General features: G+C 36.3%; 112 protein-coding genes, 3 pseudogenes and 1 riboswitch (2 of these 116 only partly in view). Of the genes and pseudogenes, 86 read left to right on the top strand and 29 right to left on the bottom strand.

The window, feature by feature from the left end:
* The 14 genes from upp to AC0ONG_RS25260 form a co-directional block, all read left to right on the top strand.
* Positions 1 to 104 carry the end of a uracil phosphoribosyltransferase gene (gene upp / locus AC0ONG_RS25325; RefSeq protein WP_000517539.1) on the top strand. It extends 526 nt beyond the left edge of the window, so only the last 104 of its 630 coding nucleotides appear in the window; the start codon falls outside the window, past its left edge; its stop codon occupies positions 102 to 104.
* Positions 105 to 483: 379 nt separating this feature from the next.
* Positions 484 to 597, top strand: coding sequence for a DUF4024 domain-containing protein (locus tag AC0ONG_RS25320; RefSeq protein WP_000232961.1), 114 nt, complete (start codon positions 484 to 486; stop codon positions 595 to 597).
* 26 nt (positions 598 to 623) lie between these two features.
* Complete coding sequence (locus AC0ONG_RS25315; protein ID WP_001171223.1) at positions 624 to 848, top strand: AtpZ/AtpI family protein; 225 nt, start codon at positions 624 to 626, stop codon at positions 846 to 848.
* Positions 848 to 1,240, top strand: a complete 393-nt coding sequence (locus tag AC0ONG_RS25310; RefSeq protein ID WP_000567600.1) for an ATP synthase subunit I — start codon at positions 848 to 850, stop codon at positions 1,238 to 1,240. Before AC0ONG_RS25315 ends, AC0ONG_RS25310 begins: the two co-directional genes overlap by 1 nt.
* 7 nt (positions 1,241 to 1,247) lie before the next feature.
* Positions 1,248 to 1,967 (top strand): F0F1 ATP synthase subunit A, encoded by a 720-nt coding sequence (gene atpB / locus AC0ONG_RS25305; RefSeq protein WP_000399870.1) that lies wholly within the window; start codon positions 1,248 to 1,250, stop codon positions 1,965 to 1,967.
* A 56-nt stretch (positions 1,968 to 2,023) separates the two neighbouring features.
* Positions 2,024 to 2,242: a F0F1 ATP synthase subunit C gene (gene atpE, locus AC0ONG_RS25300; RefSeq protein ID WP_000052064.1), complete on the top strand. Its 219-nt coding sequence runs from the start codon at positions 2,024 to 2,026 to the stop codon at positions 2,240 to 2,242.
* Positions 2,243 to 2,371: 129 nt separating this feature from the next.
* Positions 2,372 to 2,878 (top strand): F0F1 ATP synthase subunit B, encoded by a 507-nt coding sequence (gene atpF / locus AC0ONG_RS25295; RefSeq protein WP_001142615.1) that lies wholly within the window; start codon positions 2,372 to 2,374, stop codon positions 2,876 to 2,878.
* The gene (atpH, locus tag AC0ONG_RS25290; RefSeq protein ID WP_000064682.1) at positions 2,875 to 3,417 is read left to right on the top strand and encodes a F0F1 ATP synthase subunit delta; all 543 of its coding nucleotides are present in this window, start codon (positions 2,875 to 2,877) and stop codon (positions 3,415 to 3,417) included. Before atpF ends, atpH begins: the two co-directional genes overlap by 4 nt.
* A gap of 11 nt (positions 3,418 to 3,428) precedes the next feature.
* Positions 3,429 to 4,937, top strand: a complete 1,509-nt coding sequence (gene atpA / locus AC0ONG_RS25285; protein ID WP_000027521.1) for a F0F1 ATP synthase subunit alpha — start codon at positions 3,429 to 3,431, stop codon at positions 4,935 to 4,937.
* 251 nt (positions 4,938 to 5,188) lie between these two features.
* A complete protein-coding gene (atpG, locus tag AC0ONG_RS25280) occupies positions 5,189 to 6,049 on the top strand; it encodes a F0F1 ATP synthase subunit gamma (RefSeq protein WP_000157703.1) in 861 nt (286 codons plus the stop codon).
* Between the two features lie 360 nt (positions 6,050 to 6,409).
* A complete protein-coding gene (atpD, locus tag AC0ONG_RS25275) occupies positions 6,410 to 7,816 on the top strand; it encodes a F0F1 ATP synthase subunit beta (protein WP_001032597.1) in 1,407 nt (468 codons plus the stop codon).
* A gap of 20 nt (positions 7,817 to 7,836) precedes the next feature.
* Positions 7,837 to 8,238: a F0F1 ATP synthase subunit epsilon gene (gene atpC, locus AC0ONG_RS25270; RefSeq protein ID WP_000847214.1), complete on the top strand. Its 402-nt coding sequence runs from the start codon at positions 7,837 to 7,839 to the stop codon at positions 8,236 to 8,238.
* 138 nt (positions 8,239 to 8,376) lie between these two features.
* On the top strand, positions 8,377 to 9,162 hold the full coding sequence (locus AC0ONG_RS25265; protein ID WP_086398014.1) for a DUF975 family protein: 786 nt from the start codon (positions 8,377 to 8,379) through the stop codon (positions 9,160 to 9,162).
* 44 nt (positions 9,163 to 9,206) lie between these two features.
* On the top strand, positions 9,207 to 9,851 hold the full coding sequence (locus AC0ONG_RS25260) for a DUF975 family protein (protein WP_000622481.1): 645 nt from the start codon (positions 9,207 to 9,209) through the stop codon (positions 9,849 to 9,851).
* Between the two features lie 23 nt (positions 9,852 to 9,874).
* Here the strand turns inward: AC0ONG_RS25260 and AC0ONG_RS25255 are convergent, their stop codons facing one another.
* A complete protein-coding gene (locus AC0ONG_RS25255) occupies positions 9,875 to 12,604 on the bottom strand; it encodes a putative bifunctional diguanylate cyclase/phosphodiesterase (protein ID WP_474204432.1) in 2,730 nt (909 codons plus the stop codon).
* 254 nt (positions 12,605 to 12,858) lie between these two features.
* Between AC0ONG_RS25255 and nuoA the strand changes: the two genes are divergently transcribed.
* From nuoA to pgtP, 46 genes and pseudogenes are all read left to right on the top strand, one after another.
* Complete coding sequence (nuoA, locus tag AC0ONG_RS25250) at positions 12,859 to 13,227, top strand: NADH-quinone oxidoreductase subunit NuoA (RefSeq protein WP_000179273.1); 369 nt, start codon at positions 12,859 to 12,861, stop codon at positions 13,225 to 13,227.
* The gene (nuoB, locus tag AC0ONG_RS25245) at positions 13,218 to 13,736 is read left to right on the top strand and encodes an NADH-quinone oxidoreductase subunit NuoB (protein ID WP_000236331.1); all 519 of its coding nucleotides are present in this window, start codon (positions 13,218 to 13,220) and stop codon (positions 13,734 to 13,736) included. The genes nuoA and nuoB overlap by 10 nt, the downstream gene beginning before the upstream one ends.
* Positions 13,733 to 14,887, top strand: a complete 1,155-nt coding sequence (locus AC0ONG_RS25240; protein ID WP_474204428.1) for an NADH-quinone oxidoreductase subunit C — start codon at positions 13,733 to 13,735, stop codon at positions 14,885 to 14,887. Before nuoB ends, AC0ONG_RS25240 begins: the two co-directional genes overlap by 4 nt.
* Positions 14,888 to 14,889: 2 nt before the next feature.
* Positions 14,890 to 15,990, top strand: a complete 1,101-nt coding sequence (nuoD, locus tag AC0ONG_RS25235; protein WP_000621463.1) for an NADH-quinone oxidoreductase subunit NuoD — start codon at positions 14,890 to 14,892, stop codon at positions 15,988 to 15,990.
* Positions 15,990 to 16,991 carry an NADH-quinone oxidoreductase subunit NuoH gene (nuoH, locus tag AC0ONG_RS25230; RefSeq protein ID WP_000573426.1) on the top strand — a complete coding sequence of 334 codons (1,002 nt, stop codon included), beginning with the start codon at positions 15,990 to 15,992 and terminating at the stop codon, positions 16,989 to 16,991. The genes nuoD and nuoH overlap by 1 nt, the downstream gene beginning before the upstream one ends.
* Before the next feature lie 25 nt (positions 16,992 to 17,016).
* Positions 17,017 to 17,436 carry an NADH-quinone oxidoreductase subunit NuoI gene (gene nuoI, locus AC0ONG_RS25225; protein ID WP_000677191.1) on the top strand — a complete coding sequence of 140 codons (420 nt, stop codon included), beginning with the start codon at positions 17,017 to 17,019 and terminating at the stop codon, positions 17,434 to 17,436.
* Complete coding sequence (locus tag AC0ONG_RS25220) at positions 17,433 to 17,957, top strand: NADH-quinone oxidoreductase subunit J (protein ID WP_001012810.1); 525 nt, start codon at positions 17,433 to 17,435, stop codon at positions 17,955 to 17,957. The genes nuoI and AC0ONG_RS25220 overlap by 4 nt, the downstream gene beginning before the upstream one ends.
* The gene (gene nuoK / locus AC0ONG_RS25215; RefSeq protein ID WP_000100079.1) at positions 17,950 to 18,264 is read left to right on the top strand and encodes an NADH-quinone oxidoreductase subunit NuoK; all 315 of its coding nucleotides are present in this window, start codon (positions 17,950 to 17,952) and stop codon (positions 18,262 to 18,264) included. The genes AC0ONG_RS25220 and nuoK overlap by 8 nt, the downstream gene beginning before the upstream one ends.
* A 30-nt stretch (positions 18,265 to 18,294) precedes the next feature.
* Entirely contained in the window at positions 18,295 to 20,157 is a 1,863-nt protein-coding gene (gene nuoL / locus AC0ONG_RS25210) for an NADH-quinone oxidoreductase subunit L (protein ID WP_000568215.1), read from the top strand.
* Complete coding sequence (locus tag AC0ONG_RS25205; protein ID WP_000998944.1) at positions 20,154 to 21,656, top strand: NADH-quinone oxidoreductase subunit M; 1,503 nt, start codon at positions 20,154 to 20,156, stop codon at positions 21,654 to 21,656. The genes nuoL and AC0ONG_RS25205 overlap by 4 nt, the downstream gene beginning before the upstream one ends.
* A gap of 7 nt (positions 21,657 to 21,663) precedes the next feature.
* Positions 21,664 to 23,178 carry an NADH-quinone oxidoreductase subunit NuoN gene (gene nuoN / locus AC0ONG_RS25200; protein WP_002083561.1) on the top strand — a complete coding sequence of 505 codons (1,515 nt, stop codon included), beginning with the start codon at positions 21,664 to 21,666 and terminating at the stop codon, positions 23,176 to 23,178.
* A gap of 202 nt (positions 23,179 to 23,380) precedes the next feature.
* Complete coding sequence (locus AC0ONG_RS25195) at positions 23,381 to 23,617, top strand: DUF1146 family protein (protein WP_000057889.1); 237 nt, start codon at positions 23,381 to 23,383, stop codon at positions 23,615 to 23,617.
* Positions 23,618 to 23,668: 51 nt separating this feature from the next.
* Complete coding sequence (locus AC0ONG_RS25190; RefSeq protein ID WP_000767913.1) at positions 23,669 to 24,373, top strand: YwmB family TATA-box binding protein; 705 nt, start codon at positions 23,669 to 23,671, stop codon at positions 24,371 to 24,373.
* Positions 24,374 to 24,412: 39 nt separating this feature from the next.
* Positions 24,413 to 25,717: a UDP-N-acetylglucosamine 1-carboxyvinyltransferase gene (gene murA, locus AC0ONG_RS25185; protein WP_000411275.1), complete on the top strand. Its 1,305-nt coding sequence runs from the start codon at positions 24,413 to 24,415 to the stop codon at positions 25,715 to 25,717.
* Positions 25,718 to 25,927: 210 nt separating this feature from the next.
* On the top strand, positions 25,928 to 26,947 hold the full coding sequence (gene spoIID / locus AC0ONG_RS25180) for a stage II sporulation protein D (protein WP_000672656.1): 1,020 nt from the start codon (positions 25,928 to 25,930) through the stop codon (positions 26,945 to 26,947).
* A gap of 97 nt (positions 26,948 to 27,044) precedes the next feature.
* Positions 27,045 to 28,052: a LytTR family transcriptional regulator DNA-binding domain-containing protein gene (locus AC0ONG_RS25175; protein ID WP_081143265.1), complete on the top strand. Its 1,008-nt coding sequence runs from the start codon at positions 27,045 to 27,047 to the stop codon at positions 28,050 to 28,052.
* 181 nt (positions 28,053 to 28,233) lie between these two features.
* Positions 28,234 to 29,076: an ABC transporter ATP-binding protein gene (locus tag AC0ONG_RS25170; RefSeq protein WP_400521849.1), complete on the top strand. Its 843-nt coding sequence runs from the start codon at positions 28,234 to 28,236 to the stop codon at positions 29,074 to 29,076.
* Positions 29,076 to 29,783 carry an ABC transporter permease gene (locus AC0ONG_RS25165; RefSeq protein ID WP_000144420.1) on the top strand — a complete coding sequence of 236 codons (708 nt, stop codon included), beginning with the start codon at positions 29,076 to 29,078 and terminating at the stop codon, positions 29,781 to 29,783. Before AC0ONG_RS25170 ends, AC0ONG_RS25165 begins: the two co-directional genes overlap by 1 nt.
* A gap of 162 nt (positions 29,784 to 29,945) precedes the next feature.
* Entirely contained in the window at positions 29,946 to 30,851 is a 906-nt protein-coding gene (locus tag AC0ONG_RS25160; protein ID WP_001214924.1) for a M23 family metallopeptidase, read from the top strand.
* Between the two features lie 141 nt (positions 30,852 to 30,992).
* Positions 30,993 to 31,127, top strand: coding sequence for a hypothetical protein (locus AC0ONG_RS25155; protein ID WP_000008903.1), 135 nt, complete (start codon positions 30,993 to 30,995; stop codon positions 31,125 to 31,127).
* 308 nt (positions 31,128 to 31,435) lie between these two features.
* Positions 31,436 to 31,708 carry a sporulation transcriptional regulator SpoIIID gene (gene spoIIID / locus AC0ONG_RS25150; RefSeq protein ID WP_000544012.1) on the top strand — a complete coding sequence of 91 codons (273 nt, stop codon included), beginning with the start codon at positions 31,436 to 31,438 and terminating at the stop codon, positions 31,706 to 31,708.
* A 160-nt stretch (positions 31,709 to 31,868) separates the two neighbouring features.
* Positions 31,869 to 32,870, top strand: coding sequence for a rod shape-determining protein (gene mreB / locus AC0ONG_RS25145; RefSeq protein ID WP_000457978.1), 1,002 nt, complete (start codon positions 31,869 to 31,871; stop codon positions 32,868 to 32,870).
* 428 nt (positions 32,871 to 33,298) lie between these two features.
* Positions 33,299 to 33,733, top strand: coding sequence for a 3-hydroxyacyl-ACP dehydratase FabZ (fabZ, locus tag AC0ONG_RS25140; protein WP_000931959.1), 435 nt, complete (start codon positions 33,299 to 33,301; stop codon positions 33,731 to 33,733).
* A gap of 341 nt (positions 33,734 to 34,074) precedes the next feature.
* Complete coding sequence (locus tag AC0ONG_RS25135; RefSeq protein ID WP_000467944.1) at positions 34,075 to 34,752, top strand: CpsD/CapB family tyrosine-protein kinase; 678 nt, start codon at positions 34,075 to 34,077, stop codon at positions 34,750 to 34,752.
* Between the two features lie 262 nt (positions 34,753 to 35,014).
* Complete coding sequence (locus tag AC0ONG_RS25130) at positions 35,015 to 35,758, top strand: YveK family protein (RefSeq protein ID WP_042596756.1); 744 nt, start codon at positions 35,015 to 35,017, stop codon at positions 35,756 to 35,758.
* A complete protein-coding gene (locus tag AC0ONG_RS25125; protein ID WP_042596754.1) occupies positions 35,748 to 36,449 on the top strand; it encodes a CpsD/CapB family tyrosine-protein kinase in 702 nt (233 codons plus the stop codon). Before AC0ONG_RS25130 ends, AC0ONG_RS25125 begins: the two co-directional genes overlap by 11 nt.
* A 110-nt stretch (positions 36,450 to 36,559) precedes the next feature.
* Positions 36,560 to 37,327: a tyrosine-protein phosphatase gene (locus AC0ONG_RS25120; RefSeq protein ID WP_474204403.1), complete on the top strand. Its 768-nt coding sequence runs from the start codon at positions 36,560 to 36,562 to the stop codon at positions 37,325 to 37,327.
* A gap of 243 nt (positions 37,328 to 37,570) precedes the next feature.
* Positions 37,571 to 38,455 (top strand): UTP--glucose-1-phosphate uridylyltransferase GalU, encoded by an 885-nt coding sequence (galU, locus tag AC0ONG_RS25115; RefSeq protein WP_016079672.1) that lies wholly within the window; start codon positions 37,571 to 37,573, stop codon positions 38,453 to 38,455.
* Between the two features lie 20 nt (positions 38,456 to 38,475).
* Positions 38,476 to 39,126: a sugar transferase gene (locus tag AC0ONG_RS25110; protein WP_016079673.1), complete on the top strand. Its 651-nt coding sequence runs from the start codon at positions 38,476 to 38,478 to the stop codon at positions 39,124 to 39,126.
* 101 nt (positions 39,127 to 39,227) lie between these two features.
* On the top strand, positions 39,228 to 39,983 hold the full coding sequence (locus AC0ONG_RS25105; RefSeq protein WP_042596749.1) for a glycosyltransferase family 2 protein: 756 nt from the start codon (positions 39,228 to 39,230) through the stop codon (positions 39,981 to 39,983).
* 186 nt (positions 39,984 to 40,169) lie between these two features.
* Positions 40,170 to 40,967, top strand: a complete 798-nt coding sequence (locus AC0ONG_RS25100) for a glycosyltransferase family A protein (RefSeq protein ID WP_016079675.1) — start codon at positions 40,170 to 40,172, stop codon at positions 40,965 to 40,967.
* 121 nt (positions 40,968 to 41,088) lie between these two features.
* Entirely contained in the window at positions 41,089 to 42,081 is a 993-nt protein-coding gene (locus AC0ONG_RS25095) for a glycosyltransferase family 4 protein (protein WP_042596747.1), read from the top strand.
* Between the two features lie 481 nt (positions 42,082 to 42,562).
* Positions 42,563 to 43,339, top strand: coding sequence for an O-antigen ligase family protein (locus tag AC0ONG_RS25090; protein WP_223285820.1), 777 nt, complete (start codon positions 42,563 to 42,565; stop codon positions 43,337 to 43,339).
* Positions 43,340 to 43,384: 45 nt separating this feature from the next.
* Positions 43,385 to 44,290 (top strand): glycosyltransferase family 2 protein, encoded by a 906-nt coding sequence (locus tag AC0ONG_RS25085; RefSeq protein ID WP_042596743.1) that lies wholly within the window; start codon positions 43,385 to 43,387, stop codon positions 44,288 to 44,290.
* A gap of 18 nt (positions 44,291 to 44,308) precedes the next feature.
* A complete protein-coding gene (locus AC0ONG_RS25080) occupies positions 44,309 to 45,253 on the top strand; it encodes a glycosyltransferase family 2 protein (RefSeq protein ID WP_016079679.1) in 945 nt (314 codons plus the stop codon).
* A 1-nt stretch (position 45,254) separates the two neighbouring features.
* A complete protein-coding gene (locus AC0ONG_RS25075) occupies positions 45,255 to 46,562 on the top strand; it encodes a flippase (protein ID WP_044798200.1) in 1,308 nt (435 codons plus the stop codon).
* A gap of 185 nt (positions 46,563 to 46,747) precedes the next feature.
* The gene (locus AC0ONG_RS25070; protein ID WP_042596738.1) at positions 46,748 to 48,067 is read left to right on the top strand and encodes a UDP-glucose dehydrogenase family protein; all 1,320 of its coding nucleotides are present in this window, start codon (positions 46,748 to 46,750) and stop codon (positions 48,065 to 48,067) included.
* Between the two features lie 303 nt (positions 48,068 to 48,370).
* Positions 48,371 to 48,881 (top strand): annotated as a pseudogene (locus AC0ONG_RS25065) (LCP family glycopolymer transferase); the annotation flags it as partial.
* A gap of 597 nt (positions 48,882 to 49,478) precedes the next feature.
* Positions 49,479 to 50,501, top strand: a complete 1,023-nt coding sequence (gene galE / locus AC0ONG_RS25060; protein WP_170264809.1) for a UDP-glucose 4-epimerase GalE — start codon at positions 49,479 to 49,481, stop codon at positions 50,499 to 50,501.
* 140 nt (positions 50,502 to 50,641) lie between these two features.
* Positions 50,642 to 51,550, top strand: coding sequence for a polyisoprenyl-teichoic acid--peptidoglycan teichoic acid transferase TagU (gene tagU / locus AC0ONG_RS25055; protein WP_000727054.1), 909 nt, complete (start codon positions 50,642 to 50,644; stop codon positions 51,548 to 51,550).
* A gap of 98 nt (positions 51,551 to 51,648) precedes the next feature.
* Positions 51,649 to 52,491 carry an SGNH/GDSL hydrolase family protein gene (locus AC0ONG_RS25050; RefSeq protein WP_001034136.1) on the top strand — a complete coding sequence of 281 codons (843 nt, stop codon included), beginning with the start codon at positions 51,649 to 51,651 and terminating at the stop codon, positions 52,489 to 52,491.
* 113 nt (positions 52,492 to 52,604) lie between these two features.
* Complete coding sequence (locus AC0ONG_RS25045) at positions 52,605 to 53,276, top strand: response regulator transcription factor (protein ID WP_000699556.1); 672 nt, start codon at positions 52,605 to 52,607, stop codon at positions 53,274 to 53,276.
* Positions 53,277 to 53,287: 11 nt separating this feature from the next.
* Entirely contained in the window at positions 53,288 to 54,718 is a 1,431-nt protein-coding gene (locus AC0ONG_RS25040; RefSeq protein WP_000054007.1) for a HAMP domain-containing sensor histidine kinase, read from the top strand.
* A 66-nt stretch (positions 54,719 to 54,784) separates the two neighbouring features.
* Positions 54,785 to 55,567: a DUF3919 family protein gene (locus tag AC0ONG_RS25035; protein ID WP_000826605.1), complete on the top strand. Its 783-nt coding sequence runs from the start codon at positions 54,785 to 54,787 to the stop codon at positions 55,565 to 55,567.
* A complete protein-coding gene (locus tag AC0ONG_RS25030) occupies positions 55,564 to 56,598 on the top strand; it encodes an ABC transporter substrate-binding protein (protein WP_001225641.1) in 1,035 nt (344 codons plus the stop codon). The genes AC0ONG_RS25035 and AC0ONG_RS25030 overlap by 4 nt, the downstream gene beginning before the upstream one ends.
* 19 nt (positions 56,599 to 56,617) lie before the next feature.
* A complete protein-coding gene (gene pgtP / locus AC0ONG_RS25025) occupies positions 56,618 to 57,952 on the top strand; it encodes an MFS transporter (RefSeq protein ID WP_000477603.1) in 1,335 nt (444 codons plus the stop codon).
* Between the two features lie 108 nt (positions 57,953 to 58,060).
* On the opposite strand, the pseudogene AC0ONG_RS25020 reads toward pgtP, so the two are convergent.
* The 4 genes and pseudogenes from AC0ONG_RS25020 to AC0ONG_RS25005 all read right to left on the bottom strand — a co-directional run.
* Positions 58,061 to 58,228: pseudogene (locus tag AC0ONG_RS25020) on the bottom strand (DUF3278 domain-containing protein); the annotation flags it as partial.
* A gap of 40 nt (positions 58,229 to 58,268) precedes the next feature.
* Positions 58,269 to 59,428, bottom strand: a protein-coding gene (locus AC0ONG_RS25015; protein ID WP_474204395.1) for an IS3-like element ISBth8 family transposase whose coding sequence is annotated in 2 segments (ribosomal slippage) — positions 58,269 to 59,170 and positions 59,170 to 59,428 — 1,161 coding nt in all. Because the reading frame shifts where the segments join, the coding sequence is not laid out codon by codon here.
* 73 nt (positions 59,429 to 59,501) lie between these two features.
* Positions 59,502 to 59,864, bottom strand: a pseudogene (locus AC0ONG_RS25010) (DUF3278 domain-containing protein); the annotation flags it as partial.
* Entirely contained in the window at positions 59,865 to 60,056 is a 192-nt protein-coding gene (locus AC0ONG_RS25005) for a helix-turn-helix transcriptional regulator (protein WP_001067014.1), read from the bottom strand.
* Positions 60,057 to 60,438: 382 nt separating this feature from the next.
* On the opposite strand from AC0ONG_RS25005, the gene AC0ONG_RS25000 reads away from it, so the two are divergent.
* The 5 genes from AC0ONG_RS25000 to AC0ONG_RS24980 all read left to right on the top strand — a co-directional run bounded on the left by AC0ONG_RS25000 (position 60,439) and on the right by AC0ONG_RS24980 (position 64,978).
* Positions 60,439 to 61,632, top strand: a complete 1,194-nt coding sequence (locus AC0ONG_RS25000; protein WP_081144096.1) for an efflux RND transporter periplasmic adaptor subunit — start codon at positions 60,439 to 60,441, stop codon at positions 61,630 to 61,632.
* A complete protein-coding gene (locus AC0ONG_RS24995) occupies positions 61,629 to 62,309 on the top strand; it encodes an ABC transporter ATP-binding protein (protein ID WP_000631619.1) in 681 nt (226 codons plus the stop codon). Before AC0ONG_RS25000 ends, AC0ONG_RS24995 begins: the two co-directional genes overlap by 4 nt.
* Complete coding sequence (locus AC0ONG_RS24990) at positions 62,306 to 63,505, top strand: ABC transporter permease (protein ID WP_000054346.1); 1,200 nt, start codon at positions 62,306 to 62,308, stop codon at positions 63,503 to 63,505. Before AC0ONG_RS24995 ends, AC0ONG_RS24990 begins: the two co-directional genes overlap by 4 nt.
* A 114-nt stretch (positions 63,506 to 63,619) precedes the next feature.
* Positions 63,620 to 64,288, top strand: coding sequence for a YknW family membrane protein (gene yknW / locus AC0ONG_RS24985; RefSeq protein WP_000387928.1), 669 nt, complete (start codon positions 63,620 to 63,622; stop codon positions 64,286 to 64,288).
* Between the two features lie 219 nt (positions 64,289 to 64,507).
* Positions 64,508 to 64,978, top strand: a complete 471-nt coding sequence (locus tag AC0ONG_RS24980) for a sigma-70 family RNA polymerase sigma factor (protein WP_014894861.1) — start codon at positions 64,508 to 64,510, stop codon at positions 64,976 to 64,978.
* Positions 64,979 to 65,032: 54 nt separating this feature from the next.
* Here the strand turns inward: AC0ONG_RS24980 and AC0ONG_RS24975 are convergent, their stop codons facing one another.
* The gene (locus tag AC0ONG_RS24975; protein WP_474204391.1) at positions 65,033 to 65,509 is read right to left on the bottom strand and encodes a competence protein ComK; all 477 of its coding nucleotides are present in this window, start codon (positions 65,507 to 65,509) and stop codon (positions 65,033 to 65,035) included.
* Positions 65,510 to 65,699: 190 nt separating this feature from the next.
* On the opposite strand from AC0ONG_RS24975, the gene AC0ONG_RS24970 reads away from it, so the two are divergent.
* Positions 65,700 to 66,098, top strand: a complete 399-nt coding sequence (locus AC0ONG_RS24970; RefSeq protein ID WP_474204389.1) for a DUF4359 domain-containing protein — start codon at positions 65,700 to 65,702, stop codon at positions 66,096 to 66,098.
* A gap of 21 nt (positions 66,099 to 66,119) precedes the next feature.
* Here the strand turns inward: AC0ONG_RS24970 and AC0ONG_RS24965 are convergent, their stop codons facing one another.
* Together AC0ONG_RS24965 and AC0ONG_RS24960 are read right to left on the bottom strand one after the other, a co-directional pair.
* Entirely contained in the window at positions 66,120 to 66,335 is a 216-nt protein-coding gene (locus tag AC0ONG_RS24965; protein WP_001197592.1) for a DUF2922 domain-containing protein, read from the bottom strand.
* A gap of 116 nt (positions 66,336 to 66,451) precedes the next feature.
* Positions 66,452 to 66,676: a DUF1659 domain-containing protein gene (locus tag AC0ONG_RS24960; RefSeq protein WP_000963859.1), complete on the bottom strand. Its 225-nt coding sequence runs from the start codon at positions 66,674 to 66,676 to the stop codon at positions 66,452 to 66,454.
* Positions 66,677 to 66,787: 111 nt separating this feature from the next.
* Between AC0ONG_RS24960 and AC0ONG_RS24955 the strand changes: the two genes are divergently transcribed.
* Positions 66,788 to 67,273 carry a VanZ family protein gene (locus tag AC0ONG_RS24955; RefSeq protein WP_001080704.1) on the top strand — a complete coding sequence of 162 codons (486 nt, stop codon included), beginning with the start codon at positions 66,788 to 66,790 and terminating at the stop codon, positions 67,271 to 67,273.
* A 72-nt stretch (positions 67,274 to 67,345) separates the two neighbouring features.
* Here the strand turns inward: AC0ONG_RS24955 and AC0ONG_RS24950 are convergent, their stop codons facing one another.
* Together AC0ONG_RS24950 and AC0ONG_RS24945 are read right to left on the bottom strand one after the other, a co-directional pair.
* Entirely contained in the window at positions 67,346 to 70,102 is a 2,757-nt protein-coding gene (locus tag AC0ONG_RS24950) for a DEAD/DEAH box helicase (protein WP_000610096.1), read from the bottom strand.
* On the bottom strand, positions 70,086 to 71,705 hold the full coding sequence (locus AC0ONG_RS24945; protein ID WP_017763767.1) for an SWIM zinc finger family protein: 1,620 nt from the start codon (positions 71,703 to 71,705) through the stop codon (positions 70,086 to 70,088). Before AC0ONG_RS24945 ends, AC0ONG_RS24950 begins: the two co-directional genes overlap by 17 nt.
* Before the next feature lie 156 nt (positions 71,706 to 71,861).
* Here AC0ONG_RS24945 and AC0ONG_RS24940 point away from each other — a divergent pair, with 156 nt between their 5' ends.
* From AC0ONG_RS24940 to AC0ONG_RS24930, 3 genes are read left to right on the top strand one after another with little or no spacing between them, the layout of a single operon-like run.
* Complete coding sequence (locus AC0ONG_RS24940; protein WP_001281736.1) at positions 71,862 to 72,350, top strand: zinc ribbon domain-containing protein; 489 nt, start codon at positions 71,862 to 71,864, stop codon at positions 72,348 to 72,350.
* A 5-nt stretch (positions 72,351 to 72,355) separates the two neighbouring features.
* Positions 72,356 to 73,912 (top strand): zinc ribbon domain-containing protein, encoded by a 1,557-nt coding sequence (locus AC0ONG_RS24935; protein WP_086398035.1) that lies wholly within the window; start codon positions 72,356 to 72,358, stop codon positions 73,910 to 73,912.
* Positions 73,913 to 73,925: 13 nt separating this feature from the next.
* Positions 73,926 to 75,305 (top strand): zinc ribbon domain-containing protein, encoded by a 1,380-nt coding sequence (locus tag AC0ONG_RS24930; RefSeq protein WP_474204385.1) that lies wholly within the window; start codon positions 73,926 to 73,928, stop codon positions 75,303 to 75,305.
* Between the two features lie 170 nt (positions 75,306 to 75,475).
* Here the strand turns inward: AC0ONG_RS24930 and AC0ONG_RS24925 are convergent, their stop codons facing one another.
* Together AC0ONG_RS24925 and AC0ONG_RS24920 are read right to left on the bottom strand one after the other, a co-directional pair.
* Positions 75,476 to 75,778 (bottom strand): DUF3910 family protein, encoded by a 303-nt coding sequence (locus tag AC0ONG_RS24925; RefSeq protein WP_001102514.1) that lies wholly within the window; start codon positions 75,776 to 75,778, stop codon positions 75,476 to 75,478.
* An 85-nt stretch (positions 75,779 to 75,863) separates the two neighbouring features.
* A complete protein-coding gene (locus AC0ONG_RS24920) occupies positions 75,864 to 76,742 on the bottom strand; it encodes a cell wall-binding protein EntA (protein WP_000733338.1) in 879 nt (292 codons plus the stop codon).
* 664 nt (positions 76,743 to 77,406) lie between these two features.
* Between AC0ONG_RS24920 and opuD the strand changes: the two genes are divergently transcribed.
* Positions 77,407 to 78,921, top strand: coding sequence for a glycine betaine transporter OpuD (opuD, locus tag AC0ONG_RS24915; RefSeq protein ID WP_001230116.1), 1,515 nt, complete (start codon positions 77,407 to 77,409; stop codon positions 78,919 to 78,921).
* A gap of 599 nt (positions 78,922 to 79,520) precedes the next feature.
* Here opuD and AC0ONG_RS24910 read toward each other — a convergent pair.
* From AC0ONG_RS24910 to AC0ONG_RS24885, 6 genes are all read right to left on the bottom strand, one after another.
* Positions 79,521 to 80,822, bottom strand: a complete 1,302-nt coding sequence (locus AC0ONG_RS24910) for a glycosyltransferase family 2 protein (RefSeq protein ID WP_000988755.1) — start codon at positions 80,820 to 80,822, stop codon at positions 79,521 to 79,523.
* A complete protein-coding gene (locus AC0ONG_RS24905; RefSeq protein ID WP_000653231.1) occupies positions 80,819 to 81,574 on the bottom strand; it encodes a diguanylate cyclase domain-containing protein in 756 nt (251 codons plus the stop codon). The genes AC0ONG_RS24910 and AC0ONG_RS24905 overlap by 4 nt, the downstream gene beginning before the upstream one ends.
* 261 nt (positions 81,575 to 81,835) lie before the next feature.
* A complete protein-coding gene (locus AC0ONG_RS24900) occupies positions 81,836 to 83,047 on the bottom strand; it encodes a NupC/NupG family nucleoside CNT transporter (RefSeq protein ID WP_001051018.1) in 1,212 nt (403 codons plus the stop codon).
* 366 nt (positions 83,048 to 83,413) lie between these two features.
* Positions 83,414 to 85,156 (bottom strand): C40 family peptidase, encoded by a 1,743-nt coding sequence (locus AC0ONG_RS24895; protein ID WP_000760264.1) that lies wholly within the window; start codon positions 85,154 to 85,156, stop codon positions 83,414 to 83,416.
* 210 nt (positions 85,157 to 85,366) lie between these two features.
* Entirely contained in the window at positions 85,367 to 86,251 is an 885-nt protein-coding gene (locus AC0ONG_RS24890) for a D-amino-acid transaminase (protein WP_079997269.1), read from the bottom strand.
* A gap of 546 nt (positions 86,252 to 86,797) precedes the next feature.
* Positions 86,798 to 88,726 carry an LTA synthase family protein gene (locus tag AC0ONG_RS24885; RefSeq protein WP_000665344.1) on the bottom strand — a complete coding sequence of 643 codons (1,929 nt, stop codon included), beginning with the start codon at positions 88,724 to 88,726 and terminating at the stop codon, positions 86,798 to 86,800.
* Positions 88,727 to 89,270: 544 nt separating this feature from the next.
* Between AC0ONG_RS24885 and AC0ONG_RS24880 the strand changes: the two genes are divergently transcribed.
* Together AC0ONG_RS24880 and AC0ONG_RS24875 are read left to right on the top strand one after the other, a co-directional pair.
* The gene (locus AC0ONG_RS24880; protein ID WP_000810378.1) at positions 89,271 to 89,636 is read left to right on the top strand and encodes a YkvA family protein; all 366 of its coding nucleotides are present in this window, start codon (positions 89,271 to 89,273) and stop codon (positions 89,634 to 89,636) included.
* A 50-nt stretch (positions 89,637 to 89,686) separates the two neighbouring features.
* Positions 89,687 to 90,178 carry a metal-binding protein gene (locus tag AC0ONG_RS24875; protein ID WP_001139077.1) on the top strand — a complete coding sequence of 164 codons (492 nt, stop codon included), beginning with the start codon at positions 89,687 to 89,689 and terminating at the stop codon, positions 90,176 to 90,178.
* Positions 90,179 to 90,247: 69 nt separating this feature from the next.
* Here AC0ONG_RS24875 and AC0ONG_RS24870 read toward each other — a convergent pair whose 3' ends face one another.
* The gene (locus AC0ONG_RS24870; RefSeq protein WP_001014091.1) at positions 90,248 to 90,565 is read right to left on the bottom strand and encodes a magnetosome magnetite crystal formation protein family; all 318 of its coding nucleotides are present in this window, start codon (positions 90,563 to 90,565) and stop codon (positions 90,248 to 90,250) included.
* 297 nt (positions 90,566 to 90,862) lie between these two features.
* On the opposite strand from AC0ONG_RS24870, the gene lldP reads away from it, so the two are divergent.
* Both lldP and thiC read left to right on the top strand, forming a co-directional pair.
* Positions 90,863 to 92,524 carry an L-lactate permease gene (gene lldP / locus AC0ONG_RS24865; RefSeq protein ID WP_001099345.1) on the top strand — a complete coding sequence of 554 codons (1,662 nt, stop codon included), beginning with the start codon at positions 90,863 to 90,865 and terminating at the stop codon, positions 92,522 to 92,524.
* 71 nt (positions 92,525 to 92,595) lie between these two features.
* A riboswitch (TPP riboswitch) is annotated at positions 92,596 to 92,711 on the top strand.
* Between the two features lie 112 nt (positions 92,712 to 92,823).
* Positions 92,824 to 94,584, top strand: a complete 1,761-nt coding sequence (gene thiC / locus AC0ONG_RS24860) for a phosphomethylpyrimidine synthase ThiC (RefSeq protein ID WP_000814477.1) — start codon at positions 92,824 to 92,826, stop codon at positions 94,582 to 94,584.
* 255 nt (positions 94,585 to 94,839) lie between these two features.
* On the opposite strand, the gene AC0ONG_RS24855 is transcribed toward thiC, so the two are convergent.
* The 3 genes from AC0ONG_RS24855 to cydA all read right to left on the bottom strand — a co-directional run bounded on the left by AC0ONG_RS24855 (position 94,840) and on the right by cydA (position 98,883).
* Positions 94,840 to 96,198: an arsenic transporter gene (locus AC0ONG_RS24855; RefSeq protein ID WP_474204377.1), complete on the bottom strand. Its 1,359-nt coding sequence runs from the start codon at positions 96,196 to 96,198 to the stop codon at positions 94,840 to 94,842.
* 311 nt (positions 96,199 to 96,509) lie between these two features.
* Complete coding sequence (locus AC0ONG_RS24850) at positions 96,510 to 97,535, bottom strand: cytochrome d ubiquinol oxidase subunit II (protein ID WP_000544189.1); 1,026 nt, start codon at positions 97,533 to 97,535, stop codon at positions 96,510 to 96,512.
* Complete coding sequence (cydA, locus tag AC0ONG_RS24845) at positions 97,528 to 98,883, bottom strand: cytochrome ubiquinol oxidase subunit I (protein ID WP_000381974.1); 1,356 nt, start codon at positions 98,881 to 98,883, stop codon at positions 97,528 to 97,530. Before cydA ends, AC0ONG_RS24850 begins: the two co-directional genes overlap by 8 nt.
* A 253-nt stretch (positions 98,884 to 99,136) precedes the next feature.
* Between cydA and AC0ONG_RS24840 the strand changes: the two genes are divergently transcribed.
* Complete coding sequence (locus tag AC0ONG_RS24840) at positions 99,137 to 99,286, top strand: hypothetical protein (RefSeq protein WP_000283180.1); 150 nt, start codon at positions 99,137 to 99,139, stop codon at positions 99,284 to 99,286.
* A gap of 91 nt (positions 99,287 to 99,377) precedes the next feature.
* Complete coding sequence (locus AC0ONG_RS24835; protein WP_016099290.1) at positions 99,378 to 100,463, top strand: hypothetical protein; 1,086 nt, start codon at positions 99,378 to 99,380, stop codon at positions 100,461 to 100,463.
* Between the two features lie 29 nt (positions 100,464 to 100,492).
* Here the strand turns inward: AC0ONG_RS24835 and AC0ONG_RS24830 are convergent, their stop codons facing one another.
* Complete coding sequence (locus AC0ONG_RS24830; protein ID WP_000421919.1) at positions 100,493 to 101,395, bottom strand: LysR family transcriptional regulator; 903 nt, start codon at positions 101,393 to 101,395, stop codon at positions 100,493 to 100,495.
* 135 nt (positions 101,396 to 101,530) lie between these two features.
* On the opposite strand from AC0ONG_RS24830, the gene AC0ONG_RS24825 reads away from it, so the two are divergent.
* Positions 101,531 to 103,531 (top strand): YhgE/Pip domain-containing protein, encoded by a 2,001-nt coding sequence (locus AC0ONG_RS24825; RefSeq protein WP_000676322.1) that lies wholly within the window; start codon positions 101,531 to 101,533, stop codon positions 103,529 to 103,531.
* A gap of 40 nt (positions 103,532 to 103,571) precedes the next feature.
* Here AC0ONG_RS24825 and AC0ONG_RS24820 read toward each other — a convergent pair whose 3' ends face one another.
* The 3 genes from AC0ONG_RS24820 to AC0ONG_RS24810 all read right to left on the bottom strand — a co-directional run bounded on the left by AC0ONG_RS24820 (position 103,572) and on the right by AC0ONG_RS24810 (position 106,531).
* On the bottom strand, positions 103,572 to 103,952 hold the full coding sequence (locus AC0ONG_RS24820; RefSeq protein WP_000610157.1) for a VOC family protein: 381 nt from the start codon (positions 103,950 to 103,952) through the stop codon (positions 103,572 to 103,574).
* Positions 103,953 to 103,991: 39 nt separating this feature from the next.
* Positions 103,992 to 105,149: an acyltransferase gene (locus AC0ONG_RS24815; RefSeq protein WP_000194339.1), complete on the bottom strand. Its 1,158-nt coding sequence runs from the start codon at positions 105,147 to 105,149 to the stop codon at positions 103,992 to 103,994.
* A 164-nt stretch (positions 105,150 to 105,313) separates the two neighbouring features.
* Positions 105,314 to 106,531 (bottom strand): dicarboxylate/amino acid:cation symporter, encoded by a 1,218-nt coding sequence (locus tag AC0ONG_RS24810; protein ID WP_000649376.1) that lies wholly within the window; start codon positions 106,529 to 106,531, stop codon positions 105,314 to 105,316.
* A gap of 222 nt (positions 106,532 to 106,753) precedes the next feature.
* Between AC0ONG_RS24810 and AC0ONG_RS24805 the strand changes: the two genes are divergently transcribed.
* From AC0ONG_RS24805 to AC0ONG_RS24795, 3 genes are read left to right on the top strand one after another with little or no spacing between them, the layout of a single operon-like run.
* On the top strand, positions 106,754 to 107,056 hold the full coding sequence (locus AC0ONG_RS24805; protein ID WP_001023546.1) for a PTS sugar transporter subunit IIB: 303 nt from the start codon (positions 106,754 to 106,756) through the stop codon (positions 107,054 to 107,056).
* Between the two features lie 14 nt (positions 107,057 to 107,070).
* Complete coding sequence (celB, locus tag AC0ONG_RS24800; protein ID WP_000617790.1) at positions 107,071 to 108,372, top strand: PTS cellobiose transporter subunit IIC; 1,302 nt, start codon at positions 107,071 to 107,073, stop codon at positions 108,370 to 108,372.
* A gap of 9 nt (positions 108,373 to 108,381) precedes the next feature.
* Complete coding sequence (locus AC0ONG_RS24795; RefSeq protein ID WP_000379645.1) at positions 108,382 to 108,699, top strand: PTS sugar transporter subunit IIA; 318 nt, start codon at positions 108,382 to 108,384, stop codon at positions 108,697 to 108,699.
* 262 nt (positions 108,700 to 108,961) lie between these two features.
* Here AC0ONG_RS24795 and speD read toward each other — a convergent pair whose 3' ends face one another.
* Together speD and AC0ONG_RS24785 are read right to left on the bottom strand one after the other, a co-directional pair.
* The gene (gene speD, locus AC0ONG_RS24790; protein ID WP_000456838.1) at positions 108,962 to 109,333 is read right to left on the bottom strand and encodes an adenosylmethionine decarboxylase; all 372 of its coding nucleotides are present in this window, start codon (positions 109,331 to 109,333) and stop codon (positions 108,962 to 108,964) included.
* A gap of 26 nt (positions 109,334 to 109,359) precedes the next feature.
* Entirely contained in the window at positions 109,360 to 110,442 is a 1,083-nt protein-coding gene (locus AC0ONG_RS24785; protein ID WP_001123949.1) for a polyamine aminopropyltransferase, read from the bottom strand.
* Between the two features lie 400 nt (positions 110,443 to 110,842).
* Here AC0ONG_RS24785 and AC0ONG_RS24780 point away from each other — a divergent pair, with 400 nt between their 5' ends.
* The 5 genes from AC0ONG_RS24780 to chbG all read left to right on the top strand — a co-directional run bounded on the left by AC0ONG_RS24780 (position 110,843) and on the right by chbG (position 115,206).
* On the top strand, positions 110,843 to 111,145 hold the full coding sequence (locus AC0ONG_RS24780) for a PTS sugar transporter subunit IIB (RefSeq protein ID WP_001023569.1): 303 nt from the start codon (positions 110,843 to 110,845) through the stop codon (positions 111,143 to 111,145).
* A gap of 16 nt (positions 111,146 to 111,161) precedes the next feature.
* A complete protein-coding gene (celB, locus tag AC0ONG_RS24775) occupies positions 111,162 to 112,466 on the top strand; it encodes a PTS cellobiose transporter subunit IIC (protein ID WP_001168857.1) in 1,305 nt (434 codons plus the stop codon).
* Positions 112,467 to 112,648: 182 nt separating this feature from the next.
* On the top strand, positions 112,649 to 112,972 hold the full coding sequence (locus tag AC0ONG_RS24770) for a PTS lactose/cellobiose transporter subunit IIA (protein ID WP_000989059.1): 324 nt from the start codon (positions 112,649 to 112,651) through the stop codon (positions 112,970 to 112,972).
* A 3-nt stretch (positions 112,973 to 112,975) separates the two neighbouring features.
* Positions 112,976 to 114,301, top strand: coding sequence for a 6-phospho-beta-glucosidase (celF, locus tag AC0ONG_RS24765; RefSeq protein WP_000145760.1), 1,326 nt, complete (start codon positions 112,976 to 112,978; stop codon positions 114,299 to 114,301).
* Positions 114,302 to 114,501: 200 nt separating this feature from the next.
* Positions 114,502 to 115,206 (top strand): chitin disaccharide deacetylase, encoded by a 705-nt coding sequence (gene chbG / locus AC0ONG_RS24760; RefSeq protein WP_000593462.1) that lies wholly within the window; start codon positions 114,502 to 114,504, stop codon positions 115,204 to 115,206.
* A 38-nt stretch (positions 115,207 to 115,244) separates the two neighbouring features.
* On the opposite strand, the gene AC0ONG_RS24755 is transcribed toward chbG, so the two are convergent.
* A protein-coding gene (locus tag AC0ONG_RS24755) for a chromate transporter (protein ID WP_136996569.1) crosses the window boundary here: on the bottom strand, positions 115,245 to 115,343 show its 3' portion. 1,083 nt of this gene lie beyond the right edge of the window; only the last 99 of its 1,182 coding nucleotides appear in the window; its start codon lies off the right edge, out of view; its stop codon occupies positions 115,245 to 115,247.

The following is a 115,343-nucleotide window of genomic DNA, read 5'->3' as shown; positions in this document are numbered from 1 at the left end:
ATGTTGATATTTATGTAGCAGCATTAGATGAGAAATTAAATGACCACGGATATGTAGTACCAGGTCTTGGTGATGCTGGTGACCGTTTATTCGGAACGAAGTAAGACAACTGACGAGCAGGGGAGATTCCCCTGCTCGTTTTTTTTTGCTGTAAGCAAGTAGGGGAGGGGAGAGGATAAATATACATTGTATATACAACATAAGTTGCATACACATCACATATAATATAGAAGTCTTACGTCTGAGGAACACTATATTATGGAAGAAAAGCGTTATATCTCGAAAATATAATAGTGACAAACTTGTGAACATTTCCTTCTATTATAAAGAGAAAACTGTTAGAAATTGCATATATGTAACCAGTATTTAGAAGGGGAACGTTTTCATTTTTGGGAGGAAATGCCTAATACTCAAATTTTTAGATTTTTTACGATTTCTCGTTGACACTGTTAATACCCTATTGTATGCTAACAACGGGGATAGATGGTAGGGCTTTCAGTGACAAAAATACATCTATTCCGTGACGAAAATGTAAACTTTTTGTTTTGTATAGGATTTATGCAAAAAAATGAGTTATTATTAACACATCGTGAATGAGGGTTACATATTGGAGGGATGAATCCTTGCAAAAAAACGATCGCAGCCATATAAAAGCATATGCTTTAATGTCAGGAATTCTTGCTCAATTAGTCGGTTCTATACTTGTTGGAATCTTTGGTGGGCAGTGGATTGATAATAAGGTTGGAACGTTTCCATTGTTTCTTATTATAGGGTTATTACTCGGGTTAGGAACAGGGGTATACGCAATGATTCGACTCATTCGACATTACTATTCGGGAGAGCAATGATGATAGACGTACATGGACTTGTCCAAAGACAAAAGAAATATATGTACTACTTGCTTGCGCTTCTAGTGCTAGGATGGGGATTTACCTCTTACAAGGATGTATTTCTTGGGCTGATTATCGGAACGATTTTCAGTTTTCTTAGTTTGCGCATCATTGCACGTAGAACAGACAAGCTGTTAGATCGCGTAACAAATGGAGAAAACGTGAAGTTTAAGGCGACAGCTGTAAGTACATATTCAAGATTCGCCACGATTGGGTTATTAATTTTATTTGCAGCCAAATATCAAGAGTTAATTGCGATGTGGGGCTTAGGTGTAGGATTGCTGACAGGATACCTTGTCATGATCATAGATTTTCTTTATTTAGAGTATAAGAGCAGGGAAGAGAGGTGAATTACTAGTGGAACACGGTAAATTAGTTGAATTTCTAGGTTTAACGTTCGATTTGTCATCAGTTATGATGGTTACTGTAGCAGCAGTTATTGTTTTCTTAATCGCTGTTATCGGAACTCGCAGCTTAGCCCTTCGCCCAACCGGGATGCAAAACTTCATGGAATGGGTGTTTGACTTCGTGAAAGGGATTATCAATAGTACGATGGACTGGAAAACAGGTGGACGTTTCTTAACGCTTGGCGTTACGCTTATCATGTTTATCATCGTATCGAACTTCCTTGGTTTACCATTCATGTATTCAGCAACTGAAGCTGGCGAACATATTGCATGGTGGAGGTCACCAACGTCTGATCCAGCAGTTACATTAACATTAGCCGTGATGGTAGTTACCCTCACCCATTATTATGGAATTAAGATGAAGGGTACGAAAGAGTATGTTAAAGGTTATTTCCAACCTATGAAATTCTTATTCCCATTAAAGGTTATTGAAGAGTTTGCTAACACATTAACGTTAGGTCTTCGTTTATTCGGTAACATTTATGCAGGTGAGATCTTATTAGGATTACTTGCTAAGTTAGGCGGGGCATCATTCCTTGGAGCATTAGGTGCGCTTGTACCGATGTTAGCATGGATGGGATTCAGTGTATTCGTTGGATCAATCCAAGCATTTATTTTCGTTATGTTAACGATGGTTTATATGGCTCATAAAGTAAGTCATGACCATTAATATAATTTAAGTAAGAAAAAATTTATTTTTTTATAATACAAAGGAGGACAAATTAAATGAGTTTAGGTGTAATCGCAGCTGCAATTGCAATTGGTTTATCAGCATTAGGTGCAGGTATTGGTAACGGTCTTATCGTATCACGTACAATCGAAGGTGTTGCTCGTCAACCAGAATTAAAAGGCGCACTTCAAACAATTATGTTCATCGGGGTTGCTTTAGTTGAGGCACTTCCAATCATCGGTGTAGTTATTGCATTCATCGTAATGAACAAATAAGGGAGACTCCCCTTACATAGATGGCGAAGAGTGTTTTTCCGAACTTTCTTCGCCATTGCTTTATGAACGAAACGTATGTCTTTTTTTTTCATATGATCAATTTAGATATTTTGAAGGGAGTGAATCCTTGTGCCAACTTTATTATTAGGAGCTGCCATTCCATTTGGAACGATTGCTTATACATTGTTCATTTTCTTAATTCTATTAGTAATGCTACGCAAATTTGCGTGGGGTCCTTTAATGGGAATTATGAAAGAACGTGAAGAGCATGTTACTAATGAAATCGACGCTGCAGAAAGAAGTAACGCTGAAGCGAAGAAGTTAGTAGAAGAACAACGTGAAATGTTAAAACAATCGCGTGTTGAAGCACAAGAGTTAATCGAAAGAGCGAAAAAACAAGCTGTAGATCAAAAAGATGTGATTGTTGCTGCTGCGAAAGAAGAAGCAGAATCAATTAAAGCATCTGCTGTACAAGAAATTCAACGCGAAAAAGAGCAAGCAATTGCTGCTTTACAAGAACAAGTCGCTTCTTTATCTGTTCAAATTGCTTCTAAAGTAATTGAAAAAGAATTAAAAGAAGAAGATCAAGTTAAGTTAATTCGCGATTATATTAAAGAAGTAGGAGAAGCGCGATGAGCAATGGGATTGTAGCAAAACGTTATGCTGTCGCTCTTTTTAAAATTGCAAAAGAAAAACACGTATTAGAAATGTTTGAAGAAGAATTACGCCTTGTACAAAACGTTTATGTAAAGAACGGGGAACTACATAGCTTTTTAACGCAACCAAACATTTCAAAAGAGCAGAAGAAAACGTTTCTTGCAAACGTATTCGGATCTGTTTCTGAATCAATTTTAAATACGTTATATATTTTAATTGATAACAAGCGTATTGATATCTTACCTGAAATTGCAGATGAATATGTTGTTCTTGCTAATGAAGAACGTAACGTAGCGGATGCAACTGTATATTCTATTCGTCTTCTATCTGAAGAAGAGAAGCTTAACATTGCAGAAGCATTTGCAAAGAGAACGGGAAAAGATGCAATTCGCGTGAAAAATGTTGTAGATGAAGATTTACTAGGCGGAATTAAAGTACGTATTGGAAATCGCATTTATGACGGAAGTTTACAAGGAAAATTAGCACGTATTCAGCGTGAATTAATGAAGAATAGATAGGGGTGAAGCACATGAGCATCAGAGCTGAAGAAATTAGCGCACTGATAAAGCAACAAATCGAGAACTATCAGTCTGAAATCGAAGTTAGTGATGTTGGTACAGTTATCCAAGTTGGTGACGGTATTGCGCGTGCTCATGGTCTTGATAACGTTATGGCTGGTGAACTTGTAGAGTTCTCTAACGGCGTTATGGGACTAGCACAAAACTTAGAGGAAAACAACGTAGGTATTATCATTTTAGGACCTTACACAGAAATCCGTGAAGGTGACGAAGTTCGTCGTACTGGTCGCATCATGCAAGTACCAGTAGGAAAAGAACTAATTGGTCGTGTTGTAAACCCATTAGGTCAACCAGTTGATGGTTTAGGCCCAATCAATACAACAAACACTCGTCCAATCGAAAGTCCAGCACCAGGTGTAATGGATCGTAAATCTGTTCATGAGCCACTTCAAACAGGTATTAAAGCGATCGATGCTCTTGTACCAATTGGCCGTGGTCAACGTGAGTTAATCATCGGTGACCGTCAAACTGGTAAAACAGCAGTTGCACTTGATACAATCATTAACCAAAAAGATGAAGATATGATTTGTATCTATGTAGCTATCGGACAAAAAGAATCAACTGTACGTAACGTAGTAGAAACACTACGTAAGCACGGTGCATTAGAGTACACAATCGTTGTAACTGCATCTGCTTCTCAACCAGCTCCATTATTATACTTAGCTCCTTATGCTGGTGTAACAATGGGTGAAGAGTTCATGTACAATGGTAAACACGTATTAGTAGTATATGATGACTTATCAAAACAAGCAGCGGCTTACCGTGAGCTGTCATTACTATTACGTCGTCCTCCAGGTCGTGAAGCTTATCCAGGGGATGTATTCTACTTACATTCTCGCTTATTAGAGCGTGCAGCAAAATTAAGTGATGCAAGAGGCGGCGGTTCTTTAACTGCACTACCTTTCATCGAAACACAAGCAGGGGACGTATCAGCTTACATCCCAACAAACGTAATTTCTATTACGGATGGACAAATCTTCTTACAATCTGACCTATTCTTCTCTGGCGTACGTCCAGCGATCGATGCGGGTACTTCTGTATCTCGTGTTGGTGGATCTGCTCAGATTAAAGCAATGAGTAAAGTATCAGGTACACTTCGTCTTGACCTTGCATCTTACCGTGAGTTAGAAGCGTTCGCTCAGTTCGGCTCTGACCTTGATAAAGCAACTCAAGCGAAACTAAACCGTGGTGCTCGTACTGTTGAGGTATTAAAACAAGGATTACACAAACCGTTACGTGTAGAGAAACAAGTTATCATTCTTTACGCTTTAACACGTGGATTCCTAGATGATATCCCAGTAGTAGATATCACTCGTTTCGAAGAAGAATTCCATGCTTGGTTAGATTCTAATGCGACTGACTTATTAGAAGAAATCCGCACAACTAAGAAACTTGCGGATGACGACAAATTTGCAGCAGCAATTAACGGATTTAAAAAAGTATTCGTAGCTTCTGAGTAATAAAAGCGGAAGTGGCTCGTCCTGAATGTGAGGGGGAAGAAGTGAAGCCACCGAACATTCAAGCCGCTGGAGCTAGATAATAATATATATAGGCATCTCAATCTTTGAGATTGCTGACGGTTATGTAAAGGAAAAGAGTAGGTGCACCTATTCTTTTCCTTCAATCATGAGCAAGAATATCTTGCAACGTAGATTAGGAAGAGGATTCTTACTAATCGTGCCAACTTCCGGAAAAAAGGTGGTGAAAACCTGTGGCATCTTTACGCGATATAAAAGCGAAGATTACCTCGACAAAGAAAACGAGTCAAATTACGAAAGCGATGGAGATGGTATCTGCATCTAAGTTAAACCGTGCAGAACAAAATGCTAAATCTTTCGTTCCGTATATGGAAAAGATTCAAGAAGTAGTAGCGAGCATTGCGCAAGGAAGTAAAGGAATTAATCATCCGATGCTAAATGCGCGTCCTGTAAAGCGTACAGGATACATCGTTATTACATCTGATCGCGGACTAGCAGGTGGTTATAACAGTAACGTATTACGTACAGTGAGTAACGTAATTCGTGAACGTCATAATATGGATTCAAACCAATATTCAATTATTGTGCTTGGACGACTAGGACGTGATTATTTAAAACGTCGCGGCTTTAACATCATTGATGAAGTAGTTGGATTATCTGACCACCCATCATTTACTGATATTAAAGATCTTGCTTCTCGAGCAATTGCGATGTTTGCAGATGGTGCTTATGATGAGCTGTATATTTACTACAACCATTACGTAAGTAAAATTTCACAAGAAGTAACGGAAAATAAAATTTTACCGCTTACTGATGTGGCGTCTGATAAACCGACGACAGCTTATGAATTCGAACCTTCTGAAGAAGAGATTTTAAAAGTACTATTGCCACAATACGCAGAAAGCTTAGTGTACGGTGCATTACTAGATGGTAAAGCAAGTGAGCACGCAGCGCGTATGACAGCAATGAAGAGTGCTACAGACAACGCAATGGAAGTTATCGATTCACTTACACTTTCATTCAACCGTGCGCGTCAGGCAGCGATTACGCAAGAAATTACGGAAATCGTTGGTGGAGCAGCAGCGTTAGAATAGTATTAAAAGCGGAAGCGGTTCGTTCAGAATGAGAGGGAGATGGAGCTTTTGACGTAGAGGCGATTTGTGCCTCGTAGGAAAAAGCGAAGCCACCGAACATTCTAACCGCCGGAGCTAGATTCAATAAAAAGCGTAGGTGACTTGCTCAGAAGGGAAGGGCATTGGAACTCCTGACAAAGAGGCGTTCTTTGCCTCGTAGGAAGGGGTGAAATGACCGACCCTTCTAGCCACCGGAGCTAGATTCAATAAAAAGCGGAAGCGGCTCTTTTAAAAGAGTCGCGTAAGCTAAACTAATAAAAAATTAAAAGCCAACTTCTCTTAGAAAGCTGGCTAATTAAAAGAAAGCTAGGAGGGAACCCGATGAATAAAGGGCGCGTTACGCAAATCATGGGTCCGGTTGTAGACGTTAAGTTTGATGGCGGAAAGCTACCAGAAATCTACAACGCCCTTACGGTAAAACAAAGCAACGAAAACGGAAGCATGAACTTAACATTTGAAGTTGCACTTCATTTAGGTGATGATACAGTTCGTACAGTTGCGATGTCTTCCACAGATGGACTTGTTCGTGGCACAGAAGTAGAAGATACTGGTAAAGCAATTTCTGTACCAGTTGGTGATGTAACACTTGGACGTGTATTCAACGTATTAGGTGATGCAATTGACTTAGATGGTGAACTTCCTGCGGATGTACACCGTGATCCAATTCACCGTCAAGCACCTGCATTCGAAGAATTATCTACTAAAGTAGAAATTCTTGAAACTGGTATTAAAGTAGTAGACTTACTTGCTCCTTACATTAAGGGTGGTAAGATCGGCCTATTCGGTGGTGCCGGTGTAGGTAAAACAGTATTAATTCAGGAATTAATTAACAACATCGCACAAGAGCACGGTGGTATCTCTGTATTCGCTGGTGTAGGTGAGCGTACTCGTGAGGGTAATGACTTATACCACGAAATGAGCGATTCTGGCGTAATCAAGAAAACTGCGATGGTATTCGGACAAATGAACGAGCCACCTGGAGCACGTCAACGTGTTGCATTAACAGGTTTAACAATGGCTGAGCATTTCCGTGATGAGCAAGGACAAGACGTACTTCTGTTCATCGATAACATCTTCCGTTTCACGCAAGCGGGTTCTGAAGTATCTGCCCTTCTTGGTCGTATGCCATCTGCGGTAGGTTACCAACCAACACTTGCAACAGAAATGGGTCAATTACAAGAGCGTATTACATCTACAAATAAAGGGTCTATCACGTCTATCCAAGCGGTATATGTACCAGCCGATGACTATACTGACCCAGCACCAGCTACAACGTTCGCTCACTTAGATGCAACAACAAACTTAGAGCGTCGTTTAACACAAATGGGTATTTACCCAGCCGTAGATCCATTAGCATCTACATCTCGTGCACTGTCTCCAGAAATCGTAGGAGAAGAACATTATGAAGTAGCTCGTCAAGTACAACAAACTTTACAACGTTATAAAGAACTTCAAGATATCATCGCTATCTTAGGTATGGATGAGTTATCTGAAGAAGATAAGTTAGTTGTACATCGTGCTCGTCGTATTCAATTCTTCTTATCTCAAAACTTCCACGTAGCTGAGCAGTTTACAGGTCAAAAAGGTTCTTACGTACCTGTAAAAAATACAGTTAGTGGTTTCAAAGAAATTCTAGAAGGAAAATATGATGACCTTCCAGAAGATGCATTCCGCTTAGTAGGTGGCATTGAAGAAGTTATTGAAAACGCGAAGAAAATGATGGCGTAAGGCCTTAGGAGGGACGAAGTATGAAGACATTTCCAGTCAGTATTGTAACTCCTGATGGACCGGTTTACGAAAAAGAAGTAGAAATGGTAAGTGTAAAAGCAGAGAGTGGGGAAATGGGGATCTTACCAGGTCACATTCCAACTGTTGCACCATTAAAAATTAGTGCAGTTCGTCTGAAAAATGGTGGACACACTGATTATGTAGCAGTAAGCGGTGGCTTTATCGAAGTTCGTCCAGATAAAGTGACTGTATTATCATCATCTGCTGAAGAAGCAAACCATATCGATATCCATCGTGCAAATGAAGCGAAGCGTCGCGCTGAGCAACGTATGCAAGATAAACAAGCACATGTTGACTTTAAACGTGCAGAAATGGCCTTGCAACGTGCCGTGAACCGTTTAAACGTTTCTGATATGAAGTAAAAAAATCCGTAAGGGCCCTTGCCTTTACGGATTTTTTTGTCTATTTTATGGAGAATTTTACAAAACTGGTATAATTATATTGATGCTTGTATAAGTAGAAGTGTACAACAATTTATATTTTATGAAGGGGATGAATCAATGATTGGTGAAATGAAACGAGAAGCATTGTACTCTTTAAAGGGAAAATGGGGACTAGGTGTTGGGTCAACAATTTTATATTTTATTTTAAGTTATGTCGTTTCGATGGCTGCAATGCTTATACTATTAATTCCAGGAATTATTATATTTCTCTCAGTTGTAAGTTTAACTGGATCATTTGAAGAGGAAACGATGTCAATTGGAGCAGGTATTACCTTTGGGATTTTTTATTGCATTATGATAATTTTGAGTAACGCATCGTATGGGATTACATCATATGGTTATACAAATGTATTTTTACAGATTAGTAAACGAGAAGATGCTAAAGTAGATCACTTATTTGAAGGATTTCGTGGTTTTAAAAGAATGATGAAAACAATGTGGGCAATGCTTGCAATTTTGTTATATACAGGTATATGGATTCCGATGCTGTTAATAGGCTTATTTGCATTGTTAGGTGAAGAAGGGAATACGTCATTTGCAATAGCTTTCTTCGTGCTATTAGCGATTTCAATTGTTGGTATGATTGTGATGTATTTTTCTTATGCGCTGACGTACTATGTAATGATTGAAAATCCAGAATATAGTGTTTCGCAGGCGATGAAGGAATGTAAGAATCTTATGAAGGGGCATAAGTTAGATTTGTTTCTTTTATGGCTGAGCTTCATAGGATGGGCTATTTTAGCGCTTCTTACTTTTGGAATAGGCTTTCTTTGGCTTAGTCCGTATATGAGTACAACGACAGCACACTTTTATCGCTACATCTCAAAAGGTGAATTGCAATAGAAACATGCTATACTAATAGAATTATTGTGTATAGGAGGCTAAATATGATTAGTGATCTAAAAGGAGAAGCACTAGATTCATTAGAAGGGAAATGGGGATTAGCAGTCGGAGCCACATTACTTATTTCTGTTCTAATGATCACTTTTAACTTTATTGTTGATTTTTCGTTTACACAAATTTTGGGTTGGGAAGATATGAAAAACTCCATGATAGTAGATATTATTACAACTTTTATGGTAGGTCCATTAACGTTAGGTGGCTATTATTTAGCGCTACATATAATTCGAGAAAAAGACGCGCGTATTGGGCATATATTTAGATGGTTTACGGCAGGAAGTAAGTTTATAAAGTCATTTTTATTATATATAGTAGTGAACATTTATATTTTCTTATGGTTTTTACTATTTATTATTCCAGGCATCATTAAATCATTCTCTTATGCAATGACGTACTTTATAATAAATGATCATCCTGAGTATTCCATAAATCAAGCTATTACAGAAAGCCGTCGTATGATGGATGGGCATAAGATGGAGTATTTCATTTTATGTTTAAGTTTTATCGGTTGGTTTATATTGAGTTGTATTACGTTAGGGATTGGATTCTTATGGTTAATTCCATATTTCTACACAACATCTGCGGCTTTTTACGAAGAAATCGCAGAAGAATATTATGAGAAAAAAATTTAGCACTATAAAACCCCCAGTATGAATTATTTGTTCATACTGGGGGTTTTTTGTAGAAACTTTATAAATTGATTACTAGTAAGTGGTTTACTGAAATAGTAACCTTGCATATATTTACAGTTATGTTTTTGCAGAAACTTAAGCTGTTTTTCGGTTTCAATTCCTTCGGCAACGACTGAAAGATTTAAAGTATTTGCGAGGGAAAGGATTGTAGAAACGATGGCTCGTTCTTCAGGACGATGATCGGCTAATTGTGTGAATTCTCTCGGTACTTTTAATGTGTCGATTGGAAAAATTGATAAATAAGCAAGAGAAGAATACCCAGTACCGAAGTCATCAATGGAAGTTTGGATACCGTATTCTTTTAATTGCTTCAGTCTTAATAACGTTTCTTTCTCGTCAATCATTGCAATTCTTTCTGTTAACTCAAGTGTGACATATTTTGGGTCGACGCTTACGTTGTTTAATATTTGTGAAATGTTTTCGATTAATTGATCTTGCCGGAACTCTTTTGCGGATAAATTAACACTTATTTTTAAATTTTGGTAGCCAAGGATATGCCATATTTTTAATTGGAGACAAGCTTCTTGTAATACCCAATGTCCAAGTGGGACTACTTGTGGCGTCTCTTCTACAATTGGAATAAACTCACATGGTGAAATATCACCTAATAGTGGGTGTTTCCAACGTATTAAAGCTTCAGCGCCGATGATTTTATTTGTTGCCGTATCAATTTGTGGTTGATAGACGAGATGAAATTCTTTGTTTACTAAAGCAATTGGCAGATCTTTTTCAATTCGAGCTTTTCGTTCCATTTTTTTATATAGTTCTTTCGTGTAAAGAGAGCTACCGTTTTTTCCTTTATTTTTTGCTTCGTACATGGCCATATCAGCATGCTGCAAAATGGATAGCGGATCTTCACCTGCTTCAGGATATATTGCAATTCCGATACTCGGTGAGATTTGTAAATGTTGATTTTCGATTTCAAATGGCTCATTCATGGCCGCTACAATTATATCAGCCATTTTTTGGACATCTGGCTTTTTTTTGTAATTTTCGATAAGGATTGTGAACTCATCTCCAGCTAGCCGCGCGAGTTTCATATTTGATGTTGATATTCTTTCGAGCCTTTTTGCTACTGCGATGAGCAATAGGTCTCCTACTCGATGACCGAGGGTATCATTAATAACTTTAAAACGGTCTAGGTCGAGAAACATAACAGCAAAAGGCTTTTTCGATATTTTTGCTCGTGCAATTGCCTGTTCCAAATGTTGATGAAATGCACGACGATTTGCAAGCTCTGTTAAAGTATCATGGTATGCTAGAAAATTAATCTGTTCTTGCTGTTGTTTGCTTTCCGTAATATCTTTAATCATTAAATAAACCCCAGAAATTTTCTCTTTTAAAAAGATCGGTACGGCGGTAACGTGCAAGTAGTAAATATCTCTGTTTTTATGATACGCCCGTATTTCTAAAGAGATAGAATGTCCCTTTTTTACACGATGAAAGGAATTAATCATTTCTTCTAAATCTTCTTCGTATATGAGTGAATAGTAAGGCTGGTTTAATAATTCATTCGTTTGATAACCGAGTAAAGTAGTACCAGCGTTATTTACTTTGAGAAAATTGCCGTATAAATCTAATGTGAAGATTGGATCTGGATGATGCTCGTATAAAGATTTAAACATTTGTTGATTATGATAGAGTTCATTTTTCTGTTCTACTAAATCTTCTGTACGTAGTTTAATTTGTTTCTCGAGTTCTGAGTTGAATTGCATTTGAGCTAGCAATAATATTTTATTTTGTTTTCGAACTAAACTATGACGTATGAGAACGAAAGAGAAAGTTATTATAAGACCAATTACTATAATAGGCCCAAAGACGTATTCAACTAATATAAAAAGAATAAGTGTTATTACTGAAATATAAGGCAATGATAATCGGATTGATTCACCAATTTTAGGTGTTAGTAGTACTTGCTCTTGTTGTTCAGGTTCTTTTGTATGGAGAATACAGGCGATTGCTACTAGTACTAAGGTTACTTGATAGAAAGGAGTAACTGTAAACATAGAATACTCTGGTATGAAGTATTTTATATAAGCATAAATCGCATCTGTAGTAGCATATAAAATTAAAGCACTGCTAAGAAGCGCACCAACCTTTTTAGGTAATAAGGATAGTGGTTTGAATAAAAGATTGATTCCTATTAAGAGAAAGAGTAAATCAACCATTGGATAGGTAAGTTGAACAAATATGTCGATATAGGATGTTGTAAAAACGTGAATGGTTCGTTCAATAAGTAAGTAGTAACTTAAAGTAAATTGGGCTGTAACGATAATACAAATATCACATAGCATAAAAAGTTTTTCTAATAAATCTCGGTTATAAATGATTTCGTATAGAAAGGCAAATGCAAAAGTAACTAAAAAAAGTAAGTAAAAAAGGTCAGATGGATCAACGAACGTATAGAAGTCCTTTACAATTAAACGCTGATAGGCAACGACTATATCACCGATAAAATAAGAGAGAGCTCCAACGGATAATATAATCCAAAATAAACGAGATAGCCCTTCTTTCATGTTTGAAAAGTAAAGTATATAACTACAAGCGATAATATCAATTAATAGGGTACTCATTCCGATTAATAGCTGAAAAGGAAATGAATATTCATATAGAAAAAGCATCGCTACGTAGTGAATCGTTATAGACAGCAATACAATGCTTATAAGAATACTTACATGTGTTTGTTTTTTCATTTATATCACCTACGGTTTCTTGAAAAGCGTATATAAGTTTTATATTTATTTTGCACAGTTATAGCGAGTTGTAAAAATAGATTTTAATAATTCTTGTTTCTGTCTCCCAACATATCGACATAGGAATTTGAAGTTTGTTATAATGATTAGAATAGTTGCATTATTTAGAAAAATTTAAAAATAATAATTACTGCAACTAGGACATATTGTTTACTATGTGAACTTGTTCTTAATTTAGGGGGGAGGGTTTCACAATGGCAAGTGTATATGAAAATAGTTATATGATCGTTTTGATTTTCTTGCTATTAGGTATATTGCTGCCGGTAGTGGCTCTTACATTAGGAAGGATGCTGCGCCCAAATAAGCCAAGTGCAGCAAAGGCGACGACGTATGAGAGTGGAATTGAGCCGTTTCATGATGCAAATATTCGGTTTCATGCTCGTTATTATATTTTCGCTTTATTGTTTGTGATCTTTGATGTAGAAACTTTATTTTTATATCCTTGGGCTGTTGCGTATGACAAGCTAGGTTTATTTGCATTAATTGAAATGCTCATCTTTGTTGTAATGTTGCTAGTTGGATTAGCGTATGCTTGGAAAAAGAAGGTGTTACAATGGTTATAAATTTTGAGGAATTACATCCAAATGAGCGAGCAGAATTAGAACGAAATATCTTTTTTTCTACATTGGAGCAGTTGAAAGGATGGGCGAGGAGCAATTCTTTATGGCCGATGACATTCGGACTGGCGTGCTGTGCAATTGAAATGATGGGAGTAGGCTCATCACATTACGATTTAGATCGATTTGGGTCATTTTTTCGGACTTCACCAAGACAATCGGACGTCATGATTGTATCGGGAACAGTAACGAAGAAGATGGCTCCTATTGTTCGGCGCTTATATGATCAAATGCCCGAACCGAAATGGGTTATTGCGATGGGATCTTGTGCGACAGCAGGTGGTCCGTATGTAAATTCATATGCTGTTGTGAAAGGTGTAGACCAAATCGTACCAGTTGATGTGTATATTCCTGGTTGTCCCCCAAATCCGGCTGCTTTAATTTATGGAATTAATAAATTAAAAGAAAAAATTCGTTACGAAGCAAAGACCGGGAAGCAGGTGACGAATAAATGAGTAATCCAAACAAAGACTTAGAGGATCTGAAAAAAGAAGCAGCTAGGCGTGCAAAAGAAGAAGCGAGAAAACGCCTTGTAGCGAAACACGAGGCGGAAATAAGTGAGCTTGAGGCAGAAAATCAAGAAAAAGAGAAAGCGCTACCAAAAAATGATGATATTACTATAGAAGAAGCAAAACGACGTGCAGCAGCAGCAAAAGCAAAAGCGGCGGCGTTAGCGAAGCAGAAAAGAGAAGGAACAGAAGAAGTAACGGAAGAAGAAAAAGCGAAGGCAAAGGCAGCGGCAGCAGCAAAAGCAAAAGCGGCGGCGTTAGCGAAGCAGAAAAGAGAAGGAACAGAAGAAGTAACGGAAGAAGAAAAAGCGAAAGCAAAGGCAAAGGCAGCGGTAGCAGCAAAAGCAAAAGCGGCGGCGTTAGCGAAGCAGAAAAGAGAAGGAACAGAAGAAGTAACGGAAGAAGAAAAAGCGAAAGCAAAGGCAAAGGCGGTGGCAGCAGCCAAGGCAAAAGCGGCAGCATTAGCGAAGCAGAAAGCTTCGCAAGGTGATGGGGATTCGGGAGATGAAAAGGCAAAGGCAATTGCAGCAGCAAAAGCGAAAGCAGCAGCGGCTGCAAGAGCGAAGACAAAGGGAGCTGAAGGTAAGAAAGAGGATGAGCCGAAGCGGGAAGAAACGTCCGTAAATCAGCCGTATTTAAATCAGTATGTTGAGGCTATTAGGGAGAAGGTAGGAGAGGGTGCATTAGTAGATTCCTACATTAATAAACTGTCAAAGGATGTGCCGACTCTTGTGGTGGATCCCGAAAAATATTATGAAGTGATGGAGTCACTGCGATTCCATGAAGGACTTGCTTTTGATTATATGTCAGAGCTACATGCGACGGATTTTGTGACACATATGGAAGTATATGTTCATTTGTTTTCATATGGTAAGAAACAATCGGTAGCGGTGAAGGTAAAGCTAGACCGGGAAGAACCGCAAGTTGAATCTGTGACAGCGCTTTGGAAAGGGGCTGACTGGCCGGAGCGAGAAGCATACGATTTGCTCGGCATTGTATTTAAAGGGCATCCGAATTTAACGCGTATTTTAATGCCAGATGATTGGGTAGGACATCCGCTTAGAAAAGACTATGAACCGTATGATGTGGAGGTGTAGCTATGATCCGTACGGAAGAGATGCTTTTGAATGTAGGACCTCAGCATCCGAGTACACATGGTGTGTTCAGGCTCGTAATTAAGATTGACGGGGAAATTATTAGAGAAGCTACACCGGTTATTGGGTATTTGCATCGCGGGACGGAAAAAATCGCTGAGAGCTTACAGTATACGCAAATTATCCCTTATACAGATCGAATGGACTATTTATCAGCCATGACGAATAATTACGTCATTTGCCATGCTGTAGAGACGATGATGGGACTTGAAATTCCGGAGCGTGCCGAATACTTGCGAGTACTTGCGATGGAGCTAGGGAGAATTGCAAGCCATCTCGTTTGGTGGGGGACGAATCTTCTTGATATAGGAGCGGTCAGCCCGTTTTTGTACGCGTTTCGTGAACGAGAGATGATTATAAATTTATTAAATGAATTATGCGGGGCACGGCTTACTTTTAACTATATGAGAGTTGGCGGTGTGAAGTGGGATGCGCCAGATGGTTGGATTGAAAAGGTGGAAGAGTTTGTTCCGTATATGAGAGAGCAATTGGCAGGTTATCATGATCTTGTTAGCGGTAATGAGATTTTCTTAAATCGTGTGAAAGGCGTTGGTATATATAGCGCGGAAGAAGCGATCTCGTATTCTTTAAGCGGAGCAAATTTGCGGTGCACTGGAGTAAACTGGGATCTTCGCAAAGACGAGCCGTATTCGATTTATGATCGTTTTGATTTTGATATTCCTGTTGGAAGCGTGGGAGATGCTTGGGATCGCTACGTTTGCCGAATGCAAGAAATCGAGGAGTCTTTAAAGATTGTTGAGCAAGCAGTTCAGCAGTTCCCAAAAGATGGAGCAGTGCTGGCAAAAGTACCGAAAATTATTAAGGCACCTAAGGGAGAAGCGTTTGTACGTATCGAATCGCCGCGCGGAGAGATTGGTTGTTACATCGCTAGTGACGGAAAGAAAGAGCCGTACCGTTTGAAGTTTCGTAGGCCATCTTTTTATAACTTGCAAATTTTACCGAAGTTATTGAAAGGTGAAAACATCGCTAATTTAATTACGATTTTAGGTGGAGTTGATATTGTACTTGGGGAGGTTGATGGCTAATGATTGAGACGCTCTTACAATCACCTTCAAGCTGGACGAATTTCTTCATTTTTTTCGGATTAGCGGTGCTTCTACTATTTGCAGTCCTTGGCTTCGTTACATATGGAATTTTGGCAGAACGGAAAGTGATGGGATTTATGCAAGGGCGGATTGGACCAAACCAGGTTGGAGGCCGATTCGGTTTACTGCAAACGGTAGCTGATGTTTTAAAACTATTATTGAAAGAAGATAGTATTCCGAAAGCAGCAGATAAACCACTGTTTATATTAGCACCTGTCATTGCATTTGCGCCAGCATTTATGGTGCTGGCAGTTATACCGTTCACTGATAAATTTCAATTTGCCGATATTGGAGTCGGGCTACTTTATTATATCGCTGTTTCCGGTATTACGACGATAGGTGTTGTAACTGGGGGATGGGCATCGAATAATAAATATTCCCTTTTAGGAGGGATGCGTGCGGCGGCGCAAATGATTTCTTATGAGATTCCGCTCGTAATGAGTGTAATTGGTATCGTGTTGTTGGCTGGTAGCCTGAATTTAAATGAGATTGTAGCGGCGCAGGAGAAGGTTTGGTACATTTTCGTGCAGCCAATTGGCTTCGTCGTTTTCTTAATTGCAGCAGTTGCAGAGTTAAATCGGACGCCATTCGATTTGCCAGAAGCGGAGTCAGAACTTGTTTCTGGATATCATACGGAATACTCAGGTTTTCGCTGGGCGTTTTTCATGCTTTCAGAGTACGTATATTTCTTCGGGATGGCATCGTTAATTACAGTGCTCTTTTTAGGCGGATGGAATCCAGTCATGTTTCTTGGATTTATCCCAGGTGCCGTATGGTTTGCTTTGAAATTTAGCAGTGTAGTCTTTCTATTAATTTGGTTCCGCGTTACGTTCCCGCGTATAAGAGGTGACCAGTTAATGGAGTTTGGATGGAAAGTATTATTGCCGATTGCACTTGCAAATATTTTCTTAACGGCATTGATTAAGGAGTTATTCTTCTAATCTATGAGGGGGGTGCCAGTAAGAGATGAAGGGACTATTTAAAGGATTAAAATATACACTAAGTAATTTGAGCAAGAAGAAGGTAACGTATGATTATCCAAATCAACCGTTGCCGTTGCCAGACCGTTTTCGGGGGATTCAAAAATTCTATCCGGAGAAATGTATTGTTTGTAATCAATGCTCTAACATTTGTCCGACAGACTGTATTCAGTTAACAGGAAAGAAACATCCGGATCCTACGAAAAAAGGAAAAATTATCGACACGTATGATATTAATTTTGAAATTTGTATTCTTTGTGATTTATGTACAGAAGTTTGTCCGACAGAGGCGATTGTCATGACAAATAACTTTGAGCTCGCGGAATATTCACGTGATGACTTATTTAAAAATTTGCAGTGGCTTGACGAAAACGACGAAAACGTCAGGAAGGAGAATAAGGCATGAATGGCGAGTTTGTAGCATTCTTTATACTATCCTTGTCTGCAATTATCGGCGGTGTTCTTATGTTGAACTTAACGAAAGTTATGCACATGATGCTAGCTCTCGTTCTAACATTTCTCAGCATTGCAGGTTTGTATTTTCTTTTATCAGCCGAATTTATAGGCGTTGCACAAATTTTACTTTACTCTGGTGCAATCACAATTATTATGATTTTCGGCATTATGTTAACGAAACATAACGCGGAAAATGAATCGCGTCTTACTCTTCGAAAATGGATTATCTTCTTTGCGGTTGTAGCATTTGGAGCGGTTATGTATTTCGCTGTTAATAATATTGATTTTGCAAATGAGAGCACACAAGGAAGTTTACCTCTCCATGAAAACAACACACTTCAAATCGGTACGCTTCTCTATTCAAAATATATTATCCCATTTGAACTAACTTCAGTTATTTTACTTGTAGCACTCGTTGGCGCGATTATACTTGCGAAAAAGGACGAGAAAGAGGAGGATTCCAATGAGTAGCGTTCCGGCTTCTGCATATTTAACACTTGCGATTATTTTGTTTTGCATCGGCCTATTTGGAGCTTTAACAAAGCGGAATACAGTAATCGTATTAGTTTGTATCGAATTAATGCTAAATGCTGCCAATTTAAACTTAGTGGCGTTTAGTAAATTAGGCTTATTTCCGAATTTAACAGGTCAAATTTTCTCACTGTTTACGATGGCTGTAGCGGCAGCGGAAGCGGCGGTAGGACTCGCTATTTTAATTGCTTTATATCGTAATCGTACGACAGTTCAGGTGGATGAAATGGATACGCTCAAAGGATAGCATTGTGACCGAAAAAGGGGGAAGGAAACAATGATCGATTATGCATGGCTCATACCGCTTTTCCCACTCGTTTCGTTTTTGTTACTTATTATATTCGGGAAGAAAATTAGAGAAGGAAGCAGTGTACTTAGTATTTTTTTCGTCTTTCTCTCCTTTATACTTGCGGTACTTGTGTTAATAGAAAGATTTTCAGAAGCAAGCGTGAAGCATAAGTGGGTGTGGCTTAGAGCTGGAGATGTGGATATATCATTTGGCTTTGAAGTGACTGCATTAGGAGCTTTAATGTTGTTTATCGTTACGCTTGTGAGTCTGCTTGTACATGTGTATTCGAAAGGTTATATGAAAGGTGATGAACGATTACCAACCTTTTACGCATATTTAGGACTCTTTACATTTGCGATGTTAGGGCTTGTTATATCAACGAATTTATTACAGCTTTATATATTTTGGGAATTAGTTGGCCTTGGCTCATTTTTACTTATCGGTTTTTATTTCTTTAAAGAAGAAGCGAAGGCTGCTGCAAAAAAGGCTTTTATTATGACCCGTATTGGGGATGTTGGTTTATTTATCGGGATGATTTTAATTTTTTGGTACGCAGGTAGTTTTGAATATGACGCAATATTTAGGGCGATTTATACAGGGGATCTACCTCCTTACATGATTACAATAACGGCGATATTAATTTTTATCGGGGCGATGGGGAAATCAGGTCAGTTCCCGCTTCACACGTGGTTGCCAGATGCAATGGAGGGGCCAACGCCCGTGTCGGCACTTATTCACGCGGCGACGATGGTTGCAGCGGGCGTATATTTAGTAGCGACGATGTTTCCATTATTTTCGGCAAGTGCGGTAGCGATGCAGACAGTGGCAATTGTCGGAGCTTTCACTGCAATCTTTGCGGCCTCTATCGGCCTTGTACAAACAGATATAAAGAGAGTACTTGCTTATTCTACAGTTAGCCAGCTCGGGTATATGATGCTCGCGTTAGGTTCTGCTGGTTATGTAGCTGGTATATTCCATTTGACGACACATGCTTTTTTTAAAGCACTACTATTTTTGGCAGCAGGAAGTGTAATTCATGCCGTGCATACGCAAAACATTAACAAAATGGGCGGTTTACAGAAGAAGATGAAAGTAACTGGTACGCTATTTTTGATAGGTACACTTGCAATTAGTGGGGTTCCACTCCTTTCTGGGTTCTTTAGTAAAGATGAAATTTTGGCTGCGACTTGGATGAATGGTAATTACTTTTTATTCGTATTAGCAGTACTTGCGGCATTCTTAACGGCATTTTACATGTTTCGTCTATACTTCCTTGTCTTTATTGGGGAAGCGAAGACGAAGGAAGATGTGCATGAGTCGCCCCGCATTATGACGTATCCAATGATTGTTCTCGGCGTTCTCGCAGTAGTGGCAGGATATATAAATACACCATGGTTTGGGACGTTTCTCGGAGATTGGTTGACGAAAGATGTAGGGTTTAAGGTTGAAGAAGCGCATGGACCAGTTTGGATTATGATTGTTGCGACGCTCGTTTCATTTGCGGGAATCGCTCTTGCATATTTCATATATGGCAAGAAATCAATTTCTAGAGAGTGGGCTGGGGGTACGGGAACCTCGCTTTATAATCTTTTGAAAGAAAAATATTATGTGGATGAACTATACAACATGACGGTGATCCCTATTACGAAAGGAATCGCTCGTGTGCTTCGCTTATTTGAAGTGTATGTAGTCGAAGGAATTGCAGTTTTAATTGCAAGTGTAGTTAAAGGCACAAGTAACCTTGGCTCGAAGCTTCAAAACGGGAATGTACAAGTGTACGGTACTGTAACGGCTGTTTCGCTCGCTGTACTCGTCATTATTTTGCTCTATACGGGAGGGGATTTACGATGAATGATTTGTTGTTAACGTTCTTCATTTTTTCCCCGCTTTTAGGAATTTTATTGCTTGTATTAACACCGAAAAAGGAATTGCGTACAGTGCGGGCGCTTGGCTTATTTGGGACGGCACTTCCATTTGGAATCGCCATCGTCCTCGCTTGTACATATGCTTCTGGAAAGAGCTTGTCACTATTTGATGAAAAGGTGAAATGGATTAAGTTCGGAGATTTTACAGCGGTGGATAAAAGGTGGTTTTCTATTTATTACGAGCTCGGTATTGATGGTTTGTCGCTTGTCATGATGGTACTGACGGCTCTTCTAGCGATGCTTGCAGCAATTGCAGCCTTTTCTATTAAAAGCAATTTAAAAGCATTTTATATGCTGTTACTCATGCTAGAAATAGGGATGCTCGGCGTCTTTGCTGCTCAAAATTTAATGTTGTTTTTTATCTTCTTTGAAATTACGTTGCCACCCATGTTCTTATTAATTGGGAAGTGGGGAAAATTGTCGAGTGAAAAGGCTGCTTATAGTTATTTAATATATAACGGTATTGGCTCAGCTATTTTGCTCATTGTTTTCTCAATTTTGTTCGCGAAAACAGGTACAACAAATATTGTGGAGCTGAAAGAGATATTAAGAAGCGTAAGCGCAGGGGGAGAACTCGTCATCCCAAGTAGCTTGCAGCTTGGTGTATTTATTGCCATAATGATTGCCTTTGCAATTAAACTACCTGTTTTTCCGTTGCACCGCTGGATGGTCAATGTACACATAGAAGCGCATCCAGCTGTAGTTATGCTTCATGCGGGTGTTTTGTTAAAGATTGGAGCGTACGGTATTATTCGCTTCGGGAAAGGGTTATTCCCGGAATATTTTCACGATGTTGCAACGCTAATTGCGATATTAGGCGTAATTAATTTATTATACGGTGCCTTTTTAGCGCTCATCCAAACGGACTTTAGGAAAGTACTCGCTTACTCTAGTATTTCGCATATGGGAATTGTATTAATGGGACTTGCGTCACTTAATGCACCTGGTACACAAGGAGCGCTATTCCAAGTTGTATCACATGGTTTAATTGCAGCCTTGCTCTTCTTCTTGCTAGGTGTTATAGAACAACGATTTGGAACTTCGGATATTACGGTGCTAGGCGGACTTGCGAAAAGTGTACCGATACTTAGCGGATTCTTTTTAGCAGGAGGAATGGCATCACTTGGATTACCAGGGATGTCTGGGTTTGTTAGTGAATTTCTTGCCTTTCTCGGTTTATTTCAAGGAGAGCCCGTCATTGCTGCAGTCGGTGTGATTGGCATCATTTTAACCGCTGTATACGTATTAAGAGCGACACTTCAAGTGACATTTGGAAAGAAAGAATGGGAAGCAAAATCTGATATACACGGATGGGAGTACGTCCCTGTTTTACTACTTATCTTTTGTATTATTGCAATTGGAGTTATGCCAGAGATACTAGGGGATCCGCTTCAAAATACATTGAAAACATTGGGGGTGAAGTAGGATGGATATGAATACGTTACTTAGCTTATCGTGGCATCTAATGGTGCCAGAATTTATTATTCTCGGGGCCGCCATCCTTCTTTCCATATGTGATTTGTTTTTTAAGCTGAACCATAGATATGTAGCTCTTGGTGCGATCGCTGCCATCGTATTAGCAATTGTTTCATTAATTACGCTATATAGCGAACCAGCTGGAGATATTTTAAATGGATCGTTTGTGTTAGATGGATTTTCAAAAGGGTTTAAAACGTTGTTATTAGGCGCCTCAGCTCTCATTTTATGCATCGCAATGAGCGATGATAAGAAGAATCCGATTGAAGATAAGGGCGAATATTATTACTTATTTTTAATGGCACTTCTTGGCGCGATGTTCATGGCTTCTAGTGTTGACTTTATCACCCTTTTCGTTGGTTTAGAGTTACTTTCACTTTCTTCTTATATTTTAGTCGGAATACGAAAAAAGAACCGTGCATCAAATGAAGCGGCAATGAAATATGTCATTAGCGGAGGAATTGGAACGGCGATCACGCTCTTCGGAATGAGTTATTTATACGGTATTACAGGTTCAACTAACATTGTAGATATGCAAAAGGTACTCACTGGGGAGCTCGCTAGTGGTATTCAGTTATTGTTAGCTCTTGCATTTCTTTTATTGCTAGTTGGTCTCTCATTTAAAATTGCCACAGTGCCGTTTCATATGTGGGCACCTGATGTGTATGAAGGAGCGACTACACCTGTTACCGCTTTTCTTGGAACGATTTCTAAAATTGCTGGGTTCCTACTCATTATTCGTTTGTTCCTTATGGTTTTTGCAAGTGTATTAATACAAGGAGATATGCAATCTTTATATGGGCATATGAGTATATATATTGCGGTGCTAGCAAGTATAACGATGATTGTTGGGAATGTAGTCGCGTTAAAACAATACAACATAAAACGTTTATTTGCTTATTCAGGTATTGCGCATGCTGGGTATTTACTCGTTCCACTTGTGGCATTATCACCATTTACGCTGGATAGCATGTGGTTTTATATGCTGGCATACATGCTTATGAATATAGGCGCGTTTGCCATTATCCACGGCTTAATCTTACAAAACGATAAGGAAAACATAACGATTTTCACCGGATTATATAAGAAATCACCATTTGCAGCGATCATGATGACAATCTTTATTTTATCGCTGGCCGGGATACCAGGGACGGCTGGCTTCATTGGAAAGATTAACATCTTTTTAGGCGCGCTTCATGTAGAGCCAGCACATTACGTACTAGCTTCGATTATGATGGGTACGACAGTTGTTTCATTCGTATATTATTTCCGTATTTTACAACAAATGTTTTTCCGCACCGGAGAGACAGAAGAGAGGATACGGTTACCGTTAAATATAAAGGTTGTTATGAGTCTTTGTGCAATTTCGATTGTAATACTAGGGATTATGCCGATGATTGGGTACAATTTCTTTTATGAATATTTTCCATTAATGAAAGATTTCTTCTTCTTAGGGAACGTGGTACAATAGTGAAAATAAAAGGTGTGGAGTCAGTACTCTGCGCTTTTTATTTTGTGTTAACTTGTAATGTAGATATACGTTTTTTGAAAGAAAATCAAGATGTAAAATGTAAGATGTCTATTTGCATTTGAAAAAGTGTGGCTCCTACTTATTATGGTATCGTTTTTATATTCTTTCATAAGTAGTAGCTGAGTAAAAAGGGGTCGATTTTTTGGCACAACTTTTAGGGCAACAAGCACTGATTGCCATTGTTTCGCATTTATTGTTTATTACCATTACGTGGTGGGCTTTGCAAGGCATTCACATTGAGCGTTTAATGAAGTCCGGAAAAGTGCTGCAGACGCGAGTATTACTCATCTTAATTACAATTGCAATTGGGACATCTGTAAGTAACTTTTTCCTTGATTATTTAGGCTATTCGAAGAGTTTAACGTATTTAGTAAAGTAAGTGTATAGAACCTCAAATCTCCGTTAACAATGGGGATAGGAGGGGATGAAATTGAAGCTTAAAGCCATTCTTATTGTTGCACTTAGTGTTGTTTTATTTTTGGTTGGATATAGAGAGATGAAACCGATAAGCGATGAACAGAAAATGGAGAGCATGATTAAGGCTTTAGAGAAAAATGATGCTAAAGTAGAAAAATGGTCATGGTTAGCTAGAGAAACAAAAACAATTTCTAATATACATACGTTTCAAAAGTTGTTAAACGATGTGAAGGACAAGGCAAATATTCAAAAGTGGGAAGTAGAGCAATCTCCAGATGGATATAAAGCTACATCCTATAAAAAGTTTGCTTCTCATGAAGAACGAGTAGTAGTAACTTGGAGTAAAGAAAATACTAAAGAAAACACTTTCATTATCTTTGAAGTAAGTGGGGCGAAATGGGACCCGAAGTATGTTCAAAAAGTGAATAAAATTTTTAGTGAAAAACCTATAATTTACACTTGTGTTCAAGGTGTACTGAATGATAAGATTGAAGGTGTTTTGCAAAATAAAACCAATCAGGTTTTGAAAGATCTTTCAGCAAGAGCGATCGAACAAGTAGAAGAAAGAGCATTTGTGTCAGTCTCCGCATACAATAAAAAGTGGGATGACGCTCTTTCAACAAATAGAGAGAAAATAAATGTGCAAATAGCAATACGTTCTACAGACAACAAAGATACAATTGTGGTTGGCACACCGATCATAACTTCTGAGTATTGAGTGAATAGATACTGAAAAAAGGACACGGAGGGGAATAATTTGGAAAAGATCATCGTCCGTGGCGGAAAGCGGTTAAACGGCACAGTGCGTGTTGAGGGCGCAAAAAATGCTGTATTACCTATAATCGCTGCAGCCCTATTAGCGAGTGATGGAAAGAATGTACTATCTGAAGTACCAGTTTTGTCTGATGTATACACAATTAATGAGGTATTACGTCATTTAAATGCTGAAGTCGTATTTGAAAATAATCAAGTAACAATCGATTCTTCTAAAGAACTAAACATTGAAGCACCATTTGAATATGTACGTAAAATGCGTGCATCTGTTCAAGTAATGGGACCATTATTAGCACGTAATGGTCGTGCTCGTATTGCACTTCCTGGTGGATGTGCAATCGGTTCACGTCCAATTGACCAACATTTAAAAGGCTTCGAAGCAATGGGAGCAAAAGTACAGGTTGGTAACGGTTTTGTTGAGGCATATGTTGAGGGAGAACTAAAAGGAGCTAAAATCTACTTAGACTTCCCAAGCGTAGGCGCGACAGAAAACATTATGTCTGCAGCTACATTAGCAAAAGGGACAACAATTCTTGAAAACGCAGCGAAAGAACCAGAAATCGTTGACTTAGCTAACTTCTTAAATGCAATGGGAGCGAAAGTACGCGGAGCTGGAACTGGAACGATTCGTATCGAAGGCGTTGATAAATTATATGGTGCAAACCACTCTATTATTCCTGACCGTATTGAAGCGGGAACATTCATGGTTGCAGCAGCAATTACTGGTGGAGACATCTTAATTGAAAATGCTGTACCTGAACATTTACGCTCAATTACAGCGAAAATGGAAGAAATGGGTGTTAAAATTATTGAGGAAAACGAAGGTGTACGTGTTATCGGCCCAGATAAGTTAAAAGCGGTTGATATTAAAACTATGCCTCACCCAGGTTTCCCAACAGACATGCAATCACAAATGATGGCATTATTACTACAAGCTGATGGAACAAGCATGATTACAGAAACGGTATTCGAAAACCGCTTTATGCACGTTGAAGAATTCCGTCGTATGAATGCTGATATTAAAATTGAAGGTCGTTCTGTTATTATGAACGGTCCAAACAGCTTACAAGGTGCTGAAGTAGGCGCAACTGATTTACGTGCTGCAGCTGCATTAATCTTAGCTGGTTTAGTATCAGAAGGTTATACTCGTGTAACTGAGTTAAAACATCTTGACCGTGGTTATGTAGATTTCCATAAGAAATTAGCTGCATTAGGTGCAACTATTGAACGTGTAAACGAAAAAGTAGAAGAAGTGAAAGAACAAGAAGTTTCTGATCTTCACGCTTAATTGAAATAGTCTCTATGTCTTTTGACATAGGGGCTATTTTTTTTTTGGGTTATTACTGTTATAGTCAATAAATTCTATACTTATGCACGTACCAGTAAAAATATTTAGAAAATTTCCGTTTTATGCTCTTCCTCCTTAAGTATGTTCTAAAAGAAAGAGTTGTTCCATAAGAATGAATGGAGTAAAGCTTTTATATTGGGGGAAAATAGGATGAAATTTTCAAAGCCACTTTTTATTACAGTAGCGCTCTTAATAGCGCTCGTTATCATTGTACCTGCAGCCCTTGTTATCCCATTTGCGAAAGCAAAAGTAGGGGAAGAAACGGCCTCTAAAACTCCTCCAGCGATAGAAAGTATACCAGCTCCAGGAAAAGTAGATACAGCGGTTCAAGTTGCTGTATATCGTGAGAAACAGAAGAAGGTAGAATCATTGCCTATGGAGGAGTATGTGACCGGTGTAGTAGCTTCTGAGATGAATGCCAGTTTTGAAATAGAGGCACTAAAGGCACAGGCATTAGCAGCGAGAACATTTGTAGTACAACGTATGCTAAGCGGAGGAAAGAAAAATAATGCGGACGTGACAGATACGGTGAAAGATCAAGTGTACAAAAGTAAAGAAGAATTGAAGAAACAATGGGGTAATAACTACGAAAATAATTTGAAGAAAATCGAAGAAGCCGTTTCGAAAACAGCAGGACAAGTTTTAACATATGATGGAAAACCAATTTCAGCATCCTTCTTCTCAACGAGTAATGGCCGGACAGAAAATGCAGCTGACTATTGGGGAAATGATTATCCGTACTTGAAAAGTGTAGATAGTCCGTGGGATCAAGCCTCTCCAAAGTTTACGAGCGAGCAAACATTTACAGTAGCTGATTTTCAAAAACGTCTCGGTGTGAAAGTACTAGCAGACGGGAAGGTTGGAAATATTAAAGACCTTACGGAAGGAAAGCGCGTAAAGGATGTAGCTTTTCAAGGAAAAACATTAACAGGAAAAGAAGTTCGTGAAAAGTTAGATTTACGTTCTTCTGATTTTACGTGGAAACAACAAGGAGATAAAATCATCGTTACGACGAAAGGCTTTGGTCACGGCGTTGGTATGAGTCAATACGGAGCGAACGGTATGGCAGCGGAAGGAAAGAAATATACAGATATCGTCGCTCATTACTATAAAGGCGTTGAAATAAAGACGATGAATGATTATGAAGGAAAATTGATGGTGAAGAAATAGGTGTCAGAACTCTGGCACTTATTTTTTGTTTAAAATATCATAATTTTCCATTAACTGTTTGATATAATAGGATAAAAAGGCATTTGGGGGAGATGAAATGGTGCTACTGGAGTTGAAACAGTTAGGGAAAACGAACCAATTACCGGTAATTGACCTAAAAGTCGCGAAAGGACAATGTGTTGTTTTGCAATGCAATAATCATACAGCTAAAGTGTTGCACCGCATCATTATAGGCGAAGAAGAAGCGTCGACTGGCAATGTACTGTTTGAAGGGGGAGCAATTGGAAAGAAAAATTATCCACGCATCGGCTTTTGTTTTTTGAAAGATGAGGCATATGATCGTTTGAAGGTGAAGGAATACTTTAAGTTTTTAATAGGGCTTTATGAATCAAAGATAAGCATAGAAGAAGTTGTGCAGTCTGTTGGTCTCCTAGATAAACTAAACGTTAAAATAGAAAAACTATCGTTTTCAGAGAAGCGTCGTCTTCATATTGGACGAGTGATGATTCATAATCCGGATTTAGTTGTTTTGGAAGAACCGGAGCAAAATGTAGATATAGAGAGTACGATCATTATTCGAAAAGCAATCATGAAAATGAAAGAGCAAGGAAAGGCAATCTTTATTACGTCATCATTTCTATCAGATGCCCTCTCGTTAACAGAGGATGTATACATATTAAACAACGATGGTGTGAAAAAGATAGAAATTGAGCAAGAGGAAGTGGAAGAAGTCGATGAAGAAAAAGTCATTCAAATGATCCCGCAAATGAAATTAGAAAGAATACCAGCGAAAGTGAACGATAAAATCATTTTACTTGATCCGATGGAAATTCATTTCATTGAAACGCAAAACGGAGTAACACATATTCACGTTCGTGAAGGGGATTTCGTATGCGCTTTAACATTAGGTGAACTAGAAGCAAGGTTAACAGGTTTTGGTTTCTTTAGATGTCATCGCTCGTACCTTGTAAATTTACAAAGAGTACGAGAAGTGATTACCTGGACTCGTAATAGTTTTAGCTTAATTTTGGATGACGAAAGAAAAAGTTCAATTCCGCTTTCAAAAGGACGCATGGATGAATTAAAAGGCGTGATTGGGCTATAAAAAGTGCTCCAATAAGCTCAACATGCGATTCATTCACCGGTAAAAATACTCCTTTTACCGGTATTTTACTGTGTAAACCCTTTGTTTTTCATATGATTGAGTCAAGAAAAGCGAAACAAACGAACGAAAAGCGCTAAAGCGACTTTCATCTATAAAGAAGAAAAACAAAGGGGATGACGAAATGACATTGGCAATTGAAATGAAAGATGTAATGAAAAATTTCAGTGGAAAAACGGCACTTCGAAATGTAAATATTGAGGTGAAGCAAGGAGAGATATTCGGATTCCTCGGACCGAGTGGATCTGGTAAGACGACAACGGTAAAAATTTTAACTTCTCAATTGCTTCATAGTGTTGGAACGGTAAGAGTATTAGGGAAAGATATTACAGGACCAAGTAGCATCGATTACAAACAAATTGGTATTTTAACAGATAACAGCGGCTTATATGAAAGACTTAGCATTTATGATAACTTACTATTATTTTGTGACCTATACGATTGTAAAAAAGAACGAATCGATGAAGTACTAGCACAAGTAAATTTATTAGATGATAAAAAAACACCAGTAAAGAAACTATCAAAGGGAATGAAGCAACGCGTCACACTAGCAAGAGCAATCCTTCATAAACCAGATATCCTCTTCTTAGACGAACCAACATCTGCACTCGATCCAGTAAACGTCCAAAACATTCATAAAATCTTAAAAGACTTAAATGAAGAAGGAACGACCATTTTCTTAACGACTCACAACATGGATGAAGCAGAAACGCTTTGTAACCGTATTGCCTTCCTTTGTGGCGGAGAAATTGTAGCGCTTGATACGCCAGAGAACCTACGCTTAAAATACGCTAAGGATCAAATAGAGGTCGTATTAAAAGATAAACAAAAAGAAGTAGTGCAAAAAGATGAATTAGGCGCAAAACGTATTTCAGAATGGATGAAAAAGGGCGAACTGTTATCTATTCATTCACACGAGCCAACGCTAGGCGATATCTTTATTGAAGTTACTGGGAGGGGATTATAATGACATTTTCAATGAAACGGTTTTCGGCTATTGTAAGAAAAGAAATAAATGATGCAGGTAAAAACTCACAAGTTATATTAATGGCGCTATTACCTATTCTACTTGCTGTATTCTATAGTAATATGGATTCTATAAAAGAGTTCTTTGCAGGTTTTGTTATTGTAATGACGATTACCATGGTGGGAAGTTATGTGCAAGCAATTATTATTGCAGAGGAGAAGGAAAAACACACGTTACGAGTATTGATGTTGTCTCCAGCAAGTCCAATAGAAGTTATTTTAGGTAAAAGTGTATTAACTGTATTTTTTGTACTAGCATCTAGTTTTATTAGTTTAGTGATTTTAGATACTTTTAAAGGAAATATTGGTATGCTAGTTATTATTATTTTAATAGGAACATTGTTATGTGTCGTTTTAGGTACTATAGTTGGCTTACTATCCCAAAATATAGCACAAACATCTATATTGGGGCTTCCGATTTTTATAATATTCATAATGGGGCCGATGCTACAAGAAATGGTTAAGAATGAATTTATTATAAAAGTAGTTAATCTTCTTCCGACAAATCATGTTATGGAGGCATTGCAAAAAGTTATAAAGGGAGAAGGGTTTATTGCGATTCAAGAACATATTTTAAACAATACAATTTGGACTATATGTCTTATCATTCTTTGTATTATTGTGTACAAAAAGAAACAATTAGACTAAAAACTGAGCCGAAACGCTCAGTTTTTTCTTTTTTTCTATCATTTCCTCGGAAATTTTACATTCCTTATACATATTTTTACAGATTTTGTCGAAAAGTAATTAGTTATACGTTGTATAGGATACGTGAATATTGTTCAAAATGATTGCTGAGGTGATGATGGAATGCGAGGAAGAAATAATAAAAAGTCGCAAAAGGTAGTACATTTATTTCAGAAAAGATGGGTGTTTCCGGCACTATACATTGCTTGTGCAGCGGTAATCTTAATGGTTGCGCTATGGTTCCAAGGAGCTAATCCGAAGAAGACTCCAAACCACGATCAAGCAACACCGTATACACAATCGGAAGATCCAGCAGTACCAGTAACGAAATCTTCAGAAGTAGTGAAAATGCCAGCTGCCGCGAATGCGGAAGTAGTCGTACAGAAGAAATTCTATGAAGATGCAGCAACTGAGGCGGAACAAGAAAAAGCACTTGTCTTTTATAACAACACATATTCCCCGAACAAAGGAATTGACATTGCTGCGAAGAATGGGAAAGAGTTCAATGTTGCTGCTGCTTTAAGTGGTACAGTAACGAAAGCTGAAAAAGATTCACTTCTTGGTTATGTTGTAACAGTTGATAGTGGAAATGGTGTAGCGGTATCTTATCAAAGCTTAGGCAGTGTGAAAGTAGAAAAAGGTGCAAGAGTTGCACAAGGTGAAGTATTAGGAACATCCGGTCTAAGTGCAATGAATAAAGAGGCAGGCTCTCACGTTCACTTTGAAGTACGTAAAGACAATGTGGCTGTGAATCCTGAACGTTACTTAAATAAATCAGTAACAGAAATTAAAGCTGATGCAGGTGCTGCAAAAGCTACGAATGCTTCTGGTAAAAAAGCTGACGACAAATCTCAAAAAGAAGAGAAGTCAACGAGCACGAAACCAGAAAATAAAACAGAAGACAAGTCTCAAAAAGAAGAGAAATCAACAAGCGGTTCAACTAGTGACAAAAAAGAAGAACCGAAGAAAGAAGAAAAATCAACAAATGGTTCTACACAATCATCTAACGATTCTTCTTCACAAGAATAAGAAAGTGAAAAAATCAGTTCTCATTAGGAGAACTGATTTTTTTATTTCTATATAAAAATAATCAATTTCGAGAAAAAAGTTGCAAAAACAAGGAAAAATGACGAGATTCTCGAATATATATTACAAAAGGGAGGGGATACTGTGTCATTTTTATTTGTTCTGTCGACTGCTATTATTTTATTGTTTGTTTTATTCACTTTATATTATTATATTGCCGGTAAGAAAGAGGTTCCCCACCATCAGTTGTTAGAAGAAGAATTGGAACGAGAAGAATGACGCCTTTTATACAAGGTGTCATTTTTTTTGGCCATAATAGTCAGTTTTAACGTATTTCTCACAAAAAAATGTAATTTTTCTTAACTTAGTCCGCAAAAATAGTGAACATGTAGCATATATCAGTAGTGCGGGCAATACAATGGTATAAACCAAAGCAAAGAGAGTGTTTGAGGTGAGAAATCGTGAATCATTTCATTATAAATCCAAGAATGTTTAACGCTTACAAACAGCACTCACACTTACTTCTTAGTCGTATGCAGCGAGGCTCATTTCACCCTTCTCACATCCAAATTAGGGAGGCGAGTGGTGTGCACGATTACATCAAAGAGAGAACTATCAAGATTGGTAAGTATATCGTGGAGACAAGAAAGACAGTGCGTGTCATTGCAAAGGAATTTGGGGTATCAAAGAGTACAGTTCATAAAGATTTAACAGAACGTCTACCAGAGATTAATCCAGAGCTCGCAAATGAAGTAAAAGAAATTCTTGATTATCATAAGTCTATTCGTCATTTAAGAGGTGGAGAAGCAACAAAACAAAAGTATAGAAAAGAAGATGTAGAGAAGCCTGTACGTCAATAATGTTACAGTAGCAAACATTCCGTTCACATTCGGTAATATTTTTCAGAAGAATTCTTTTTGCGAATATTACGTTTCTGTTAAATTTATGATAAAATCAGAAATTAGGTGAAAAGAATTCGGGTGTAACCTGATTTTGAATATCGAGGAGGAAAAAACGGGAATGTTTGCGCGAGATATCGGAATTGACCTAGGTACGGCTAATGTATTAATTCATGTTAAAGGTAAGGGTATTGTATTAAACGAGCCATCTGTTGTGGCAATTGATCGTAATAGTGGTAAAGTATTAGCAGTCGGTGAAGAAGCGAGAAGTATGGTGGGACGTACGCCTGGTAATATTGTAGCAATTCGTCCGCTTAAAGATGGTGTAATAGCAGATTTCGAAATTACAGAAGCAATGTTAAAGTATTTCATTAACAAATTGGACGTAAAGAGCTTCTTTTCAAAACCTCGTATTTTAATTTGTTGTCCAACAAATATTACATCAGTAGAACAAAAAGCAATTCGTGAAGCTGCTGAACGTTCAGGTGGTAAAACAGTATTTTTAGAAGAAGAACCAAAAGTAGCCGCAGTTGGTGCTGGTATGGAAATCTTCCAACCAAGCGGTAACATGGTTGTTGATATTGGTGGAGGTACAACAGATATCGCTGTACTATCTATGGGTGATATTGTTACCTCTTCCTCTATCAAAATGGCTGGCGATAAGTTTGATATGGAGATCTTAAACTATATTAAACGTAAGTATAAGCTATTAATCGGGGAACGTACTTCAGAAGATATTAAAATTAAGGTTGGTACAGTATTCCCAGGTGCACGTAGCGAAGAACTTGAAATTCGCGGACGTGACATGGTAACAGGCTTACCACGTACAATTACAGTATGCTCTGAAGAAATTACAGAAGCATTAAAAGAAAATGCAGCTGTTATTGTACAAGCTGCAAAAGGCGTATTAGAGCGCACACCACCAGAATTATCTGCAGATATCATCGACCGCGGTGTTATTCTAACAGGCGGTGGAGCTTTACTACACGGTATTGACATGCTTCTAGCAGAAGAACTAAAAGTACCGGTATTAATTGCTGAAAACCCAATGCACTGCGTTGCGGTTGGTACAGGTATTATGTTAGAGAATATCGACAGATTACCAAAGCGTGCTTTGAGATAATTTGAAAGAACTAAGGCTGACGCCTTAGTTCTTTTTTTCGTTTTTATATTTTTTTATTTTGATTTTTTGCGAAAATGGAAGGAAAATAGAGAAATATGAAGGAAACAGGTAAAATATTCATATATATGGTTAAATTTAATATTTCCTTATTTGAAAACGTTTATAATATAATGAGTCGAATACGACATTAAGGCAAATAATGTTTCAATACATATTGCCTTTCCCTAATTTGGGCATACACTCTTTTCCACCTCCGTGTCAGTTGCAAAAATGTGCAACTATTTTAATGGAATAGAGTGTGTGCATTTTTTTTAGGAAGCTGTGCTAAATATAAAATGTTACTTTGTAATGACAAACAATAAACAAAATGGGATAATAGCAATATGTCCGAGTGGTAAGACCAATATTACAAAAGGGGCGATTGTTACATGCTAAATATAGAACAAATTAAAGAAATCATTCCTCACCGCTATCCATTTTTGCTTGTTGATAAAATATTAGAAGTAGATGAAGGAAAAAGAGCGGTTGGGATTAAAAATGTATCCGCAAACGAAGAATTCTTTAACGGACACTTCCCTGACTATGCAGTTATGCCTGGTGTACTTATTGTAGAAGCATTAGCGCAAGTTGGAGCAGTTGCAGTATTAAAGAAAGAAGAAAACCGCGGAAGACTTGCTTTCTTTGCAGGTATCGACAATTGCCGTTTCAAAAAACAAGTACGACCAGGTGATCAGCTTCGTCTAGAAGTAGAAATGACACGCGTACGCGGCCCGATTGGAAAAGGAAAAGCAATCGCAACAGTAGATGGTGAAGTTGCATGTGAGGCAGAAATTACATTTGCGATTGGTGATAAAAAAGAATAGAAATTAAAAAATCTCCTTGTGAAAAGACAAGGAGATTTTTTAATTTCTGCTATATAACGATGAAACGATAATTTACAAACTAATCAGAAAATAACTTGTAAATAGATGGAAATTACCATATACTTACTTTATTGTTTATCTAGAAAACAGGATAAGTGATAAAGGTAATAAAGAAATAAGGGCATTGTCATATTGTTAAGGTACTTAAATAAGACAAAGTAGAATGTTATTGATTATGATGAAATGTGGGGAACTCAGCAAGAATATTAATTAGACGTATGAAATCGAGCATAAAAGAGAGAAAAGGGAAATGTCGCATTTCACAAAAGGAGATTATGAATATGTTCGGGAGAAAGAAAAGAAAACCATTACGACAATTAATTACACATAAAGAGCCTAAATCGCGTATTACAGAACAATACCGTAACATTCGTACAAACATTGAGTTTACATCTGTAGATAATCATGTTCGTTCTATCATTGTTACTTCAGCAGATCCAGGTGATGGGAAAACAACAACAATCGCAAACTTAGCAGTCGTTTTCGGACAACAAGGAAAGAAAGTTTTATTAATTGGAGCTGACTTGCGTAAGCCGACGATACAAAACTTATTTGCCATTCATAGTTCAAATGGGTTAACGAACTTATTATCAGGACAAGCAAAACTTATGCAATGCATTCAAAAAACAGATATAGAGAACGTATACTTAATGGCAGCAGGTCCAATCCCGCCAAACCCAGCAGAACTATTAGGGAGCCGGGCAATGGACGAGGCGTTGCTAGAAGCATATAACATGTTTGATATTATATTAATTGACACACCACCTGTCCTTGCGGTTACGGATGCACAAATACTTGCGAATAAATGTGATGGAATCGTACTCGTTGTACGCAGTGAAAAGACAGAAAAAGATAAAATCGTAAAAGCGAAACAAATATTAGATAAAGCATCAGGAAAAATACTTGGAGTCGTTTTAAACGATAAAAGAGAAGAAAAAGAGCAGTATGGTTATTACTAAAATAGAAAAAAGCCAATAAGGAATACTTGTTGGCTTTTTTCTCATTTTGAAATTTATTTCTCAAGTTACATAGCATAAAAAACATGATATGATAAATAATTTGGAAAATCATTGGAATGTGTTGTCATATTTAAGATTATTTTGTAAGATTAAACTTGTTTCTTGTGAACAAATATAGAACTGAATTATTAAAAATAAAAAATGTAAGATTTATATGTTATAATTTTTCCTATGTGTAAATTTTAGAAAGTTGGAGGAACTTATGGAAGAAACAATTAGTTTAAAAGAGTTATTTCATATCTTAAAAAAACGTTTAGCAATGATCCTCGTAATCGCATTTGGTGCAGCTATAGTAAGTGCTATCATTAGCTTCTTCTTTATGACACCAATCTATCAATCTTCGACGCAGATTCTTGTTAACCAGAAGAAGCAAGAAGGGGCAGCTATTCAATACAATGAGGTACAAACAAATATTCAATTAACAAATACATACAAGGTTATCATTAAAAGCCCTGTTATTTTGGATCAAGTGAAAGAAAAGCTAGGTTTAAATATAACAGTACAAGAGCTAAACAATAAAATTGAAGTAGCTAATGAGAAAGACTCACAAGTAGTGGCGGTAACTGCGCAAGATAAAGACCCAAAACTAGCTCGTGATATTGCTAATACAACTGCAGAAGTGTTTAAAGGTGAAGTTGCTAAAATTATGAGTGTTGATAACGTAACAGTGTTATCAAAAGCAGAAGTTGCAGAAAATCTATCTCCAATTAAACCACGTCCAATGCTAAATGTAGCAATCGCTTTCGTTATTGGTTTAATGGTTTCAATTGGTCTTGCATTCTTACTAGAATACTTAGATAACACAGTGAAAAAAGAAGAAGATGTTGAGAACTTACTTGGATTACCAGTGTTAGGTATCGTTGCTCGTATGGATGAAGAAACAATGAACGTGAAATCGCACGCTCCATCATCAAGAAAAGTGAGGGGACAAACAATTGGCTCTTAATTTATTTAAAAAGAAACAGAATCATCGTCAGCGTCGTCAATTAATTGCTCATCAACAACCGAAATCACCAATTTCAGAGCAATATCGTAATATTCGAACCAATATTGAATTTGCAGCTGTTGATACGAATTTACATTCACTAATGGTAACATCTGCGAACCCAAGTGAAGGGAAAACGACAACGACAGCAAATATGGCAGTTGTGTTTGCTCAACAAGGGAAAAAAGTATTATTAATTGATGCGGATATGCGTAAACCGGCAATGCATCAAATGTTCCAAGTAGATAATATTTTTGGACTAACGAACGTATTAACACATAGTGAACGTTTAGAGAAATGTGTGCAAACAACATTAGTAGATAATCTACACTTTTTAGCCTGTGGTCCAATCCCACCAAACCCGGCCGAATTGTTAGGCTCAAAGTCAATGAAAGAACTTCTTGGACAAGCATACAGTATGTACGATCTAGTTATTTTTGATATGCCACCAATTTTAGCTGTAACTGATGCGCAAATTATGGCAAATGTATGTGATGCTTCTATTCTTGTTGTTCGTAGTGAATCAACAGAGAAAGAAACAGCAGTAAAAGCAAAAGGATTGTTAGAATCGGCTAAAGGTAAATTGTTAGGTGTTGTTCTGAACGATCGTGAACGTGAAGAAGGCTTATATTATTACTACGGTGCAAACTAATTAAAAGAGTGAGATATGGTTGAAACATATCTCCTTTTTTCCCTTGAATATGAGATTTCTCATATTCAAGGGAAAAAAGATTTTTATATGAGAGAGGGAGGATAAAATAAATGATTGATTTACATTGTCACATTTTACATGGCATCGATGACGGTGCACAGACAGTAACAGATAGTTTAGCAATGGCGCAACAAGCCGTAGCAGAAGGAATACATACCATTGTTGCTACACCACATCATCAAAATGGCAAATATGTAAATGAACGTACCTCAATTATTCATCACGTAAAACAACTAAATGATGAACTACAACAATATAATATTCCACTTACTATTTTACCGGGGCAAGAGGTCAGGTTATATGGTGATTTATTAGAAGACTATGAAGCTGGTAAAATCGTTACTTTAAATGAAACAAATAAATATATATTCATTGAATTTCCATCGAATCACGTACCTCGTTATGCTGAACAATTATTATACGAATTACGTGTAAAGGGAATGATTCCAATTATTGTTCATCCAGAACGTAATGCCGAGTTAATCGAGCGGCCAGATAAGTTATATAACATTGTAAATAAAGGGGCATTAACGCAAGTAACGGCGGGTAGTTTATTAGGGAAATTCGGTAAAAAAATTAAAAAGTTTTCACTTCAACTTGTAGAACATAATTTAACACATATGGTCGCTTCAGATGCACATAACACAACGTCAAGAGGATTTCATTTAGCGGAAAGCTATGAATTAATTGAGAAAGAATTCGGGATGAATGTTATGAGTGATTTAAAAGAAAATCCGTATTTATTAATTAGCGGGAAGGCAATTTACAAAGAAGATCCAGAACAAATCCGTCGTAAAAGATTGTTCGGTATTTTTTAAATAAGGAACTGGTGATGTCTCCTAACCGTTATCAATGGAGGCACTCGGTCGTGCTGTGGGTAGAAAATTTATTTTCGAACCTACCTTAGACGCTTGTCGTCGGGAGTATGACGTGAGGATGGGTTGGATGCCCATAATTTATTTCTAATAGAAACTCTACCTATGGAGTTATAAGTATGACTCTATAGGTAGGGTTTTTGTTATTGTTACATGTTAATAAATAGATTTATAGGGGGCCTATAATTGAAAAAAGTAAGAAAAGCGATTATCCCAGCTGCTGGTCTTGGGACAAGATTTTTACCAGTGACGAAAGCAATGCCGAAAGAAATGTTACCTATCGTCGATAAACCGACAATTCAATACATAGTAGAAGAAGCGATAGAATCAGGTATTGAAGATATCATTATTGTGACTGGAAAAGGAAAACGTGCCATTGAAGATCATTTCGATCATTCTTTTGAACTAGAACAAAACCTTTTAGAAAAAGGGAAGTATGAAATGCTTGAAAAAGTACAAGCATCTTCAAAAATTAATATTCATTACATAAGACAAAAGGAACCAAAAGGTTTAGGGCATGCAGTATGGTGCGCGCGTAAATTTATTGGAAATGAGCCATTTGCCGTGTTACTTGGTGATGATATTGTCCAAGGCGAAACACCATGTTTACGTCAATTAATGGACCAATACGAGGAAACACAATCATCTGTTATTGGTGTAAAAACAGTACCAGAAAATGAGACACATCGTTACGGTATCATTGATCCAATCGAACAAAATGACCGTCGTTATCAAGTGCGTCAATTTGTAGAGAAACCAGCTCAAGGAACAGCACCATCAAATTTAGCAATTATGGGTCGTTACATATTAACACCGGAGATTTTTACATTTCTTGAGAACCAGCAAACAGGTGCCGGTGGAGAGATTCAATTAACGGATACAATTCAACAATTAAATGAGATTCAACGAGTATTCGCGTATGACTTTGAAGGAATACGTTATGATGTTGGGGAGAAGTTGGGTTTTATTACTACAAACCTAGAGTTTGGGTTGCAGAATGCTCAATTAAGAGAAGAACTTATAGAGTATATTAGCAATTTATTTCAAAACAGATTGGATAATTTTAGATAGAATAAGAGGTGCAGCATTATATGGCTATGAGAGAAATGAAAAAATATCCCCTAGATGAAACAATTGAAACTAATATTAACCTTCCTAATCATTACATTTATTTTACTTTAAAAAATACGGCTGATTTTCTTATGGCATTACTGGGTCTTGTAATTCTTTCGCCGATATTGTTACTTTTTGTTTTAGCTATAAAACTTGAGTCAAATGGCCCGGCTTTTTTTCTTCAAGAGCGTGTGGGATTAAACGGAAGAGTGTTTAATATAATAAAATTAAGGTCAATGTATATTGATGCTGAGAAAAATGGAGCACAATGGGCGAAGAAAAATGATGCTCGTGTTACAAAGATAGGTGCTTTTATTAGAAGAACTAGAATTGATGAGATACCGCAACTAATTAATATGCTAAAAGGTGATATGAGTTTGGTAGGACCTCGTCCAGAAAGACCAATATTTACTGAACAATTTAATAAAGAAATCCCTGGATTTAAAAATCGTATAGTTGTAAAACCAGGGATTACTGGGTGGGCACAAGTAAATGGTGGATATGATATTTCACCAAAGGAAAAATTAGAGTTTGATATTTACTACATAAAAAATTTAAGCCTATTTATGGACGTAAAAATAATATTTAAAACTATTAAGGTTATTTTTACTGGAGAGGGCGCTAGGTAAGAAGAGTAGAGGGTACCTTATAGAAAAACTAAAAAGTTAAATAACATTTTATATTAGAATGTTAATAGTTAAAAAAGATATATTTTAGAGGTGTAATGTATATGAGAGAATTGGTTTCAATTATTACTCCAGTCTATAATGCTGAAAAGTATTTGAGAAATACCATTGAATCTGTGATAAATCAGAATTATTCTAATTGGGAATTAATAATTGTTGATGATTGCTCCAAAGATAGCAGTCGATTAATTATTGAACAATATATGGAGTCCGAGAAAAGGATTAGGCTAATAGCTCTAGATGAAAATAGGGGAGTTACTTTTGCTAGAAATACAGCCATAAAGGCCGCTAATGGGAAATATATTGCTTTTTTAGATAGTGACGATTTGTGGCATCCTAATAAATTATCAATTCAGTTAAGTTTTATGCAGAAAAACAATTATGTTTTCTCCTTTTCAAGTTATGAATGGATGAATGAAGATGGGACAACGTTTAATAAAATAATCGAGGCGCCTAGTGTTGTTGACTATCATAGGTTATTAAGAGGTGGTAACCCAATAGGGTGTTTGACAGTTATGATTGATAAAGAACAGGTTGGAGATATCGAAATGCCAGATTTAAGACATGAGGACTATGCAACGTGGTTGAGTATCATGAAAAGTGGAGTTATAGCTTATGGAGTAAATGAAAATTTAGCTTCATATAGAAAATCAAATAATTCGCTAAGTTCAAATAAATTCAAAACCATTATATGGACTTGGAATATATATAGGAAAAATCAAAAACTTAGTTTTTTAAAATCAATGCAATGTTTAGTGATGTATATTTGTAATACATCACTAAAATATTTGAGGAAATAAATGTAAAATCAAAACCTTATTGGAGAAAAGCATATCCATTAGGGATATAAAAGAAAAAATATATCAATGTTTATGGTAGTATGTACTGCTTATTTGGTATGTACTTTTTAACAATTATGTTAGGGATAAATTATTAAGAGTTTAATATGTAAAATTGGAATGGTACCTAATAAAAAAGGAGTAATTATGAATATAGAAATGTTAGTATCCACGATGAATCAAACAAATTATAATTTGATTCATCGTATGAATATAAAAGATAGAGCAGTGATTATAAATCAGTTGACAGATAATAACATCCAAATCCCACGGAATTTGGATGAGGAAAAACTTAAATTTATTAATGTGCATGATAAAGGATTGAGTAAAAGCAGAAATATGGCAATTAAAAATTCAAGTGGCGATATTTGTGTGATTTGTGATGATGATTTATTTTATCATGATGATTATACAAATAAAATAAAAACAGCATATGAAGAAAATGCAGAAGCAGATGTAATAATTTTTTGTTACGATACAGATGGAAGACATAAGAAAAAATTTTACAAAGAAGCGAAAAGCCTTGGATATATAGATGTGATGAAAGTATCTTCAGTACAAATTACTTTTAGAAGAAAATCCATAATAGAGAATGACATCTATTTTGATGAGTTATTTGGAACTGGTTCTTCTTATTATCAGTGTGGAGAAGAGAACATTTTTCTTTTTGAATGTCTAAAAAAAGGGTTGAAAATTCATTTTGAACCTGTATCTATATTATCTATTGATAATAGTGATGAATCAACTTGGTTTAATGGTTTTAATGATAAGTTGTTTTGGGATAAAGGAGCAATGTTTACTGCATTAAGTAATAAATTTTATCACTTTCTAATATGGCAGTTTGCTATTCGTAAGTATAAGTTATATCGACATGAAACAAATTTCATTAAGGCAATTAACAGTATGTATAAAGGTCATAAAAATTATCTCAGTATCCATAGATAGAAGAATGCTAGATAATGTTAGGTAGGCAAGGGTATAAAAATTATATATTTTTATTAAGTATAATATATAATTTTTATGAAGTAATCGACATAATTTAAGCAAGTATTTGGAGTGAAGCAAATTGAAGTTATTTTTTGTAGGTGATTTTGATAGTGACAATGGGCCAGCTAGTGTTAACAAAGCGTTAAAAAAATATATGCCTAATAATACATTATATTCAATGGAAACTAAATTGTATAAAAGGATAATAGAATTGTATTCAAAGATAAGGAAGTCTGATGCAGTCCTTTTTTCAGGTTTGTCAAAAATTAATATTATTGGATTCAAAATTGCAAAATTACTGGGAAAAAAATCAGCATATTTAATGCATGGGAGCGCGTTGTTAGAAGGTAAAATAAATCAAAATTCTAACTCTAAATTGATTAATGTGGAGAAACAAACATTAAAAGTGGCACCGATTACTATTTGTGTATCAGAAAATTTTATGGAATCCATAAAGGTTAGTTATCCTCAGTGGATTGACAAATTAACTTTTGTAAATAATGGAATTGATTGGGGGATGATCGAAGCATCGGATTATGAGAATGTAAAAAGGGAACCTAAAACATTATTATGTGTAGGTGGAGGTGTCCCTTTAAAAAAAATTAAAGTAGTTTGTGAAGCTATTGATTATTTGAATACACATAAGAATTCTAATTTAAAGCTAATAGTTATAGGGGCTGTTGGAAAAGATACTAATAAAATTAAGTCATATCCTTTTGTGCAGTATATTGAAAAGGTAGCAAAAAAAGATATGGAATCTTATTACAAAAAATCATATTTGTATATTCAAAATAGTGAATTTGAAACGTTTGGCCTTGCAACAATGGAAGCCTTAATAGGCGGTTGTAATTTGCTCATTTCACAGAATGTTGGGGCAAAAGCGATTATTAATGGTTTAGAAGCAAATGATTTGATTAATGATGTCGATAATATAAAAGAGATTTCAAACAAAATAATGCATAATTTATTTAATAGTAACAATAATAGGTTGATCAATAGTATAAAAAAAGATCAAACATCAGTAGAAAGTTCTTATAAAAAAATAATGCATATTTTAGCAGAAGCAGAGTAGAAGTTAATTGTTATTTTTAGAGGAATTACTTGTAATTAGAATATCAGAGAAAAATAATTAATAAGGAAAATCTTTGGTGAAATATATGTCTATAAGAGTCGATAATACTGCAGTTTTAAAAATAAATAGTTTCATAATATCATTGATTGTCTTTTTAAATATTTATCAAATAGGTTTGAATTGGTTATTTGGTATCTCTTTTAACATGGCAATAGAGTATTTGTTCATTCCATTATTGTTCATGATAAATAAATTTCAATTGAAGATTTTTAGAAACTATAAACTTGTGTTTTATATGTATTTTATGATACTTTCATTTACTATTACATTTTATTTGAATAATAATGCCATGTTATCATATTATTTCAATCACTTTGTTTTATATGGATTGATATTATTAATTGTCTTCTTGTTCCCTATCAGTCATGAATACTTATATAAGTATATTTTATGGCATTCCTATGCTATAACGTTGATATATATGTCTGCATTATTTATGGGAAAAGTCAGCATTATACATGATTACATGACATGGGGATATTATTGTGTATTTGGTTTAAGCTTTATTTTAGGTGACGCAATTATAAATAAAAAGTTTTTTAAATTAATATGTTTAATTCCCTTGCTAGGAATAGCTTTTATTAATGGTCCTAAGGGAGCTTTTATTATAATAGCAGCTCTTCTAATAATCTGTTTTTATCAATTGACAAATAGTTGGTTAAAAAGGGTTTCAATGTTAATAATACTTTCGGTTTTAGCATTAAATTTTGTTGGCTTATTAAATGGATTAATAAAGATTCTTGAAAATATTAGTTTTACTGCAAATAGTTATTTCATTAATAGTTTAAAAAGTGTTTTATCAGTAGATAAAATTTCAGGCGTCTTTGATAATCGTGATTTCATTTATGGATATGGTATACATACGATAGAGGAGAATGTCTTTGGTATTGGAATAGGTAAATTTCAATCGACATATGGAGTCTTCCCACATAATATATTTTTAGACATATTTTCAACCTATGGTATTCTTCTGGGTGGTTTAATAGTTGTCTTTTTAGTATATGAAATAGTTACTTGTTTTATGGTTGTAAAAAATAAAAAACAATTAATAATATTTATAGTTGTTTTAAGTAATTCATTTAAGTTGTTAGTGTCAAAAACTTTTATTTATGATCCTGTATTTTGGCTTTTGATTTGTATTATGGCAGTTATAAAAGGGAAGAAGGATAGCTTAAGTAATAATAAGGTGTCTAATTGAGATTTTTTATATATTACATGAATATGGCTTTAGAAGGGATGAAAGATGGAGAACCTAACAATTTTTACACCTACATATAATAGAGGATATCTTATACAGCGATGCTATGAGAGTTTATGTCGGCAATCTAATAAAAATTTTGTTTGGCTTATTGTAGATGATGGTTCTATCGATAATACTGAACAAATAGTTAATTCTTTTATTAAGGAAAAGAAAATCAAAATAATTTATTCTAAACAAAAAAATAGTGGTAAACAAGTGGCACATAATACTGGTGTATTAATGTGTACAACAAAGATATTTGTTTGTGTAGATTCAGACGATTACTTGTCAGATAATGCAGTACAATTGATTTATGATACTTGGGATAAGATTGAAAGTGATAGAAAATTAGCTGGTATAATTGCTTTAAAAGGAAACACCTTTAGTGAAGTAGTAGGTACAGAGATGCCGAATAATATTGAAAGATCGTCTATCTTTAATCTCTATGAGAAGTATAAATTTAAAGGTGACGCAATGTTGGTATTTAAAACAGATATTTTAAAAAAGCATTTGTTTCCTGTTTTTGAAGGAGAAAAATTTATTACGGAAGCTGTTGTCTATGATCAGATAAGCCAGAAGTATGAGATGAAATTATTAAATAAAGTCTTGTATTTCTGTGAATATTTAGATGACGGATATTCGAAAAATATACAGTCAATTCATAAGAAAAATCCTAAAGGATATATGTATTTTTTAGAGCAAAGAATTGAAAACGCAAGAGATTTAAAAAGTAAATATAAAGCAGTTTCATATTATATTGCAGGGTGTTTAGAAATAAAAAGTATATCAGCCTATATAAATTGTGATTTTGGTTTCTTAAAATTTATTTCGCTCCCAAAAGGTTTAATTATATATATAAAGCCAATTATAAAGAATAAATTAGTTAAGTATAACATAATAAAATTCTAATACATTGAGGTGAAAGCATTGAATAATGCTAAGGTAAGTATAGTAATTCCAACTTACAAAAGGGCGGATAAAATTGTAAGAGCTGTGGAGAGTTGTATTAACCAAGATTATAAAAATATAGAAATAATAGTTGTGGATGATAATGGAGATGGTTCGGAATTTAGAGCCAAGACCAAATCTTTAGTCAGTCCATATATTGAAAAGTACGGGGTTAGATATATAGAACATGAAGAAAATAAGGGTGGAGCAGGCGCTAGAAATACGGGAATCAGGGAGGCAACGGGAATTCTGATTTCTTTTTTAGATGATGACGATGAGATATTACCTAACAAAATTTCAGAACAAGTTGAATTATATAATCGACATAAAAATGAAAATGTAGGACTAATATATTGTTATTGTGAAGCAGTAAATGCAAAAGGTGCGCATAAACAGTACTACAATAATGATTTGCAAGGAAATCCCTTATATGAAAACATGTTGGGATGTATCGCTGGAACTTCATTATGGCTTTGTCCGAAACACGTATTAGAAGATGTGGGGTATTTTGAGAATACACCTTCTAAGCAAGATACAATATTATTATTGAAAATTTTAGCTGCAGGATATAATGTTTTTAGAGTTGATCAACCATTAGTTAAATATTATGAATATAATGATGGGAAAATTAGTGGTATAGGTTTAAATAATATTAAAGGAGAATGTAATGCACGGGTATTTAGTAGAAAATATTACTATAAGTTGAACAATGTAAATAAAATGTTAAATGTAGAATATGCATTCTCTAAAAAATTATTAACTTTATATTTATTAAATGGACTAAATGATTTGGCTAAGGAAGAATTAAAAAATATGATTACCCTTAAACGTTATTCTTTTAATACTTTAAAAGGAGTATTAAAATACAACTTTAAAACTATTTATAAAATATTTATAAATAATAAAAATAAAAGGCTTACTTAAAATGAATAATGTAAAAAAGTTTAAAGTTAATAAATTCACCAGTAATACAATTTGGTTAATATTAGAGAAAATTTTTCAATTAATTTTAGGTTTAGTTGTAGGAATCTGGACAGCTAGATATTTAGGGCCTTCAAATTATGGAATATTAAATTATGGCGCCTCATTTATCGCTTTTTTTTCTGTAATATGTAGCTTAGGGTTAGAAAATGTAATCATTAAGTATTTTGTTGATTATCCAAGGAAAAATAATATAATTCTCTTTTCCGCTATAATAATTAGATTTGTTACCTCGATAATATCTATATTAGTGATTTGTTTGATAGTTTCAATAACTCATTATGATGAAAAACTAGTTATTGCTGTTATAACATTACAATCATTAGCTTTAATATTTAATTCCCTTGATACAATTGATTATTGGTTTCAATCGAGATTAATGTCCATGTATGTGGTAATAGCAAAGTCAGTCACGAGGTTTATTGTTAGCATTTGGAAAGTGTATTTACTAATTTCAAATGCTTCATTACAACTTTTTGCCTTATCAAGTTCAATTGAAGCTATGATTCTAGGTGTGATTTTATTAGTAGTCTATTTTAAAAAAAATCCCATTAACTTCTCTTTTTCCAAATATTATTCAAAAGAGCTGTTTTTGAATGGCTATCATTTTATTTTATCAGGTCTTTTAGTAACTCTCTTTACTCAGATGGATAGAATTATGTTGGGAAATTTGATTGGACAAGAAAGTGTTGGGATATATTCTGTTGCATCAAACATAGCGACTTTGTGGTATTTTGTTCCATTAGCTGTGATTAACTCTGCTAGACCAATTATATTAAAAATGAAACAAATATCTATAGTAGAATACCAAGAGAAATTAAAGCAATTGTATGCATTTATTTTCTGGTTAGGGTTACTAGTATCTTTATTTATTACAGTATGCTCTAATTTGATAATACAAACATTATACGGACAACAATATATTGAAGCAGCTATTCCACTTGCGATTTTAATATGGGCGAGTGTTTTTTCTTTGTTAGGAACTGCTCGAAATATTTGGATAGTAAGTGAAGGAGTTAACAAGTATACAAAATATTATTTTTTAATAGGTATGTTTGTGAATTTTGTACTTAATTACATCTTTATAAATTACTTTGGTGTAGTAGGTTCTGCTGTAGCAACTTTAATTGCCCAAATCATTACTACAATTGTGGCCCCATTGTTTTTTGCAAAAACAAGAGAATCTACATATTTAATGAGTCAAGCAATGATGTTAAAGGGTGTAATACCAAAACGAAAAGCGGAGAAATAATTAAGAATTTTTACGATAGATAAAATATACTCTATAGTGTTAAATTAATACTATTTATAGTAATTATAAGCAGTTAAAATATAGTAGTAAAACTTATTTTTTAGGATCTTAAAAGAAATTTTAAGGATAATTTTACTATTTTAGTAGATTAGTGCAAAAATTATTGATAGATAAGGAAGATAATAATGAAAATAGCTGTAGCTGGAACTGGATATGTTGGATTAGTAACTGGTGTGTGTCTTGCAGAACATGGACATTTCGTTTCTTGTGTAGATATGAATGAAGACAAAATACAACTCTTAAAATCTGGAAAATCTCCAATTTATGAGCCAGGGCTTGAAGAGTTAATGGTTAAAAATATGGATAAAATTAAATTTACTACAAATTATAAAAAGGCTTATAAAGATGCTGATGTTATTTTTATAGGTGTGGGGACCCCTGAGAAAGCAGATGGTTCAGCTGATTTACAGTATCTTTATTCGGTAGCGGTTCAAATTGCAGAAAGTGTTGAAAAAGATTGTATTGTAGTGGTGAAATCAACAGTTCCTATTGGTACTAATGAACGGTTAGAATACATTATCAAAAATAATCTTATGAATGATGTGGTTATACATGTTGCATCAAATCCAGAGTTTTTATCACAAGGTTCGGCAGTTAGGGATACATTACATTCTTCAAGAATTATTATCGGGGCAGAAGAAGAAAGTGTAGCGGATATTTTAAAAGAAGTATATAAAGATTTTGGTGCACCTATATTGGTAACGAGAAGACGAAGTGCAGAAATGATTAAGTATGCATCTAATGATTTCCTTGCGCTTAAGATTTCATATATTAATGAAATTGCTAACCTATGTGAAATTGTCGGTGCTGATATTGATGATGTAGCTAAAGGCATGGGATATGATAGTAGAATAGGGAATAAATTTTTGAATTCAGGTATAGGTTATGGTGGTTCCTGTTTCCCAAAAGATACTAAAGCGTTACATTGGTTAGCTAATTTCCATGACTATGAATTAAAAACGATTAAAGCAGCTATAGATGTTAATGAGAATCAAAAAATAAAATTAATCAAAAAATCACGTAAATACTTTGAAAGTTTAAACGATGTAACAATTGCTGTTTTAGGTTTAACCTTTAAACCAGGGACAGACGATTTAAGAGAGGCACCATCTTTAGTTAATATACCTATTATGTTAGACGCTGGAGCGAATGTGAGGGTTTGGGATCCGGTTGCTTTTGATAGGTTTAAGGAAATGTACCCTAATGAAATAACATATTGTGCAACTATTGAAGATGCATTATTAGGAGCAGATATATGTTTTATTTTTACTGAATGGGAAGAAATAAAAGATTTTGAAATATCTAAGTATGGGGATTTAATGAAAAATCCAATAATTATAGATGGAAGGAATTGTTATGAATTAGATATTATCAAAAAGGATAATGTTATTTATGATTCCATTGGAAGAGAGACGATTAATAATTTAAAATATAGCATGTCCTAAAATCTAGAATATGTATAACGGTTAATGATAGTTGAATAAGTATGAGGGAATTTTTCTATATTAGTTTAGTTTGGTAAAATAGGGTTTTTATTTCTATGCAATAAAAACCCTATTTTAATTTGGAATCTTCATACTCTATACGTCAGTGTTATTTGGGATTTGGGGTATAGGAGAGAAAACTGCATATGCTTTTGTTTATACAGTTTCATGTAGAATGTAATTATTGTTTTTTTCTTTGAATTTTGCACTAGCTGGTATAAGAAAAAAGTTTTGTTTTGGATACTTGGTATTACCTTATTTGTTGGTGGCCTAGATATGTCGATAGCAACTGTAGAAAAACTCTTAAATATCCCTAGCAATTATTGTATCGAAGTGAATATGGAGGGATTTAGAGATATTGTAGCTGTAGTAGATATTAATAATGTCTTAGAGTTTTCCTTGGAAGAAAAGTGTTTTAAAAAAGGAATATTCACTTAACTGATGATTAAGCTTTAGCTTATGCATGCATAGAGAAGAGCCACATGGTGACTTTGGTCATCAAATGCGTCAATGTCAAGTTATGCAAACTTATCTTCGTTAGCTCATTATGTAGAGATGCTTATAGCAATTCAACAAAATGTGAAAATAAACTTAATGCAAGATTAAAATACTTAGTATGCAAAAGAATCATAAAGATTGCTTGAAAAAAAGTGAAGATATTCAAATCCCAGGTGATGGTCATAAAGCATCTGATAGTATCTACTATTATGTTTCAGATTTAGCGAAACAAAATTTAACAAATAAATTACGAACACATCTTGACTTAAATAAGTGAAAAAAACAATTCCTTTGGAAGGAGTTGTTTTTTTGTAGGCTTATATTGTGAGATAAATAGATAAGTCGAATTAATGAATAAGAAAGTAGTACTTGCCTTATTTGTTTTTATGTTGTTTGTCACTTCAATTGTGAACGATAAATTATATTGAGATAAGAAACTCGCTAATGCAACGGGAAAAATGAGTGAATTAAAAAAGACAACGCATTGAAGCAGAAGATGGTGGAGGAAAGAAGATAGTAAAAAGAGAAAAAAACAAGATAAAAAGGTAATGAATCCTGTTATTGTTGGTGATCAAGTTTTTTTTCTGAGAAAGATGCCTGAATATCTAATTTGATTTTATTATAGGTACTATTTATTACCTATAATAAGGGAAATGATAATTCTGTAGCTAATACCTAGAAAATGCAGAAGGTAATACGATTATAATTCATCCATCAAAGAAGAATTTAGCTTCCCTAGTGAGAAAAGATATGATATTTAGGCATAATATGTAACAAATTATTTTGTGTCTACATAAAAAATAGTTTAAAGAGGAGATTGTAAATTAAATAATTTCTGCTTTTTTTAATAAATTATAGCAATGGAGGTTTAATTATGAGAATACTTGTAACAGGTGGAGCAGGATATATTGGTAGTCATACATGTGTAGAATTACTAAATAGCGGTTACGAAATTATAGTAGTGGATAATCTTTCGAATAGCTCGGTAGAATCTATAAATCGAGTGAAAGAAATAACAGGAAAACAATTTAAGTTTTATAAAGAAGATGTTTTAAATCGCGAAGCGCTTGACGCAATTTTTGAAGAAAATGCAATTGAAGCAGTTATTCACTTTGCAGGATTTAAAGCTGTAGGGGAGTCAGTAGCAATTCCATTAACATATTATCATAACAACATTACAAGCACGTTAGTGCTATGTGAAGTAATGCAGAAACATAATGTAAAGAAGATAATCTTTAGTTCATCTGCAACTGTATATGGTATCCCGGAAACGTCACCGATTACGGAGGAGTTTCCATTAAGTGCAACAAATCCATATGGTCAAACGAAATTAATGATTGAGCAAATTATGCGTGATGTAGCATTTGCAGATGCAGAATGGGGTATCGCATTACTTCGCTATTTCAATCCATTTGGTGCACACGAAAGTGGGCGTATCGGAGAAGATCCAAATGGAATCCCAAATAACTTAATGCCATATGTAACGCAAGTAGCAGTAGGTAAGTTAAAAGAATTAAGTGTATTCGGAAATGACTATCCAACGAGAGATGGAACAGGAGTCCGTGATTACATCCATGTTGTGGACTTAGCAAATGGTCACGTAAAGGCGCTTGAGAAAGTACTGAGTACAACAGGAGTAGATGCTTATAACCTGGGCACAGGCATGGGCTATAGTGTATTAGAGATGGTTGAAGCGTTTGAAAAAGTTTCGGGCAAGAAAGTCCCTTATAAAATTACAGAACGTCGCCCAGGTGATGTGGCAGTATGTTTTGCTGATGCATCGAAAGCAAAGCGTGAATTAGGCTGGGAGGCAAAACGCGGATTAGAAGAAATGTGTGCAGATTCTTGGAGATGGCAGTCTGAAAATAAGACTGGATATCAGAAAGTTAGTAACTAGAGAATAGGTTATAGGTGCTAAAACTTTCATTGAGTTATTAATATAGTTTGGCTTAAAAATTGAATTACATGTATAATGTATTTTATATTTTGTAGTCATAATAATTTGATAGCGGTACCTGAAGAAAGAAGGTTAAAAGCATGAAAAAGAAAATCTTATTTTGGATATTAGGAATCATAGGAGTATTAATTATAGGTGGAGGAGCTTACGCTTATAATATATATTCTTCTGTTTCAAAAACATTAGATGAAGTTCATAAACCATTAAAACGTGATCAAGGTAATAAACAAGAAGAAAAAATCAATAAATCTGAACCTGTTTCAATTTTACTATTAGGTGCAGATGAGCGTGGTGGAGATAAAGGACGTTCAGATTCTTTAATGGTCATTACATTAAACCCTAAAAACAATTCAATGAAAACAGTAAGTATTCCTCGTGATACATATACAGAAATTGTTGGAAAAGGTAAAAGTGATAAAATTAATCATGCGTATGCATTTGGTGGCGTAGACATGTCTGTAGCGACAGTAGAAAAATTCTTAAATGTTCCAATCAATTACTATATTGAAGTAAACATGGAAGGATTTAAAGATATTGTAGATGCAGTAGGCGGGGTCGATGTTAATAATGATTTAGAATTCTCCCTGGAAGGGAAACACTTCCAGAAAGGGAATATTCACTTAACGGGTGACCAAGCTCTAGCATATACACGCATGCGCAAAGAGGACCCACGAGGCGACTTCGGTCGTCAAATGCGTCAACGCCAAGTGATGCAAGCTGTTATTAAGAAAGGCGCAACTTTCTCTTCTTTAACAAGTTATGGTGATGTGTTAACAGCAATTCAAAAGAATGTGAAGACAAACTTAACGCAAGATCAAATGTTTGATATGCAAAAGAATTATAAAGATTGTCTGCAGAATAGTGAAGATATTCAAATCCCAGGTGACGGCCACAAAGCTGCTGATGGTATTTGGTATTACTACGTTCCAGATGCTGCAAAACAAGATTTAACGAATAAATTAAGAGCGCATCTTGAAGTGACTAAGTAGTATGTAATAACCCAACTCCTTTGGAAGGAGTTGGGTTTATTTTTGCGTGAATTTATATTAGTATTATATATTGTGAGATTAATAGATGAGGTGAATCGATGAATAAGAAAGCGATACTTGTCCTTGTTATTTTTGTATTGTTTGTTGCTTCGATTGTGAGCGGTAAATTGTACTGGAATAAGAAAGTTGCAAATGCAACGGGACAAACGAGTGAAGTAACGAAAACAAAGGCTGAAGTGAAAGATAGCGGAGCGAAGAAAGAAGAGAAAAAGGAAGAGAAAAAAGAAGAGAAAAAACAAGATACGAAGTCATCTTTTAATGAAGCATATGCGAAGAATTTGCCAGATGCAGTGAAAGAGAAGTTAAAGAAAGCTGCGGAGGATAAAAAGGCAGTAAATCTTGTTATTGTTGGTGATGAAGGTTCTTCATCTGAAAAAGGTGCTTGGGCAGCTAAGTTAACGGCTAATTTAGAAGCTGCTTACGGTAAAGGTTTATGGAATGTGACTGTAAAGGAATATAAGGGTGAAAGCACAGAAGAGTTAATCGTGAATAAGCGTGATAAAGAGATCGCGAAAGAGAATCCAGATGTGATTTTATTTGAACCACCATTTATTACTGATAACGGTAAAACTGGTAATGGGAACTCTGTTGCGAGTACACAGAAGTTTGTTCAAGCACTTTCTACTAGTGCAAAGGGTGCTACGATTATGATTCAACCATCAAATCCAGTGTATGGTGCGAAAAATTATCCGAAAGCGATTGAAGCATTAAAACAATTTGCGACGCAAAATAATTATACATATATTGATCATTGGGGAGCATGGCCGGATGCATCGACAAAGGCTATCCTACCATATTTAAAAGAAGAGTTTGGTTTCCCAACTGCTAAAGGTTATGAAGTTTGGGCACAATATGTAACGGATTATTTTGTAGCTAAATAATAAAAGGGTAGAGGGTATCGTCGACAAAATATGTTCGACAATACCCTCTCTTTTTTTATAGGATTTTTGCTATACTAAACTGTACTATAATACATGATGGAAGGAGGAGAATGATGAAAATACTTGTAGTTGATGATGAATCGAGTATTCGTAATTTGATTCGGATGCAGTTGGAGATGGAAGGTTATGAAGTATTGGCAGCGGCTGATGGGAGAGAAGCTTTAGAGCGATGGAATGAAGGGCCGGATGTATTGATTTTGGATGTTATGCTTCCGGATACGGATGGGTATGAGTTGCTTCGTTTGTTCCGTGAGAGGGATAGGGATATTCCGGTGCTTATGTTAACGGCAAAGAGTCAGATGAATGATAAGTTGCTTGGCTTGCAGCTTGGTGCTGATGATTATGTGACGAAGCCGTTTAATTATGCGGAGCTTATTCTTCGGGTTAAGAATATGGCGCGGCGTGTAAAGAAGACGGAGACCGCTGTAAGTCATGAAGTAATTGAGGCTGGAGAGATAGTGATTTGTCCTAAGGAAAGAAAGGTACATGTGAGTGGACAAGAGATTCAGTTAACGTACCGAGAGTTTAATTTATGTCAGTTATTTGTTTCAAATCCGCAGCGTGTGTTTATGAGGGATGAGTTACTTGAGAAAGTATGGGGGTTTGAGTATATCGGAAATACGAGAGCAGTTGATATTATGGTGCAGAGACTTCGAAAGAAGCTTGGTACGAGCGGAGAATATATTAAGACAATTTATGGCGTTGGCTATAAACTGGATTGTTGAGTGGTGATGGTATGTCTTTAAAGCGAAATATGGTGTTTGGAATAGTTGGGCTGTTAATTCCGATTTTTGTTCTTTTATATGCAGTTGTTTATATTACGTTAGAAAAGAATATGTATCATAACGCAGCAGATTCTTTAGAAAAGTTAAGTGTAGAAGCACAAATTTATACGATGAATTATTTAGAGAAGGAAGCAGAAGTGGATACGCTTGGTCCTAATTCACTTTTAATTGCGTCGTATTTAGCGAAGCGTATGGATGTCCGTGTGCAGATGATCGGGAAGAATGGCGATGTTGTTGCAGATACACAAAAAGGAGCATTGCTTCACCGTAACATCGACATTGAGAGTTCTTTGAAGGGGAAGAAGTCTTATGTTTTTGAGGAGGCGGATCCGGCTCCCATTCTTTTGTTTTCAAGCCCGGTTTATTATGGAAACGATGTCATTGGAAGTATTCGTTTTATAAATGAGTTAACGGGTGAGAAGGAAGTTTTAACAAATGTGAGCTGGACGTTTTTAATGACATCTCTTTGTTTAATAGCTACCGGTATTTTCTTTGCAATTCGTTTGGCGAAGTCTCTTCATAAACCAATTGATCAGTTGAGACAAATGGCACAGAGGCTCGCGAATGGTGATTATAAGAGTAAGATTGAGTTAAATGAGTACGTGGAAATCGCTCAGCTTTCAGCATCTTTTAACGCGATGGCCGATGGAATTGAGCTGCATATTAAGCAATTGCAGGAGGAGAAAGAGAAGCAGAAAGATTTCCTAGACCGCATTACGCATGAGCTGAAAACACCGCTAACGGCAATTATCGGTTATGTTGATTTAATTCCGAAGTTACAATCGAAAGAAGATGTACAGGAAAGTCTTCGTTATGTGGCTGTGGAAAGTGAGCGTTTATTATCACTTGTAGAGGAACTGCTTAAGTCTTCGAAATATGGGAAGAGTACGTTTGAAGTGTCTCCTACAGTTGTGAATATAAAGGAATTGGCAGAAGAAGCAGTTTCAATTGTGAAGCCTCGCCTAAATCAATTTGAAATTGAAGTGATAAATGAGTTAACGGGTGTACATGTTGTTGCGGATTTTGATAAGACGAAGCAAATTTTCTTAAATGTGCTTGATAATGCAATTAAGTATAGTGATGCTTCGCATATTCGTATGAATGTAATTGTAAATGAGCATGAGGCGAAGGTTTTTGTTCATGATGATGGGATCGGTATAGATGAAATGGTGCTTGCAGAGTGGAATGAGTCTCCGAAAGGAAAGGCACTTCCTTCTAGTTATGGGAATGGTTATGGTTTGTATATTTGTCAGGAGATTATGAATAAGCAGGGCGGAAGCATGCGGATTGAGAGTAGTGAAGAAATAGGTACTACAATATTCATTACATTTTTGCTTCCGAGAAGGATGGAAGACATAAAAAACTTGAAAGCGGTTAAATGATACATTTATGAAACAATTATGCGGTATTTTCGAAACAACGTTTTTTTATCTTGGAGGTAGGCAGAAATGAAAAGGCTATCATTTCAAATTCTTATGTTTGTCATTTGTATAATTGTTTCTCTTGTTTTGTTTTATGTTATGGAGAAGCAAATCTATAATCGAATCAACATTGTAAATGATAAACAAGCCGTTTTACAAAGGGTGAATGAATCTCTTCCAATTGAAGTGAAAGTAAGACATGAAAAGTGGGGAGAAATTGTTGTAACGGATGAAGTTCGTTTGCATACGATTGTTTCATTCTTTGACCGAATTCGAATAGAACCTGAGGGCGTTAAGAGCCAAGAACAAGTATTTACTGGAGAAGTAACGTACTTGAATGGACATAAGCGTACTTTTGCAGTAGGTGACTTGTTCCAGTATGGGGAAAATGTATACGGAAAGAATGGCATGGATCCGATGATTTCAGCACTTCAAACGTATTTATTAAGCCTGTATTACATGCCAGAGCGTATTAGTGATTTCTTTGCTTCGGCAAAGGATGTCGTAGTACGTCAAGGTGATGTGGTACGTACTATCAATCTTACGCACATACTTGATTCTATTCGGTACGCAAAGCAAATTACAGATTACGGAGAAATTCAGAAGTTATTACAATCGCAGAATGAACCGATTGCTTATATTACAGCTTATAAAACAGGTAAGCGTGTAAAGAATGATCGTGAAGATATTCTTACGATTTCTGTGTATCCATCGTACTTTGTAGTGCAATATCTCGGTGATAATAACGGGAATGTCATGTATATGAAAGGCTCTCTAGCAGAGTTATTCGTAAAGGAGAATGCGTCATGAGAAAGATAGCCTTTTTCTTCTTTTTGCTAGTAATTGGAGGAGCGATGTCTAGTTGCTCTCGAGATACAACCTCTATTAAATATAGTAAAAATGGTCTCCCTATTTTGGATGATCGTCATATTGTTGCGTATGTAGCGGCTCGTGAGGAAGTTGGTGAAGCGTTACTGTCATCATTTTGTAAGCCACGCGGATGTACGTATGAATTTATTCGTCTTTCAACAGAAGAACTTCTTCGTAGAGTGGAAGAAGAAGCTGGCAATCCGAAGGCGGATATTATTATTGGCGGTACAGTAGATGCGCATCAAATGATGAAGCAAAAAAATCTTTCTATTCCTGTGATAAGCCAACATGCAAATCGTATTTCAAAGACTGTTAAGGATAAAGATGGTTATTGGTACGGTTATGAAGTGGAGAAGCTAGCAATTGCGATTAATAAAGAGCGGTGGAACGAGGAAATAGCGCCGCTCGGTCTCTCGTATCCGTTAAGATGGAAAGATTTATTGAATCCAGTATATAAAGGAAAGATTGTCATGCCCGATCCAAATGTTTCAGGTACAGCATATACGTTTTTTCAATCACTTATTGATACGTTAGGTGAAGAGGAAGCGAAGGAATATGTGAAGAATCTGGCAGAACAAGTTGGAGAAGTAACAGTGAATGGTTATATCCCAGCAGAACTTGTTGCGAGCGGTGAATATATGATAGGCATCAACTTTATGGGAGATCAGAGAATGCTTCAAAAACAAGGCTTTCCTATTTTAAGTAACGAACCTGAGCAAACAGGGTTATCCGTTAATGCGATTTCTAAACTAAAACGTGCACCGAGTGGTATTATTGCGGATTTATTTATTGATTATTGTTTATCAGAAGAAGCGGGTCACATTTTAGAAAAAGTGTCGTTTGGCGTACCAACGATGTTTGCGAAGAATGAGAAAGAAATAGAAGGACAGCCGGTTAGAAGGACGAACCAAAATATATCAAATAGCGGGATAATCGAGATATGGAATAGACAGCGTCTCTCTCTGAAGTGAGAAAAGGAGACGAAAATATATGTTTAAATGGCTCAAGCCAGCACCTGCAATTGAAAGATTGCCAGCGGATATGATCGACCGTGTATATCGATTACTACGTATTCGTGTGTTAATCGGGATTTCAGTTGGATATGCTGCTTATTATTTAGTTCGTAGTAACTTTACGTTATCAAGTACGTACTTAGTACAAGAATATGGTTTTAGTACAGCTGAAATTGGTCTACTAGGTTCAGTAATGGCAATCGTTTATGGATTTAGTAAGTTCTTTATGGGGAATTTATCAGATAAAGCTTTCGCCCAGCGCTTTATCGCAGTCGGTTTATTCTTATCAGGGCTTGTAAATATTTGTTTTGGCTTTGCATCATCATTTGGGATGATTGTTACATTACTTGTTGTTAACGGTATTGTACAAGGTATGGGAGCACCACCTTGTAGTATTGTTATGACGAAATGGTTCTCAAAGAAAGAACGTGGTACGAAAACAGGTCTTTGGAATATTTCACATAACGTTGGTGGAATGCTTGTGCCACCACTTGTCGGAATTGGTGTAGGTATTTTTGGTGAAAACCATTGGCAAGGCGGCGTGTTTATTTTCCCTGCAATTATCGCAATGGTAATTTCAGTTCTTGTTTGGATTAATGCGAAGGATACACCAGAATCTGAAGGTCTTCCTCCAATTGATGAGTATCGTAATGACTATGAAAATCTTGAAAAAGCAGATAATGCTAACAAGATGTCACCAAAAGAAATTTTAATGAAGTATGTAGTGAAAAATAAATTTGTATGGTTCTTATGTATTGCGAATGCTTTTGTTTATTTAATTCGTTTCGGTGTTATTAACTGGGTTCCGCTTTATTTAACGACAGTTAAAGGATTTTCAAAAGCAGAAGCGCATGCGGCATATGCAATCTTTGAAGGTATGGCAATTCCAAGTTCATTAATCGTTGGTTTTTTAAGTGATAAATTATTTAAAGGAAAACGTATGCCATTATGTATTATTAGTATGGTTGGTGTTGTTATTGGTACGTTTATATATTGGCAAGCAACTAGCGTACTTGTTGTAAGTATTGCAGTTTCTATTATCGGTTGTTTAATTTATGTACCACAGTTCTTAATCGGTTTAAGTGCAATGGAATTAGTACCGAAATTTGCAGTAGGTACGACAGTTGGTATGTGTGGTTTATTCGGTTATGTAGGCGGAAGTCTTGTAGCTAACGCAGCAATTGGTGTTATTGTTGATCGTTCTGGCTGGGATGGTTGTTTCATCTTACTATTAACAGGAGCGGTTTTATCAACAATCTTCTTATTTATTGTTCAACGTGGACATGAGAGAAAAGATCCTAAAGTAGCGTAATATTTTGTTTGAAAAGCTATCCAATTGTGTGTGATTGGATAGCTTTTATATTAGAAAAAACAAACAGTATGAAAAATTGCAGTTTAATATATAAATGATTTTTGTTAATTAATATAATTTTTTTAGATTCCATAAACCAAATAGATACATGGTTATACCGAAAAATCCGCCGCCACAGATGAAAATTACAACCTTAAATAAAGAAATAGAGATTTCCTCTGAACCTACATAGGGAAGGATATAATTCATAAAAACAAACATTTGAAAGCCCCAAAGTGGTCATCTCCCTGTCAAGTAGACAGTAATAAAAAGAGTATTATGCCACGGCCTTTTCCCGATATTCTATCGGGGAAAGGCCGTGAAGTTTTTCTTGGAATCTTTCTGTATTATAAAACTGAATATATTCTTGAATTGCTCGGTAGGCCATTTCATATGTTTTTGGGCGCACTAAATACAACTTCTCTGTTTTTAAATGTGAGAAGAATGATTCGATACACGTATTATCAAAACAGTTTCCACGTCTAGAATGACTACCGACAAATCCTAATTTCTCTAACTGTTTTGCGTAGGATTTAGATGTATATTGAAACCCTTGATCTGAATGGAAAAGGGGCTTAGTAGTTAATGACTTCCCTTCTAATTGACGTAATGTATTTAAAACCAAATCTAAATCATTTCTTGAAGATAGCTTCCAGGCAACAATTTCATTGTTGTATAGATCTAACACAGCTGACAAATAGGCAAATTGTTCTCCGATTCGTACATAAGTAATATCTGTTACGAATTTTTGGTTTTGCTTTTCAGCTTGAAACTCTCGATTCAAATGATTTTTAAATACCACAGATGTTTTTCTTCCATAAAACGGACGTTTTTTTCGAATGATAGATTGAATACCCAGCTCTCTCATAAGACGACGAACACGTTTATGATTCATTACCATTCCTTCTCGAGCCAAAGCACGAGTCATACGTTTATACCCATAGTAAGGGTGCTGACGATGAATAGATAAAATATGTTCTTTATGCCACATATCCCTTTTCTGACGTAAACGCTGCACGTTATGATATTTCCGCCATTTATAGTAGCCAGCCTTAGAAACTTCCGCGATTTGAAGCAACCATCGGAGTGGATAGGCTTGGCGTAATGAATCGATAAGAGAAAATCGTTCTTTCTTTAGGACCATTCCTTCCCATGTAGATTTGGATTGCGCTTTTTTAAATACTCAACCTGTGCCTTCAAATAAGCATTTTCTTCTTCTAGACTATTAAAATTCTTTCGATTCCAGACACCACGTTGATCATCAAAGGACTCCCCCTGTTGCGCACGTTTTACCCACTCAATAATCTGGGCATCGCTCTTCACACCGAGTTGTTCACGAATTTCTCGCAATGATTTTCTCTCTTCTAATCGAAGACGAACTGCTTCTCGCTTTAGTTCTTCTGTATATTTTTGAAATGATTGTCCTTTTCTTGCCATAAAAAAATCCCCTCCAGATAAAACAGTATTGAGTCCATCATATCAGATGGACTCTTTTTTTACTGTCTACCTATAGGGGATAATACCAAAGCACACCTGCTTTTAAGCCAGCTTTTCTTAATTTTTTCTTGTGTTGTAAATATTCTTCTTTTGTTGCACATTCAGTATCACTTAAACCTTTTTTCTTGAATTTAAAGGCTAAGTAATTAGCGTAAATCATATTAGATAGAAAAATGAATATTGTCCCTATAGATATTGTGTGATTCATAGTATCAACAAGTAACATAATAAGCATTACCAACATATTTAACCACCACAAACCAATTCCAGCTACAGATAACTCTTTATTGATTTCTTGTTTTTGGTATTCATCTCTCTCACTTAGTGTTCCAACAAAACTATTATAAACTCTTTCTTTCCATTCAATTTTCATCATTTAATCTCCCTCCCAAAATAGACTATTTAAATCTGTTTTTAGTGCTTTTGCTAATTCGATACATAAGGCTAAAGAGGGATTATATTTCTTGTTTTCAATTAAATTTATTGTCTGTCTCGCCACGTTAACTTTTTTAGCTAACTCTAGTTGCGATAGCCCTTCAGATTTTCGATATTGTTTAACGTTATTCAAATATAACCCTCCCATTGATGGTTGTAGACCTCGTGTACCGAAATGTCATTTATATGTGACATTTTATAATTGAATAGATGAAATGTCAAATATATATGACAAAATAGCGATGGTGCAATTAGGAAAATGATTTTAATGATTCATTTTGGCAAGAAGTATGTTAATAAAGAATGGCTTCCATTCAATTAAAATTGCTCTTTTTCCTTTCCTTAAATCTATCTTAAAAGATATAATGTCATATTTCTAATCATTGGAATTTTTGTTACAATATAAATGGATGTGTAAAACTTTGTAAAAATAATGTAATAATATGTAATCTGTTTTCAGAAAGTTTTATACAATTTTTATATTAAACTATTAAGTTATAAAAGGGAGCGAGAATATGTTACCAAATACGGTTCGTACTCCAAACAAGAAGAAGAAATGGATTATTATTGGGGTTATTGCACTAATTGTTATTGTAGCAGCAATTAATATTTTTGTTATGCAAGGGAAGAAGAAGGGTGCATCAACAAATGCTGATGCTGTAAGTTTTGAGAAAGTGACAGAGCGTAAGCTGAATAATACGAAGTTAATTTCTGGTCAGGTGAAGCCTGGTAATATTGAAAGCTTCTATGCAGATCCTGCCAAAGGGAAAGTGAAAGATATTGAGGTAAAAGAAGGGCAAGAGGTAGAGAAAGGCACGAAGTTATTCTCTTATGATAATGAAGAGATTAATCTTCAGATGAAGCAAGCTGAACTTGATCAGAAGATGGCAGATATGCGTTATGATCAAGGGAAAAAGAAGATTGATTCGCTAAAGAAAGAAATTAAGAAGGCGAAAGATAGCGGAGCTGGGAAAGAAGTAACGGATCCGATGGACGAGCAAGTAAGTGAGCTGGAGATTGCTCAAAAGACAACTGATCTTGAGAAAGAAAAAGGGAAGTTGCAGAAAGAAGAGTTAAGTAAGAAGCAGAAAGAGCTTACGATTTATAGTAATTTCGCTGGTGTTGTTCAAAAGTTAGATAAAGATGCGGCACAAAGTTCATCTCAAGCGTTAGGTGGTCAAGGAAAATCGTTTTTACAAGTAGCTTCTAAAGACCCATTCCAAGTTCAAGGTACGTTAACTGAGCTTCAGAAGTCACAAATTCAAAAGGATCAAACATTCACTGTAACAGCGAAAGCAAATAATAAAAAGAAGTGGACAGGTAAGATTACAGAGGTAAGTGAGTTCCCAACGAGTGCAGAGATGGCGCAAGCTGGCGGCATGGGTGAAGCAACTCAAAATATGTCTCAGTATACATATAAAGCAAGTCTTGATAGTCAAGACGGTTTATCTCCAGGTTACCACGTTTCATTGCAAGTAAACTTAGAGAATAAGACGATGATTGCTGTTCCAAGTAAAAGCATTGTAGAAAAAGGCGAGGATGCATTTGTTTATGTTGAGGAAAAAGGGAAGCTTCGTAAACAAAATGTGAAAAAAGGTTCTACTGATGGAGACTGGACAGAGGTTGTAGAAGGCGTAACAGTGGGGCAAAAGGTGGTTAAAAATCCTTCCGACGATGTGTATGACGGAATGGAAGTGAAAGAGAAATGATTACGTTAAATAATATTGCTAAAACGTATTATCAAGGAAAATTGGCGGTGCCGATTTTGCATGGTATTAGTTTAACGATTCAGAGCGGTGAGTTCGTTTCTATTATGGGGCCATCCGGTTCTGGTAAGTCAACGCTTATGAATATTATTGGTTGCTTAGATCGTCCAACAGAAGGCGAATATAAGCTGAATGACGTGAATATCTTAACAGCAGACGAGTCAAAACTTGCTTTAATTCGTAATGAATATATTGGGTTTGTATTTCAGCACTTTAATTTACTGCCTCGTCTTTCCGCAGTGGAAAATGTTGAGCTTCCGCTCGTATATGGTGGTGTGAAGAAAGCGGAGCGTCGCAAGCGCGCTTTGGAGGCGTTAGGTAAAGTTGGATTGGCAGATCGCGTGCATCATTTACCGAATGAGTTATCAGGTGGACAGAAGCAGCGTGTAGCGATTGCAAGAGCGATTGCAAATAATCCAACGTTCATTATGGCCGATGAACCGACTGGTGCACTTGATACGAAGTCTGGTGAGCAAGTTATGGATATTTTCACGAAGCTTAATGCAGAAGGTACAACAATTGTTATGGTTACGCATGAAGAGGAAGTAGCAGCGTATTCTTCCCGCCGCATTGTACTGCGAGACGGGAAAGTTACAGAAGATAGAAGGTGTGCGGTATGAGTTTACTAGATAGTATAAAAATTGCCCTCTCTTCTATTTTAGCTCATAAATTGCGTTCAGCTCTTACGATGCTCGGTATTATTATCGGGGTAGGTTCAATTATTACTGTCGTTGCGATTGGGCAAGGCGGGGAAGCTGCATTGAAATCGCAGTTTGTTGGGGCAGGTAATCAAACGGTTCCGATTCATTATAGTGCAGATATAAACGATCCTTTCGGTATGGGAATGGTAGAAGCACCGAAGATAACTGAAGAAGACATTTTTGAAATTAAAAAAATTCCAGAAATCGCACATGTGGTAACAACAAATTCCAGCATGGAACCACTTGATATTGAAGATAAAAAAGAAATGGTGAGTATTACTGGATTAGATAGCGAGTACTTTGCAGTAAATAAAGTAAAGTTGTTAAAGGGACGTTCTTTACAAGAATCAGATGTGGATCAAGGTAATAACGTTGTTATGATTAGTAAACAAATGGAAGAAAAGGTGTTTAAGGATGCCAATCCAGTCGGTAAAATTATTGAAATGAAAGGTCAACCGATGCAAATTATCGGTGTCTACAAATCAGATAATGAGTTTATGGGAATGGGACCATCAGAAGCACTAGTTCCAATTTCATTATGGCCGACACTGTATGGAAAAGATGAAATTCAAAATATTTCTGTTCAAGCAAAAAATGTAGATAATCTAGAAAAAGCAGGTAAAAAAGCTGCAGATGTCTTAAACAGTCGTAAACCGACTGATGCAACTGGTAAATATGAAGTTATGAATTTAAAAGAAATTCAAGAAGGTATTTCGAAGATGACCGGTATTATGACAATGATCATCGGTGGTATTGCTGGTATTTCATTAGTCGTTGGTGGAATTGGTGTTATGAACATCATGCTTGTATCTGTAACGGAGCGTACACGTGAAATTGGTGTACGTAAAGCACTCGGGGCAACACGTAGTAAAATTTTATTACAGTTTTTAATTGAAGCTGTTATGTTAACACTTCTAGGTGGTTTAATCGGAATTGGTCTTGGATACGGCGGAGCATATATCGTTTCCACATTCGCAAAATGGCCACCGCTCGTTTCGTGGGAAGTTGTCGTTGGAGGCGTACTGTTCTCGATGACACTCGGTATTATTTTCGGATTAATTCCAGCAAATAAAGCTGCGAAATTAGATCCAATTGAAGCATTGCGTTATGAGTAATTAATAGTGTAGTAGAACTACACATTACCGTTCTAATGGGCGGTTCGTAGCCTCTTGCGTGAGGAAGTGAACCGCCCGTTAGAACGGGTTATATAAATAGAAGGAGGCGTTATAATGGAAGCAAATATTAATACGCAAGATGTGGGTGCGAAGAAGCCATCATTATTAGGAATGATTACTTCTCCAGGTGAGCAATTTGAGAGAATGAAGACGAGTAATGCAGTTTGGGGTGCATTTTGGCTACTTGTTTTAATAGCTGGGCTTGTTGGGGGATTTGCTGCTTATGTATATTCTCTAACACCTGAGGCAATTAAGCTTAATAAGGAATTAGGTGTTACTGTTTCAGCTGCAATGACATACGGTATGGGATTTGGGGTAATTGCTATTAGTATGGCATTTGTCTTTCTACTTAGTGCTGTGGTGTATAAAGTGTTAATGGTGTTTATAAGCAATGATACTTCTTATAAAAAATTATTAGCGATTACTGTATATTCAAGTGTTATTTCATTACTTGGTTTATTAATAAATACGATTTTAGCATATATTTTAGGTGGAACGGGTCAAGAAATGTACACTGGCCTAGAACCGATTTTCGCCTCAAGTAGTGGTGTTGTAAAAGGTATTGTAAGTAAATTTGAAGTGTTTACAATCTGGGGATATGCAGTTACATGGCTAGGTCTTCAAATTACAGCAGGTTTAACTAAAAAGCAGGCAACAATTATTACTATTGTTTTCTTTGTTTTAACTCTTGGAATGGGAGCTTTACAAGGTATGTTCCAATAAGGAAATAAAATAGAAAAGGTGACTCTTCAAGAGAGTCACCTTTTTTATTTTTACCCTTACTTCAAATACCACCAACAAAATTTCAAATACTATCTAGTGTAATTTCAAATTCCATCGGTAGTATTTGAAATTACTCACAGTGAAATCTTTCCCTTATTTTTATATTGTGAAGGTACCGCGGAATAATAGAAAGGTATACCTTTTAGAAACGGGTACTGTGTGAAGCCAGCGACTTTTAAAGAGGTAGTTGTTTTGTATGAAGGGATGATTGTAAATCAAATAAAGAAATTAGGTATTCGTAAAGATTATGAAGAGTATTATCAATGTGGTTTAATTGGTCTTTGGCATGCGTATGAAAGATTTGATGCGGAGAAGGGGTATTTCCCTGCATATGCACTTGTAACGGTGCGTGGTTATATATTAGAAAGATTGAAGAAAGAATCTACTTTGCAAGAAAGATGTGTATGTGTAGGTGAGTATGAAGAAATCTTTCATTTTGAAGATGTCGAAATAAGAGTGAAGGATTTTATGAGTGTGTTAGACGAGAAGGAGAAGTATATTATTTTTGAACGTTTTTTTGTAGGGAAGACGATGGGAGAAATCGCTTTAGAGACGGAAATGACATATTATCAAGTAAGATGGATGTATCGGCAAGCACTCGAGAAAATGCGAGATAGTGTAAGAGGATAAAAATAACAAATAGAATGGAAGGTAAGGAAATACTACCTTCCATTCTATTTGTTATTAAGGTGATGAATCTTGCATGTTCATTTGGGATAATACATATCCAGCTTTCCATAATTGCTGACTTAGCTTATGGGAACTAATTTGTATCGTTACGGTAGCTCCGTTTGAAAAATGAATTTTAGCTCGTTTAGCTTTTTTGAAAAACTCTATTGTATGAACATGTTTGAAGAAAAGCCAAATACAATTTGGAGAAGCAGGAGATTCTGTTGGGAAAGCGCAAATATATTCTCTATGATTGATCGGAATTGGAACGTTTTGTTTAAATTTAAATTTTGTTTTTACGGCATTACGTCTCCCTTGATAGGTAGAATGAATATTTGTTAGACAAGATTTCTGTATAAGTTGGAGAGCAGTCTGACAGGAGTAAAGATGGTTTCCGCTACTGTCGATGATTTTTGTACGGTAATAAGGGTGTTTACATGGTTCAAGCATCATTGTAGAATTAGAAATAAAAATGTTGTTTTCATTATCCATAATTCTATATCCTCCCTTATAATTCTCATTCTGAATATAATTATATATAAATTAAGTAAATTGATTGTTAATATTCTATTTCATATTGTAAATTTTGGCTATTCGTTTACAATCAATAGGTGATAGTCTTTCTAATTTGCATCGCTTGTACATATATATGAAAATAGAAAAGAGTAGGCGGTGATATAGTATGAAGAAAAAGTATATTATTATGGCTTTAGTTGTCATTCTCTTAGTATATTTAGCAAACAGCAATCCGAGTAAAGGCGAATATACAGAATGGGCAGCGAAGCAGTTTATGAAGCGTAATGATGTGAGTAAGAAGCTAGATGAAGTTCAAAAAGAGAATGAAGAGGGTCTCCTTGGCGACTTGGCATCGGCCGGTAAAAAGTTAGCGAAAAAGTATGTTGAGCCACAAGTTGGATTATTAATTGATCATTATACGAAGCGAAATGATTATATAATCTTCTCAACATATACGACTGAGTTTGATATAGGTGAAGAACATTATAAGTACGTATGCGTCGGTTTTTCAAAGATTTTTATTCCGATTGAAATGCCGAAGAAAAAAGACGAATCTGCAAAATGATGCAGATTCGTCTTTTTCATTTTATAGAGTAATTGGAATTTCAGATACATTTTTTTCTACAAGGCGAGCTCCCTTTTTTCTTGTATTTTCATCAATGGATGAAAATACAGATGAGGCAAGGATTGTATCCATTACTTGATTTACGACTTGTGCATCAATTGGTGTGATGGGCGTATCGATAGAAAAAACGACTGTTTTTCCATCTTCTTTCGCGAAAATCAACTCTAGTACTTGCATGTGTTATTCCCTCCTTTGTATTTATCAAGCTATTTACGGGATTCGGGTCTGCCGGTTAAATTGCGGGCTAATAATCAGTGGGGATGAATAAAATCCCCACTGATCTGAGTTTTACTTTATAGTTTAGAAAGATCTGATGTGCTTACAAGTTGTACAGCGTGAAGTGGTGATGCCTGTAAGGAAGCAAGAGCATGAGCTACGTTGTGTATTTGATCTAAGCTCGCATTTGTTTTAACACGTTTAAATTGTTTGCTCTTGAAAACTGTTTTGCCGTTCTTATCTAATCCGTTGTTTAATACTAGACGTAAAGTTAAATCCATTACGATTGTTTCAATTGCCATGTGTATCACCTCCTTTCACTTTATAAATAGGTTGCAAATGTCATGTTTTGGCGTGAAATTTTTTCTTTTTTTTGGTACCCTTAAAAGATTAAGAGAGGAGAATTCTGGATAATGAATCGTAAATGGTTATTTTGGATTCCTGTATTACTATGGATGGGGCTGATTTTCTATTCTTCGGCACAACCATATAAAAAGCAGGATATGCGTTCAGATATTGAACAATATGTAAATGTTGAATTTGTAAAAGAGCATTTTTCATGGGTATCTATTGATTATGGTGGAGGAACCCCTGTTAGTATTGCGAATAAAGGTGTAGGCGGATTTATTGAGTTTTTCCTTCGTAAAGGTGCTCATTTTATGGTGTTCTTTATGCTAGGTTCATTGATTTATTACGCTTTTCATCGATCAGGTCATTCGAGGAAAAGATGTTTTATATATGCCATTCTTTTCGTTGCGGGTTATGCAACATTTGATGAAATTCACCAATGGTATACGGGGGACCGTACACCAATGTGGCAAGATTCATTGCTTGATACGTGCGGCGGATTAACGGGAATTATAATAAGCAATTGGTTTTGGAATAGAAAAAAGCGCTAATCTCATTTCGAGATTAGCGCTTTTTTTGCGGGTAGTAAAACTTCCGGTAACCGACCTGATTCAAGTTTCACTTTATACACCAAGTAATTCTTTTAGTTCGTCTGTTGATAGTTCAGTCATCCAGCTATCGCTTGTGATGACCGCATTGTTTAGAGATTGTTTTCTTTCTAGCATTTCATCGATTTTTTCTTCTAATGTTCCTGTTGTAATGAGTTTGTGAACATGAACAAATCTTTTTTGACCAATGCGATATGCGCGGTCTGTTGCTTGATTTTCCACAGCTGGATTCCACCAACGATCGTAGTGAATGACATGGTTGGCAGCAGTTAAGTTTAATCCTGTTCCGCCAGCTTTTAAGGATAAGATGAAAATGTCATACGTTCCGTTTTGGAACTCCTCAATCATCTTGTCACGATCTTTTTTCGGTACACTACCGTTTAAGAAGAGGACACGCTGGCCAAATTGTTCTTCTAGCACACGTTTTAGCATGTTTCCCATGCCGATGTACTGAGTGAAGATGAGGCAACTTTCATTTTGATCTTTTATATTTTCGATGAGCTCCATTAACGTTTTTGTTTTCATAGAGCGTTCAACGACATTTTGTGGTTCTTCTTCTTTTAAATAAAGAGCAGGATGATTACAAATTTGTTTTAGCTTGTTCAACATAAGTAATATAAAGCCACGTCTTTCAATTCCGCTTAATCCTTCTACATTTTGCAGTGTATCTTGAACAAGTTGTTCATATAAGGAAGCTTGTTCACCAGTAAGAGGACAGTAAGCTTTTTGTTCTTGTTTATCTGGTAAATTTAATGCGACTGTTTGATCTTTCTTCGTTCGGCGCAGTAAAAATGGTGAGATAAACCGTTGAACTTGCTGGATTTTTCCTTCATCACGATCTTTTTCAATCGGTGTGACGAAGCGGCGTTGGAATTGTCCTAAGCTTCCGAGATATCCATGATTAATAAAGTCGAAAATGGACCAAAGTTCAGCGAGGCGATTTTCCATTGGTGTACCAGTTAAAGCGATTTTGTGATTTGCCTGCAAGTTTCGTACTGCTTTCGACTGTTTCGTATGTGGGTTCTTAATATTTTGTGCTTCATCCAAAATAACAGCATCCCAGCATAATGAAGTCAGTTCTTCCTCATCGAGTTGAGCCAATGCATAAGATGTTAATACAACATCTGCTGATTGAAGGAAATCTTCAAATGAATTGCCCTTCTCTCTATTACTTCCGTAATGTAATTGGACACATAAATTCGGTGCGAAACGCTCAAATTCTTTTTGCCAATTTCCAAGAACAGATGTCGGCGCTACGATTAATGCAGGGCCTGTTTTGAGATTGTTTTCTTTTATATATAGTAAGTAAGAGATTGTTTGAATACTTTTCCCGAGTCCCATATCGTCAGCTAGCAATGCTCCAAATCCAAGCTTTCGTAAATATAATAACCATTCAATACCATGTTGTTGATACGGACGAAGTGTTGCGTTTAGTGAAGTAGGGACATCTACCTTTGGAATATCTCCAATATGAAGCAGCTTTTGGAATAGTTCCTCATAATATCCATCTAGTTCGATTTCAATATCAGTAAACGGACTATCATCTTCTACAATTTCTGTTTCAGCCGTATTTGATAAATGTTGCTGCAGGACATCTTTCATCTCTAGTCCGTATTTATCGGCACGGTTCATGAGTTTCCTTACTTCTTCGATAAAGGCTGGATCTAGTCGCATCCATTGACCATTTATATTAAATAGACGTTTGTTTTGTTCAACGAGCTCGAAAAATTCGCTTTCTGATAAATCAATGCCGTTCGTCGAAATGCGCCAGTCAAAATTAACGAGCGTATTCATACCGAAGAACGATTGTGTTTGTGCTGTATTTTGCTTCAACTGGACACGTAATTTCGGTTTTGTTGCTTTTAAATTTTGCCACCATGATGGTAGTAAAATTGTAATGCCGGCTGCAAGTAATTCGTTGCTTGCATCTGTTAAGAAGTTCCAAGCTTCTGTTTCAAAGAGCTCATTTCGGAATGTATCTCCTTCTTTTAACCACGGTATGAGCTTACTAAAACCTTCTTGTGTTTCTGTAATCCGTTCTTCGTAATCGTGCCATCTTTTCGGTAAGGAATCGATGTTTTCATATACATATATGCGATGAGCCCCGCGCTTTGGTGTCACAATTGTTTCAAGCTTCCACATTTCAAATTCTTCTTGTGGTTCTTGTAGTCTTAGTCCGATTGTAAACGGAAGATCATCTTCAATATAACCGATTTTTCGAAGCCAATCTTCTTCATGTAGTGCTGTTTCCAATTGTCTTTTCGTAAAGTCGTAATGTTCATATAGCCTTTTAGCATCTTCCCAGCCGTCATTTGAGCGATTATCTTGTAATATGCTTTCATTAACTGCTGCTGAGAAAAGAGATGCTAATGTATCATCTTCAATTGGTGTATTTTGAACTTTCCAAGATGGCTGTTTAGGCCAATGATTCATATCTGGTACGAAGCTACCACTCGTAAAGGCGTCCCATAATTCATTTGCATCTTTCGTAAGTGCTGTAATAGGTCCGTTTATTTGCATATGTGCAAAGGAATTCATCGGTTTGTTTGCAATGTATTCAAAGGCTTGTGCATTTGTTAGGAGCACACCTTGTTTTCCTTCGAAGGTTGCTTCTTTTAGAGAAGTACCGTAGAAAGAAGTGGAGTGCCATGTGAATGCATTTCGCTTCCAACTTTTTACGGATAATGGAGTACCGCTGTCATCTTCTCCCCAAAGGAACCAACCTTGACTAACATGCTGGAGCCTAATTGTTACTTCAGTTTGATTGATCATCGATTAATTTTCCTTTCCGTAATTCCTCTTGTAGTGCACGCAGACGTGAATGGAGATTGGCGATGTGAATAATGAAAGCATCCCATTCATCGGTGCGTTTTAATCGTTTATACAATGTACGTAATTTCTTTAAGTAACGAACTGCGCGTTTATATGATTTACGATTTCGTTCTTCAATCGCCTCTACAGCAGCAAGATGGTAAAGAGGAAGTGCCACTTCTGGCGCTTCTTTTTCAATATCTTTCAGTGGCTCTTTCAACAGCTCAATTGCTTCAAATCCATATAGGAGATGAAGCTCTGCCCATGTACGATACTGTTTTTTCGCGAGTACGTACTGTTCATAGTTTGTGAAACTATACGGTAATAGTTCTTGTAAGATCATTTCGAAACCAGCTTGTTCATTTGTATGTGTTGCATATGTTTCATACATGATTACAAATAGCCGAACGACATCTTTTATGAAAATCGTATTTTCGTGATCTTGGATCGTTTTCTTTACTTGTTTATACGTAAAGGAAAGCCAGTTTTTTGCACGATCCCAATGCATGGCACTTAATAGTTCTTCTAACCAATAGAAGTATAGACTCACAACAGAAGCAGGCTGTTTTTTTAGTAAGTCCATCGCTAGTAGATCTTCGTCATTTAAAAAGAGAAGATGAGAAGACGCTAACGCTTTAGATAGTGGATTGATTTTCGTATCGATTCGTTTTTCTTCTTCTTGTATTTTCTCTTTATTGTTTAAAAGTTCACTCCATATGTGACGATAAATGAAAAATCGCTCTTGCGTATAAGCGTCGGTAGAGAAGAATACTTCATGAACGAGACGAGCTGTTTCTTGTAAAATTATTTTAGACTCTGAAGGAATCGCTTCTGATTGTAAGTCCCGAACGATGGATTCCACTTTGTCTACAAATAGGCGAATGACATTAACAGGTTGGTGATAAGAATATGTTTTGTTTGCTTCGAATGCCTGAATTTCTTCTAATAATTTTTGAAAGCAGTAAAGTGCTGCGTGTAACCTGAATAATTCATGTATCGCAATGACACGCGGAGCTTTCCGCTCAAGTTTCGTATAGAAATCTGTAAAGATACTCATAAGAAAATACATTTGTTTATAAGTAAGCCGAGCTTGTTCTTTTTTAAATGAATCATATTCTTTTTCAAAATATGATTCCCAACTTTTATAGTCAGTTTCTTCAAAAGCTGATGATTGCAATACTTGTCTTGCAGTTCGAATAGGGGGAAGGGAAGGTTTCGTATTATTTTTAAATAAAGTTAATACATCTCCTACTTGCCCGAAACTAGACGCTGCAGATAGTAATACAGCGAGCATATGCTCACATTGTGTTGGTGCGAAGCAATCACAATAGCTTTCAGCGACGTTACGAATCGGAATATGAACGCTATATACGTTGCCTTCCGCATCTACAGTTCCTGATAGTGTATAACCATCAAAGTCAACGTTATAGACAACACCACTACGATATAGGTGCCGAGCTGTAGCGACATGTTCCTGATCAGCTGTTTGCTGTGGATCTAGTCCTTGAACGAACTCATTCGCAATCATCATAATTTCATCTTTCGTAATTGAGTGTTGCAGCATAATATTCCTCCGTACACATATTTCTTTCCTTTACCATTATAAACAAAAAATGCTCAAAACAGAAAAAATGAAATTTGGATTACATAACTTGAAAATCATGGTAATATATAAAATGTTAATTTCGTATATTACTATATATTTATAGGAGGGGAAGTTGTGTCAGATTTACAAGCGAAGTTTGGTAATGGTATGAACAAGTTGCAAGAGGGAATTGAGCAAGGAAAGATGAAGTTGCAAGTTGCACAAGAGGTTGCACAACTAAAGAAAATTACGCAGGAGAAGTTACAAGCGAAAACTGAAATTTTGTTGGAGCTTGGTCAAACTACATATATGCAACTGCGCAATGATGAAGTTCGAATAGAGGTATTGAAAGGAATTGTAGAACCGGTACAAGAGCTTGATATTGCTATTTATAACATGCGTAAGCAAATTGCTAATTTGCAGAATCAAGGTCAGAAAGGGCAGTGTAGCTGTGGTGGCTCATTATCATTAAATGATAAATTTTGTGGACAGTGCGGGAAAGAAAATGAGTTACTCCTTCAAACAAACAATGTTGAAAATGAATCATGTTCTTCATGTAGTGAACAAATCGCAACAGAAGCTATATTCTGTCCAGTTTGTGGTATGAAGCAAAGTAAGGAGTGAGGAACATGTATTGTAAAACTTGTGGTTTAGAACAGTCTGATGTATCAAATTATTGTACGCATGATGGGTCTAGTACAGGTGGTGTAGCAAGTCATATTATATTAGCGCCTAAAGACTCAAAATATTGCCGAACTTGTGGAGTGGAAAGTAAAGAAACTGCTACATATTGTGAGAAATGCGGCGATTCCTTACTAGTAGGTATTACGAAAAAAGAAATGAAAACGAAATTACCAGACCAGGGTGTACAACTAAATGTGGGTTCATCTGGAATTGCTTTGAAAAAAGGCTTACTTGGTGGTGGTCTGGCAATTATATGCATGTTTTTGGCTGGCTGGATTAGTAGTTTAATTATCGATGCAGCGATGAATGATTTAATGAGAACGATGGTTACAAATACGAACGGTATGCTGGATATGACTACCATTAATCAATCTTTCATTGGCATAGCGCCATTAATTTTAATGTATCATTTAGCGGGTCTTGAAGTCAGTGGAAGTGGTACATACATAATGTCATTTATTCTTCATGTCCCATTGTTCATTTTATTAACTATTCCAGCACTTATATTAGGTGGAATTGGCTTTTTTGTAGAGAAAAAAACCCCGTCTATTGTTTGGCGTGAGAAGCTAGTAACAGCATGTATTATCGGTATTGTATATGGAATTTTCTTATGTGTTATAAGTTTTGTAGCAAGTTCTTCTACGACGATTTCTCAATTATATGAAACAATGACAATTAATGTTAGTTATTCTCATATTATTAGTTTGTTGTACGGTATTATATTTGGTTTATTATTTAGCTTTATTGGCATGAGTATTGCAGCGGGACCACATCGTATGCTTTCCGCAATTAGTCAAAGTGTTCCATATGCAGCATCTATTTATTATAGTGTAGTGACTGTTTTAAAAGGATTAATCATTACATTTGGTATTATACTTATTACGATTTTATTTAGTAGTTCAAAATCAATGGGACCAATTGATTTCCCTGAGAAAACATATAAAGCATTAATTTCATTAGAAGCAACACCGTATATGTGGAATATGGCTCACTTTGCTCCAACTGCAATTGAATGGGCGAACATGGAGAAAGAAATACAGAACTATCCAGGAGGAAAAGGGCCGTTACATTTATCATATACATCAGGCATATCATTAAATGGTACGTCTTTAAAAGATGTGGCAATTGCTAATGGTGCTTCTGCTAAAGAAATTAAATATATGGATGAGTTCAATTCCTACATGCATTGGTGGGGTTTATTAATTTTAATACCATGTATCTTACTATTTAGAGCTGGAATGAAATTAGCTCAATATCCAATTAAAAATATATATGTAACGATTGCGATGTTTAGTGCGGTTTATACTGTGATGATGCTTTGTGTAAATGGGTTAGCAAAAATCCAAATCGAAGCTTCAGGTAGTAAGGAAATTATGAAGGAATTTACGGGGATTTCTGGTCCGCTATTATCGATTCAAAGTAGCACGATGTATTTAATAGTAGGTAGCTTTATTCTTTCTTACGTATTAGTGTTTGCTGGGATGAAGTTGGTAAAAAAATAAGGGGGAGAATCGCTTGAAGTTTTGTGGAATATGTAATGAAAAAGTTGCAGACCATTTAAATTTTTGTCCAGAGTGTGGAAGTAAGATAGAAGAAATAGCTGATCAAACAGCTTCTTCTCGTTCAGAAATACAACGGGAAACAAAGCCGGTGAAAAGTAAGAAGAACATATTTTTACTGCTAGGTTTTCTTGTTATTTTTGCTATATTGTTCGGAGCATATAAATTTGGTGCAAGCAAGTTTTCAAAGGAAAAACAAGTAAACGTTATGATTGAGGCGTTTCAAAAGAAAGATGCGAATGCAATTGATGAGTTTGTAAAGGTAGATGATCCGAGCTTAAAGATTAAGGCAGAGGATATTAAGGCATATATCCGTTATTTAAAAGACAACCCTTCATATAATAAAGAGCTGCTGTCTTATTTACAAAGAGAGACAGTGGATCAAAAACTAGCAAGTGATAAAGCATCGTTTAAAGATGGACAAATTATAGAAGACGGAAAAGAATGGTTTTTATATCCGAAGTATAAATTTAGCATGAAATCGTATTATATGAATGTAAGTACAACTGCGAAGAATGCAGAAATATATGTGAATGATAAGAAAGAAGTAGAATTGTCTAATGACAAAACTTCAAAAGAAATTGGTCCATATTTTCCGGGTTCTTACGTTGTAAAGGCAAAAGCAAAGTCAGAGTTAACTGAGTTAGAAACAGAAAAAGAAGTAGATTTAGCAGATGAAAAAAGTGCGAAGGTAGATGTAAATTTATCATTAGAAGGCAATTATGTAACAATTTCCTCTGATGAAAATGATGCAAATGTAGTTGTGAATGGTAAGAAGCGTGGGAAGTTAAGCCGCGGAAGTTATAAACTTGGTCCTGTACCAACAGATGAAACGGTAGAAGTGTATTTAGAGAAAAATGCTGAGTTTGGCTTAATTAAATCAGAAAGCGTTAAAGTTGGAGACCAAAGCACGTATTACTTAAAATTCCCGAAAGAAACATCAAGTTCAGCAGTGGGCGAATTTGTAAAAAATCATATTTATGATAACGTACGTGCAATTTCATTAAATGATTTTAGTTTAATTGAAAATAATTATGATAAGAGCGGGAAATCGTATAAGGAAGACCGTGATTATATACAGTATTTACACAAAAAAGGAATTACAGAAGACTTATTAACGATGGAAGTTCGTAATGTAGAGCGTCAAAGTGATACGAAATATAAAGTAACGACATATGAAGAGTATCATATTCGTTACGGTGATGGATCTGTGAAGTTCAAAAGTTTTAACAACGAACATATTGTAACTGTGAATGGAAATGGAAAGATGTTGTATCATTCTCTTGGTGCAAATAATACGTTGAAATCAGAAGATGTATCTGGTCCAACTCGTTAATATGAGAGAGGCTGTTCAATATTTGAACAGCCTCTTTTTGTAGCTAAATCGATATTTCGTGTCAAACCGTTGATATATCGTAAGTTATGATAGATATAATTGAAAAATCGTTGATATATTGCGATTTATGATAGATATATTCGGAAAATCGTTGATATCTTTTTTTACAATTATGAGTGCGTTTCCTTTAATATCGCTTGTACATATGGATCATGTAATATTTGCTCTATAATTGGTAACATGTTTTGTTCAAATGGAATGTCGATAGGAAATGGCTTTTGAGAGCCTGGTTTTATTCCATATTGCACAATTTTGTAATGTGTATTTTTTTCTGACTTGAGCACAATTAGCTTATAGCGATTATCATCGCCAGCGAGTGAGAAATCAATAGAAGTAGCGTTATATGTTACTTCATCTTTATATATGTACGGTTTTGGCGTACCAATCCAGTCTATTTTTGCTTGTACATTCATAGGCATAGCCTCCTTATATGTATTATAAATAAATAAAAGCCAGCTCTCAATAAAGAGAACCGGCTTGTAATTTAGCAGTCATTGGTTATTTTAAAATTTTCACTTTAACAGTTTTGCGGCCCCATTTTTGAGCAGCACTATCTGATCCAAGTAAGATATCGATACGGTTACCTTTAATTGCACCACCAGTATCTCCAGCGATAGCTTCTCCGTAACCTTCTACCCATACTTTAGATCCTAATGGGATTACTTTCGGGTCAACAGCAATCATTTTCATGTTTGGATTCGCAGTTAAATCATGACCCATTGCAGTTAATACACGGCCGCCATATGTGCCACCGTTTTCGCTCGGATGAGCTGTATATGCTGTAGCTACAACTGTTAACTCACGACCACCAGATGGTTCGCTAGTTTCAGCAGCTTTCACAGTAGGCTTAGCAGCTGGTTTTGCTTGTGCTGCAGGTGTGTGAGCCTTAGCTGGTGCTTCAGCTTTAGCAGGAGCAGTTGTTTCTTGTTTCTCAATTACAGGTGCTGTACCTGTTAAGAAAGGAACATGAACATAAGCTGTTTTCCCGTTATATTCAAATTGTAACCACTCATTTTGTACTTGGTTCGTTGTTTCGATTACATCGTCTTTCTTCAACTTTCCAAGAATTTCTGAGTTTGTGTTCGCTTCAGCACGTACGTTTAATACGTTAGCTGTTACGTAGTAGATGCTTTTTGTGAACTCTGCACTTACGAATGCGTCTTTACCGTCTAAAGTAACTTTTGACCATCCGTTCTCTGTATTTTGAACATCTATTTTATTACCGTTTAGTAATTTACCGACAACTTTTGATTCAGTAGTAGGGTTTTCGCGTACGTTTAGTACGTCTGTTGTTACAACAGTTTCTGCATTAGCAGATGATGTGAAAATCCCAAGACCAAAAACTGCTGCTGTTGCTATTCCAATTAATTTTTTCATGATAGCCTCCATTGCGTTTGTTTTCGTGTCCTCATTATAGCAACAGATTTTTTCGGATTTGGGGAAAACACACAATTACAAACCATTCGTAATCAGTCGTTAATATCCTGTAATATAACAAAAAATATAGGAAAGCGTTTTTCATTCTATATGACTCATAGGTTGCTGGTTATATTCAAAATATTTAATACAACATATTTTTTTCGACGTAAATAAAAATATTACAGGAATGTTACATGATGTTTACTAAACGATTACATTCCTTGAGTATTTTACCGTTTTATGGGTAATATAGTTATATAAACATAAACATTTTGTTTGTGAAGCTATAAACACGTGCTATATACTAGCAAAAAAACCGCATAATTGTTACAAAACGAAAGGGTTGCAAGGAAGAAATTCGCCCTTTTTTACATATGTAACACATCCTTTTTTAGGAAAATACATTCCTATCCGCGTTTTTCTCACACAATTTGACAGCAGTATTTCTAACTTGTAGCTCTTGCAGAGTGAAAAGGTTATACGAAAGGTAAGGCTGTCTATAAGAATTCGAATTGGTGAAGGTGAAAGTAAGAAAATCACCGCAAAATTATAGTTTTCTATCCGATTTTACATATCGGAATTTATGTTATTTACAAAAGCGAAACCTACGAAGGGGGATTTGATGAGGAAACTGACAAAAACATTCATCGTTTCATTAACATTATGTATTGCATTTACAATTTGGGGGATTATTCCCGAATCTATTATTGGAAAAGGTAGCTTAGGAAATGTAACAACTGCAATTCAAACTGCATTAGTTAGTAAGTTTGGGTGGTTTTATATTATTTCCGTTTCTATTATTTTAGGTGTGTCTATCTTTTTAATTGTTTCGAAATACGGTTCTATTCGTTTAGGTAAAGATGATGACGAACCTGATTATAGTTATATGACATGGTTTGCTATGCTATTTAGTGCTGGTATGGGTATCGGCTTAGTTTTCTGGGGCGTTGCTGAACCATTAAACCATTTGTACGCACCTCCGTTTGGAGAAGGTGCAACTGAGGAAAGTGCGCGCCTTGCATTGCGTTTTTCATTTTTCCATTGGGGATTACATCCTTGGGGACTATATGCGTTTGTAGCGTTATGTATTGCTTATTTTACCTTTAGAAAAGGAAAAGCAAGTACGATTAGTGCGACGGTAGGTCCGTTATTTAAGGGCGGGGAACACGGACGTATTGCTCATTCATTTGATGTGTTAGCTGTTTTCGCAACTGTGTTTGGTGTTGCAACTTCATTAGGTCTCGGTGCAAAACAAATTGCAGGTGGTGTTAGCTATTTAACATCTATTCCGAATTCATTAACGACACAGTTAGTTATTATTGCAATCGTAACAGTTCTTTTCATGTTATCTGCACAAACAGGTCTTGATAAAGGAATTAAATATTTAAGTAATACGAACATTATTTTTGCATTTGCACTTATGATCATTGTATTATTTGCAGGTCCAACAAACTTTATTATGAATTACTTCACTTCAACAATAGGTTCTTATATTCAGGAATTGCCAAGTATGAGTTTCCGTTTAAGTCCATTGGATGAAGGCGGAAATCAATGGATTCAGTCATGGACAATTTTCTATTGGGCATGGTGGATTGCATGGTCACCGTTCGTAGGTACGTTTATTGCTCGTGTTTCACGAGGTCGTACAATTCGTGAGTTTGTTATCGGTGTGTTACTTGTACCGACCGTAATCGGTGCGCTTTGGTTCTCCGTTTTCGGCGGGACTGGTATTCACATGGAGCTGTTTGGTGATGCACATATCTTTGAAAAAATTAAAGAGATGGGAACAGAAGTAGGATTGTTTGCTATGTTCGATCAGATGGGAAGCTTTGGATCAGCTTTATCTGTTTTAGCGATTCTTCTTATTTCTACATTCTTTATTACATCGGCAGACTCTGCAACATTTGTTTTAGGAATGTTAACGACACATGGTAGTTTAAACCCACCAAATCGTATTAAAATGATTTGGGGTATCGTTCTAGCCGCGATAGCTTCTACCTTATTATATATTGGCGGATTAGAAGCCTTACAAACGGCAGCTATCATTGCAGCATTCCCATTCGTCTTTGTTATTTTCTTTATGATGGCAGCATTATTTAAAGAGTTACAAAAAGAAGGACGTATGAAGCGTCATTAATAATAGAAGGAAAAGAGCTGATTTTATATCAGCTCTTTTTTTATCCCTCTATTTGTTGGCTGATTAAAGTTTCACTTTATATAGAAGGAATTTGAAATGCGGGTAAGGGAAATAAAATACTTTACTATATAAGTAGTATGCCTTTTATACGAAGAAAAAACGATGGGTTTCGACAATATTCGATATCTTACGAATTCTATTCGTATTTTTGTCAAAAATATGTCGGAAATGTGTTGTCACTTTTATGTATATGTGCTATATTATTTCCTGTAAGCGATTTCAAATAGTTTTAAAGCGCATTCAAGGGGGACATCTAGAATAATGAAACGTTACGAAAGAAAGTGGAAGCATATTTGTTTGAAACGTGTGGCACATCGTAGTGTCCAAGAAAGCACGGAACCTAAGACTGAAACGCGCAAAGAACAGCAAGAGAAGCAATTGGTTCTACAAAAATAGCAATCACTTTTTCGTATATAAATGAAGGTCGATCGTTCGTTGGGGGATGGACGTGAAATTACTTTCAGCTAAGGGGTATTGTCTGATATATAATTTATACGGCAATAAATAAGCACAGAGCATACGGCGCTCTGTGCTTATTTTTATTTATCTTTTTTAAATCGAACTGTCTTATCCCAGCCGATGACTTGTTTCTTGCTCTTTGCACGTAAATATAAGATTAAGCTGCGAATAAATAAGTACGTAAAGAGCTGTGCATACGTAAAGTACATAATAACGCTAATAAAAATATTAGTCGGTGTAAAGGTTCGTTCGACACTCTGGGCACTAAATAATTGTGAAACATATGTAATATATGCTACATACCACATAAATAGTAGCGGAATGCTATATTGAATTTGGAATATCCCGAGTAGCCCAATTACAAACCAAACGTTTGAAATGATTAGGAATAGCCAAAATACAACATACACTAGAACTTGTTGTAAGGAATGAACGAGCAGTTTTCCTTTAAAGAAACTTAATGACGAGAACATTTTTTCTAAAATGTATAAATTTCCTTGGAGCCAACGTGTACGTTGTTTAATAAGAATTTTTAAATGCTCTGGTTCTTGTTCCCAAGTAACTGATTCTGGGACGATTGGTAAGAGATAACCTTTTTGTGTAATTCGTAATGTTAATTCAGCATCTTCTGCAATTGCATAAGGGTCATAGCCACCAAGCTCTTCTAGTGCTGAGCGACGAAGAAGCATATTTGTTCCTGTTAGTGAACCCGTTTGGAATAGTAACCAGCGTCCAGATTGCATAAGGAGCTGGAAGATTTGAAATTCTAGCGAAATCATTCGCGTCAACCAGTTTCTTTTTTCATTTACAGTACGAACGTGTCCAACTGCTCCAACCGCATCTTCAGTTGTTTCAGCGTGCTCTACAAGCATTCGCAGTGCGTGTGGTTCAGGTTGGTTATCTGCATCGTAAACACAGAAGTATTCACCATCTGAAATACTAAGCCCATAGTTTAGTACACGTGATTTACCCTTCGGTTCACCGGAGGGAACACGAATGTGGCGAATATGAGCATAAGCTTTGTCGAAATCATCGCCGATTTCAGGTGTTTCATCTTGAGAGTTATCATTTAATAAATAAATAGTTAGCTTTCCTGGATATTCAATCTTCGCCATCGCCTCTAAAGTATCTTTAATAACGACCCCTTCATTATGGGCAGGTATGAAAATATCGACGCTAGGATAATGTTCTAGTGTACGATCTTTTCGTTTGCTATTTCGGTGAATTAGGCCCGCGATTGTTAAGAAAGAGTAGTAAACGAGTAAGCCAGAGAATAGAAAGGCCGTAAAAATAAGTACATATTTAATTGAAAATGTGATACTGATCCAAAAAACGAGTACGCAAAACAGAAGAAATAAAAGAAGTATAACGAGAGTCATCATAACAATGTCTGTCCTTTGTTTCCAATTTGCTCGCTTGAAATTTTTATATCTTGGATTGCTTCAGCTGCAAGCCATTTTTCTAATTTTGGCTGTAGACGGTTCATTACTATATCTGCACCAGCCTCATTTGTGTTCTGTAATAAAATAACTAATGTACTCTCATCATATTCAGCAGCAAGGTCAAAATCATTCCTTACCGTTTCAACTAATAAGGAAGCTACACGATCCATAACACTTTCCTTCGTATATTTACTAAAGGAAGTGAAATCAAAGTAAACGATAACGCCTGTTTCATTACGACGATTCATTGCAGTCGTTAATAACGCTTGGCGTCTCTCGAATTCTTGTCTAGTTAATAATTTTGATTCTCCAATATATTGTTCCAACGTTCTCACACGCTCAGTTAAAGTTTTATTTTCATGAATCACTTTTTTCAATAGGTGAGTTGTTATATATACAATGAAGAAGTTAGCTACCATCAGGAAGTGGGTAATCATATATTGCCATTGATCTGATGTACTCCATAAATGAAGCCATGCTTGATAAAATAAATAAAATACGGAAATAATGGTTCCTAGTATGAAGAAAATAAATGCTGTTTTATCAGCTAAAAATAAGAATAGTACATTTACGATTACATATATTATTGTAAAAATGAGCGCATGCTCATAATTCGTCACATGTACAGTAGTAAAATAAAATACAATTTGTAGAATCCACATAGAGAGGATTTTATAGAACTTATCTTTCACAAAACTTTCCTCCTTAAAGCTATTTCATCCATAGATACTTGTAGTATGCGCAATTATTAAGAAATTGACTATGTCGTTAAATTCTTTTGAAGGGCAACAACAAGTAGTATCTCTATTTTCATAAGAAAAATAAAAAGACTTAAACATTATTGTATCATAATGTTCTCATATTTGGGATAAGGTGATTGATAGATACATAAAAGGCGTTTGGAGTGCATGAAAAAAGTCTTCTCTTGGAGAAAGAGAAGACTCTATATAAGTTTATAGGAACATCATACCTGCAACTGCTGCATTTAAGAAGTTAGCTAATGTACCAGCGATAACTGCTTTAATCCCTAATTGTGCAATTTGTTTACGGCGAGTAGGAGCTAGCGTTCCTGTTACACCTAATTGAATTGCAATAGAAGAGAAGTTTGCGAATCCACAGATTGCGAATGTTAAAATTAGATTTGTTTTGTCAGAGAACTCTGCCATATGTGGTCCTAAGTTTGCGTATGCAACGAATTCGTTGATTGCAAGTTTTTGACCGATAAAGCTTGCTGCTTGTACAGCTTCACCTGGAGAAACCCCGATTAAGATTGCAAATGGTGATAATAAGTAACCGAAGATTAAATCAAGGCTAAGTTTAATATGGAATAAAGACCCAACTAATCCTAATAGACCATTTAATAAAGCGATTAATGCAATGAAAGCCATTAACATTGCTGCTACGTTAATAACAAGTTGCATACCTTCAGATGCACCACGTGCAGCTGCGTCGATAACGTTTGCGTCTTCACGTTCTGTAGAAAGTTCAACGTTATTATCTACTTTTTCTGTCTCTGGCATGATTAGTTTCGCAATTAATAAGCTTGATGGAGCTGCCATAATTGCAGCTGCTAATAAGTGCTCTAACGGAATACCCATTGCTGCATAGCCGACAAGAACTGATCCGGCAACAGCTGTCATACCGCTTACCATAATAGTGAAGAATTCACTATTTGTTAAGCGTGCTAAGTAAGGTTTAATTAAGATTGGAGCTTCAGTTTGTCCTAAAAATACAGTCGTTACTGAGTTTAAGCTTTCTGCTTTAGAAGTTCCAAGAAGTTTACTTAATGCACCACCAACGACGCTAACAAATTTCTGCATAATACCGAAATGATATAAGATTGCTACTAATGAACTAATAAATACGATTGGAAGTAGTGCTTGAATAAAGAATACAAATCCCCAAGGTCCTTTTGCGTTGACTAAATCCCCAGCAACGAACTTAATTCCCTCGTAAGAAAAATTAATTAATCCTTGAACACCGTCAGCAGCGTGTTTTAAACCTGCTTTACCAGCATCCCATCGTAATACGATAAATGAAAATGACATTTGTAATGCTAGCGCAATTAAAATTGTGCGCCAATTAATAGCTTTGCGGTTGGAAGATAGTAAGAAAGCAATTGCTAATACTCCAATCACGCCGCCAATTCCCCATAAAAGATTCATGCAGTGTATGCTCCTTCCTCATAGTAAAAACAGTGTATAAACCAGTTGTCTATACATTTACGAATATAACATCTTAAGTAACTTATCATAATGGACATCGGAGGTCAAACGTCTAATGAAAAGTTTAAATAAAAAGAAAATTCTTCAAAAAAACACATATAAAATAAATAGACATGAAATAGGTTATGTTTTTTATGAAAATATATACATTATGATAACGTTATGCATTGTTTTTGCAGAATAAAGTGTATGAAATAGAAGAATGGATACATTATTTTGTAGAGAGAAACTAGGGGAAAGGGAGTAATGTGTTGAACTCGTAACAAAAAAGCCTTCTAGTAAACTAGAAGGCTTTGAAACTATTAATTAAGGTGCTTTCGTGTATCCTAAGAAGTGGCTCTTCCAATAAGAGTTATTTAATGAAGCGATTGCTACACCTTTATCTCCAGCTTGGATAAATGATCCGCCCCCAAGGTAAATACCCATGTGAGAAGGACCAGATTTATAAGTGTTTTGGAAATAAATTAAGTCACCAGGTTGTGGACTTGAAGTTTTTGGTAGGCTACTCCAATATCCCGCAACACTTTGACGGCTAATGTTATGACCAAATTTCTTAAATACATGGTAGATGTAGCCACTGCAGTCTACGCCGTTAGCAGAAGTTCCGCCCCAAACGTATGGTACACCTTGCATTGATTTTGCATATGCAAGTACGGAAGAACTGTCGCCACTATTATTGCCTGTATTATTATTGTTGTTATTGTTTTGATTGTTATTTTGGTTATTGTTAGGCTTATTATCTACTGCGCCTCCAACTGGTGTTTTAGATAGGTAACGTGTTCCGATATAACCAGTTTGACCGTTGTAGTTAATTTTGCTCCATCCAGAGTTTTCAGAGATTACTTGAACCTTCTGTCCTTGTGGAAGTGCACCTATGATTCTATAATTTGTACCTTCGCCGCTACGTACATTTAGTGCAGAAGCATTAATGTAGTAGTCGCCAATTGCACCTTGGTTAGGTTTTTCAGGTTGTTTTGGTTGCTCAGGAGTAGTAGTACCACCTTTAACGAATTTTACAAATTCGCTACTAACAAAGCCTGTTTTTCCTTGGTAATTTACTTTAAACCAACCGTTTTCAGATCCAACTACGTTTAATGTTGTACCGTTTAAAACACCACCAATTACACTATGGTAAGCAGCAGGGCCTGTACGAACACGTAAAGATGTAGCGTTAACCACGTAAGAACCGCCAGTTTGAATAGTTCCATTATTATTGTTTTGCTCTTGTTTGTTGCCTTCTGTAACGTTTTCGTTAGAACCGCCTTTTGTTACGTAGTCTTTGCTTATATAAGCAGTTTGTCCTGCGTAATTGATTTTGAACCAATCTTGAACTTCGCCAACAACTTGTACTACTTGTCCTTTTGTAACAGAACCTACAGTTGTGTGAGAAGTACTAGGACCTGTACGAACACGAAGGGAAGATACATTTACTGTATAGTTTCCGCTTGCTGGTTTTACTTCTTGGTTGTTATTGTTATTATTCGTATTGTTGTTTGAAGAACCCGCATTAGAAGAAACGCCAGATACGAATTCGCCACTTACATAACCTACTTGTCCATTATGGTTAATTTTCACCCAACCATTTTCTTGTCCAATTACGTTTAATGTTTGTCCTGCATATACACGTCCAGAAACAGAACTAGAAGTGTTAGGAGCTGTACGTACACGTAATACATCAGCAGTAACTTTATTGTTTCCGCCTGTGCTTACATTGTTGTTTGTTGCTCCACTTTTTGATACAAATTCGCCACTAACAAAGCCTGTTTTTCCGTTAATGTTAATTTTGAACCAACCATTTTCTTCGCCAATCACGTTTAGTGATTGACCGTTATAAACGCGTGAGATGATGTCGTGAGAAGTGCTTGATCCCGCACGAACATGTAATACGCTCGCGTTTACCTTATAAGATGAGTCGTTTGATGCAGAAGCTTGGACAGTTGTAGCAGCTTTTTGTGTATTTTGTTCAGGTGCAGCTTGAACACTATCAAGTGTAGGTGCTGCTCCTCCTGCTACAGACACTGCCGCAAGACCGGCAAGATACTTTTTCATAATTTGTCGATTCCTTTCTGTCTGTAATGTAGTGAAGAAATATTTACCAACTGTTAAAAATTCTAAAGAGCATGTCGATTACTGTCAAGACTTATGTAGGAATCTGAATATGACAAAAAGATTACAAAAAAAAAATCAAGGCATAAATTTACACCTTGATTTCCATTTAAATGTATATATTGAATATGAAAGGACAGAAATTATTCGTGTTTAAGAAGATGCCATATTGGATTGTAACAAGATTTGATTAAAAGATTTTTGCAGTTTTTTGGTGATAGGCCCAACTTGCCCATCTTGAATCGCGGTTCCATCAAGGTGGGTCATTGGTAAAATTTCAATCGTTGTGCCTGTAAAAAAGCATTCATCTGCTTGATAAACGTCACGAACGCTGAAAAGTTCTTCCTGTACAGGAATGTGAAGAGTATTCGCTAAAGAAAGGACATATTGACGAATAATGCCATTTAGAATAAGGTGATTGGCTGGATGTGTGTAAAGAGTTCTGTTTTTAATTAAAAAGAAGTTGGAATGGCTTCCTTCCGTTACGATACCATTCCTTATGAGAAGTGCCTCTTTACAGCCTTTACGTTCAGCTTTCGTAGCAGCTAGTACGTTTGGTAATAAATTTAATGATTTAATGTCACAGCGTAGCCATCGAGTATCGGGTTCTGATATAGCGCGTATACCATATTCAATCCATAATGCTGGTCTTTCTTTTTTTGTAATATAGGCATAAATTGTCGGAGGGGTGTCATATGAAAATACATGTGTGCGAGCTTGTACACCGCGAGATACTTGCAAATAAATTGTGCCATCTTCGTGGAAATGGTTTCGTTCAATTAATTTGTAAAGTAAAGTGATGAGTTCAGCTTTTGAGAAAGGGAGCGATAATTCTACTTCTTCCATGGATCGATATAATCTTGTTATGTGCGGATCTAATAAGTGAAAGTTCCCTTTATATAGGCGAATAACCTCGTAGACACCATCTCCGAATTGCAAACCTCTTTCTTCAAGTTCTATGTACGTTTGTTGTTTTGTTGTATCAATAACTTCATCATTCCAAAGTACAAATTTTTCGTATGCCAATTTCCGTCCCATCCTTTCGTAAGTACGTAAATAACGTGAAACTTTCATTCATGCGAGATAAAAATCACTATAGTAATTTTTATGTAAGCAATTCTCTATATATGACCGTATATGTATTTGTAAATCATAGAGAAGTAAGGACGATTTCCCCCGCATTAACGGGCTGATTAAAGTTTCACTTTACAGCATTTTGTATATACAAATTCGAAAATAAGAAATGAGAATCCTGCTTTTAAATAAAAAAAAGCAACATTCTTATGGAATGCTGCACAAGGAGGGTAGCTATCTTTCATAGGGACATTGTCTCGTTGAATGCTTTGTGTATGGAAACAAAACATGTTGAAAGACAATTATAAGAAAGTAGAAACAAGAGATTTACACATTTCTTTAAGGGATCTTACGAAAGATGAGAGGTAAGAAATATGTAGAACCTTGTTTACATATTTTATTATAGAGATTCTTCATTAACCCTATGTGAATATTTGGTAAAGGTTATGTAATTTTAAAGTTAATGAATATAAGCAGTTGTATGGAAGAAAATAAAAAAAGAGGCTGAGATTACTCAGCGCTCTTCTTTTCTTCTTTAATAGCTGTTTTTACTTCACCAGTTTTGATCTTATTACTTTCAGAGAAGCGAAGTAAGTCACCTTCAATGATTTTATCAGACATGTGCAATTCATTTTGGGCACGATCAATTAGTGGTTGAGATTCTTCTTTCGGTAATTGTACAACTTCGCCAGTAGCACGGTCGTAGAATGTACTGTTTGTGTACATGTATTTATCTGTAATGAAGCTACCGTCACGAAGAACAACAAATCCTTTATTATCAGGTGAGAATACATCATGACCGAATCGAACGTCATTTGTAGAATCTACACCAAGTAAGTTTAGAATAGTTGGTTTAATATCAATTTCACCAGTTGGTTTCGAAATTGTTTTACCTTCTTTTTGACCTGGAACGTGAATAAACATCGGTGTTTTTTGTAAGTTCATATGGTCAAATGCAGTGATTTCTTCTTTTCCTAAGAACTGTGCCATTGCACGGTTATGGTTTTCAGAAATACCGTAGTGGTCACCGTAGAATACGATTACTGAGTTGTCGTAAATACCTTCTGCTTTTAGACGCTCAATAAAGTGTTTCATTGCTTCGTCTAAGTAACGAGCAGTTACCATGTAACGGTCAAATACTCCATCACCAGAATTATATTCGTCGATTAATTTTGTACTGTCATCGTAAGTGAATGGGTAATGATTCGTTAAAGTAAGGAAGCGAGTATAGAATGGTTGCTTCACTTCTTTCAACATATCAATAGATTGATCGAAGTATTCGATATCTTTTAATCCCCAGTTTAATTTTGTTTCCGGCGTAATCTTGTAATCAAGCTCGTTGTAGTAACGATCATAACCAAGTGCTGGATACATAATGTTACGGTTCCAGAATGTTGCGTTGTTTGCGTGGAATACCGACGTGTGATACCCTTGCTGACGTAAAATTTCTGGAGTTGCTGTATATTCATTGTTACCGTGTGTGAAGAATACAGCACCGCGGTCTAGTGGATATAAAGAAGTATCTACTAGGAATTCAGCATCAGATGTTTTACCTTGCCCAGTTTGATGGAAGAAGTTATCAAAGTAATAACTTTCTTTCGTAAATTGGTTTAAGAACGGTGTAACTTCTTGTCCGTTAACTGTTGCGCCAATTAAGAATGTTTGTAATGACTCAAGAGAGACAACAATTACGTTTTTCCCTTTTGCAGTACCGAACATATTTGGATCTGGTTTACTTTGTGTTGTTTTCACGTAGTTTTCTGTTTCTTGTAATTTACTACCGTCAGCGAATGCTTTTTGTGAACTTGATTTCGCTTGTAATCCAAGATCGTATACTTGGTGTACATATAATCCTAAGTTTTTAACAAGCATAACGCGGTCGAATGAACGTGTTAATAGTTCTGGGCGTTCAGCTTCTGCAAGTCCTAAGTTTGCGAAGAAAATAGCAACTGTTGATACGAAGTATAGAGAACGCATCGGGCGCGCTACACGCTCTGTAGGTGCAAAGTTTTTCATTTTCTTCAATAGAACGAAGAATACGATAATGTCTGCGAATGCAAGAATAATTTTGTAGTTAAATAATTCTTTCACACTAGAACCTAAACTTCCGAAGTTAGATGTTTGTCCGAGTACTGGTAAAGTAACGAAGTCATTGTAGAATCCGTAGAACATTACGTTACCAACAAGAACGATTGTTAAGACAAAGTTAATTCCAAGTGCTATATAGTTACGTTTTTTCCCTTTTGCAAATAATGCAAGACCAACAAGCAGTAATGATGCTGCTAATGGGCTAAGGAATAAAATGAATTCTTGCATGAAAGATTCAAGTTTTAAATCAAAGCTTGTGCGTGTAATAATGTAAGTTTTCAGCCATAAGGCTAAAGCTACGAATACAGTGAAACGCACATTTTGAAATTGCGATTTCAAGGTTTCTTTCATTCATTTCCACCCTTTCTCTATCAGGCTTGGTCGATTTTGGAGCGAAAAATGCTAAAATAAAAAATACATAGTTTTCTTGGCCATAATTAAAGGTTCTATATTCACCCATATACGACTATAACTATGCATACCCTTTTGGTTTCTTTTGTTGCTCATAAGCATAACGTCATTTCTGTATTATACAACAAAATTCATTTCTGAGAAACACTATAACATTTTACATTTTTTGTATAAGATTTGTCACTACCAGAGAAAACTTTAACATTCGTTTATATGTCCGTCAACTAGAAAATATAACAAAGATAGAGCAGAATGTTAAGTGGAAGTGAAAATTTCTTTGTTGAGAAATAAGAAACGAAGGTGGATAAGGGTTATCTAGAAATCTATTATATGAAGGAAATCGTGTAAAAATTAACGAACACTTGTTCTTTTTTGGTTTATTTGTTACAATGAAAGTTCATTGATAGGTTTTGTGTAATTTCCATGAACTTTTACTGATAACATATTGTAGCTTATTTCTTTTTAAAAATAGGGAGGCTTTTACATGAAACAAAAATTTTCAGTTGAAGCGTTTTGGAAGAAAGTAAAACATGTTGCAAAGCAAGCAGGGCAGTCGGTCATTTATACAAGTTTATTACTGTTTTACGTTTTGCAAAGACCCGATGTTCCAAAACGAGTGAAAATTATTGTAATTGGAGCACTTGCTTATTTTATTGCACCGATTGATGCGATTCCAGATTTCATTGCTGGAATTGGCTATACGGATGATTTAGGGGCGTTAACGGCCGCACTAATACAGGTGTCGTTATACGTCAATGAAGATGTGAAAGATAAGGCACGAGTGAAGTTGGCAGAATGGTTTGGTTCGGATATAGACACAACATTTATCGATCAGAAATTAGGTCAATAGGTGAAATCTGTCATAAGGTGACAGGACGAACGTAAGCGAGGAAGTGCATTATGCCATCAGGAAGAACGCATACGAAAATAAACTTAATATCCCTTCCGGTTGTTTTGTTTTTGCTCTTTTCGTATGGATTAACAAATTTTGATTTTTTATTAACTGTTGCAATTGGTTTTTTAGTAGGTACTTCATTTTTAACACCAGATTTAGATACGTACAGTAATGCTTATAACAAATGGGGTTTCTTACGTATATTTTGGTATCCTTATAAGAAAGTAATGCCACATCGATCTTTCTTTACGCATACGATTATACTTGGTGATGTGATTCGTATTGCGTACATGTTAATCGTCTTTTCTCCATTTTTATTCCTATTAAATGTAATCGCACTGGATGGTAATTTAATAGAAATTGCGAAGAAACATGAGGTTGAAATTGTAACGTTCTTAATGGGAATTGTTGTGGCAAGTACGCTCCACATTATAGCGGATAAGGTGAATACGCGCCGAAAGAAAATGATGAGAAAAAAGAAGAAACGCAGAAGATAAAGTAACTAATCGGGAAAAGGACCCTTGCAATTTGCAAGGGTCCTTTTTTAAACAAACGTTTGTTTAAAATTAAGCTTTCAGTACTTTAATTCCTTTTACAATGTTCCAGATGAAGTAGTATAAGCTGATGATTCCGCAAATAGCTAAGACAATCATTGCTCCAATTCCAAGTGTTACATCTGGTTGGTCAGATCCTATGCCCATAATTCCTAAAATGGTTAAGCCGATAAATGTAGCGATACTTGGAATGATGTGTGTCCATAGAGCACGTTTTGCGTGTGGCTTTGTTTCAGCGTCTCCTACAATCCAAACGATAATGGGGAATAAGATAGGGGCAAATAGTACACTAAAGTATGATAACGCAGCTAATATTTTATTTCCGTTCATATATATCACCTCATGAATAATGTCTGTTGTTATACTATTATTATGCAATAATTTAGGTAAGCTTTCTATCGATGAACATTACAAGAACATGACGATTTTGTAAGATTTTTTTGTTAAATGATAAAATTTTCAAAAAAATCTTTTTTAATGGAAATTGTTATGGTACAGTATAAATGGAAGTTGTTGAAAACGTTTTCTTAAACGTTTTTTATTTTTAGGCTTAAAGGTATGATGACCTGATAGTCTATTGATAAGATTGTATTTATTTAAAAGGGGATTCTTTAGGGGGAGAGGACAATGAACACATGGACACAAGTTTATGATCCGTTCGGTAATATTTGGATTTCAGCAGCGGTAGCACTTATTCCGATTATCTTTTTTTTCTTAGCTTTAGCGGTTTTTCGCATGAAGGGGTATGTGGCAGGATTTATTACAGTTGTACTTACAGTTTTAGTAGCATTATTCGCTTATAAAATGCCGTTCACGATGGCAATGGCAGCAACCGGGTACGGTTTTTTGTACGGGTTATGGCCAATTGCTTGGATTATCATTATGTCGGTATTTTTATATAAAATTTCTGTAAAAACAGGTCAATTCGATGTGATTCGTGCATCGGTATTATCGATTACGAACGATCATCGTTTACTCGTTATTTTAATTGGATTTTCATTCGGAGCATTTTTAGAAGGAGCGGCAGGGTTTGGAGCGCCAGTAGCGATTACAGCAGCGCTTCTTGCTGGTCTTGGGTTAAATCCTTTATACGCAGCAGGTCTTTGTTTAATTGCAAATACTGCACCAGTGGCGTTCGGAGCGATGGGAATTCCGATTACAGTTGCTGGACAAGTAACAGGTATTGATCCACATAAAATTGGACAAATGGCTGGGCATCAATTACCGTTCCTATCATTATTTGTTCCATTCTTTATCGTATTTTTAATGGATGGATTTAAAGGGGTAAGACAAACGTGGCCTGCGTTACTTGTAGCAGGTAGTTCATTTGCGATTACGCAGTTCATTACAGCGACGTTCTTAGGACCGGAACTTCCGGATATTACGTCAGCACTTGTAAGTTTAGTGAGTTTAGCACTGTTCTTAAAAGTTTGGCAGCCGAAAGAAATTTATCAATCCGGGCAAGCAAATAATGAGGTAGCAGCAACAACGACAGCAGCATCGATGCCGAAATTAACGTTTGGAAAAGTAGTGAAGGCATGGTCCCCATTTATCGTATTAACGGTTATGGTAGTCATTTGGAGCCAAAATTTCTTTAAGGCATTATTTGCTCCAGGAGGGGCTTTAGAAAGTCTTGTATTTAAGTTTGAAATTCCAGGTCTGCATAATCTAGTAATGAAAGCAGAGCCAATTGTAAATAAACCAACGCCTTACGAGGCAATTCTAAAGTTTGATGTATTATCGGCAACTGGAACAGCGATTTTAATTGCTTGTATCATTTCCATGTTTATTTTGAAAATGAATGTAAAAGATGCAGTAGTGACATTTAAAGAAACGTTAAACGAATTAAAAATGCCAATTCTATCTATCGGATTTGTACTAGGGTTTGCATTTATCGCAAACTATTCTGGCCTATCTTCTACGTTAGCGTTAGCATTAGCTGGAACAGGCGGACTATTCCCGTTCTTCTCACCATTCTTAGGCTGGATTGGCGTATTCCTAACAGGGTCTGATACGTCTGCGAATGCACTGTTCTCGAATTTACAAGCCATTACAGCGCAGCAAGTCGGCGTATCTGAAGTGCTTCTCGTTGCAGCAAATACAACAGGCGGTGTAACAGGTAAAATGATTTCCCCGCAGTCGATTGCCATCGCTTGTGCAGCAGTTGGTCTTGCTGGAAAAGAATCGGATTTGTTCCGTTTTACAGTGAAGCATAGTTTATTCTTCGTAATTATTGTTGGTATTATGACGTATGTACAGGCATATTATTTAACGTGGATGATTCCATAAAAAACAAAAGAAATAAACTTTGAATTTTTCAGATTATAGTGTATGATGGGAAAGTATTGAAAATTAAATCAGTGATAAACTAGGGGTGCCTAACGTATGCGTAGGCTGAGAGAGAAGCGCGTGAACTTCTTAACCCTTTGGACCTGATCTGGCTCGTACCAGCGTAGGGAAGTTAACGGCTTTACATAATGATGTCTTTATGAGCCAGGTCCTTATTTTTTTATGGACCTGGCTCTTTTTATTTTGGCATGCGCTGGCCATATCTTGTCCTTGTCACGAACAGGGGGGCAACAAAATTTATGAAACAATCTGTTTCAGCTGAGCAAATTGAATTGAAATCGAGTTTACCAGGGAGTAAGAAAGTATATGTGGATGGACCACGAGAAGGTATGAAAGTGCCGATGCGTGAGATTGAACAAAGCGAAACGAATGGCGTCCCAAATCCACCAATCCGTGTGTATGATACGAGCGGTCCTTATACAGATCCTGCGTATAAGGTCGAGCTGGAAAAAGGCATTCCAACGCCGCGCCACTCCTGGATTATGGGGCGTGGTGATGTAGAAGCATACGAAGGGCGTGAAGTAAAACCAGAGGATGACGGTGTGAAAGTGGCTTCGAAACATACACCTGTTTTCCCGCAAATGGATCGTAAGCCGCTTAGAGCAAAGCAAGGTGCAAATGTTACGCAAATGCACTATGCACGTAATGGCATTATTACGTCTGAGATGGAGTATGTTGCGATTCGTGAAGGGGTAGAGCCGGAGTTTGTTCGTAAGGAAATCGCAGAAGGCCGCGCTATTTTACCAGCGAATATTAATCATCCAGAAGCTGAACCGATGATTATCGGGCGTAACTTCCATGTGAAGGTCAATGCAAATATCGGAAACTCTGCTGTATCTTCTTCTATTGCAGAAGAAGTAGAGAAGATGACGTGGGCTACTCGCTGGGGTGCAGATACGATTATGGATTTATCTACAGGTAAAAATATTCATACGACGCGTGAGTGGATTATTCGTAACGCGCCTGTACCAGTTGGAACTGTACCGATCTATCAAGCGCTGGAAAAAGTAAACGGAATTGCAGAAGATTTAACGTGGGAAGTATATCGTGATACGTTAATTGAGCAGGCGGAGCAAGGCGTTGATTACTTTACGATTCACGCTGGTGTATTGCTTCGTTACATTCCAATCACGGCAAAGCGTACGACAGGTATCGTTTCACGCGGTGGTTCGATTATGGCGCAGTGGTGTTTATTCCATCATAAAGAAAACTTCCTATATACTCATTTTGAAGAGATTTGTGAAATTATGAAACAGTACGATGTTTCGTTCTCTCTTGGAGATGGATTACGTCCAGGGTCTATTGCAGATGCAAATGATGAAGCACAGTTTTCTGAGCTTGAAACACTTGGTGAATTAACCAAAATTGCTTGGAAACATGATGTGCAAGTTATGATCGAAGGACCTGGACACGTACCGATGCACTTAATTAAAGAGAATATGGAGAAAGAGCTTGATATTTGTCAGGGCGCGCCGTTTTACACACTTGGGCCATTAACGACAGATATTGCACCAGGTTATGACCATATTACATCGGCGATTGGAGCTGCGATGATCGGTTGGTTTGGAACGGCGATGCTTTGTTATGTAACGCCGAAAGAACATTTAGGTTTACCGAATAAAGATGATGTACGCACGGGTGTTATTACGTACAAAATTGCAGCGCATGCGGCTGATCTTGCGAAAGGACATAAAACGGCTCATCAGCGTGATGATGCACTTTCAAAAGCACGCTTCGAATTCCGTTGGCGCGATCAATTTAATCTATCTTTAGATCCTGAACGTGCGATGGAATATCACGATGAAACGTTGCCTGCAGAAGGGGCAAAGACAGCTCACTTCTGTTCAATGTGTGGACCGAAGTTTTGTAGTATGAGAATTTCACATGATATTCGTGAATATGCAAAAGAAAATGATTTAGAAACGACAGAAGCAATTGAAAAAGGAATGAAAGAGAAAGCAGAAGAATTTAAAGAAGCTGGTAGTCATTTATATCAATAACACGTTACACCTCTTTACTTGATTGATCACACTGTAGTACCTAACTTTATTATAGAAGAATCCCCATTTGCTAAGACGGTAGCAAATGGGGATTCTGTTGTTTATCCCGCTATTTGTGGGCAGTAAGACCCCCACCTCAAAATTCAGCGGAAGCAAAGAAGTTAGGTCGGGGTCGGGCTGCCCGTAAAAGCCCGATTGGTTAGGGCTAATAATCAGTGGGGGATGAACAAAACCCCCACTGATTAAAGTTTCACTTTATAAGGCAAAGAAGAGGTGTACCCAGTAGAATAAGAGGAATAGTGTGACGACTGTTGTGAGCGGGATAACGATAAGGGATACACTTAAATAGTCTTTCCATTTTACTTTAATTTTGTTTTGTTTCAGAATATACATCCAAATGAGTGAAGCTAGCGTACCAATTGGTAGTAATAGTGAACCGATGTCACTACCAATGATGTTTGCGAGATAGATTGTTTTTAATGTGACTGGATCTAGTCCCATTTCTGTTAATGTGATCGTACCAATCATAAGGGCAGGATGGTTATTGAAGACGTTAGAGAGGATGGATACAAGTCCGCCCATCGCAAAGCTAGCATAGAGTAGATGCTGATTCACAACTGGCTCGAGCCATTGTACAAGTGCAGCTGTTAATCCTGCGTTGTGGAGTCCGTAAATAATGACGTACATAGAGAAGGCGAAAATTAAAATGTGCCACGGTGTCTTTTTCAAAATGTCGACAGGATTTGTTCGTAAGTAGTACCATCTCCAAATGAGAAGAACGAGTGAACCGAGTACCGCAACGATTTCAATTGGTATGGATAAGAAGGATGCAACGAATAGAAGACAGCGCATAAGGAAGACAAAACCTAATACTTTTAACATGAATCTTGTCCGTTTTTGTTTCGTATCAACAGAATTATTTCCTTTTAGTGGATGGAAGTTTTTCGTGAAAAAAATTTCTTCAATATCATATGAAGAAACAGGTAATTTTTTCGGAAGTTTTTTCTTCAAAACTGTATACATGAGCCATGACATAAATAATAAGCCTAATGTTGCAGGTACAAACATCATAGCAGTATGCATATAAAGAGTCATATTAACGATATTTAATGCAATTAAGTTTACGATATTACTTACACCAATTGGTGCACTAGACGCAGTAGCGATTAAAGCGCCACTTAATAAATAAGGAATTTGTTGATGTGGTTTTAATTGAAGGTTTTTTAGAAGAAGAATTAAAATTGGAGTTGTAATTAAAATACTGCCGTCGTTATTAAATAAAAGAGTCATAAGAAAACATAGTAATTGAATATACCAGTATAAACGGTGACCGGCCCCTTTTGCTAAATTTGCTAGTTTCGCTGCGGACCAATGGAAGAAGCCGAAGCTTTCTAATATAACTGCCATAACAATGGTCGCTAATATTGTTATGGAGGCTCCTCCTATTTTACTAACAATATCTATGACGTCTGGTTTTGATACGATTCCTGTAAAGAGGATAATACCAGCGCCGACCGCTGCTGGCCACGCCTCATTTAAACCTCGAGGCCGCCAAAAGATAACAATCATTGTTAAGAAGAATACAATAATAGTAATCCATATTTCAATGCTCATATTTTGCCTACCTTTCTATTTTCCCTTAAACAGATGTAGCTTGTCTCAAGTTTATATTGGTAGTATATTCAGCAAAAAATAAGAAGAACTAGACGTATAACGAGATGAAGCGAATATGTGTTTTTCATGCTAAAGGACAAGTGTCACTAGTAGTGAAATAACTATTGTGATAGGAGCCTATAAATCGATTGGGCAGTAAGGTAGGAAATGAGATTTATATCGGAAATTTTTAAAATATATCGACTTAACGACAAAATATAATAAGAGGAGTCTATCCCCAAATACCTTTTGGAACAGACTCCAAGGCTATATTATTTTTCCTTCAAAAAAGTACGATCCTTCAAGAATAAATTCCAGAAGAAAATAAATCCTGGTAATAAAATTGCAATCCCAATTGCGTATAGAATGAGCAGTGCATAGAACGTTTCTTTCGTTGTAAAGCTTGTAAATACAGTTACGTCAGGGTAAATAATATACGGTAAATGCGCGACCCCGTAAGCATAGCTTGCAAATGCATATTGAGCGACGACAGCTAAAACAGCAATGCGAGGGAATCCTAGTGTGTTATACTTCTTGTTTGTCCACCAAAGGGACGAGTATCCGATAACGAATAGAACAATAGAAACTGTAAACCATGGGAATTGCTTTATTAATCCTTGCATAAGCCAATGTGTTTCTGGATCCATTACAACGAGAGCGATAATCGCCGTAACAAGTGTTGCAGGGCCAAGTATGATGGCATTCCTTCTATAAAGTTTGTATGCATCTTCTGAACCTTGCTCTCTCGCAAAATCAGCAAGAAAGAGAGAGGAGAGAAATAGTTCAGACGTTAGTCCGAAGAGCATATAACAATAGATAACCGGGCTAGAAAGAAGTTTTCCATACAGGAGTACTTCTCTTCCTTCAGACATTGTAATATACGCTCCCTCTGTAACGGGTAAAACGGTAATTAATAGTGCTGGAATTAAGAGACCAGTAATACCTGAAATAACCCGAAGAAGGTACTGATATTTTGGCAAGGAGTAAGCAAATACCATAAATGTACTACGTACTGCAACGAGTACTAAAATTAACATAACTGGTACGAACATAACGGTTGCAAGAGTAAAGGCTGCTTTCGGAAAGAAGCCGAGAAATGCGACAACGACGAAAACGAGAAACGTATTTGTTACTTCCCAAGTTGGTGATAAGTACCGATTGGCAAGTTTGGCAGCGAGCGTTGGATGTTTTGCGTATACCATGCCCCAAAAACCAGCTCCAAAATCGATGGACCCTAATATACTGTATACGAAAATAAGGGCCCATAAGATGATGATTGCAATACTTTCCTCATGCACGAGAATCGCCTCCTTGGTGTTGTAAATCATTCTTTAATGGATGTCTTCTAAAGAATGTCCGTAGAACAAAGACTGTTAAAATAGCGAGTCCAATATATAAAATGATGAATAAAACAAATAAAGGACCGACGAAATCAGCGCGAGTAGAAGCATCGACTGTACGTTGCATACCATAAATTGTCCATGGCTGACGACCGCTACAACTGAAAATCCATCCGAATTCAATACCGAGCATCATAATTGGTCCGCATGCGGCAGCCCCCCAAAGTAGCCACTTCGGTAGTTCTGTCCCCTTTTTTCGGTAAACGAAGTACCAATATAAGAGAGCAATTGCTGCAACTGCAAAGGTAAACGCAGCAGTGCCGACCATTAAGTTGAACAGTGTATGTGTATAAAATGGTGGCCATGTTTCTTGTGGGAATTCATTTAGACCTTTTACGACAGTGCTAGGGTCTAGTCCCACTAATAAGCTAAGCATGTTTGGAATTTCAAGTGCATAGTTTAGTTCAAGCGTATTAGGATCCACAATCCCGCCAATGGATAGCGGTGCGTGTGATGTCGTTTCAAATAAAGCTTCAGCAGATGCAAGTTTTTCAGGTGAGTGTTTATGTAGGGCGATTGCCGATTCGTGCCCTGAAAGCCACATCGTAGCGCCTGTAATAAATGTCACGACAAGCCCTAATAGTAGCCCCTTTTTATGATAAGCAATTTCACGTGTACTTAAATTTTTCTTCAATAATTTAAATCCAGCGATAGAAGCAATGACAGCCGCACCAGTTGCATAAGCCGTAATAACGACATGGAATGCACTTGTGCCAAAACTCGGATTAAAGAAAGCTTTCCAAGGATCAACGTTAAAAACAGATCCATCTGGATTCATTGAAAATCCTGCTGGTGTATTCATCCATGTATTTGCTGATGTAATAAGAACGGCGGATGCCGTGGCACCAAGCATGACGAAAAATAGCGAGATTAATCTCATAAATGGAGGAAGTTTATCGGCTGCATATACGTAAATCGACATGAATAAAGCCTCCAAAAAGAAGGCAAAAATCTCAATTTGGAAGGGAACAGAAATAACTTGCCCAACAATTTTGGCAAAACCAGGCCAAAGAAGTGAGATTTGCACACCGACAATTGTTCCAGTTGGAATTGCTACACCGAGAAGAATAGCAAACGCCTTTGTCCATCTTTTCGCCATAATGGCATAGTCGGAGTCTTTCTTCCAGTGATAGAGTATTTCGCTTATAAAAATCATCAATGAAAGTCCAACGCCAAGTGTTGCAAAGATAATGTGGAATGCTAATGAAGAACCAAAAAATGCTCTTGCTAATGTTACCGTATCCATATGTAAACTCCTCTTCTTTTTTGCCATTATTTTCTGATTGAATTGGAAGATTTATTCAAAAAAACTACCAAAAATATATATGTATTTAAAAAGTGAATATGATAATATAATGTTGTAATATTTTGAATAGAAAGAAATAAGTAGTTGCTTATATTTTGTTTGTTTTTTGCGCAGGAATCTTTTATAATCTTTTATGCGAACATAAGTTCTGTTTTTCGAAAAAGAAGTTTATGTGAAATGGAGAGGGTGTTTTATGTATCCTGAAGTCATTAAAAAGATGGCATTTTCAAAAGAGCATAGAGATTTATTATTGAAGCTATATAATAAAGAAATTACACGTCGTGAATATGATCGACTTGTACAATCGCTATATAAACCTTCTAAAGAGGTTTGTGGGGGATAGAAATGGGGGAGACAATCTAATAGATTGTCTTTTTTAAATTTATGTATGTTCTGATAAAATTAAGGTTAGCCTTACTAGGGAGGTGAAAAGATTGCGGAAACGTTTATATATAGGGATTGGAGTTATCTTCTTAATCGCTCTAGGTGGAATTGTATTTTGGTCAGCTTTACAAGGAAACCGTACAGAAAATTTTATTTTAAGACATATGGTGAATGAAAATGGAACGCTTGCCACGTATCGTTTAGTAGATACTAAGGCAGGTACGGGTGAAGCGAAGGGACGTGAAGCTTTATCAGAATCGGCGGGATTATGGTTACAATATACACTTGATAAAGATGACCAGGCGTTATTTGATGAGCAAGTAAAGGTTATTCAAGATAATTTCGTATATAAGAATCATATCGTTTTATGGAAACTCTCTGAAAAGGGAGAGAGGCAGTCAGCTACAAATGCACTTATAGATGATCTTCGTATTATAGAACAATTATATCGTGCTTATGAAATGTATAAGGAAGAGCGTTATAAAAACCTTGCCGATCAATTAAGTGATGCTGTACTTCGTTATAATAAAAAAGATAATTATTATGTTGATTATTATGATGCAGATGCAGGGAAACAAAATAATTTTGTAACAACATCATACATAAATCCGCGTGCATTCTCTTATATGAAGAAGTACGGTAAAGTTTCTGCTCAGCAATATCAGGAAATCGTTCAATTTTTAGCAGATTATCCAAGGCACGGCTGGGCATTCCCAAAAGAATATAAAGAAGATGGTACATTTACGTACGATAAAGAAGTGAATCTTATTGACCAATCATACGTTGCATATCATCGAAGTTTAGGTGGTCTTTCATCAGCTGCTTATTTGGAATTTATAAAGAAGAGATTCCAGGAGGATGGAAAGCTATACGGTCGTTACAATTTAGAAACGGGAAAACAAACTGTGAATTATGAATCGCCAGCCGCGTATGGACTAACGATTTTGTACGTACTACAAACAGGTGATACAAAGTTTGCGAAGGAATTGTATGATCATATGTCCACATTCCGAAATGACAACGTATTTAGTAGATATTATGGTGGATATGTAACAGGTCAAAATAATAATACGCATATTTTTGATAATGTACTACCACTTTTAGCTGAAATGGAATTAAAAAAGAGTGACCAATAAAAGGTGCCACCATATGAGGGTGGCACCTTTTATTGGTTGATATAATTTTGCGTCCTAATATTAGAGAAGTAGTCAATCACGAATTCACGGAATTGCTGAGCTGTTTTTGATAAGTATCGTTTTTTTGACCAACTTAATCCGATGGTTCGCTTACAAGCGGGTTCAATAATACGCAACTTGTTTGCTGCTAAAGTAGAGTTTTTTAATAAAGTTAAATTTGGAACAAAAGCGATGCCGAGACCTTGCTTAATGAGGTCGCTAATCACTGTCGGTTCATCTACTTCAAAAGCAATATGCGGAGTGAAACCAGCTTCTTTACAAAATTCATCCGTTAAGTGCCGAAATCCATAGCCAGTATTCATACTAATAAACGGTTCGTCTTTTACTTCATGCAGGTGGATACTTTCGCGGTTTGATAACCGATGGCCTGAAGGAACGACTAAGAAAATTTCTTCTGTAATAAGTGGTTCCCAAACAATTTCTTCTCCTTCAACTGGTACAGAGGAAAGACAAAAGTCAATTTCCATATTTTCCAGTTGTCGTTTCATAGAAGGAGTAGACGCAAGAAATTGCTGGAATCGAACATTAGGATGTTCTCGTAAAAAAGAACCTAGTAGTTCTGGTAATATTCTTGGAATAGAAACGGCCATTGTAATAGAGCCTTGTTGTAATTCGGCTAAATCTTTAATTTCTCGTTCCCCTTCACTTAATTCATGAAAAATACGTTCTACCCGTTTTAAAAATACTTTTCCGAAAGAATTTAAAGTAATCTGTCGGCCTTGGCGATCAAATAAAGGGACGCCTAAATCCTTTTCGAGTCTAGCGATTGTTTTGCTGAGTGAAGGTTGCGCGATATGCAATTCTTCAGCTGCCTTTGTCATATGTTCTAGTCGTGCAACTGTCTGAAAGTATTTTAACTGGAGCAGTTCCATTTCGAATCTCCTTTCTATAGACCAAAAGGAATGAATTGATAATTAAAGATGTATTATACAGTATGAAAAGTGACGTGTATAGTAAATCTGTTAAACCATTGTAATGGTGTGAAATTAGGAGAAGGAGTATGTTTCATGAAAGGAATTCAACTTATATTTAAAGATTGGAAAGCGATGTGGCACCATAAACATGGACGTATCGCTTTAATTTTTTTATTAATCGTTCCGTTAATTTATTCAGGATTCTTCTTAGCTGGATATTGGGATCCGTACGGAAAATTAGATAAATTACCTGTTGCAGTTGTGAATTTAGATAAGGGTGCTGTGATGGATGAAAAAACAATTCATGCAGGAGACGATTTTGTTAAAAATTTAAAAGAGAATAAGGAACTGGCTTTTCATTTCGTATCAGAAAAAAATGCTGATGAAGGGTTAAAAGAAGATAAATATTATATGGTTGTTACGATTCCAGAGAATTTCTCTAAAAAGGTAAGTACACTTATGGATGAGAAACCAGAGCCAGCAAAGTTACAGTACAAAGTAAATCCAGGTAAAAACTTTGTAGCAGCTCAAATTGGAACGACAGCTGTTGAAAATATGAAAACAAAAATCTCAAATAGTATTACGAAATCTTATACAGAGGGTGTCTTTTCAAAGTTTCAAGATTTGGCACAAGGATTGAGTGATGCAAGTAATGGGGCTGAGAAGTTACATGAAGGAACGACCGATGCAAAAAATGGAGCGAATCAGCTTGCGGATGGTATTGATCGTTTAAGTGATGGGACATCGAAATTGAAAGAGGGAAGTGAAAAGCTTGCATCCAGTCAATCTGCTTTAACCGGGGGGGCAAATGAGCTGAGTCAAGGAGTGACATCACTTCATAGTGGTATGGAGTTATTAGCACAAGGTGAAAAAACGTTACAATCAGGAGTTAGTGAATTAAGTGCTGGTACAAATGAATGGGTGAGTGGAAGTGAGAAGCTTGCTGAAGGCCAAGTAAAAGCGGATGGTGCAGCTAATAGTGTAAAACAACAATTAGAAGAGTACGTGAAAAATCATCCAGAAGTGCAGCAAGATCCCGCTTTTCAAAAAATTGTTGCTACGTCTAATGGACTAGCTAAAGCAACAAGTACTTTAAATAATAGCCAACAACAATTGACACAAGGTGCGAAGAAGCTTACTGAGGGTCAACATAAGATTGAAGAAGGCATGAATACATTCGGAGTTAAGTTAAATGAAGCTACTGCTGGAACGAAAAAGGTAGCAGATGGTGCATCGAATTTAGCTGATGGATTTACGAAGTGGGGAAATGGATTTACAACAGTACAAGAAGGTGTAAATCAGCTTGCGAGTGGTGGAACGGAGCTGAATAACGGTGCTAGTAAATTAACAAATGGACTTGTTAAACTTGATGATGGTGCGAAAGAACTTTCTACGAAATTGGGAGAGGGCGCAGAGAAGATAGCGGATGTCCGTAATGATGATGCACGCAATACGATGTTCTCAGAGCCAGTTCAGTTAGTGAAGTCAACAGTTTCTGACGTTCCTAACTACGGTTCAGGCATTGCACCATATTTCTTATCACTTGCATTTTATGTTGGCGGAATTATGGCATCGAATATTTTACCTCTTGGCCGCAGACAAAATATGAAGGTAAGCGGAACGGTACATTTTATTAATAAATTAGGATTGGTATATTTAATTGGACTTATTCAAGCGCTACTCGTAGATGTAGTTGTGCTAGGTGTTATGAAACTAGAAGTTGCCAGTGTGCCACTTTTTGTTTTATCAAGTATTGTTATTTCCTTTACGTTCATGACATTTATTCTTATGTTAGTAACAGTATTTGGTCTTGTTGGAAAGTTCTTAGCGGTAACGCTTCTTGTCCTGCAATTAGCGACGAGTGGAGGTACTTTCCCAGGAGAATTAAACATAGCTGTGCTTAGCAAAATTGGACAGTTTCTCCCAATGTCCCATTCTCTTAGAGGATTACAAGATGTTATCTCTTTAGGAGATTGGTCGCAATTACAAATGCAAATTTTAATATTGTTATGTTATCTCGTTGTTGCCGGTGGAATTGCTTGGATCACGAGCCATATACAGCATAAAGAAACGAATGCAGAACAAGTTTCTTAAAATGAAATAAGCTATCCGATTTTTTCGGATAGCTTATTTTTTATTTACGTTCCATTACTGCAAAGTAATTATTTTCATTATCAGCAAAGTTGAATGCTCTACCAGTAGGTAAATCTACAACCTGTCCAACTGTGACATTTTTCTCTGAAAGATCTTTATATAGACGGTCTAAGTCATTTGAGAAGAACATAAGTGAAGGAGTACCTAAGTTTAATTCAGGTTGCATCTTCGCGATTAACGCTTTATCGTGAAGGACGATGCTTGTTCCTGCTTCTTTCGCCGGCGCAATTTCAATCCAGCGGAATCCGTTTCCGTTATTTTCTTCCGCAATGATTTGGAACCCTACTTTTTCTGTCCAAAATTGTACTGTTTCGTCTTGGTTATTTACATATAGCATAATTTGTCCAACTTGATTAATCATAGGTGTCTCTCGCTTTCTTTTTATATGCGTATCATTATATCAAATATATGGCTTGAATAGTTTTTTATGATTTTTTCGGAATACAACCTTCGTCCATTTCATCTTTGTTGTAGGAGAAGGCCCTGTAATCCAAGTATGAAATGGTATTGTGCTACAAATGACCATTGTTGAAATAGAGATAATAGCCGTTAACACAAATAGTAATAGGCTATATAATATAGTATTTTCTTGCAGTGTGAATAAAGAAAGAAACTTTGTGCATAGTTGCAAGAAGAATAAGTGAGCTAAATAAGCACCATACGTGTAATTTCCAATGAAACGTAACGTTTTATATAAGAAACCACGACGCTGTACTATCATAATAGATAACACATACAGTATGATAATTTCGCATACGATATATAAAAACATAGATGGTTTTAAATAGGTAGAAACAGTTAAATGAATAGAGTTTGCTCCGTGAAAACTAAACAACTCATAATTGATGAATAAAAATAAGATGAAAAATAATATTGTTATAAGCGGGATATGTTTCATGACGAATAGACGCCAAGTTTTTAGTGCTACAGCGGCAATGCCACCCATAACGAAATAGAATGAGTAGAATAGAAATGATCGATCTGTATAATGTAAAATTGTTGAACTTGTTAATTTTTCTCCATTAAAAATATAGTGAGAAGAGAACCACATTAATAGAAAATATAGGCACGCGAAAAAGGTCATATATTTATATATGTCTTTTTTATTTTCTGTTCGTTTTTGAAACCAATAAAAAAGTGTGCATAGTAAAGGGAACAATAAGTGAATTTGGAACATCATAATAACGTACCAAAGATGGGGCGCGGCTGTTCCGAGTAATAAACTTTTTATTCCACTTTGTAATGTAATAAGATCGTTTGTTGTTAATAGGTAAAGAATAGACCAAAAGAAATAAGGAATGAGTAAGTGTGTCGCTTTTTCAGAAATATATTCTTTATATACTAATTGCTTCGTATAGTGCCGAATTAAGTGAAATCCAACGATAAATATGAATGCTGGTGCTGAGAATTTTGCAAGGTTGAATAGCATGCCCATAATGAGAGATTGCTCAAGTAAGACATTTCCTTGATTCATTGTATATAATAAGGAACTTTGCAAAACAACAGCGAGAAATGCAATGCTTTGCAAAACTTTAAATTCTGGTGCGCTTTGAGTCATTATTTCCATCTCCTTTTCCATACATGATTATAGTACGGAGAATGGATAATGGATGTGGAATATTTGTGAAGATTGTAACAAATTTGTGGCGAGAGGAGATATCAACTTATTAACAAATAACGACAAAAAGAGGATGCTCTAAATGAGCATCCTCTTTCTATCTATTAAGCAAATTTGTTTTTGATCCAATTCTTACCTTCTACAAGGCGAGCTGTCATTACCGCACAAGCGTTATCTGCTGTTACGTTTAACATCGTTGCAGGTGGATCAATGATTGTACTAATTGCTGCAATAATTGGCAATGCTTCTGGCGGGAAACCGTATAGAGATACGATTAACATTTCACCAATCATACCACCGCCTGGAATAGCACCCATTACTGTTCCTACTAATAAAGAAACAACAAGTGCGATTGCTAATGTTTTCGGTCCTTCGAATTCCATGTTGAAAATACCGAATAAGAAAGCAATTTTTAATACGCCGCCTAAAACAGATCCATCTTTATGAAGTGTAGATCCAAGAAGGACAACTGTTTCACGAACGTCTGAAGAAATACCCATTTTCTTCGTTGCTTCTAAGTTCGCTGGAATACTTGCGGCACTACTACAAGTTGCAAGTGATGTAACTGTAGGAGAGACCATGTTCTTCCAAAATACTTGTACACCTTGTTTGCGACCTGCAAGGTATGCATAGAACGTGAAGAATACAAAGAAGTAGATAAGAGAAGCTGGATAGTATACCATTGCTGCTCGGAAGTAAGTTCCAAGAAGTTGTGGTCCGAATTCACCAACTAATGCTGCGAAGTAAGCAGCAAGTCCGATTGGAGCGTAGTACATAATGAAAGATACAACTTTCATTGAAATTTCTGCACCAGCTTGTAGGAATGTAGCGAATGGCTTTCCTTTTTCGCCAACTGCTGAAGTTGCAATCCCCATTAAGATAGAGAAGAAAATAAGAGCTAACATATTTTCACGAGATAGTAACTTCGAGAAGTCAGATACTGTTAAAATACCGACGATTTGATCTGCAACACTAACAGCTTTGCCGGCTTTGTCAGGTTGTGTTAGTTCTAGTACAACACCTTGTGCTGGCGGGAATACTTTCACGACGATAATCATAAAAATAGCAGCTAAAATACTTGTAAATAAGAAAGTCCCAGCCATACTAGACATAATTTTACCGAAACGTTTTAATCCATCCATATTAGCAATAGACGATGCGATGCTAAAGAACACTAGAGGTACAACAATCGTAAACATTAAGTTTAAGAAAATATCACCAAGCGGCTTTAAAGCAACTGCATCGGCACCCATGAAATAACCAATGAAACCACCAATTAGGATAGAAGATAATAAAATAAGTGGAAAGCGATATGCCTTCATAAATATATCCTCCTATCAATTAAAAAATCATACTGAATCATTATAGCGAGTTAGAGTCCTCTTTACTAGGAGAATACGGATAAATGGAATAGCGTGAAAACCAAGAAATTTTTGTTTTTAAGCTCGGCATACAGCAGGAAATCTAGACATATATATTTGTAACCTAGTGGTGGCAAGGGATGCACCATAACTTAGGTTTAGAAAAAGGGGGAGGGAAGCGGAATGAATATTTTGCTTTGCTGTGCAGCGGGAATGTCTTCCAGTTTGATTGTTACAAAGATGGAGAAAGCAGCAGAGGCAAGAGGGATAGAAGTGAAAATCTGGGCAGTATCAGGTTCTGAAGTGAATAGTCATATTGATAAAGCTGATGTCCTTTTACTTGGACCGCAAGTACGTTATTTATTACCGAAAATGAAAGAATTATGTAAGGAGAAAGGGGTACCTGTTGATGTTATTCAATCCGTCCATTACGGACTTTGTAATGGAGAAGCTATCTTGCAAGCAGCTTTGTCAATGAAACCATGAGGAGAGTGGGATAGATGATACGGTTTTTAGAGAAGTATGTGATGCCGGTGGCAGGGAAGGTTGCAGAGCAGAGGCATTTACAAGCAATTCGAGATGGAATTATTTTAACGATGCCTTTCTTAATTATTGGATCGTTTTTCCTCATTATTAGTGCACTGCCGATACCGGGATATAACGAGTTTATGGCAGGTTTGTTTGGTGAGAATTGGCAGAGAGCTTTAGGGTATCCAGTTAGTGCAACTTTTAATATAATGGCTTTAATAGCTGTTTTTGGAATCGCTTACAGGCTTGGAGAGTATTATAAAGTGGATGCTTTAGCATCCGGGGCATTGTCGCTTGTGACGTTTTTACTTGCGACTCCATTTCAAGTTGCATATATTATACCAAGTACAAAAGAGAGTGTACTTGTAGAAGGCGCTATCCCAGCTGCATTAATGGGAAGCCAAGGGTTATTTGTAGCAATGATTATTGCACTTATATCTACTGAACTTTATCGGTTTATTGTACAAAAAAAGATAATTATAAGGATGCCAGAGACAGTTCCACCAGCTGTCACGCGTTCATTTGCGGCACTTGTTCCAGGTTTTATTGTTGTAACAGTTATTTGGATTTTACGCTTAATTATAGAAAATACTTCTTTTGGCAGTATCCATAATATTGTAGGACAAATTTTACAGGAACCACTTAGTGTACTTGGTGCTAGTCTTTGGGGCGCAATAATAGCAGTTATTCTCGTTCATGTTCTTTGGTCGTGTGGAATTCATGGTGCTACTATTGTTGGTGGTGTAATGAGCCCTGTTTGGTTGTCGTTAATGGATCAAAATCGAGTTGCTTTTCAAGCTGGGCAAGATGTACCAAATACCATTACGGCACAGTTTTTTGACTTATGGATTTATATGGGCGGTTCTGGTGCAACGCTGGCTCTAGTTGTCGGAATGTTACTATTTGCACGAAGTCAACAATTAAAAAGTTTAGGGAGATTGTCAATCGCGCCTGGTATATTTAACATTAATGAGATGGTAACTTTTGGTATGCCAATTGTAATGAACCCAATTTTATTAATTCCATTTATATTGGTTCCAGTTGTGTTAACAATTGTTTCTTACTTTGCAATGGAATGGGGATGGGTCGCACGTCCGAGTGGGGCGGCTGTACCTTGGACGACACCTATTCTTTTCAGTGGATATTTAGGATCGGGTGGGAAAATTTCAGGTGTTGTTTTACAACTCGTCAACTTTGCGCTTGCATTCTTCATTTATTTACCGTTCTTAAAAATATGGGATAAACAAAAAGTAGCAGAAGAAAAGGGGGAGTAAAGAAGTAAAATGGATACGATAGAGACGAAAGCTTTTCATTTAATTTTGCATGGAGGAAACGCGAGAAGTTGTTCAATGGAAGCAATTGATTGTGCGAAGCGTGGGGAGTTTACAGAAGCAGAAGCTAAATTACAAGAAGCGCTAGAGGAATTAAAAGAGGCGCACCGTGTACAAACGGAGCTTATACAGAAAGAGGCTGGTGGCGAAAAGACCGAAGTTACTCTTTTAATGGTACACGCGCAAGATCATTTAATGAATGCAATTACAGTGAAAGAATTAGCGAGTGAGTTTGTAGAGTTATATAGGAAGATGTCGGTGGATGAATGAACCTTGCTTATGCAAGGTTTTTTTATCCCGCATTAACGGGCAGTAAAACTCCCACCTCAAAATGTGGCTGGAGCAAGGAAGTTAGGAGGGAGCTTAACTGTCCGTAAAGGCCCGATTGGTTCAACTAATAATTAGTGGGAGATGAACAAAACCCCCACTAATTAAAGTTTCACTTTATGTATATGCCTGTACCATCAGTGGAATGTTCATCCCACTGATGGTATTTACAATCATCCTTTTTCCGGATGAGTAAGGGTTATAATTAATCGGCAGTAACAATTTCTCCTATACCACGAATTAATCTTTTTATATGCATCCGCTCCGGTTTTAATATATTTACGATATAATCAATCGCAATTTGTGGTTCAACGGTTGTACCGCAAGTATAACAGTCAATAGCTGCAAAATTTTGTTCCGGGTAAGTGTGAATGGAAAGATGGCTTTCTGATAATAACACTAATACAGTAACACCATATGGCTGGAATTCTTTTTTACTTACGTTTAAAACATGGGCACCAGAGCAATCTGCAGCTGTAACTAAATGATATTCTAAAAAGTGCGTATCATCTAGTAGAGAAAAATCTACTCCCCATAAATCTACTATTATATGCTTGCCAAAAGTAGAATATTCCATAGGCAACACTCCTTACTATAATATCGTCAAAACTTCATTTCCTGTTTGTAGCATTGATGTAGGATAAGGTTCGATTCTGAATTTAAAAGAGCGAGGTTGCGTTGTTCTAGATGTTCTTCTTTAAATTGAAATAAAGGGAAAAGAAGAGCAGGCAAGGTTCGAGGAGTTGGTACTACATATAATTGTTCAATTTGATCTAGTACATAGGCAGAATTAGCAGCGATATGAAATCCCCAGTCAGTTCCAAAAGAAGGAACGATTGTATGATAACTTTTCACAGTTAGTCCAGCATGTTCAATTGTATTACCGATGCTCCAGTATACTAGAGGTGCATCAGCAGGTGAATTAGATTGGCAGACGAATGCGCCATCTTCTGTTAAGAATGTAGCTATACAAGCAAAAAGTTCGCTTGTATATAAAGTACTTAACAACTCTGTCGCTGGGTCTGGGAAATCAATAATGATTACATCGTATAAAGAGGAAGGAGAGCTTAAAAACTCTTTTGCATCGCATACGTGTGTATTTACACGATTATCAAAAAATGCACTTTTGTTTAAAGAAACTAATTCTGGAACATTACGAGCCATATCAATCATCGATCCATCTAAGTCAACAAGGTCTACATGTAGTACAGTTTCATATTTTAAAACTTCTCGCAGGGCAAGACCATCGCCACCGCCTAATATGAGAACACGTTTTGGATCAATTACTTTTGACATAATTGGATGTACAAGTGCTTCATGATAAATTTGCTCATCGACGGAGCTGAATTGTAGTTGCTTGTCCAAGTATAAGCGAATATCGTTTACTTGGACTAAATTAATATTTTGATAATTACTCTTTTCTTTAAATAAATTTGTATGTTCACCAGCTTGTATTTCCTTTAGAGAAATTTCATCCCACACATCTAAGTTGTGTGAATCTGTGGGTACTATAATTACATTTTCTGATTGTACTTGTTTATCCTGTTCATCTTGTTTGTCTTGTGTATCGTGCTTGTCCTGCTGTTCTAGTTCAAATTTGTCAGAGTCTACTTCAGAACGCTTGTCTTTTTTATAGCTTTTTATTCTATAAATCTTTATTTTGCTTTGTTTTCTATGTTTTGGCATAGGAATCTCCTTTCGAATTGTGTTATTTTACTCTATTCTATGTAATCTAGTAGAATTTGCTTGGACAATAGATAGAAGAGTGTGTTCAAGAGCATGTTGTTTTTTTACTAGATTCTACGATAAAAGATTTTTTTAGTGTTTTTTTATGTTAAGCATAACTAGACAACTAAACACTAATCTATTTTCATACAGTTATGTGTTAAAAGCGTGTTGTTTTATAACACACTGTGTGTTTTTTGAGTAACACACTAATTGAAAGCGTTAACACACAAAGAAAACAGTCGAAAAAGTGCTGATTTTAGTGGTTTTAAAAAGTTGGCACGCTAATTGCATTAATAAATAGCGTAAAGAAAAATAAATAAAACATAAATTTTTTATACTACACAAGGGGGATTTTCAAATGAATATTTTATTATGTTGCTCAGCAGGGATGTCTACAAGTTTACTAGTTACAAAAATGGAAGCGGCTGCAAAAGCTCGCGGTCTAGAAGGAAAGATTTGGGCTGTATCTGGGGATGCAGTAAAAACAAATATCGATCAAGCAGATGTATTATTACTAGGACCACAAGTTCGTTACATGCTTTCTTCAATGAAAACGCTTGCTGACGAGAGAAACGTTGGAATCGACGTTATCAATCCAATGCACTACGGCATGATGAATGGAGAAGCAGTTTTAGATCACGCATTAACACTTAAAAAATAATTAGGGGGGAAGTAAAATGCAAAAGTTTATTGCATTTATGGAGAAGTACATGGTTCCGATTGCTGGTAAAATCGGATCGCAACGTCACTTAGCTGCGATCCGAGATGGATTTATTGCAGTTATGCCACTTATTTTAGTTGGTTCGATGGCAGTACTAGTTAATGGTTTACCAATTCCAGCATTCCAAAATTTTATGAAAGATTTATTCGGTGAAACTTGGACACAAATTGGTGCTGGTATGTGGACAGGGTCCTTCGGGGTATTAGCTCTGATGGTGGCGGTTACCATAAGTTATAACTTAGCAAAATCTTACGGTGTTGATGGATTGTCAGCAGGTATTATTTCGTTTGGTGCATTAATTATTCTTACACCAACAACACCAAAAGAAGCTGGAATAAATATGCTTTGGACAGGCGCACAGGGTTTGTTCGTTTCACTTATTGTCTCCATACTCGTAACGGAGATATTCCGCTTCTTTGTTCAAAGAAACATTACAATTAAAATGCCTGACGGTGTACCACCAGCAGTAATGAAATCTTTCGCTGCTTTAGTTCCAGCATTTGTGATTTTAACAGGTATTGCAAGTATTCAATTAGCAGTAAAACTAGCAGGTACAAGTGTTCATGAGTATATCTTTAATACATTACAAGTTCCATTACAAGGTTTAGCGGGTACGTTACCAAGTGCAATCTTTATTGCGTTATTAGTACATGTACTTTGGTTCTTCGGTTTACATGGTCCAAATATTGTTGGTGGTATTATTGAGCCACTTTATTTACCAGCATTAGAGAAAAATATTAAGTTATTCCAAGATGGTACATCTGCATTTGATGTTCCAAACATTATTACAAAACCATTCTTTGATACTTTCGTATATCTTGGTGGTTCTGGTGCAACATTAGCGTTTTTAGTAGTTGTATTAATTGTAGCGAAAAGTGCACAATTACGCGGTGTATCTCGTCTATCAATTGGACCTGGTGCATTTAACATTAACGAACCAGTAATCTTTGGTACACCAATCGTATTAAATCCAATTTTATTCATCCCGTTCGTATTAACACCTGTTGTGTTAGTTATTACATCTTATACAGCAATTTACTTAGGATGGGTACCAAAAACAGTAGCGATGGTTCCATGGAACGTTCCACCAATTATTAGTGGGTATCTTGTAACAGGTTTACATCCTTCTGGTGCGATTTTACAATTATTCAACTTTGTTGTTGCAATGGCGATTTACTTCCCATTCGTTGTCGCATGCGATCGTTCAGTTATCCGTACTGAGAAAGCAGCACAAGAAAATAACAACTCTGTACCTATGTAACATAGTAATTGTTCTCATAGACAACGATACCTGTGAGAACAATTACCTTTATATCATGTTCAAAAAGATGAAAAACATCTATATGAACACTAAACTATCATTAATAAATTCATACTTTAATAGACATGTTCAAACTGAAGGGGTATTTAAATCGGTTGAACCTTATAGAGAGGGCGGTAATTATGATGACTACAGCAGAACAAATTCCATTCCAATTGATTTTAAATAGTGGTAACGCACGAAGCTTTGCGATGGAGGCACTTCAATTTGCCAAACAGGGGAAAATGGTAGAAGCAGATGAAGCGATGGTAAAGGCGAAAGAAGCGATTAATGAAGCGCATCATTTCCAAACAGAGCTCATACAATCAGAAGCAAGAGGAGAAAAAACAGAGGTTAGTGTTCTTTTAATTCACGCACAAGATCATTTAATGAATGCGATTACAGTGAAAGAATTAGCAGCAGAGTTTATCGATCTTTATAAAAAGCTTGAAGCGAAAGGGGAATAAAGCATGACTGGAATTAAAATTGCTACAATCGGCGGTGGATCTAGTTATACACCAGAGTTAATTGAAGGATTTATTAAACGTTATGATGAGCTTCCTGTTCGTGAAATTTGGTTAGTAGATATTGAGGCAGGAAAAGAAAAGTTAGAAATCGTTGGTAACTTAGCGAAACGTATGGTGAAAAAATCTGGTTTACCAATCGAGGTACATTTAACACTTGATCGCCGTGAGGCATTAAAAGATGCAGACTTCGTAACAACACAACTTCGCGTTGGTTTATTAGAAGCACGTGCAAAAGATGAAGCAATCCCATTAAAATATGATGTAATCGGTCAGGAAACGAATGGTCCTGGTGGTTTATTCAAAGCACTGAGAACGATTCCTGTTATTTTAGATATTTGTAAAGATATGGAGGAGCTTTGTCCGAATGCATGGCTAATTAACTTTGCGAACCCAGCTGGTATGGTAACAGAAGCTGTCCTTCGTTATACAAATATTCAAAGAGTAGTTGGTCTATGTAACGTTCCAATCGGAATCCGCATGGGTCTTGCAAGATTACTTGAAGTAGATGCAAGTCGTGTCCACGTTGATTTTGCAGGTTTAAATCATATGGTATACGGACTAGATGTATACTTAGATGGCGTAAGTGTAATGGATCGTGTGTTAGAGCTTGTAACAGATCCGGAAAAGCAAATTACGATGGAAAATATCGCAGCGCTTAACTGGGAGCCAGACTTTATTCGCGGCCTTCGTGCAATTCCATGTCCATATCATCGTTATTACTACAAAACACGTGAAATGTTAGAAGAAGAAAAAGAAGCTTCTGTTGAAAAAGGTACACGTGCAGAAGTAGTAAAACAATTAGAAAATGATTTATTTGAGTTATATAAAGACCCGAATTTAGATATTAAACCACCACAATTAGAAAAACGTGGCGGCGCTTATTATAGTGACGCAGCATGTAGCTTAATTACGTCTATTTACAACAATAAAGGTGATATCCAGCCTGTTAATACACGAAACAATGGAACAATTGCAAGCTTACCAGATGATTCTGCTGTTGAAGTGAACTGTATTATTACGAAAGAAGGTCCAAAACCAATTGCGGTCGGAGATCTTCCAGTACCAGTTCGCGGTTTAGTACAGCAAATTAAATCATTTGAGCGCACAACAATTGAAGCTGCTGTTACAGGTGATTATCATAAAGCGCTGCTTGCTATGACAATTAACCCACTTGTACCATCAGATACAGTTGCAAAACAAATTTTAGATGAAATGTTGGAAGCACATAAAGAATATCTTCCGCAGTTCTTCAAAAAGGTAGAGAAGTAAAAGCGGCGCTATTTAGCCCGCTTTTTTTATTCTATCCCACTTTAATGGGCAGTAAGACCACTACCTCAAAATTCAGCGAAAACAAAGAAATTAGGTGGGGGATCAACTGCCCATAAAAGTCCGATTGGTTCAACTAATAATCAGTGGGGGGGAGAAACCCCCCCACTGATTAAAGTTTCACTTTATTAGGAGGTATTACGATGATTAAGTTAATTGTAAACGCAGATGATTTCGGTCTTACAGAAGGTACAAATTACGGCATTATTGATGGGCATATAAACGGACTTGTAAATTCAACGACGATGATGATGAATATGCCAGGAACAGAGCATGCGGTACGCTTAGCCAAAGAGTATGAAACGCTAGGAGTAGGAGTACATCTTGTATTAACGGCAGGAGAACCACTTCTTGGAGACGTACCATCACTTGTAAGTAGCGATGGATTGTTTCATAAACAAGGTGTCGTAAGGGAAGGAAATATAAATCCAGAAGAAGTTGAGAGAGAGTGGACTGCTCAAATTGAGAAATTCCTATCTTACGGATTAACACCAACTCATTTAGATAGTCATCATCATGTGCATGGTTTACCGATTTTACATGATGTTCTTGAGAGATTAGCGGCTACATATAATGTTCCGATTCGTCGTTGTGAGGAAGATAGAGCGGTGCGCCCATTTTCTGATGTGTTTTACAGTGACTTTTATGCGGATGGTGTGACGGAAGATTACTTTGTGAAGTTAAAAGAAAGAGTACAAGGTGAACAAACGGTAGAAATTATGGTTCATCCAGCTTATATTGATCCAGAGCTTGTGAAGCGTTCTTCTTACGTAATGGATCGTGTGAAGGAATTGCGTATTTTAACAGAGAGCGAATTACCAGAAGGAATAGAGCTTGTGAAGTTTTAATAGAAAAACGACGGCTACATCATGCCGTCGTTTTTTATTTATAAAATGGATAGAGCATATCCGCCAAATGCCCCGAGTATAACGATAACCCAAGGTGGTGTTTTCCAAAAAGCGAGCAAGCAAAATAGAAGAGATGC

This window comes from Bacillus sp. TCT6, from assembly GCF_056033845.1.
The sequence above is the reverse complement of the archived record's forward strand: the minus strand, read 5'-3'. Positions and strand labels throughout refer to the sequence as shown.

Excerpts from the sequence above, each read along its gene's own strand:
- AC0ONG_RS25240 (WP_474204428.1), top strand. The coding sequence starts at position 13,733 with ATGAGTAATCCAAACAAAGACTTAGAGGATCTGAAAAAAGAAGCAGCT.
- AC0ONG_RS24885 (WP_000665344.1), bottom strand. The coding sequence starts at position 88,726 with ATGAAAGAAACCTTGAAATCGCAATTTCAAAATGTGCGTTTCACTGTA.
- AC0ONG_RS24810 (WP_000649376.1), bottom strand. The coding sequence starts at position 106,531 with ATGAAGGCATATCGCTTTCCACTTATTTTATTATCTTCTATCCTAATT.
- AC0ONG_RS24855 (WP_474204377.1), bottom strand. The coding sequence starts at position 96,198 with ATGAGCATTGAAATATGGATTACTATTATTGTATTCTTCTTAACAATG.
- AC0ONG_RS24785 (WP_001123949.1), bottom strand. The coding sequence starts at position 110,442 with ATGCCAAAACATAGAAAACAAAGCAAAATAAAGATTTATAGAATAAAA.
- nuoD (WP_000621463.1), top strand. The coding sequence starts at position 14,890 with ATGATCCGTACGGAAGAGATGCTTTTGAATGTAGGACCTCAGCATCCG.
- AC0ONG_RS24780 (WP_001023569.1), top strand. The coding sequence starts at position 110,843 with ATGAATATTTTATTATGTTGCTCAGCAGGGATGTCTACAAGTTTACTA.
- mreB (WP_000457978.1), top strand. The coding sequence starts at position 31,869 with ATGTTTGCGCGAGATATCGGAATTGACCTAGGTACGGCTAATGTATTA.
- AC0ONG_RS25030 (WP_001225641.1), top strand. The coding sequence starts at position 55,564 with ATGAGAAAGATAGCCTTTTTCTTCTTTTTGCTAGTAATTGGAGGAGCG.
- pgtP (WP_000477603.1), top strand. The coding sequence starts at position 56,618 with ATGTTTAAATGGCTCAAGCCAGCACCTGCAATTGAAAGATTGCCAGCG.
- AC0ONG_RS24935 (WP_086398035.1), top strand. The coding sequence starts at position 72,356 with ATGTATTGTAAAACTTGTGGTTTAGAACAGTCTGATGTATCAAATTAT.
- fabZ (WP_000931959.1), top strand. The coding sequence starts at position 33,299 with ATGCTAAATATAGAACAAATTAAAGAAATCATTCCTCACCGCTATCCA.
- nuoN (WP_002083561.1), top strand. The coding sequence starts at position 21,664 with ATGAATACGTTACTTAGCTTATCGTGGCATCTAATGGTGCCAGAATTT.
- AC0ONG_RS24875 (WP_001139077.1), top strand. The coding sequence starts at position 89,687 with ATGCCATCAGGAAGAACGCATACGAAAATAAACTTAATATCCCTTCCG.
- AC0ONG_RS25100 (WP_016079675.1), top strand. The coding sequence starts at position 40,170 with ATGAATATAGAAATGTTAGTATCCACGATGAATCAAACAAATTATAAT.
- AC0ONG_RS24770 (WP_000989059.1), top strand. The coding sequence starts at position 112,649 with ATGATGACTACAGCAGAACAAATTCCATTCCAATTGATTTTAAATAGT.
- AC0ONG_RS25105 (WP_042596749.1), top strand. The coding sequence starts at position 39,228 with ATGAGAGAATTGGTTTCAATTATTACTCCAGTCTATAATGCTGAAAAG.
- chbG (WP_000593462.1), top strand. The coding sequence starts at position 114,502 with ATGATTAAGTTAATTGTAAACGCAGATGATTTCGGTCTTACAGAAGGT.
- AC0ONG_RS25035 (WP_000826605.1), top strand. The coding sequence starts at position 54,785 with ATGAAAAGGCTATCATTTCAAATTCTTATGTTTGTCATTTGTATAATT.
- atpD (WP_001032597.1), top strand. The coding sequence starts at position 6,410 with ATGAATAAAGGGCGCGTTACGCAAATCATGGGTCCGGTTGTAGACGTT.
- speD (WP_000456838.1), bottom strand. The coding sequence starts at position 109,333 with ATGGAATATTCTACTTTTGGCAAGCATATAATAGTAGATTTATGGGGA.
- AC0ONG_RS25040 (WP_000054007.1), top strand. The coding sequence starts at position 53,288 with ATGTCTTTAAAGCGAAATATGGTGTTTGGAATAGTTGGGCTGTTAATT.
- thiC (WP_000814477.1), top strand. The coding sequence starts at position 92,824 with ATGAAACAATCTGTTTCAGCTGAGCAAATTGAATTGAAATCGAGTTTA.
- AC0ONG_RS25170 (WP_400521849.1), top strand. The coding sequence starts at position 28,234 with ATGACATTGGCAATTGAAATGAAAGATGTAATGAAAAATTTCAGTGGA.
- celB (WP_001168857.1), top strand. The coding sequence starts at position 111,162 with ATGCAAAAGTTTATTGCATTTATGGAGAAGTACATGGTTCCGATTGCT.
- AC0ONG_RS24820 (WP_000610157.1), bottom strand. The coding sequence starts at position 103,952 with ATGATTAATCAAGTTGGACAAATTATGCTATATGTAAATAACCAAGAC.
- AC0ONG_RS25050 (WP_001034136.1), top strand. The coding sequence starts at position 51,649 with ATGAATAAGAAAGCGATACTTGTCCTTGTTATTTTTGTATTGTTTGTT.
- tagU (WP_000727054.1), top strand. The coding sequence starts at position 50,642 with ATGAAAAAGAAAATCTTATTTTGGATATTAGGAATCATAGGAGTATTA.
- atpC (WP_000847214.1), top strand. The coding sequence starts at position 7,837 with ATGAAGACATTTCCAGTCAGTATTGTAACTCCTGATGGACCGGTTTAC.
- AC0ONG_RS25075 (WP_044798200.1), top strand. The coding sequence starts at position 45,255 with ATGAATAATGTAAAAAAGTTTAAAGTTAATAAATTCACCAGTAATACA.
- AC0ONG_RS25260 (WP_000622481.1), top strand. The coding sequence starts at position 9,207 with ATGATTAGTGATCTAAAAGGAGAAGCACTAGATTCATTAGAAGGGAAA.
- AC0ONG_RS24950 (WP_000610096.1), bottom strand. The coding sequence starts at position 70,102 with ATGATCAATCAAACTGAAGTAACAATTAGGCTCCAGCATGTTAGTCAA.
- AC0ONG_RS25090 (WP_223285820.1), top strand. The coding sequence starts at position 42,563 with ATGTCTGCATTATTTATGGGAAAAGTCAGCATTATACATGATTACATG.
- yknW (WP_000387928.1), top strand. The coding sequence starts at position 63,620 with ATGGAAGCAAATATTAATACGCAAGATGTGGGTGCGAAGAAGCCATCA.
- opuD (WP_001230116.1), top strand. The coding sequence starts at position 77,407 with ATGAGGAAACTGACAAAAACATTCATCGTTTCATTAACATTATGTATT.
- nuoK (WP_000100079.1), top strand. The coding sequence starts at position 17,950 with ATGAGTAGCGTTCCGGCTTCTGCATATTTAACACTTGCGATTATTTTG.
- spoIID (WP_000672656.1), top strand. The coding sequence starts at position 25,928 with ATGAAATTTTCAAAGCCACTTTTTATTACAGTAGCGCTCTTAATAGCG.
- nuoB (WP_000236331.1), top strand. The coding sequence starts at position 13,218 with ATGGTTATAAATTTTGAGGAATTACATCCAAATGAGCGAGCAGAATTA.
- AC0ONG_RS24890 (WP_079997269.1), bottom strand. The coding sequence starts at position 86,251 with ATGGGACGGAAATTGGCATACGAAAAATTTGTACTTTGGAATGATGAA.
- nuoH (WP_000573426.1), top strand. The coding sequence starts at position 15,990 with ATGATTGAGACGCTCTTACAATCACCTTCAAGCTGGACGAATTTCTTC.
- nuoI (WP_000677191.1), top strand. The coding sequence starts at position 17,017 with ATGAAGGGACTATTTAAAGGATTAAAATATACACTAAGTAATTTGAGC.
- AC0ONG_RS25255 (WP_474204432.1), bottom strand. The coding sequence starts at position 12,604 with ATGAAAAAACAAACACATGTAAGTATTCTTATAAGCATTGTATTGCTG.
- AC0ONG_RS25120 (WP_474204403.1), top strand. The coding sequence starts at position 36,560 with ATGATTGATTTACATTGTCACATTTTACATGGCATCGATGACGGTGCA.
- AC0ONG_RS24960 (WP_000963859.1), bottom strand. The coding sequence starts at position 66,676 with ATGGCAATTGAAACAATCGTAATGGATTTAACTTTACGTCTAGTATTA.
- AC0ONG_RS24895 (WP_000760264.1), bottom strand. The coding sequence starts at position 85,156 with ATGAAAAAGTATCTTGCCGGTCTTGCGGCAGTGTCTGTAGCAGGAGGA.
- celB (WP_000617790.1), top strand. The coding sequence starts at position 107,071 with ATGATACGGTTTTTAGAGAAGTATGTGATGCCGGTGGCAGGGAAGGTT.
- lldP (WP_001099345.1), top strand. The coding sequence starts at position 90,863 with ATGAACACATGGACACAAGTTTATGATCCGTTCGGTAATATTTGGATT.
- nuoA (WP_000179273.1), top strand. The coding sequence starts at position 12,859 with ATGGCAAGTGTATATGAAAATAGTTATATGATCGTTTTGATTTTCTTG.
- AC0ONG_RS25135 (WP_000467944.1), top strand. The coding sequence starts at position 34,075 with ATGTTCGGGAGAAAGAAAAGAAAACCATTACGACAATTAATTACACAT.
- AC0ONG_RS24900 (WP_001051018.1), bottom strand. The coding sequence starts at position 83,047 with ATGAATCTTTTATGGGGAATTGGCGGCGTGATTGGAGTATTAGCAATT.
- AC0ONG_RS25000 (WP_081144096.1), top strand. The coding sequence starts at position 60,439 with ATGTTACCAAATACGGTTCGTACTCCAAACAAGAAGAAGAAATGGATT.
- AC0ONG_RS25220 (WP_001012810.1), top strand. The coding sequence starts at position 17,433 with ATGAATGGCGAGTTTGTAGCATTCTTTATACTATCCTTGTCTGCAATT.
- AC0ONG_RS24955 (WP_001080704.1), top strand. The coding sequence starts at position 66,788 with ATGAATCGTAAATGGTTATTTTGGATTCCTGTATTACTATGGATGGGG.
- AC0ONG_RS24910 (WP_000988755.1), bottom strand. The coding sequence starts at position 80,822 with ATGATGACTCTCGTTATACTTCTTTTATTTCTTCTGTTTTGCGTACTC.
- AC0ONG_RS25160 (WP_001214924.1), top strand. The coding sequence starts at position 29,946 with ATGCGAGGAAGAAATAATAAAAAGTCGCAAAAGGTAGTACATTTATTT.
- AC0ONG_RS24965 (WP_001197592.1), bottom strand. The coding sequence starts at position 66,335 with ATGCAAGTACTAGAGTTGATTTTCGCGAAAGAAGATGGAAAAACAGTC.
- AC0ONG_RS24975 (WP_474204391.1), bottom strand. The coding sequence starts at position 65,509 with ATGGATAATGAAAACAACATTTTTATTTCTAATTCTACAATGATGCTT.
- atpA (WP_000027521.1), top strand. The coding sequence starts at position 3,429 with ATGAGCATCAGAGCTGAAGAAATTAGCGCACTGATAAAGCAACAAATC.
- AC0ONG_RS24970 (WP_474204389.1), top strand. The coding sequence starts at position 65,700 with ATGAAGAAAAAGTATATTATTATGGCTTTAGTTGTCATTCTCTTAGTA.
- AC0ONG_RS24830 (WP_000421919.1), bottom strand. The coding sequence starts at position 101,395 with ATGGAACTGCTCCAGTTAAAATACTTTCAGACAGTTGCACGACTAGAA.
- AC0ONG_RS25165 (WP_000144420.1), top strand. The coding sequence starts at position 29,076 with ATGACATTTTCAATGAAACGGTTTTCGGCTATTGTAAGAAAAGAAATA.
- AC0ONG_RS25070 (WP_042596738.1), top strand. The coding sequence starts at position 46,748 with ATGAAAATAGCTGTAGCTGGAACTGGATATGTTGGATTAGTAACTGGT.
- AC0ONG_RS25175 (WP_081143265.1), top strand. The coding sequence starts at position 27,045 with ATGGTGCTACTGGAGTTGAAACAGTTAGGGAAAACGAACCAATTACCG.
- AC0ONG_RS25085 (WP_042596743.1), top strand. The coding sequence starts at position 43,385 with ATGGAGAACCTAACAATTTTTACACCTACATATAATAGAGGATATCTT.
- cydA (WP_000381974.1), bottom strand. The coding sequence starts at position 98,883 with ATGGATACGGTAACATTAGCAAGAGCATTTTTTGGTTCTTCATTAGCA.
- AC0ONG_RS24995 (WP_000631619.1), top strand. The coding sequence starts at position 61,629 with ATGATTACGTTAAATAATATTGCTAAAACGTATTATCAAGGAAAATTG.
- AC0ONG_RS25320 (WP_000232961.1), top strand. The coding sequence starts at position 484 with ATGGTAGGGCTTTCAGTGACAAAAATACATCTATTCCGTGACGAAAAT.
- AC0ONG_RS24840 (WP_000283180.1), top strand. The coding sequence starts at position 99,137 with ATGTATCCTGAAGTCATTAAAAAGATGGCATTTTCAAAAGAGCATAGA.
- atpH (WP_000064682.1), top strand. The coding sequence starts at position 2,875 with ATGAGCAATGGGATTGTAGCAAAACGTTATGCTGTCGCTCTTTTTAAA.
- galE (WP_170264809.1), top strand. The coding sequence starts at position 49,479 with ATGAGAATACTTGTAACAGGTGGAGCAGGATATATTGGTAGTCATACA.
- AC0ONG_RS24805 (WP_001023546.1), top strand. The coding sequence starts at position 106,754 with ATGAATATTTTGCTTTGCTGTGCAGCGGGAATGTCTTCCAGTTTGATT.
- atpE (WP_000052064.1), top strand. The coding sequence starts at position 2,024 with ATGAGTTTAGGTGTAATCGCAGCTGCAATTGCAATTGGTTTATCAGCA.
- AC0ONG_RS25110 (WP_016079673.1), top strand. The coding sequence starts at position 38,476 with ATGGCTATGAGAGAAATGAAAAAATATCCCCTAGATGAAACAATTGAA.
- AC0ONG_RS25205 (WP_000998944.1), top strand. The coding sequence starts at position 20,154 with ATGAATGATTTGTTGTTAACGTTCTTCATTTTTTCCCCGCTTTTAGGA.
- AC0ONG_RS25045 (WP_000699556.1), top strand. The coding sequence starts at position 52,605 with ATGAAAATACTTGTAGTTGATGATGAATCGAGTATTCGTAATTTGATT.
- AC0ONG_RS24925 (WP_001102514.1), bottom strand. The coding sequence starts at position 75,778 with ATGAATGTACAAGCAAAAATAGACTGGATTGGTACGCCAAAACCGTAC.
- AC0ONG_RS25130 (WP_042596756.1), top strand. The coding sequence starts at position 35,015 with ATGGAAGAAACAATTAGTTTAAAAGAGTTATTTCATATCTTAAAAAAA.
- AC0ONG_RS24795 (WP_000379645.1), top strand. The coding sequence starts at position 108,382 with ATGGATACGATAGAGACGAAAGCTTTTCATTTAATTTTGCATGGAGGA.
- celF (WP_000145760.1), top strand. The coding sequence starts at position 112,976 with ATGACTGGAATTAAAATTGCTACAATCGGCGGTGGATCTAGTTATACA.
- AC0ONG_RS24880 (WP_000810378.1), top strand. The coding sequence starts at position 89,271 with ATGAAACAAAAATTTTCAGTTGAAGCGTTTTGGAAGAAAGTAAAACAT.
- AC0ONG_RS24825 (WP_000676322.1), top strand. The coding sequence starts at position 101,531 with ATGAAAGGAATTCAACTTATATTTAAAGATTGGAAAGCGATGTGGCAC.
- nuoL (WP_000568215.1), top strand. The coding sequence starts at position 18,295 with ATGATCGATTATGCATGGCTCATACCGCTTTTCCCACTCGTTTCGTTT.
- AC0ONG_RS24990 (WP_000054346.1), top strand. The coding sequence starts at position 62,306 with ATGAGTTTACTAGATAGTATAAAAATTGCCCTCTCTTCTATTTTAGCT.
- AC0ONG_RS24920 (WP_000733338.1), bottom strand. The coding sequence starts at position 76,742 with ATGAAAAAATTAATTGGAATAGCAACAGCAGCAGTTTTTGGTCTTGGG.
- AC0ONG_RS24870 (WP_001014091.1), bottom strand. The coding sequence starts at position 90,565 with ATGAACGGAAATAAAATATTAGCTGCGTTATCATACTTTAGTGTACTA.
- AC0ONG_RS25265 (WP_086398014.1), top strand. The coding sequence starts at position 8,377 with ATGATTGGTGAAATGAAACGAGAAGCATTGTACTCTTTAAAGGGAAAA.
- AC0ONG_RS24945 (WP_017763767.1), bottom strand. The coding sequence starts at position 71,705 with ATGCTGCAACACTCAATTACGAAAGATGAAATTATGATGATTGCGAAT.
- AC0ONG_RS24815 (WP_000194339.1), bottom strand. The coding sequence starts at position 105,149 with ATGACTCAAAGCGCACCAGAATTTAAAGTTTTGCAAAGCATTGCATTT.
- AC0ONG_RS25310 (WP_000567600.1), top strand. The coding sequence starts at position 848 with ATGATAGACGTACATGGACTTGTCCAAAGACAAAAGAAATATATGTAC.